The organism is Clostridium sp. CM039, assembly GCF_055081075.1.
Genome location: NZ_CM143649.1, coordinates 2,957,501 through 3,072,843, shown reverse-complemented (window position 1 = coordinate 3,072,843; position 115,343 = coordinate 2,957,501). Strand labels below are relative to the sequence as shown.

111 protein-coding genes and 8 tRNA genes (2 of these 119 running past the window's edge) are annotated in these 115,343 nt (G+C 31.6%); 33 read left to right on the top strand and 86 right to left on the bottom strand.

Going from position 1 to position 115,343, the window contains the following annotated elements; translation table 11 throughout:
• The 8 genes from ACWJJ2_RS14285 to ACWJJ2_RS14250 all read right to left on the bottom strand — a co-directional run.
• Window positions 1–31, bottom strand: the 5' portion of a protein-coding gene (locus ACWJJ2_RS14285; RefSeq protein WP_462953418.1) for an ABC transporter permease subunit. It extends 767 nt beyond the left edge of the window; 31 of the gene's 798 nt are visible here — the first part of the coding sequence; it begins with the start codon at window positions 29–31; the stop codon falls past the left edge of the window.
• Window positions 32–36: 5 nt separating this feature from the next.
• Complete coding sequence (locus ACWJJ2_RS14280; protein ID WP_216302107.1) at window positions 37–921, bottom strand: ABC transporter ATP-binding protein; 885 nt, start codon at window positions 919–921, stop codon at window positions 37–39.
• A gap of 41 nt (window positions 922–962) precedes the next feature.
• Window positions 963–1,577, bottom strand: a complete 615-nt coding sequence (locus ACWJJ2_RS14275; RefSeq protein ID WP_220286240.1) for a TetR/AcrR family transcriptional regulator — start codon at window positions 1,575–1,577, stop codon at window positions 963–965.
• A gap of 248 nt (window positions 1,578–1,825) precedes the next feature.
• On the bottom strand, window positions 1,826–2,323 hold the full coding sequence (locus tag ACWJJ2_RS14270) for an SEC-C metal-binding domain-containing protein (protein ID WP_216302109.1): 498 nt from the start codon (window positions 2,321–2,323) through the stop codon (window positions 1,826–1,828).
• 125 nt (window positions 2,324–2,448) lie between these two features.
• Window positions 2,449–3,012 carry a GerMN domain-containing protein gene (locus ACWJJ2_RS14265; protein ID WP_216302110.1) on the bottom strand — a complete coding sequence of 188 codons (564 nt, stop codon included), beginning with the start codon at window positions 3,010–3,012 and terminating at the stop codon, window positions 2,449–2,451.
• 142 nt (window positions 3,013–3,154) lie between these two features.
• On the bottom strand, window positions 3,155–3,940 hold the full coding sequence (locus ACWJJ2_RS14260) for an MBL fold metallo-hydrolase (RefSeq protein ID WP_216302111.1): 786 nt from the start codon (window positions 3,938–3,940) through the stop codon (window positions 3,155–3,157).
• Between the two features lie 25 nt (window positions 3,941–3,965).
• Window positions 3,966–5,222, bottom strand: a complete 1,257-nt coding sequence (locus tag ACWJJ2_RS14255) for a UDP-N-acetylglucosamine 1-carboxyvinyltransferase (RefSeq protein WP_165411760.1) — start codon at window positions 5,220–5,222, stop codon at window positions 3,966–3,968.
• Between the two features lie 222 nt (window positions 5,223–5,444).
• Window positions 5,445–5,603, bottom strand: coding sequence for a DUF1540 domain-containing protein (locus ACWJJ2_RS14250; RefSeq protein WP_165411761.1), 159 nt, complete (start codon window positions 5,601–5,603; stop codon window positions 5,445–5,447).
• 248 nt (window positions 5,604–5,851) lie between these two features.
• Here ACWJJ2_RS14250 and ACWJJ2_RS14245 point away from each other — a divergent pair, with 248 nt between their 5' ends.
• The 6 genes from ACWJJ2_RS14245 to ACWJJ2_RS14220 all read left to right on the top strand — a co-directional run bounded on the left by ACWJJ2_RS14245 (window position 5,852) and on the right by ACWJJ2_RS14220 (window position 10,237).
• The gene (locus tag ACWJJ2_RS14245) at window positions 5,852–6,400 is read left to right on the top strand and encodes a hypothetical protein (protein ID WP_220286239.1); all 549 of its coding nucleotides are present in this window, start codon (window positions 5,852–5,854) and stop codon (window positions 6,398–6,400) included.
• A 38-nt stretch (window positions 6,401–6,438) separates the two neighbouring features.
• Window positions 6,439–6,987: a 2'-5' RNA ligase family protein gene (locus ACWJJ2_RS14240; RefSeq protein WP_462953417.1), complete on the top strand. Its 549-nt coding sequence runs from the start codon at window positions 6,439–6,441 to the stop codon at window positions 6,985–6,987.
• Window positions 6,988–7,066: 79 nt separating this feature from the next.
• On the top strand, window positions 7,067–7,552 hold the full coding sequence (locus ACWJJ2_RS14235; protein WP_165411764.1) for a dUTP diphosphatase: 486 nt from the start codon (window positions 7,067–7,069) through the stop codon (window positions 7,550–7,552).
• Between the two features lie 143 nt (window positions 7,553–7,695).
• Window positions 7,696–8,088, top strand: coding sequence for a DMT family transporter (locus ACWJJ2_RS14230; RefSeq protein ID WP_462953151.1), 393 nt, complete (start codon window positions 7,696–7,698; stop codon window positions 8,086–8,088).
• A gap of 74 nt (window positions 8,089–8,162) precedes the next feature.
• A complete protein-coding gene (locus ACWJJ2_RS14225) occupies window positions 8,163–9,356 on the top strand; it encodes a S8 family serine peptidase (protein ID WP_462953416.1) in 1,194 nt (397 codons plus the stop codon).
• Window positions 9,357–9,727: 371 nt separating this feature from the next.
• Window positions 9,728–10,237, top strand: coding sequence for a ferritin (locus ACWJJ2_RS14220; RefSeq protein ID WP_165411766.1), 510 nt, complete (start codon window positions 9,728–9,730; stop codon window positions 10,235–10,237).
• Window positions 10,238–10,380: 143 nt separating this feature from the next.
• Here the strand turns inward: ACWJJ2_RS14220 and ACWJJ2_RS14215 are convergent, their stop codons facing one another.
• The 7 genes from ACWJJ2_RS14215 to proC form a co-directional block, all read right to left on the bottom strand.
• Window positions 10,381–11,610, bottom strand: coding sequence for a competence/damage-inducible protein A (locus ACWJJ2_RS14215; RefSeq protein WP_220286238.1), 1,230 nt, complete (start codon window positions 11,608–11,610; stop codon window positions 10,381–10,383).
• Window positions 11,611–11,683: 73 nt separating this feature from the next.
• Window positions 11,684–13,426 carry a MutS-related protein gene (locus tag ACWJJ2_RS14210; protein ID WP_220319888.1) on the bottom strand — a complete coding sequence of 581 codons (1,743 nt, stop codon included), beginning with the start codon at window positions 13,424–13,426 and terminating at the stop codon, window positions 11,684–11,686.
• Window positions 13,427–13,472: 46 nt separating this feature from the next.
• Window positions 13,473–14,420: a phosphoglycerate dehydrogenase gene (locus ACWJJ2_RS14205; RefSeq protein ID WP_220286236.1), complete on the bottom strand. Its 948-nt coding sequence runs from the start codon at window positions 14,418–14,420 to the stop codon at window positions 13,473–13,475.
• Window positions 14,421–14,458: 38 nt separating this feature from the next.
• A complete protein-coding gene (locus ACWJJ2_RS14200) occupies window positions 14,459–17,389 on the bottom strand; it encodes an insulinase family protein (protein ID WP_220286235.1) in 2,931 nt (976 codons plus the stop codon).
• Between the two features lie 397 nt (window positions 17,390–17,786).
• A complete protein-coding gene (locus ACWJJ2_RS14195; RefSeq protein ID WP_462953415.1) occupies window positions 17,787–18,650 on the bottom strand; it encodes a methionyl aminopeptidase in 864 nt (287 codons plus the stop codon).
• Between the two features lie 196 nt (window positions 18,651–18,846).
• Complete coding sequence (locus ACWJJ2_RS14190) at window positions 18,847–19,122, bottom strand: hypothetical protein (protein WP_462953414.1); 276 nt, start codon at window positions 19,120–19,122, stop codon at window positions 18,847–18,849.
• A 277-nt stretch (window positions 19,123–19,399) separates the two neighbouring features.
• Window positions 19,400–20,209, bottom strand: coding sequence for a pyrroline-5-carboxylate reductase (proC, locus tag ACWJJ2_RS14185; protein ID WP_462953413.1), 810 nt, complete (start codon window positions 20,207–20,209; stop codon window positions 19,400–19,402).
• A 154-nt stretch (window positions 20,210–20,363) separates the two neighbouring features.
• Here proC and ACWJJ2_RS14180 point away from each other — a divergent pair, with 154 nt between their 5' ends.
• Window positions 20,364–20,510 carry a small, acid-soluble spore protein, alpha/beta type gene (locus ACWJJ2_RS14180; RefSeq protein WP_165411774.1) on the top strand — a complete coding sequence of 49 codons (147 nt, stop codon included), beginning with the start codon at window positions 20,364–20,366 and terminating at the stop codon, window positions 20,508–20,510.
• A 122-nt stretch (window positions 20,511–20,632) separates the two neighbouring features.
• Here ACWJJ2_RS14180 and ACWJJ2_RS14175 read toward each other — a convergent pair whose 3' ends face one another.
• The 14 genes from ACWJJ2_RS14175 to ACWJJ2_RS14110 all read right to left on the bottom strand — a co-directional run bounded on the left by ACWJJ2_RS14175 (window position 20,633) and on the right by ACWJJ2_RS14110 (window position 33,259).
• The gene (locus ACWJJ2_RS14175) at window positions 20,633–21,514 is read right to left on the bottom strand and encodes a DegV family protein (RefSeq protein WP_216302121.1); all 882 of its coding nucleotides are present in this window, start codon (window positions 21,512–21,514) and stop codon (window positions 20,633–20,635) included.
• A 129-nt stretch (window positions 21,515–21,643) separates the two neighbouring features.
• A complete protein-coding gene (locus ACWJJ2_RS14170; RefSeq protein WP_216302122.1) occupies window positions 21,644–22,594 on the bottom strand; it encodes an acetyl-CoA carboxylase carboxyltransferase subunit alpha in 951 nt (316 codons plus the stop codon).
• A gap of 42 nt (window positions 22,595–22,636) precedes the next feature.
• On the bottom strand, window positions 22,637–23,497 hold the full coding sequence (accD, locus tag ACWJJ2_RS14165) for an acetyl-CoA carboxylase, carboxyltransferase subunit beta (protein WP_165411777.1): 861 nt from the start codon (window positions 23,495–23,497) through the stop codon (window positions 22,637–22,639).
• Between the two features lie 110 nt (window positions 23,498–23,607).
• Window positions 23,608–24,951 (bottom strand): acetyl-CoA carboxylase biotin carboxylase subunit, encoded by a 1,344-nt coding sequence (locus ACWJJ2_RS14160; protein WP_216302123.1) that lies wholly within the window; start codon window positions 24,949–24,951, stop codon window positions 23,608–23,610.
• Window positions 24,952–25,001: 50 nt separating this feature from the next.
• Window positions 25,002–25,448 carry a 3-hydroxyacyl-ACP dehydratase FabZ gene (gene fabZ, locus ACWJJ2_RS14155; RefSeq protein ID WP_165411779.1) on the bottom strand — a complete coding sequence of 149 codons (447 nt, stop codon included), beginning with the start codon at window positions 25,446–25,448 and terminating at the stop codon, window positions 25,002–25,004.
• Between the two features lie 69 nt (window positions 25,449–25,517).
• Window positions 25,518–26,036 carry an acetyl-CoA carboxylase biotin carboxyl carrier protein gene (accB, locus tag ACWJJ2_RS14150; protein ID WP_216302124.1) on the bottom strand — a complete coding sequence of 173 codons (519 nt, stop codon included), beginning with the start codon at window positions 26,034–26,036 and terminating at the stop codon, window positions 25,518–25,520.
• A 2-nt stretch (window positions 26,037–26,038) separates the two neighbouring features.
• Window positions 26,039–27,280, bottom strand: coding sequence for a beta-ketoacyl-ACP synthase II (fabF, locus tag ACWJJ2_RS14145; protein ID WP_462953412.1), 1,242 nt, complete (start codon window positions 27,278–27,280; stop codon window positions 26,039–26,041).
• A gap of 31 nt (window positions 27,281–27,311) precedes the next feature.
• Window positions 27,312–28,052 (bottom strand): 3-oxoacyl-[acyl-carrier-protein] reductase, encoded by a 741-nt coding sequence (gene fabG, locus ACWJJ2_RS14140; protein WP_165411858.1) that lies wholly within the window; start codon window positions 28,050–28,052, stop codon window positions 27,312–27,314.
• Between the two features lie 67 nt (window positions 28,053–28,119).
• Entirely contained in the window at window positions 28,120–29,058 is a 939-nt protein-coding gene (gene fabD / locus ACWJJ2_RS14135) for an ACP S-malonyltransferase (protein WP_216302126.1), read from the bottom strand.
• Between the two features lie 30 nt (window positions 29,059–29,088).
• The gene (fabK, locus tag ACWJJ2_RS14130) at window positions 29,089–30,021 is read right to left on the bottom strand and encodes an enoyl-[acyl-carrier-protein] reductase FabK (protein WP_462953411.1); all 933 of its coding nucleotides are present in this window, start codon (window positions 30,019–30,021) and stop codon (window positions 29,089–29,091) included.
• Window positions 30,022–30,330: 309 nt separating this feature from the next.
• Complete coding sequence (acpP, locus tag ACWJJ2_RS14125; RefSeq protein WP_216302128.1) at window positions 30,331–30,561, bottom strand: acyl carrier protein; 231 nt, start codon at window positions 30,559–30,561, stop codon at window positions 30,331–30,333.
• A gap of 20 nt (window positions 30,562–30,581) precedes the next feature.
• Window positions 30,582–31,565 (bottom strand): beta-ketoacyl-ACP synthase III, encoded by a 984-nt coding sequence (locus tag ACWJJ2_RS14120; RefSeq protein ID WP_216302129.1) that lies wholly within the window; start codon window positions 31,563–31,565, stop codon window positions 30,582–30,584.
• 19 nt (window positions 31,566–31,584) lie between these two features.
• A complete protein-coding gene (locus ACWJJ2_RS14115) occupies window positions 31,585–32,037 on the bottom strand; it encodes a MarR family winged helix-turn-helix transcriptional regulator (protein WP_165411859.1) in 453 nt (150 codons plus the stop codon).
• Window positions 32,038–32,185: 148 nt separating this feature from the next.
• Entirely contained in the window at window positions 32,186–33,259 is a 1,074-nt protein-coding gene (locus ACWJJ2_RS14110; protein ID WP_216302130.1) for an NAD(P)H-dependent flavin oxidoreductase, read from the bottom strand.
• A 255-nt stretch (window positions 33,260–33,514) separates the two neighbouring features.
• Between ACWJJ2_RS14110 and ACWJJ2_RS14105 the strand changes: the two genes are divergently transcribed.
• Together ACWJJ2_RS14105 and ACWJJ2_RS14100 are read left to right on the top strand one after the other, a co-directional pair.
• Complete coding sequence (locus tag ACWJJ2_RS14105) at window positions 33,515–35,101, top strand: ABC transporter ATP-binding protein (RefSeq protein WP_462953410.1); 1,587 nt, start codon at window positions 33,515–33,517, stop codon at window positions 35,099–35,101.
• A gap of 260 nt (window positions 35,102–35,361) precedes the next feature.
• Window positions 35,362–36,009 (top strand): tRNA-uridine aminocarboxypropyltransferase, encoded by a 648-nt coding sequence (locus tag ACWJJ2_RS14100; RefSeq protein ID WP_462953409.1) that lies wholly within the window; start codon window positions 35,362–35,364, stop codon window positions 36,007–36,009.
• A gap of 28 nt (window positions 36,010–36,037) precedes the next feature.
• Here ACWJJ2_RS14100 and ACWJJ2_RS14095 read toward each other — a convergent pair whose 3' ends face one another.
• The 4 genes from ACWJJ2_RS14095 to ACWJJ2_RS14080 all read right to left on the bottom strand — a co-directional run bounded on the left by ACWJJ2_RS14095 (window position 36,038) and on the right by ACWJJ2_RS14080 (window position 40,335).
• Window positions 36,038–36,349, bottom strand: coding sequence for a demethoxyubiquinone hydroxylase family protein (locus ACWJJ2_RS14095; RefSeq protein WP_220286229.1), 312 nt, complete (start codon window positions 36,347–36,349; stop codon window positions 36,038–36,040).
• 407 nt (window positions 36,350–36,756) lie between these two features.
• Window positions 36,757–38,286, bottom strand: coding sequence for a histidine ammonia-lyase (gene hutH / locus ACWJJ2_RS14090; RefSeq protein ID WP_216302134.1), 1,530 nt, complete (start codon window positions 38,284–38,286; stop codon window positions 36,757–36,759).
• A gap of 38 nt (window positions 38,287–38,324) precedes the next feature.
• Entirely contained in the window at window positions 38,325–39,632 is a 1,308-nt protein-coding gene (locus tag ACWJJ2_RS14085) for a Na+/H+ antiporter family protein (protein WP_220286227.1), read from the bottom strand.
• Window positions 39,633–40,101: 469 nt separating this feature from the next.
• Window positions 40,102–40,335 (bottom strand): hypothetical protein, encoded by a 234-nt coding sequence (locus ACWJJ2_RS14080; RefSeq protein ID WP_253198109.1) that lies wholly within the window; start codon window positions 40,333–40,335, stop codon window positions 40,102–40,104.
• Window positions 40,336–40,648: 313 nt separating this feature from the next.
• Between ACWJJ2_RS14080 and ACWJJ2_RS14075 the strand changes: the two genes are divergently transcribed.
• The 8 genes from ACWJJ2_RS14075 to ACWJJ2_RS14040 all read left to right on the top strand — a co-directional run bounded on the left by ACWJJ2_RS14075 (window position 40,649) and on the right by ACWJJ2_RS14040 (window position 52,350).
• Window positions 40,649–43,717: a tetratricopeptide repeat protein gene (locus ACWJJ2_RS14075; protein ID WP_462953408.1), complete on the top strand. Its 3,069-nt coding sequence runs from the start codon at window positions 40,649–40,651 to the stop codon at window positions 43,715–43,717.
• 57 nt (window positions 43,718–43,774) lie between these two features.
• A complete protein-coding gene (locus tag ACWJJ2_RS14070) occupies window positions 43,775–45,802 on the top strand; it encodes a urocanate hydratase (protein WP_462953407.1) in 2,028 nt (675 codons plus the stop codon).
• A gap of 21 nt (window positions 45,803–45,823) precedes the next feature.
• On the top strand, window positions 45,824–47,077 hold the full coding sequence (gene hutI / locus ACWJJ2_RS14065; protein ID WP_216302138.1) for an imidazolonepropionase: 1,254 nt from the start codon (window positions 45,824–45,826) through the stop codon (window positions 47,075–47,077).
• Between the two features lie 30 nt (window positions 47,078–47,107).
• A complete protein-coding gene (gene ftcD, locus ACWJJ2_RS14060) occupies window positions 47,108–48,004 on the top strand; it encodes a glutamate formimidoyltransferase (RefSeq protein WP_216302139.1) in 897 nt (298 codons plus the stop codon).
• Between the two features lie 68 nt (window positions 48,005–48,072).
• Complete coding sequence (locus ACWJJ2_RS14055) at window positions 48,073–49,752, top strand: formate--tetrahydrofolate ligase (protein WP_216302140.1); 1,680 nt, start codon at window positions 48,073–48,075, stop codon at window positions 49,750–49,752.
• Between the two features lie 48 nt (window positions 49,753–49,800).
• Window positions 49,801–50,421: a cyclodeaminase/cyclohydrolase family protein gene (locus ACWJJ2_RS14050; protein ID WP_462953406.1), complete on the top strand. Its 621-nt coding sequence runs from the start codon at window positions 49,801–49,803 to the stop codon at window positions 50,419–50,421.
• 169 nt (window positions 50,422–50,590) lie between these two features.
• Window positions 50,591–51,604, top strand: coding sequence for a formimidoylglutamase (gene hutG, locus ACWJJ2_RS14045; RefSeq protein ID WP_216302141.1), 1,014 nt, complete (start codon window positions 50,591–50,593; stop codon window positions 51,602–51,604).
• A gap of 158 nt (window positions 51,605–51,762) precedes the next feature.
• A complete protein-coding gene (locus ACWJJ2_RS14040; RefSeq protein ID WP_268064044.1) occupies window positions 51,763–52,350 on the top strand; it encodes an ECF transporter S component in 588 nt (195 codons plus the stop codon).
• A gap of 103 nt (window positions 52,351–52,453) precedes the next feature.
• On the opposite strand, the gene ACWJJ2_RS14035 is transcribed toward ACWJJ2_RS14040, so the two are convergent.
• Together ACWJJ2_RS14035 and ACWJJ2_RS14030 are read right to left on the bottom strand one after the other, a co-directional pair.
• Entirely contained in the window at window positions 52,454–55,168 is a 2,715-nt protein-coding gene (locus ACWJJ2_RS14035) for a YhgE/Pip domain-containing protein (protein ID WP_216302142.1), read from the bottom strand.
• A 229-nt stretch (window positions 55,169–55,397) separates the two neighbouring features.
• The gene (locus ACWJJ2_RS14030; protein ID WP_462953405.1) at window positions 55,398–55,961 is read right to left on the bottom strand and encodes a TetR/AcrR family transcriptional regulator; all 564 of its coding nucleotides are present in this window, start codon (window positions 55,959–55,961) and stop codon (window positions 55,398–55,400) included.
• Between the two features lie 511 nt (window positions 55,962–56,472).
• Between ACWJJ2_RS14030 and ACWJJ2_RS14025 the strand changes: the two genes are divergently transcribed.
• Window positions 56,473–57,117 carry an undecaprenyl diphosphate synthase family protein gene (locus ACWJJ2_RS14025; RefSeq protein ID WP_216302144.1) on the top strand — a complete coding sequence of 215 codons (645 nt, stop codon included), beginning with the start codon at window positions 56,473–56,475 and terminating at the stop codon, window positions 57,115–57,117.
• Between the two features lie 192 nt (window positions 57,118–57,309).
• Here ACWJJ2_RS14025 and ACWJJ2_RS14020 read toward each other — a convergent pair whose 3' ends face one another.
• From ACWJJ2_RS14020 to ACWJJ2_RS14000, 5 genes are all read right to left on the bottom strand, one after another.
• The gene (locus tag ACWJJ2_RS14020; protein ID WP_216302145.1) at window positions 57,310–57,519 is read right to left on the bottom strand and encodes a hypothetical protein; all 210 of its coding nucleotides are present in this window, start codon (window positions 57,517–57,519) and stop codon (window positions 57,310–57,312) included.
• Window positions 57,520–57,691: 172 nt separating this feature from the next.
• A complete protein-coding gene (locus ACWJJ2_RS14015) occupies window positions 57,692–58,369 on the bottom strand; it encodes a nitrite/sulfite reductase domain-containing protein (RefSeq protein ID WP_220286221.1) in 678 nt (225 codons plus the stop codon).
• A 61-nt stretch (window positions 58,370–58,430) separates the two neighbouring features.
• Window positions 58,431–59,093 carry a hypothetical protein gene (locus ACWJJ2_RS14010; protein ID WP_216302147.1) on the bottom strand — a complete coding sequence of 221 codons (663 nt, stop codon included), beginning with the start codon at window positions 59,091–59,093 and terminating at the stop codon, window positions 58,431–58,433.
• A 281-nt stretch (window positions 59,094–59,374) separates the two neighbouring features.
• A complete protein-coding gene (locus tag ACWJJ2_RS14005) occupies window positions 59,375–59,500 on the bottom strand; it encodes a hypothetical protein (RefSeq protein WP_258280600.1) in 126 nt (41 codons plus the stop codon).
• A 61-nt stretch (window positions 59,501–59,561) separates the two neighbouring features.
• Window positions 59,562–60,761 (bottom strand): M23 family metallopeptidase, encoded by a 1,200-nt coding sequence (locus ACWJJ2_RS14000; protein ID WP_216302148.1) that lies wholly within the window; start codon window positions 60,759–60,761, stop codon window positions 59,562–59,564.
• A gap of 211 nt (window positions 60,762–60,972) precedes the next feature.
• Here ACWJJ2_RS14000 and ACWJJ2_RS13995 point away from each other — a divergent pair, with 211 nt between their 5' ends.
• On the top strand, window positions 60,973–61,959 hold the full coding sequence (locus tag ACWJJ2_RS13995; protein WP_216302149.1) for a DnaD domain protein: 987 nt from the start codon (window positions 60,973–60,975) through the stop codon (window positions 61,957–61,959).
• Window positions 61,952–62,932, top strand: coding sequence for an ATP-binding protein (locus tag ACWJJ2_RS13990; RefSeq protein WP_216302150.1), 981 nt, complete (start codon window positions 61,952–61,954; stop codon window positions 62,930–62,932). The genes ACWJJ2_RS13995 and ACWJJ2_RS13990 overlap by 8 nt, the downstream gene beginning before the upstream one ends.
• Before the next feature lie 169 nt (window positions 62,933–63,101).
• Here the strand turns inward: ACWJJ2_RS13990 and ACWJJ2_RS13985 are convergent, their stop codons facing one another.
• The 13 genes from ACWJJ2_RS13985 to ACWJJ2_RS13925 form a co-directional block, all read right to left on the bottom strand.
• Window positions 63,102–64,433: an amidohydrolase gene (locus tag ACWJJ2_RS13985; RefSeq protein ID WP_216302151.1), complete on the bottom strand. Its 1,332-nt coding sequence runs from the start codon at window positions 64,431–64,433 to the stop codon at window positions 63,102–63,104.
• A gap of 26 nt (window positions 64,434–64,459) precedes the next feature.
• Window positions 64,460–66,238: an adenine deaminase C-terminal domain-containing protein gene (locus ACWJJ2_RS13980; RefSeq protein WP_216302152.1), complete on the bottom strand. Its 1,779-nt coding sequence runs from the start codon at window positions 66,236–66,238 to the stop codon at window positions 64,460–64,462.
• 131 nt (window positions 66,239–66,369) lie between these two features.
• Entirely contained in the window at window positions 66,370–67,422 is a 1,053-nt protein-coding gene (locus tag ACWJJ2_RS13975) for an ABC transporter substrate-binding protein (protein WP_216302153.1), read from the bottom strand.
• Between the two features lie 45 nt (window positions 67,423–67,467).
• Window positions 67,468–68,502 (bottom strand): ABC transporter ATP-binding protein, encoded by a 1,035-nt coding sequence (locus tag ACWJJ2_RS13970; RefSeq protein ID WP_216302154.1) that lies wholly within the window; start codon window positions 68,500–68,502, stop codon window positions 67,468–67,470.
• Between the two features lie 55 nt (window positions 68,503–68,557).
• A complete protein-coding gene (locus ACWJJ2_RS13965) occupies window positions 68,558–69,343 on the bottom strand; it encodes an ABC transporter permease (RefSeq protein ID WP_165411814.1) in 786 nt (261 codons plus the stop codon).
• A gap of 1 nt (window position 69,344) precedes the next feature.
• Window positions 69,345–70,172 (bottom strand): ABC transporter permease, encoded by an 828-nt coding sequence (locus tag ACWJJ2_RS13960; protein WP_216302155.1) that lies wholly within the window; start codon window positions 70,170–70,172, stop codon window positions 69,345–69,347.
• A gap of 299 nt (window positions 70,173–70,471) precedes the next feature.
• Window positions 70,472–70,546, bottom strand: a tRNA-Thr gene (locus tag ACWJJ2_RS13955).
• Between the two features lie 5 nt (window positions 70,547–70,551).
• Window positions 70,552–70,628, bottom strand: a tRNA-Asp gene (locus ACWJJ2_RS13950).
• Between the two features lie 5 nt (window positions 70,629–70,633).
• Window positions 70,634–70,709, bottom strand: a tRNA-Val gene (locus tag ACWJJ2_RS13945).
• 13 nt (window positions 70,710–70,722) lie between these two features.
• Window positions 70,723–70,797 (bottom strand) — tRNA-Glu (locus tag ACWJJ2_RS13940).
• A gap of 85 nt (window positions 70,798–70,882) precedes the next feature.
• A tRNA-Asp gene (locus ACWJJ2_RS13935) sits at window positions 70,883–70,959 on the bottom strand.
• 5 nt (window positions 70,960–70,964) lie between these two features.
• A tRNA-Val gene (locus ACWJJ2_RS13930) sits at window positions 70,965–71,040 on the bottom strand.
• 11 nt (window positions 71,041–71,051) lie between these two features.
• A tRNA-Glu gene (locus ACWJJ2_RS13925) sits at window positions 71,052–71,126 on the bottom strand.
• A 338-nt stretch (window positions 71,127–71,464) separates the two neighbouring features.
• Between ACWJJ2_RS13925 and ACWJJ2_RS13920 the strand changes: the two genes are divergently transcribed.
• A complete protein-coding gene (locus tag ACWJJ2_RS13920; RefSeq protein ID WP_216302156.1) occupies window positions 71,465–72,694 on the top strand; it encodes a BaiN/RdsA family NAD(P)/FAD-dependent oxidoreductase in 1,230 nt (409 codons plus the stop codon).
• Window positions 72,695–72,984: 290 nt separating this feature from the next.
• Here ACWJJ2_RS13920 and ACWJJ2_RS13915 read toward each other — a convergent pair whose 3' ends face one another.
• A complete protein-coding gene (locus tag ACWJJ2_RS13915; RefSeq protein WP_253198110.1) occupies window positions 72,985–73,734 on the bottom strand; it encodes an acyl-[acyl-carrier-protein] thioesterase in 750 nt (249 codons plus the stop codon).
• A 282-nt stretch (window positions 73,735–74,016) separates the two neighbouring features.
• Here ACWJJ2_RS13915 and ACWJJ2_RS13910 point away from each other — a divergent pair, with 282 nt between their 5' ends.
• Complete coding sequence (locus tag ACWJJ2_RS13910; RefSeq protein ID WP_165411817.1) at window positions 74,017–74,610, top strand: ECF transporter S component; 594 nt, start codon at window positions 74,017–74,019, stop codon at window positions 74,608–74,610.
• A 49-nt stretch (window positions 74,611–74,659) separates the two neighbouring features.
• Here the strand turns inward: ACWJJ2_RS13910 and ACWJJ2_RS13905 are convergent, their stop codons facing one another.
• From ACWJJ2_RS13905 to ACWJJ2_RS13885, 5 genes are all read right to left on the bottom strand, one after another.
• Window positions 74,660–74,845, bottom strand: a complete 186-nt coding sequence (locus ACWJJ2_RS13905; RefSeq protein ID WP_216302157.1) for a DUF1858 domain-containing protein — start codon at window positions 74,843–74,845, stop codon at window positions 74,660–74,662.
• A gap of 203 nt (window positions 74,846–75,048) precedes the next feature.
• Window positions 75,049–76,335, bottom strand: coding sequence for an adenylosuccinate synthase (locus ACWJJ2_RS13900; RefSeq protein ID WP_216302158.1), 1,287 nt, complete (start codon window positions 76,333–76,335; stop codon window positions 75,049–75,051).
• A 139-nt stretch (window positions 76,336–76,474) separates the two neighbouring features.
• Window positions 76,475–77,887: an NAD(P)/FAD-dependent oxidoreductase gene (locus ACWJJ2_RS13895; RefSeq protein WP_216302159.1), complete on the bottom strand. Its 1,413-nt coding sequence runs from the start codon at window positions 77,885–77,887 to the stop codon at window positions 76,475–76,477.
• A 220-nt stretch (window positions 77,888–78,107) separates the two neighbouring features.
• Window positions 78,108–79,070 carry a 3'-5' exoribonuclease YhaM family protein gene (locus ACWJJ2_RS13890; RefSeq protein ID WP_216302160.1) on the bottom strand — a complete coding sequence of 321 codons (963 nt, stop codon included), beginning with the start codon at window positions 79,068–79,070 and terminating at the stop codon, window positions 78,108–78,110.
• A gap of 279 nt (window positions 79,071–79,349) precedes the next feature.
• On the bottom strand, window positions 79,350–80,528 hold the full coding sequence (locus tag ACWJJ2_RS13885; RefSeq protein ID WP_216302161.1) for a C40 family peptidase: 1,179 nt from the start codon (window positions 80,526–80,528) through the stop codon (window positions 79,350–79,352).
• 510 nt (window positions 80,529–81,038) lie between these two features.
• On the opposite strand from ACWJJ2_RS13885, the gene ACWJJ2_RS13880 reads away from it, so the two are divergent.
• A complete protein-coding gene (locus tag ACWJJ2_RS13880) occupies window positions 81,039–81,197 on the top strand; it encodes a CopG family transcriptional regulator (protein ID WP_165411823.1) in 159 nt (52 codons plus the stop codon).
• 595 nt (window positions 81,198–81,792) lie between these two features.
• On the opposite strand, the gene ACWJJ2_RS13875 is transcribed toward ACWJJ2_RS13880, so the two are convergent.
• The 15 genes from ACWJJ2_RS13875 to ACWJJ2_RS13805 all read right to left on the bottom strand — a co-directional run bounded on the left by ACWJJ2_RS13875 (window position 81,793) and on the right by ACWJJ2_RS13805 (window position 93,243).
• Window positions 81,793–81,868 (bottom strand) — tRNA-Thr (locus ACWJJ2_RS13875).
• Window positions 81,869–81,887: 19 nt separating this feature from the next.
• A complete protein-coding gene (locus tag ACWJJ2_RS13870) occupies window positions 81,888–82,214 on the bottom strand; it encodes a TM2 domain-containing protein (RefSeq protein WP_216302162.1) in 327 nt (108 codons plus the stop codon).
• A gap of 144 nt (window positions 82,215–82,358) precedes the next feature.
• A complete protein-coding gene (locus tag ACWJJ2_RS13865) occupies window positions 82,359–82,736 on the bottom strand; it encodes a hypothetical protein (protein WP_216302163.1) in 378 nt (125 codons plus the stop codon).
• Window positions 82,737–82,738: 2 nt separating this feature from the next.
• Window positions 82,739–83,794, bottom strand: a complete 1,056-nt coding sequence (locus tag ACWJJ2_RS13860; RefSeq protein WP_216302164.1) for a ParM/StbA family protein — start codon at window positions 83,792–83,794, stop codon at window positions 82,739–82,741.
• Between the two features lie 345 nt (window positions 83,795–84,139).
• On the bottom strand, window positions 84,140–85,471 hold the full coding sequence (locus ACWJJ2_RS13855) for a replicative DNA helicase (protein ID WP_216302165.1): 1,332 nt from the start codon (window positions 85,469–85,471) through the stop codon (window positions 84,140–84,142).
• Between the two features lie 91 nt (window positions 85,472–85,562).
• Window positions 85,563–87,467, bottom strand: a complete 1,905-nt coding sequence (lonC, locus tag ACWJJ2_RS13850; RefSeq protein ID WP_216302166.1) for a Lon family ATP-dependent protease — start codon at window positions 87,465–87,467, stop codon at window positions 85,563–85,565.
• Between the two features lie 70 nt (window positions 87,468–87,537).
• Window positions 87,538–87,981 (bottom strand): 50S ribosomal protein L9, encoded by a 444-nt coding sequence (gene rplI / locus ACWJJ2_RS13845; RefSeq protein ID WP_216302167.1) that lies wholly within the window; start codon window positions 87,979–87,981, stop codon window positions 87,538–87,540.
• A complete protein-coding gene (locus ACWJJ2_RS13840) occupies window positions 87,981–89,972 on the bottom strand; it encodes a DHH family phosphoesterase (protein WP_216302168.1) in 1,992 nt (663 codons plus the stop codon). The genes rplI and ACWJJ2_RS13840 overlap by 1 nt, the downstream gene beginning before the upstream one ends.
• Window positions 89,973–89,985: 13 nt before the next feature.
• A complete protein-coding gene (locus tag ACWJJ2_RS13835) occupies window positions 89,986–90,993 on the bottom strand; it encodes a DUF2232 domain-containing protein (protein ID WP_216302169.1) in 1,008 nt (335 codons plus the stop codon).
• Between the two features lie 15 nt (window positions 90,994–91,008).
• The gene (locus tag ACWJJ2_RS13830; RefSeq protein ID WP_216302170.1) at window positions 91,009–91,323 is read right to left on the bottom strand and encodes a MazG-like family protein; all 315 of its coding nucleotides are present in this window, start codon (window positions 91,321–91,323) and stop codon (window positions 91,009–91,011) included.
• A 278-nt stretch (window positions 91,324–91,601) separates the two neighbouring features.
• Window positions 91,602–91,865 (bottom strand): 30S ribosomal protein S18, encoded by a 264-nt coding sequence (gene rpsR / locus ACWJJ2_RS13825; protein ID WP_165411833.1) that lies wholly within the window; start codon window positions 91,863–91,865, stop codon window positions 91,602–91,604.
• A 25-nt stretch (window positions 91,866–91,890) separates the two neighbouring features.
• The gene (locus ACWJJ2_RS13820; protein ID WP_165411834.1) at window positions 91,891–92,331 is read right to left on the bottom strand and encodes a single-stranded DNA-binding protein; all 441 of its coding nucleotides are present in this window, start codon (window positions 92,329–92,331) and stop codon (window positions 91,891–91,893) included.
• An 11-nt stretch (window positions 92,332–92,342) separates the two neighbouring features.
• Window positions 92,343–92,630: a 30S ribosomal protein S6 gene (gene rpsF, locus ACWJJ2_RS13815; protein ID WP_165411835.1), complete on the bottom strand. Its 288-nt coding sequence runs from the start codon at window positions 92,628–92,630 to the stop codon at window positions 92,343–92,345.
• A gap of 96 nt (window positions 92,631–92,726) precedes the next feature.
• Entirely contained in the window at window positions 92,727–92,963 is a 237-nt protein-coding gene (locus tag ACWJJ2_RS13810; RefSeq protein WP_216302171.1) for a DUF951 domain-containing protein, read from the bottom strand.
• A 28-nt stretch (window positions 92,964–92,991) separates the two neighbouring features.
• Window positions 92,992–93,243: a DUF3343 domain-containing protein gene (locus ACWJJ2_RS13805; RefSeq protein WP_216302172.1), complete on the bottom strand. Its 252-nt coding sequence runs from the start codon at window positions 93,241–93,243 to the stop codon at window positions 92,992–92,994.
• Window positions 93,244–93,570: 327 nt separating this feature from the next.
• Between ACWJJ2_RS13805 and ACWJJ2_RS13800 the strand changes: the two genes are divergently transcribed.
• From ACWJJ2_RS13800 to yyaC, 3 genes are read left to right on the top strand one after another with little or no spacing between them, the layout of a single operon-like run.
• Complete coding sequence (locus ACWJJ2_RS13800; protein ID WP_220286215.1) at window positions 93,571–94,725, top strand: aminotransferase class V-fold PLP-dependent enzyme; 1,155 nt, start codon at window positions 93,571–93,573, stop codon at window positions 94,723–94,725.
• A 10-nt stretch (window positions 94,726–94,735) separates the two neighbouring features.
• Complete coding sequence (ytvI, locus tag ACWJJ2_RS13795) at window positions 94,736–95,788, top strand: sporulation integral membrane protein YtvI (RefSeq protein WP_216302174.1); 1,053 nt, start codon at window positions 94,736–94,738, stop codon at window positions 95,786–95,788.
• A gap of 47 nt (window positions 95,789–95,835) precedes the next feature.
• A complete protein-coding gene (gene yyaC, locus ACWJJ2_RS13790; RefSeq protein ID WP_216302175.1) occupies window positions 95,836–96,438 on the top strand; it encodes a spore protease YyaC in 603 nt (200 codons plus the stop codon).
• 196 nt (window positions 96,439–96,634) lie between these two features.
• Here yyaC and ACWJJ2_RS13785 read toward each other — a convergent pair whose 3' ends face one another.
• From ACWJJ2_RS13785 to rpmH, 12 genes are all read right to left on the bottom strand, one after another.
• Window positions 96,635–97,138 (bottom strand): DUF4446 family protein, encoded by a 504-nt coding sequence (locus ACWJJ2_RS13785; RefSeq protein WP_216302176.1) that lies wholly within the window; start codon window positions 97,136–97,138, stop codon window positions 96,635–96,637.
• 38 nt (window positions 97,139–97,176) lie between these two features.
• Window positions 97,177–98,025, bottom strand: coding sequence for a ParB/RepB/Spo0J family partition protein (locus ACWJJ2_RS13780; protein WP_216302177.1), 849 nt, complete (start codon window positions 98,023–98,025; stop codon window positions 97,177–97,179).
• Between the two features lie 3 nt (window positions 98,026–98,028).
• Window positions 98,029–98,799 carry a ParA family protein gene (locus ACWJJ2_RS13775; RefSeq protein ID WP_216302178.1) on the bottom strand — a complete coding sequence of 257 codons (771 nt, stop codon included), beginning with the start codon at window positions 98,797–98,799 and terminating at the stop codon, window positions 98,029–98,031.
• A 250-nt stretch (window positions 98,800–99,049) separates the two neighbouring features.
• Window positions 99,050–99,829: a nucleoid occlusion protein gene (noc, locus tag ACWJJ2_RS13770; protein ID WP_220286214.1), complete on the bottom strand. Its 780-nt coding sequence runs from the start codon at window positions 99,827–99,829 to the stop codon at window positions 99,050–99,052.
• A gap of 303 nt (window positions 99,830–100,132) precedes the next feature.
• A complete protein-coding gene (gene rsmG / locus ACWJJ2_RS13765) occupies window positions 100,133–100,852 on the bottom strand; it encodes a 16S rRNA (guanine(527)-N(7))-methyltransferase RsmG (RefSeq protein WP_165411844.1) in 720 nt (239 codons plus the stop codon).
• A gap of 19 nt (window positions 100,853–100,871) precedes the next feature.
• A complete protein-coding gene (mnmG, locus tag ACWJJ2_RS13760) occupies window positions 100,872–102,761 on the bottom strand; it encodes a tRNA uridine-5-carboxymethylaminomethyl(34) synthesis enzyme MnmG (protein ID WP_462953404.1) in 1,890 nt (629 codons plus the stop codon).
• A gap of 8 nt (window positions 102,762–102,769) precedes the next feature.
• A complete protein-coding gene (gene mnmE / locus ACWJJ2_RS13755) occupies window positions 102,770–104,146 on the bottom strand; it encodes a tRNA uridine-5-carboxymethylaminomethyl(34) synthesis GTPase MnmE (RefSeq protein ID WP_220286212.1) in 1,377 nt (458 codons plus the stop codon).
• Window positions 104,147–104,212: 66 nt separating this feature from the next.
• Window positions 104,213–104,839, bottom strand: coding sequence for an RNA-binding cell elongation regulator Jag/EloR (gene jag / locus ACWJJ2_RS13750; RefSeq protein WP_165411847.1), 627 nt, complete (start codon window positions 104,837–104,839; stop codon window positions 104,213–104,215).
• A gap of 141 nt (window positions 104,840–104,980) precedes the next feature.
• The gene (yidC, locus tag ACWJJ2_RS13745; protein ID WP_216302183.1) at window positions 104,981–105,643 is read right to left on the bottom strand and encodes a membrane protein insertase YidC; all 663 of its coding nucleotides are present in this window, start codon (window positions 105,641–105,643) and stop codon (window positions 104,981–104,983) included.
• A 20-nt stretch (window positions 105,644–105,663) separates the two neighbouring features.
• Window positions 105,664–105,873 (bottom strand): membrane protein insertion efficiency factor YidD, encoded by a 210-nt coding sequence (gene yidD / locus ACWJJ2_RS13740; protein WP_216302184.1) that lies wholly within the window; start codon window positions 105,871–105,873, stop codon window positions 105,664–105,666.
• Window positions 105,845–106,210: a ribonuclease P protein component gene (rnpA, locus tag ACWJJ2_RS13735; RefSeq protein WP_165411863.1), complete on the bottom strand. Its 366-nt coding sequence runs from the start codon at window positions 106,208–106,210 to the stop codon at window positions 105,845–105,847. Before rnpA ends, yidD begins: the two co-directional genes overlap by 29 nt.
• A 58-nt stretch (window positions 106,211–106,268) precedes the next feature.
• Entirely contained in the window at window positions 106,269–106,403 is a 135-nt protein-coding gene (gene rpmH / locus ACWJJ2_RS13730; protein WP_165411850.1) for a 50S ribosomal protein L34, read from the bottom strand.
• Window positions 106,404–106,953: 550 nt separating this feature from the next.
• Here rpmH and dnaA point away from each other — a divergent pair.
• The 7 genes from dnaA to gyrA all read left to right on the top strand — a co-directional run.
• Window positions 106,954–108,306: a chromosomal replication initiator protein DnaA gene (dnaA, locus tag ACWJJ2_RS13725; protein ID WP_165411851.1), complete on the top strand. Its 1,353-nt coding sequence runs from the start codon at window positions 106,954–106,956 to the stop codon at window positions 108,304–108,306.
• 271 nt (window positions 108,307–108,577) lie between these two features.
• Window positions 108,578–109,684 carry a DNA polymerase III subunit beta gene (gene dnaN, locus ACWJJ2_RS13720; protein ID WP_216302185.1) on the top strand — a complete coding sequence of 369 codons (1,107 nt, stop codon included), beginning with the start codon at window positions 108,578–108,580 and terminating at the stop codon, window positions 109,682–109,684.
• Between the two features lie 44 nt (window positions 109,685–109,728).
• On the top strand, window positions 109,729–109,935 hold the full coding sequence (gene yaaA / locus ACWJJ2_RS13715) for a S4 domain-containing protein YaaA (protein WP_165411853.1): 207 nt from the start codon (window positions 109,729–109,731) through the stop codon (window positions 109,933–109,935).
• Window positions 109,936–110,076: 141 nt separating this feature from the next.
• Complete coding sequence (recF, locus tag ACWJJ2_RS13710) at window positions 110,077–111,168, top strand: DNA replication/repair protein RecF (RefSeq protein WP_216302186.1); 1,092 nt, start codon at window positions 110,077–110,079, stop codon at window positions 111,166–111,168.
• Window positions 111,169–111,208: 40 nt separating this feature from the next.
• On the top strand, window positions 111,209–111,472 hold the full coding sequence (gene remB / locus ACWJJ2_RS13705) for an extracellular matrix regulator RemB (RefSeq protein ID WP_165411855.1): 264 nt from the start codon (window positions 111,209–111,211) through the stop codon (window positions 111,470–111,472).
• Between the two features lie 20 nt (window positions 111,473–111,492).
• The gene (gene gyrB / locus ACWJJ2_RS13700) at window positions 111,493–113,397 is read left to right on the top strand and encodes a DNA topoisomerase (ATP-hydrolyzing) subunit B (protein WP_216302188.1); all 1,905 of its coding nucleotides are present in this window, start codon (window positions 111,493–111,495) and stop codon (window positions 113,395–113,397) included.
• 137 nt (window positions 113,398–113,534) lie between these two features.
• A protein-coding gene (gene gyrA, locus ACWJJ2_RS13695; protein WP_304518724.1) for a DNA gyrase subunit A crosses the window boundary here: on the top strand, window positions 113,535–115,343 show its 5' portion. Its footprint extends 762 nt past the window's final position; only the first 1,809 of its 2,571 coding nucleotides appear in the window; the start codon lies at window positions 113,535–113,537; the stop codon falls past the right edge of the window.

The window sequence follows — 115,343 nt, the reverse complement described above, 5'->3', positions numbered from 1 at the left end:
AAGTCTTTAATTCATGAAGAAACATATTCATAGCTTTTAGTCCTCCTTTTCATAGTAATGCATAAAGATCTCTTCGAGGTCTGGCTCTTCAATCCAAAGATTACTTATTTCTATTTCCGAAATCTTTTTCATAATAAAATTAATATTACCACTAAACAAAAAGCTTACTACATTATCCTTTATATCTAAATTGGCGACTCCACTGATTTTAAAATAATTATCATCTATTTTTGATTTTACCTCAATTTTAATTTTTTTATGGTTACTTTCTTGTAATGTACTAATCTTATCAACCTTTATTATTTTCCCCTCTTTAATAATTGCAACACGATTGCATAGCCTCTGGACCTCACTTAAAATATGAGAAGAAAGTAAAATTGTTGCACCTTTTTTGTTCTCCTCCTCAAGAAGCTCAAAGAATTTTTGTTGCATAAGCGGGTCAAGTCCACTAGTGGGCTCATCAAGTATAATAAGTTTAGGTGAGTGTAGCAGGCCTTGAACAATACCCACTTTCTTTTTATTCCCAAAAGATAAATCATCAATTTTCTTATTGAGGTCAAGATCCATTATCTCAGCTAGTTCTGTAATTCTTTTGCTACAATCTTTCTTGTAAAAACTAGCAGAATACTTTAGTAAATCAATAACTTTCATATTATCATAATAAAAAATTTCTGACGGTAAATATCCTATTTCCTTCCTTATCTCAGGACCAAATTCTATACAGTCTTTACCGAAAATTGTAGCACTACCACTAGTAGGATAAATCAGAGATAATAACGTTCTTATCGTTGTTGATTTACCTGCACCGTTAGGTCCAATAAAACCAAAGATTTCTCCTTGTTCAACATTAAAACTTACATTTGTAATACCTCTTGCTTTACCATAACTTTTAGTCAAATTTTTGATTTCAATAGCATTCATTAATAATCCCCCCTGTAATCTTGATACAATTATATTGTTTATTATAGATATTCCTCCTTGTATACTGCATTTTTATAAAAATCATAAATATCAAGTGCCTGTTCATACATTTCGCTCATACTTGAATGATTTTTAACACCTTCGTTCCAGATTCCTTCTGAACACCATCCAATCATTTTATTTAGCTTTTCAATATCCGTGCCATCTTTGAACTTATTTAAATCGATTTTTTCAAACATTTGCTTATACATTTTTTCTTCGATTTTATCATTGATTTCTTTCATTGAGTCAGCAATCTCTGGCATTTTTTCGCAACTCGCTTTAATCACAAATTTATACATATAAGGATATTTTTCTAAAAGAACCATTGTAAAATTCAGACTTTGCGTAAGCATTTTAAAATAATCTTTCTCATCAAAATTAAACTTTTCGTACACTTTTTTCTCATAATTCTTCATAGCATATTCATATAAAAAAATAAATAATGACTTTTTGTTCTTAAAATATTGAAATAATGAACCTTTGGAAATTTTAGCCTCCGCTGCAATATCGTCTGTTGATGCATGTTTATAGTCCTTTATAGAAAATATATTCGTCCCTGCATTAATAATTCTATTTTGTTTTTCTTCATCCAATTTATAAAAGATCTGATACATAAAAAACTCCTTTCTGATTAGTATAGTCATAATATTACCCCGATGACTGAAAAAAACAACCCCCACAGGAAAGATATTGTTATTTTACCAACAATATCTTCGTTAATTAATATATTTATCCTTTTATTAGAATAGCATCTAATTGATTAAATTATAAAAAAATGCAAAAAAAATAAATAAAACTTACCACAAAAGTGCAAAGTTTTATTTACTACAATTCATATATTGTTTTACATAATTATACTATATTATTTCCCACAGCATTTTTTGTATTTTTTCCCACTTCCGCAGGGGCAAGTGTCATTTCTTCCGATTTTGTCGTTATTGACCACCATTTTGGAATCTCTATAAGCTATTTGAATTTCTCTTCTTTTTTCTTTTGAAAAAATCCCTTCCCATTGTGGAAGTTCATATAAATAATCTGCTTTTGCGTCTAGCATATTGAAATAAAGTTTTTCAAAATCTATTTTGAAATCTACTTTTGTATCACTTTCAGTTTCTTCTAGTTTTATAGGGTCTAAAAGACTATCGTTTATCCCATCAGCAAATCCCATGAAATATATGTTAGATACATCAAAGTATTTTGCAAGCTCGTCCATTGTACCCTTAACTTCATCTTTATGGTTTGATAATAATTTTGTATAGACACGTTTTTCTATTTCCCCATAATCATGCCAAAATGCAGGTTCTCCTTTACGTTTAACATAATCAACCACCATATCTGTCCACTCTTTATATAAACTCATTCTCTATTCTCCTCCGAATCATACTATATTTTGTTATATTACATTATTTTAATAAATATTTCGCTAGCATTCAACATAAAATTGTTAAATCGAATATACTTTCAGAATTTCTTACAACTAACCTATTATTTTTTAATTGGAATTAGGTCCTCTTTACTAAAAGGCTTTGATATATCAAAATTTCCACCTATAGTATCAATATTCCTATTTTCCACTGTTATCTTTACTTTCTTTACAGATGACAATTGAGTTAATGACGCCGATATCCCTTTTAGACAGCTTTTTTCTTTTGTTTCTGTCATATCTATTTTAGCTTCTTTACTTAAATTAACATAAGCAATATTATCTTTAATAGAAAAACTTAATATCCTAGTCTCTTTAGGAAGTATTGGTTTTAGCTCACTTTTTACAGTAGGCCCTTTTACAAGTTCTTGCATAATAGTTTCCCCGATAAGTTCTTCTTTATTAATAAGTCTCTCATCTTTAACTACTCCTACATCAGAACCCTCTTTAGTGCCATCAAAATAAACACCCAATTGGATAAATCCATCTTTTTCTAGGGGCAGGTTTAGATTTTGAAGCTTTTCTTTATTTGTGACACTTTTCTCATCTTTTTTTTCGCACCCATAAAATGACATTGTTGAGCCAACTAGCAATGAACATAATAATATTTTGATTGCTTTTTTCATATTTGACCTCCCTTTAATAATCCACTAAAGTGGCCTAATTAACGACTTCAAAAGGAGATTTATGGCACTCACTAAAGTTTATATTCGTTATATTATGTAACACCTGCTTATAGACGTAAGTGACTTTCCTTCTGAAATGTTGTTAAAAGTTGATTACATCACTTGGCATATCTCTTCTAGCTAAATTCAAAGAAATATCCCTACCTATTTCAATATGATTTTCTTTGAGTATATTGACCACTGTTTGATAGGCTAAATCAGGATAATTATTAGTTTTACTCAAATGTCCCAAAAAAATATGTTTTTGCTTATCATTCATTATTTCTACTATAGCTTTCCCACATGCATCATTGGATAGATGTCCCATATTACTTAATATTCTTCTTTTCAACGGATACGGATATGGACCAAATTTCACCATTTCCACATCATGATTACTCTCGAGTAGAATTACATCTGCATCTTTTATCATATTCTTTACTTCATCAGAGAAATATCCTAAATCTGTAGCTATGCATGCCTTCTTATTACCACTATATAAAGCATATCCTATAGGCGCTGCCGCATCATGTGATATATTATAATTTATTATATGCATGTCTTTTATATCCACAGAATTATTATTGATGATTTTTATATTATTTTCTTTTATCTTACCTATCTTGATTTTCATAGCTTCCCAAGTATTCTCATTGGCATATATCGGTATATTATATCTTCTAGAAATAATTCCTGCACCCTTTATGTGGTCAGAATGTTCATGAGTAATAAAAATGCCATCAATATCATTAGGATCTTGATTTATTTCTTTAAGTGCGCTTTCAATGCTTTTACCTGGCATACCAGCGTCAACTAAAATTTTTGTATTTTCTGACGCTACAAATATGCTATTTCCGCTACTTCCACTATATAATGGACAGAATATCATAATTGTCTCCTTTAATTTCAAATTGTTACATAGTAACTCTTTTTATATCCGCCCCTATGCTTCTAAATTTTTCTTCAATATTTGGATATCCTCTATCAATATGCTCTATGCCTAAAATTTCTGTAGTACCTTCTGCTATAAGCCCCGCTATAACCAAAGCTGCTCCCGCTCTTAAATCTGATGCAATAACTACTTTCCCTATAAGTTTATCTACGCCATCTACCGTAGCGACACTTCCTTCAACCTTTATATTAGCGCCCATTTTTTTAAGCTCGTCCACATGCTTAAATCTAGCTTCCCAAATGCTTTCATTTATTATGCTTCTACCCTCTGAAACAGATAACAATGTGTTCATTGGTTGTTGGACATCCGTTGGAAATCCAGGATAAGGCAAAGTCTTAATATTTACAGCCTTGAGTCTTCCTTCAGATTTAACAGTAACACTATCTCCACCTTCATGTACATCTGCTCCCATTTCCATAAGCTTTGCTGAAATTGATTCAAGATGTTTTGGAATAACATTATTTATAGTTACTTCCCCACCACAAGCAGCAGCCGCTATCATAAAAGTACCTGCCTCAATTTGATCTGGAATTACACTATAGTTGCATCCTGTTAATTCTTTTACACCTATAATTCTTATAACATCCGTACCTGCCCCTTTAATATTAGCTCCCATAGAGTTTAAAAAGTTAGCTACGTCAACAACATGTGGTTCTTTTGCAGAATTTTCTAAAATAGTTGTACCTTCTGCAAGCGTTGAAGCGGCCATTACATTTATTGTTGCACCTACACTAACAACATCAAAATAAATACTAGTTCCAATTAGTTTATCTGCCTGAATGTTTACAGCACCATTCTCAATAACTACTGTTGCTCCAAGTGCTTCAAACCCTTTTATATGTTGATCTATAGGTCTTACACCTATAGGGCACCCCCCCGGAAGCTCTACCCTAGCCTTTTTAAACCTAGCTAAAAGCGCACCAATCAAATAATAGGAAGCTCTCATTCTTCTTACATCTTCTGTGTTAGCATCAATGCTAGTTATATTTGTACTATCTATAGAAACTGAATTTTTTTCTCTTTTAATTTCACAGCCTAAATTTTCCAATATTCTTTCTATACAATTTACATCTTCTATATTAGGAATATTTTCAATGATACATTTACCCTTACTTGCTATTATAGCTACTGGTAAAATTGCTACTGCTGCATTTTTTGCACCACTTATTTCTACCTGACCAAAAATACGTCGGCCTCCGTTAATTACCAATTTATCCATATTTGTATCATCCTCACTATGCATTATATATTAATTACTTTCATTTTTATACATACAATTGAATTATACCATAATAACATTATATTTTAACATTTTTTTTAAATGTTAGACGATATTATTTTATTAAACACAGAATTTCTTACAATATTTATACTTTGCAAAAAAAATAACGTAAAAAATCACCCGTGCTTCCACGAGTGATCTTTACATTGTTTAACTTTATTATATTGTTTTAAAACTTCCGCAGTCTGTACATTCTGGTGTTTTAGCAACACTTTCATGTTTTACAACTTCAATTTTGTTTAAAGTGCAGTAATTATCATCTTTACAATGGTATTCACATTCATTTACGGTACAACCTATACTGTCATTATGTTTCATAAGAAAAGCACCTCCCTTTATTAATTATAAAACTATTGTTAGCATAATCAAAAATAATTATGCTAACAATACAAAAATATTTGAATTATAACATCTTCATTTTTTCCCCTTAATAAGTTACAAACAAATCTTCATACATAAATTTACACAGGAAATACAAAACCTAAAAATTATGTTATAATACACTTATAATTTACTCAAAATAATGTTAACCAACATTGGTTATTAATTTTGCTTGGAGGAAACATATGAAATATTTTTTAGTTGCGTTATTTGATGATTTATCTAATTCTACAGTTCAAAATATTCAAAGAAATATCTGTAGAAAATATAAACTATATAAGAGTTCTCCTAATCTTTTTATACCTATAGTTTCAATAATTAATCCTGATTTAGAAAAATTAGATGTTGTTGTTTCTAAAATTCTATCTCCTTATAAAAAATTTAAAGTGGGCATAAATAATAGTATTAGTTTAAACGAAAATTTAAGTCAAGTTAATCTTGATGTTGAAGATAAAGGATATATTTCTCGATTAGCAAGAAATATTACAGACACTTTAGATTTACATAGTTTTAACGTTAAAAGTGATGATTATAATATTGATTTAAATATTCTATTAGCTAATGCCAATCACATCATTAAAAAGTCATATAACGGAAGTACACTTTCTATTAATGACGCTTTAGATAAGGATGATTTCTTGCAGTTTGTAAAGGTTTCTAAACTTGAATTGTGGAAACAGGTTAGTACTAAAAAGGAAATGCTAGTTAAAAGTTATGAGCTAAGGGAATACTAAAAACATAAAGTTATATTTTAGGTTTGAGGGGGATGACAATGATTTACTACTTGGTTGGCTTATTTGATAAAGTTTCTTATAAATATATAGAATCTATGCAAAAGGCAATCTGTGAAAAGTATAACCTATACAAGTCTGATGCTAATTTACCTATGCTTCATGTAACTCTAGAAATAATAACTAATCCCAATCTTTACGATTTGGATACTACTTTAAAAAACATTCTTAAGAATTATACTAAATTTGAAGTTGAATTGAATGGTGTGATATGTTTTGACCCTCCCTATAAGTCTGTAAATTTAAATATTGGTAATGAAGGCACTATATATCAATTATCTAAAGATATAAATTCAATTTTAAATTTACATGGCTTTAAGGTTAGAGATGATATTGAAACTTGGAATTTGCATATCTCACTAGCTAACACAACTTTTGCTGATAGAGAATGGTCTAATAGTGAATATTTAGCAGCTTGTGCTTCAGCCAAGGATGAAAATTTCTCAAGAACTATCACAGTGGATACTGTCGAACTTTGGAAACCTATAAATAACAATGATGAAATGGTGACTAAGAAATATATTCTATAAAATATATCATTCGATTTTCTTGCACCTTAATATCGATTAAAATGAATATACATAATTCAGTAAAAAGGCGGTTTCAAATATGAATTTACAAAAATTATTCCAGATGCAAAATACTTTAGACCATAGAATTCAAGTGCAACATAACCTTGAAGGAGTACCCTTATTACAAAAAAAAATACTTTCCCTTCAAGTGGAACTAGGCGAACTCGCGAATGAAACTCGTTGTTTTAAATTTTGGAGTACAAAGAAACCTTCAAGTAACGATGTAATTCTTGAAGAATATGTTGATTGTATACACTTTATTTTAAGCCTCGGAATAGAAAAAAACTTTCAAGATATTACTTTGAATACTAAATGTATTACCTCTGAATTATCTCAGCAGTTTTTAACTGTGTATACAAATATTTCAGATTTTATAATTTGTTCTTCTCTTGATAACTATTTAAATATTTTTCAAAACTTTTTGAGTTTAGGTCAAAATCTAGGATTTTCAGAAGAAGATATTGAAAATGCATATTTCTATAAAAATAAAATTAATCATGAAAGACAGGATAATGGATACTAATTCATATTCAAATATAGTGGAAACCTTTCTTCTGAAAGGTTTTCACTATATTTTTTTAATATTATAACACATTCTGGGTAAACTACCCTAGAGGAGTGTGATTGTAATTGGGATTAATATTTTCTATAGTCGCAGGCATCTGTATGAGTCTTCAAGGTGTTTTTAATACAAGGGTAAGTGAAAAAATTGGACTTTGGGAAACTAACGCATTTGTTCAAGGAACTGGATTCATCGTGACCTTAATAATACTCCTTATAGTTGGCAATGGTAATATCAAAGCTATAAAAGAAGTAAATAAATTATATTTACTAGGAGGATTCTTAGGGGCTATAATTATATTTTCTGTTATGCAGGGAATATCAATAATGGGACCGACCTGCTCCATTGCAATTATATTAGTTGCTCAACTACTAGCCGCCGGTGTAATTGATAGATTTGGAATGTTCGGAGCTCAGCAAATTAAATTTGCTTTATCTAAGTTTATAGGTATTGGCATAATGATTGTAGGTATAATAATTTTTAAATGGAAATTTTAATAATCTTTTTTATTAACATTTTTAAAAAATTTGCATATACTATAATAATGTAACAATACATTTAGGAGGCATACATGTTTTCCTTCAAAAATAAGTTAGATCCCAACTTAAGGTGTGCTTTACTTAGTAGCCTATATGAAAACTATAGGGTAATAATACATTGCAAATCCCTTGAGACTAAAACCGTTAATAAAATTAAATCTTTAAAATGTGATATTCTCCGCCATATCCCCTCAATAAATTGTATTTGTGCTATTTTAACTTCCAGTGCTATATACAGATTACTAGAATATCCCCAAGTAACTTATATAACTTTTGATTCTTATGCACATTTATGTGGTAATAGTATACTCGCGTCTAATGGCGTATCCTTTCAAAATGACTATAGCCTTACTGGAAAGGGCATTGGCGTTGGAATAATTGATAGCGGTGTGTATCCCCATCCTGACTTATTAAATCCTTGTAATAAAATCAGAAAGTTTGTAGACGTTGTTAATAATTTAAACTATCCTTATGATGATAATGGTCACGGCACCTTTATGAGCGGATTAATTTGTGGTAGTGGTTATGGATCTAAGGGTATGTATAAAGGTGTCGCCAAAAATAGCCATATATACATGATTAAAGCCTTTAATAAACTAGGAAAGGGTTTTGTATCTGATATTTTGTTTTCATTAGAAACCCTATTGAGCGAAGATAATGACTTTAACCTTAAAATCATTTGCCTTCCTTTTGAAACTTTTGAAACTAATGAATTTGTCCTTTCTTTATTCTCAAAGCTTTTCGACCTTGCAATCTCAAAGGGCATAGTAGTAATCGTTCCTAGTGGTAGCAATAAAAATGTTAAAAGTTCTGTGCGGGGCATAGCTACTCTTAAAAATTGTATAACGGTAGGTGGGTATGATAGCATAGGAAGCCCAAAAATATATGAATATTCTTCCTGTGGTCCTTTCCAAAAGCTTGATAAGCCAAATTTGATAGCTGCCTGTGTTAATATTTGCTCTTTGATTTCTGATGCACAATTTATCTCTGAAAAAAATGGTGTGAAGCTTTATCCTACTCGCATCACTAATCTGTATACGACCTACACTGGAACTTCATGCTCTGCGGCTTTTATAAGTGGATTATGTGCACTGCTGTATGAGAACAATATAAATTTATGTTATAAGGATACATTGGCTTTATTAAAGACATCTTCAAGCCTAATAAATTCCCCAAAATATATGCAAGGTTCTGGAATTGTAAACTTAGAAAAATTATTACCTTAAAACATCACCTGCGGAGCTGAAACATTAACGACTTCAGAAGGAGATTTATACTCCCACTGAAGTTTTCTATTTGTTAGGGTATGTAACTCCCGCTTATAAAAGTGGGAGATCTTCCTTCTGAAATGTTTAATGTAATTATATTTTAAAGCCTAATTCCTAATATATATGGCATGTTAGCACAATAACTATGCATCGCTATATAATTATTGTTTAATAAAAACACATTTGGTGTATAATATAGATATTGTTTAATATTTATAATTAAGTAAAAACAATTATCAACGTCAAACAATAATATTATACTATTGTAAATTTACATTTCCAAGGTCATAATCATTGTTTTAGACCAGAGGAATATGAGGAGGATTATTATGATAAGCGAAAGATTGTTCAATGAACTAAATAAGCAAATGAACTTTGAATTTTATTCTGCACACCTTTATTTAGCTATGTCAGCTTATTGCGCAGCAGAAGATTTTGATGGTTTTTCTAATTTCTTTAAAGTACAAGCTGAAGAAGAAAAATTCCATGCTATGAAATTTTATAATTATATAAATGAAATGAACGGACGCTTAACTTTAGAAGGAATGAGTGAACCTCAAAATGATTATGAAACACTTCTTGATGTTTTTAACATAGCATATGCTCATGAAAAAGTTGTAACTAGTAATATTTATAATCTTACTGACATTGCTACTGAAGAAAAAGAACATGCTACTATAAGCTTACTTAAGTGGTTTATTGATGAGCAAGTTGAGGAAGAATCTAATTTTAATGGCCTTATAAAAAGGCTTGCGAGAATCAACGCTGATCCTACAAGTATTTATATGCTGGATAACGAACTCGCAACTAGGGTTTTTGTACCACCTGTTACTAAATAAAATAGATAAATTCATAAAAGTAACATATATGTTTTAAATAGATTTTTAAAGGCACATATCAATATTGATATGCGCCTTTATTAGTTCCATTATACAATACTATAAATTTTTTTATTTAATGACTTTTTATAAGTGCAAGTTAACTACAATAGCTCTCTCCTAACTAAATCAAGTAACTCCATAGTTGCACTCTCACGTATTTTCTGCCTGTTACCAGATAATTTAAGCATCTTAGTTTTAACTTCACCATTAATATATAACCCAACATATACAAGTCCCACTGGTTTTTCTGCACTTCCACCATCTGGGCCCGCAATTCCCGTAGTTGAAAGGCCAATACTAGTGCCTGCAGTTTTTGCTATACCTTGCGCCATTTCTGCTGCTACTTCACTACTTACTGCACCATACTTATCTAATGTTTCTCTCGCAACTCCTAATCTATTAATTTTAGCCTCATTGCTATATGTAATTGCCCCCTCTATAAACGCAGAAGATATCCCTGGGTAATTTATAAGCTTTGCAGCTACCATTCCTCCTGTGCAAGATTCTGCTGTGGATATAGTTAACTTCTTATTTATAAGCATTTCTCCAAGTACATTTTCTAAGGTTGTATTCCCTTCGCCATAAATGTTATTTCCTAGTCTTCTACGTATTTCATCTTCCATAGGCGCAATCAGTCTTGTGCCTTCTTCCTGTGTATTAGCCTTCGCTGTAATTCTAAATGTCATTTCCCCTGCTTTAGCATAAGGTGCCACAGTTGGATTAGTTTGATTATTCAATATATCTTCTATCATTTCTTCCGCACTGCTCTCTCCCACTCCAATAACTCTGAGCACCTTTGAAACTAATACACCTTGGGCAAACTTTTTAAGATAAGGAATAACAGCCTCCTCAAACATAGGTTTCATTTCCCAAGGTGGACCAGGTAAAAGCGCAATTATCTTTCCATTTTTTTCTATTATACATCCTGGCGCTGTGCCATTATTATTAGGAATCACTACCGCATCTACTGGAAAATACGCTTGTTTCTTATTGCTTTTCGTCATTGGTCTGTTCATATCTTTAAAATAATCCTCAATAATTTTTAAAGAAGCTTCATGAACAACGCTACGCTTGCCAAAATATTCAAAAGCTACTTCCTTGGTTAAATCATCCTTTGTAGGTCCAAGTCCCCCACTAGTTATAACTAAATCAGCTCTACTAAATGCTAATCTATATGATTCTAAAAGTCTTTCTGGATTATCTCCAACTACGCACTGATGATAAACTGATATACCTAAATCTGCAAGTCTCTTAGCAATATATTGTGCATTTGTATTAACAATATCGCCGAGTAATATTTCCGTACCTACTGATAATATTTCTGCTTTCATAATAACTTCCTCCCTTAGATGCCACTTACGTAGCAAGTGGTATTTACATATTTACATTAAAGAGTAATTTCGCTTAAATTTTACTCTTTATAATTCTTTCATTGGTTCTATGAATAATTTCTTCTGGATATCCCATAAATTCAAGTACTTTTATTGCATTTCTGGTAGAAGATACCCCTTTTCTTATTTTATAATCAAACTCTAATCCATGCTCCCCTACACTCTCAGTAAAATAATAGCATTCATATAAGTCTCCTACCATTTTAGTTATTTCAAGATCATGTGTAGCTACTGCAACCAAAGAATTGTGAATAGACAAATAAGCTAAAATTTCAGCAGAAGCATTAACCCTCTCAATAGGGTTAGTTCCCCTAAAAATTTCATCAATAAGACATAGGTTTGTTACTTCCTCATTGCAAACATTAATTATTCTAAATATTGCCTCTGCCTCACTTAAATAATAACTTTTCCCACCAGTTATATTATCACTTACAGTCATCGAAGATACTATATTGAAATATCCACCTTCATAGCTTGTAGCAAGGCAGGTAAAAATAGTTTGTGCAAATAGTGCATTTAAGCCCACAGCCCTTAAAAAAGTAGATTTACCTGACATGTTTGAACCCGTTATAATAACACCCTTTTCTATAGTTAAAGAATTACCTACAGCAGCTTCTATTAATGGATGTTTTATATTCTCACCTTTTATCTCTTTAAGTCCTTTTGTTAATTTAGGCTCCGTATATTCTAAAAGCCCATCCCTATAGGACGCTACAGATATTAATGCATCAATTTCTCCTAAAATTAAATAAATTTCTCTTATTTCTCCAATATGTGCTTTAACCTCATCTATTATTCTATAAAAGCCTCTAGCTTCTTTTAAAAAAAACATATTAAAGTATTCAAAAATAACATCTGCACCTTCTATTCTTCCTATTCCAATGGAGGTAGCTTTTTTCATTATCACCTTGCAACCCTTTGCTTTTTCTTTAAGCTTTAAGGTATATTCCTTTATCTCTTCATCCTCTACTCTTCCCATAACTTCAGCTAACGTAATTATCTTTCCTAAATATCCCATAGCTTCAATTTCTGCCCCAACCTGTTTTTTAATCTTAACATTAATAAACCCATTAGCTAAAAACATTATAAATAAAAAATAAAAGGCTTTAGATATTCCAATAAAAGCTATTGAAACTAAAGAACCATAAGCTAGTAATGTTAAAAGATATAGCAATGGCTTCATTGAAGTTTTATATAAGATCTCATTCCATAAAAACGATGTTACAGTATTATTACGCTGTCTTCCCAGCTTTAATAAACTAACTTGTATTTTTTCTCTTGTTTCCTTATTTTTTTGAAAAAAACTAATAGTCTTATTTCTATTAATTAGTTTTTCTTCTTTTAAAATTGGATTTCTTAAAATATGGTATAAGTACTGTTCCCCTGGAGATGACAATGTTCTGTCTACCTTTTCAAAAACCTGGTTCATATTTAAATCTAAGTAAGTTTGATCATCAACATATATTTCCTGCGGGTTTTTATACTTTAATACATCAAATAATAATTTAATATCTTCAAATTTCCTCTCTCGCTTATTTTCCACACCATAGTTTTCTCTAACCTGTTTTAATTTCTTATAAAATATTGCTTTGCTTCTTGCTACTAGACCTAGCATCACTAAAACTAAAGAGATAATAATTCCCCACAAATATATCTCTTTTGCATTTTTCCCTAAAATAATTGTTATGTAAGTTATGATTGCAGCCATAACCATGCTTGTTATAAATAAGTTGCTAAATTTTTTATCCTTGTCCACTTACCTTATCCCCCTTAAAAATCACTAACTCCTTTTTATAAATAATCTAATACCCTCTTTTTAAATCTACTACATTTACTAGTTCTTCCCCTTGTACATATTTTTTCATATTCTTATATATAAGGTTAAATCTTCGCTGGTTTCTCATCTCTGAAATCCAGGAATTATGAGAAGTTAATATAACATTATTTAGATTCCATAATGGATTATCCACTTTTAAAGGTTCTTCTTCATATACGTCTATTGCGGCTCCTGCTAGTTTACCATTTTTCAAATTTTTAATTAAAGAAGCTTCATCCACAATACTCCCTCTAGCTACATTTATGAAAAAAACTCCATTTTTCATTGCAATAAATCTATCTTCATTAATTAAATGATGGGTAGCTTTGGTATATGGCACTGTACACACAATCACATCACATAACTTAATCATTTGGTCTAATTCACTCATAGCATAGCATGTATTAAAATATTCAACATCTCTACCATCTGTATTTACACCTATTAAGTTTACGCCGAACCCTTGAAGTCGTTTAGCTGCCTCCGCAGCTATTGTGCCTGTCCCTATAAATCCTATAGTTTTACCATATATCTCCCGAATACTTGTATCCGTTTTCCATTTTTTATTAGCTTGATTTTCATATAGCCCCTTACTATTCTTAAAGAGCTCTAGAATTTTTAATACAATCCATTCCCCCATTGGTATACTATAGCCACCTTTATTATTCGTAATTATAATAGAAGTGTTTTTAACATACTCTGTTGGCAATTGGTCAATACCTATGCTAGATAATTGAATCCATTTTAGCTTTTTCATTTTCTCTATGGCGAGTGTTTTAAATGGATCATAACAAATTAAAACCTCTATGTCCTCAAGCTTTTCACTATAAATTAAATCTTGCTCTTTAGCTACCTTTATATCATACCCAAAATCTTCTATACCTTTCATTTTTTCTTCGCCATAATTATATGTAAAGAGTGCTTTAATAGCCATGCAAATCCTCCTTCGAAAAAAAGGTGCCATAAGGCACCTTATTTAAATACATTTACCAAATTAGTAAATATTTCTTTATTATCTTTAAGTTTAGTTTCATTTCCCAGTACACAAAAGTAGTTTTCCTTTATAACATCATTTAATAGTGCTTTAAAAGACTTAATGTCCGCAGGATTTGTACTTAATACTTCTTCTCTCTCCTTTTGTCTTTGCTCCTCAGTAATACCTCTTATATAATATGCTGTCGCCCGCTCACCTTTCATAGAAGGTGTTAATGGTGAGTCAAGCTCACTGATTGTTCCAATAATGTATTTTGTCATTTCTCTTTCTGAGGCTTCAAAGCTTCCTATATAATCGCATATTCCATCGTAAGCTTTTAAAGTCTCTTGGACATTAGGATCACGATAAGATACAAAGACTATATTCCCACTTCTAGCTATATTTGCAAAACCACCATAGGCGCCACCTTGCACACGCACTCTATTCCATAGGTAATCGAGACTTGCTATAGTTTTAAGTACTAGCATTTTACCTGAATATGAATATCCCTTCTTAATGAAGTTATATCCTTTAGCTACATACTGAACATCTGATGAGGTTAATAATCCTTCATTATTTTTATTTAGATCAAAATTATACAATGCATCTGGCAATTTTTCTTCTCCTAAGACGCTTATAATCTTAGGTAGCTCTGTAGTAAATGCAGTATATATGTCTTCTTCTCCTGTAACACTTATTATAAGATTATTTTTGTTAAATATAAGCTTTGATACCTTGTTTAAGTTTTCAATGATCTCTTCTGCTTTGTTATCAAAATCTCTTTCAATCTCATCAATAAATTTATAAAAAGCTATTCCTGTAGTTTTTTCTATATAAGCTGAAGCTGGCGAGAAGTAAGATGTAAGTCTTCCAGCTGATACCATATGTCCTCTATCAAGAATCTTCATTTCATGCCTTGATTTTAATTGTTGAATTAGCTCCTTCAAACGTTTCTTTTCATCAAATTTAGTATTGCTAATTATATCTGCCATAATATCAAATAATTTAGGAAGCTTTTCAGTTAAAGCTTTAGTCTTTACTACTAACTTGGGGCTATATTTTTCAAAATTTCCACTTTCGCCAAATACCTCTGTGGTAAAATGAATTCCGCCTGTATGAATATTAACCTCATTAGATAAATCAGAATAACTAGTATTCTGCGTACTTACCCTTCCTAAAATAGTTGATAATAATGTTACATAAGGTAGTAACTTTATATCTACTTTTTTAGAATCAAATAATACATTTATATAGGCAATTTTATTAGTGAATATATTATGAGATAATACTTTTACTCCTTGCTCATCCTTTTCCTTTAAAGGTAAATGTTCTACTTGTTTCTCAATATCCGTTAGTTCAAGTAAAGGAATAGTTTCTAGCACTTCCACAGCATCTGGCGTCATTTGTCTTTCTTTAAGAGCTTTCCCCTGCTTAACTATTTCCTCTATTTGTTTTTCTGAAAGACTTTCCTTATACTTAGCTAGTTTTTCTTCTACTGCCTTGGACTTTTGTTCTGCTAGGCCCTTTTTACCATTCAATATAACCATAGAACTATGGGTATTATTTATTAGGTACTTTTCTATAAGTTTTTCAAAATAATTAGTAGTTAATGCAGCTTTTATTTTGATCAAATAACTTTCATACTCTAAATGCATAGTTGGATCTTTATCATAAAGCCAGCTGTCCATACTAGTTATATAGTAATATAATCCCTTTGGAAAACCACCTAAGTCAGCTTCCCTTAATTTAAATTCAGTACTATTTATACAAGCTTCTATTAATTTTTTATCTATTCCTTCTTTAACTAAATCCTTTAAAGTTGTAAATACAACTTCCTTAAATCTTTCTTTTTCACTTTCATTAGAGTTTTTTACTACTATACTAAACACCGGTTGTAATATGCTATTATCAAAACCTCCAAATACATCTTTACCTATCTCGGCGTCTATAAGTGCTTTCTTCAAAGGTGCTGCAGCGCTTTCTAGTAATAAATACTCTAAAATTTCAAAGGCTAAATGCATTTCTGGATGGCTAATATTATCACCTGATACAAAGTTCATACTTAAGAATGTTTTGCCATTCTCATCGTCATCACATGAAATAGGATAATCCATCTTAACTTCTTCCATTTTGCTAAATGGTTTCTGTAAGCTAATAGATGACTCTACTGTAATTTTATCAAAATTATTTAAATACTCTTCACTAATAAATTGTAACTGTTTATCAATATCTCCATCTCCATATAGGAATATATAACTATTTGATGGATGATAATATTTTTTATGAAACTCTATGAATTCTTTCTGCGATAATTCTGGTATACATTCTGGATCTCCACCAGATTCTACGCCATATGATGTGTCCGGAAATAAGGACTCTTGAACCTTGCGCATGAGGCACCCTTCTGGAGATGAAAATGCACCTTTCATTTCATTATAAACTACACCTTTATAAGTTAGTTTATCTTCCTTGTTTTCTAATTCATAATGCCAGCCCTCTTGCATTAATATTTCAGGTTGTGAGTATATATTCGGATAGAAAACTGCATCTAAATACACATCCATAAGATTAAAAAAATCTTTATCATTTTTACTAGCTAGAGGATATATCGTTTTGTCAGAAAAAGTCATAGCATTTAAAAATGTATTTAAAGATCCCTTTATTAATTCAACAAAAGGCTCCTTTGTTGGAAATTTTCTAGAGCCACAAAGCACTGAATGTTCCAGTATATGTGGAAGCCCATTACTACTTTTCGGTGGTGTTCTAAATCCTATAGAAAACACCTTGTTATCATCATCATTTTCTAAATGCAACAGTCTAGCCCCACTTTTAATGTGTTCAAACAACCTTGTAACAGAATTTAGCTCTCCTATATTTTTCTCTTCAATTAACTTAAATCCGTGATATATACCGCCAATCGTAAACTTCATTTCTGTCCTCCTCGTACTTTTTTTAAAAGTTTAAATACTTATTAAGTGTTTCATATCCTAAAACCTTGCCCCATGTAAATTACACCTGTCAATATCAATATTTACCTATTATATTCATTATACAACATTTTATTCCGCGCTACCATCAACATAAATTATAGATTTATCTTTCCTCATTTTTATTTTGTCTATACTACACCTAAACAACAAAATCATATAATGCTATTTTATCTTCCCTTTCTCCATTTATGTTCATAAGCTTAATTAATCCTATTTATAAAATTTAACGACATTTACAATACCATTGGTACATAAATAAAAATAGAATAGTGACTTATAAAACATTATATATAAAAATACCTCCATTTCTGGGGGTATTTTTACATATAATGTAGTCTTATGTTAGTATCTCATATCCTGTTTTAGTAACAAGTATTGTATGTTCCCACTGAGATGACAATGAACCATCTACTGTAACCGCTGTCCAATCATCTTCAAGTACATCTGTTTCAGGACTACCGATATTAATCATAGGCTCAATAGTAAAAATCATATTAGGTAGTAATATTGACCCCTCTCCTTTTTTGCCTATATGAGGTACAAATGGTTCTTCATGAAACTCCAATCCAACGCCATGACCACCATAATCGTATACTACTGAATATCCAAAACCTTCTGCATGCTCTTGAATAGCACACCCTATATCTCCAAGGGTATTGAAGGGTTTTACCTGCTCTATACCCCTTTCTAAACACTCTTTCGATACACGCACCAAATCTAACGCTTCCTTAGACATTTCTCCAATTGTATACATTCTACTAGCATCACCATAATATCCATCTAATATGCAAGACACATCTACATTAATTATATCACCATCTTTTAGAACTGTATCATCGGGTATACCATGACATATTACATCATTTATAGATGTACATACACTCTTAGGAAAGTCCCCATAGCCGAGTGGTGCTGGATATGCATTATGCTGCACAGTATATTCATGTACCCAAGTATTAATTTCATTTGTGGTTACTCCAACTTTTATTCTCTCCCCAACAATATCGAGTATATCATGAGTTAACTTGCAACTTTTCCTTATACCCTCTATTTGTTCCTCTGTTTTCATTATATCTCTAGGTATTTTATAACCTACTTTTTCCTCTATATTCCCTATAAATATATCCTGATCCATGTGACATTTTTTATATTTCTTACCACTGCCACACCAACAAATATCATTTCGCGATAGTTTATTCATTATATTTCCTCCCAATTGAAATTATTCAAACCGTCAATTACAACCACAGTTTAGTTGTAAGTATATTCTATATTGATGATTTCATCTTTAATTATAGTTCATAATCCCAAGTATTCAACCGTTTCGCAAAAACTTTTTGTGATTGTGTCAATGTATTCATTGAAAATTCAAAATACATAGTGCTATTAATGCGCATTTATGTTAACCCTATTTCAGATGTTGATAGTTTAAAATACTCATATTTATTAACTCCTGCTTTGGCCACTAGATTATTATTAGCTATTTCTGAAGCTTCTTCTATATTTTTGGCCTTAAACATTATAGTTCCACCATTTCTATTATACCTTCCTCCACAAATTAAATACTTAGAAGAATGATTATCCTTATTTATATTAGTAGTATAAGATATTGCTAAACTGTCATTACCCTCTTGCGAATAATTAATCTTAACCAATAAACCCTTTGTTTCCATTTGCTTTCCCTCCAGTTAAATCATCTCCTGCCGAGCTGAAATGTCGTTAAATTATCTGCTATAGTGGTGCTTTAGGGATGCAAATTGCTCAAACCCTTAATAAATGTATATGTTTTTCATGTAGTTTTATTACAAATATTTTCAGGGGTAATTCTTTGTTGCACAATAAAAAAGGTACAGGATTAGAGCATATTTTATACCCTAATCCTGTACCTAGTCACCAAACAGTTTCATTCTATTGAGATTCATATGTAACTGCCTCTATTTTTTGAAAATCTTATTTTTCACCCATTTTAATTGCCTTTTCTGTACAACTCTCCATAGCTGAAATTACTGTTCCTCTAAAATTATTCTTTTCTAAGGTGTATACGGCCGCTATAGTAGTTCCACCTGGTGAGCATACATCGTCTTTAAGTTTTCCTGGGTGTTCTCCTGTTTCAAGTACCATTTTAGCTGCCCCTAGCACTGCTTGCGCTGCCATTTTATAAGCCTTTTCTCTTGGCATTCCTTGAAGCACCGCCCCATCACCTAAAGCTTCAATAAACATATAAACATAAGCAGGAGATGAGCCACTTACCGCCGGAACTACATCAATAAGCTTTTCCTCTAATATCTCTATCTTACCAAAACTTTCAAAAATATTTACTACGTCTTGCAATTCTTCTTTAGTTATATTTTTATTAGCACAAAGTGCACTCATACCCGCGCCAACAAACGCTGGAGTATTTGGCATAGTTCTTATAACCTTTGCAGCGCCTCCGAGTGCATTGCTCATATATTCTAAAGTTACCCCTGCAGCTATAGTTACTATAACTACCGTCGTCTTTAAATATGGTTTTATTTCATCGATAACCTCAGAGTATTTATAGGGTTTTACAGCTAAAATTAATATATCAGAAAATTCAGCAACTTCCTTGTTGTCATTAGTTACTAGAATATTATATTGTTCTTTTACCTTATTTAAACTCTTATCTGATGGATTACTTGCTATTACTTGTTGGCTAGAAACTAAATTTGATTTTACTATTCCACTTATCATAGCCTTTGCCATATTACCACAGCCTATAAATCCTATCTTTTTATTCATATAATTATTTCCTCCTATATAATTTTTTTAATAATACTAATTATATCACATACATTTCATGAACTTGGTTATACTAATATTGAAATATTTATTATAAAGGAGCAAATCAATTAATAGTTATTTGTGCTCTAAGTAATATAAGGAGGATCTTGCAATGTCACATAAAAACAACAAAAATAGTAAAGATAATAAAAAGGCTAATCCAAAAACGAAAAAAGAATTAGATAAAATGAGAATGGAAACTGCCAACGAAATAGGTGTTTCTAAAGAATCTAAGAAATTAGGAAATGAAACAGAATAGATCTTCTCTATATTAGTAAAAGAAAGATATCTTCCCCTGTCTTTCTTTTACTTCATAAAATAATTTTTAATTTATGATATTGTATAAATTGCAATTCCATTTATCATAATACGCCTTAACCATTATCTTTCATCACCCATAAAATATAATCCTAATATTTCTGGTCCTGTATGGGACCCTATTGCCGTACCCACATAATTTAAAATAACATCTTTAACATTTCCATTTTCTCTAACTAAAGCCTCTAAAGCTAATGCATCTTCAATACAATCTCCATGACTTATAGCAATAACTTGCTCTTTATTTGGGTCTGTTCTTTCCTTGAATTTTTCAACTAAGGTGTTTATTGCCTTTTTTCTACCTCTACACTTAGAAAAAGGAGTAAGTCTTCCTTCATTATCCACAAACAAAACTGGTTTTATATTTAACAAGGTGCCAACAGCTGCAGCGGAACTTGAAATTCGTCCACCTCTTTTTAAATGGTTTAAATCATTAACTGTAAACCAATGGTTAATCTTAAGTTTATTTTCCTCAAGCCAGGTAACTATCTCTCCTTTTGAATTTCCTTTCTTTAACATTTCATAAGCATAATGCACTAACAGCCCTTGTCCAAGGCTTGCGCATTTACTATCAACTATACTTATATCCGCCTCAGGGAACTCTTCAAGTATAGCCTCTATTGCTATATTTGCACTGTTTATAGTTCCTGTTAATGCAGAAGACAAAGCAATATATATTATAGATTTTTCTTCCTTCACATACTTTCTAAAAACCTCTACATATCTTTGGCTATTTATTTGTGATGTAGTAGGCATCTCTCCCTGCCTTAAAGCATCATAAAAGTCCTTACGAATAATATTTTTCCCAAAATCATCCTCTATTGCTTGACCTTTAAAATTACATATTATTCCTATCGGTACTATGTTTTCTTGTTTAATATAATCTAAAGATAGATCGCATCCTGAATCTATCACTAAAATCGTCCCACTGTGTGTTCTACTCATAACTTAATTCCCCTTTGCCATTATCTTAAATATTATTCTCACCTTCTATTATGTATGATTTATATAAACACTTCAATACAAAAAAAAAGAAAAGTATATATACTTTTCTTAACATCACTAAAATGAAAATTATTCCACTACCTTACCAATCTTTCTAAATTTATAATATCTCTTAGTAAGTAAAGATTCTATAGGTTCCCGCATTAATCTAACAATTGACTCTTCTAAATTACGTTTAATACTTGCCGCCATCTCATCTAAATTAGTGTGCGCCCCACCTAAAGGCTCTTTTATGATTCTATCTATTATTCCAAAATCAATTAAATCCTGAGCTGTTATTTTCATTGCAGTAGCCGCTTCTTTAGCAAGACTTGCATCTTTATATAATATGCTAGCAAAACCTTCTGGTGACAAAATAGAATAAATTGCATGTTCTAGCATCCAAACCTCATCTGCTACCGCCATAGCTAAAGCTCCACCACTTCCGCCTTCTCCTATAACTATTGAAATTACTGGTGTTTTTAATGTTGCCATTTCCATAAGATTTCTAGCAATTGCCTCACCTTGACCTCTTTCTTCTGCACCTAGTCCACAATATGCTCCCGGAGTATCTACAAGACAAATAATAGGCCTTTTAAATTTTTCTGCCTGTTTCATAAGTCTTAAAACTTTTCTATACCCCTCTGGATTTGGCATACCAAAGTTTCTCTTTATGTTTTCCTTGGTGTTATTTCCCTTTTGCTGGGCTATAACAGTTATAGGAATACCATTAAACTCTGCTATTCCACCTACAATAGCAGAATCATCTCCATAATACCTATCACCATGTAGCTCCATAAAGGAATCAAAAATCAGATTTATATAATCAAGAGCAGTAGGACGTTCCACAAGCCTCGCAATACTTACTTTATCCCAGGCAGTTAAGTTTTTATAGGCTTCCTTTTTCATATTGTAGAGCTTAATTTCCATCTGTCTTATTTCTTTTTCTAAATCCATATTTTGATCTATTGCTAAATTCTTTAGTTCATCTATTTTACTTTTAAGTTCATACATGTGCTTTTCAAAAGGTAAAGTTACCATAAAATTCCACTCCCTACCGTTACTTTTGTCTTTCTCTTAATGCTATGAATGAATTTTCAATATTTGCGTTAAAGTATCCTTCATAGCTTTTCTATCCACTACTTTATCTATAAAACCCTTTTGGAGCAGAAATTCAGCCCTTTGAAAACCATCAGGTAATTGTTGCTTTAATGTTTGTTCAATAACTCTTTTACCTGCAAACCCTATTAATGCATTAGGTTCAGAGATTATTATATCTCCCAGCATAGCAAAACTTGCTGTAACTCCACCTGTAGTTGGGTCTGTAAGAACAGTTATATAAAGACAACCTTTTTCATTATGCCTTGCAATAGCAGCACTAGTTTTGGCCATTTGCATTAGCGAAAATATGCCTTCCTGCATCCTAGCTCCCCCTGAGGCAGTAAATATAATAATTGGTTTTTTAGCTTCTGTTGCTCTTTCAATGACCCTTGTAATTTTCTCTCCGACAACGCAGCCCATGCTTCCCATCATAAAATTGCTATCCATTACTGCAATTAACGTATCCTGTCCATTTATCTTTCCTTCTCCAGTTATTACAGCTTCTTTTAATAAGGTTTTATCATGCAAACTTTGGAGTTTATCTTTATATCCCTCAAAATCTATAGGGTCATCTGAGATCATATCTTTATCGTATTCTATAAAAGTCCCTTCATCTATAGTATAATTTATTCTTTCTCTAGACCCAATTCTGAAATGGGTTCTACAATTATCACATGTCATTATGCTACTCTCTAAATCCTTATTATAAAGGATTTTGCCACATGTTTCGCATTTAACCCACATTCCTGTAGGGATATTAGGTTTTTTCTCACCATATTCATCTTCTAAACTTTTAACCTCAATATATTTACTTTTTTTAAATATACGTTTAAACTCAAACATATAGCTACCCCTTTCTAAAAACATACCTACACTATAATTTATATCATACCAAATAGATACCACTCTCATAGTATAAAACTTTTATGCAATAAATTCCAGTATGTGTTTAGCTACTTGTTAAATTCTTTACTAATAAAACTAGTATCAAATTTTCCTTTTATAAAATTACTATTATTTATTATTTTAAATTGAAAATCTATATTAGTATCCACACCCTCTATTATAAACTCCCCTAATACTCTTCTCATTTTACGTATTGCTTCATCTCTATCTTTTCCGTGGACAATGAGTTTTCCTATCATGGAGTCATATGTGGGTGGAATCTTGTATCCTTGATATGCCGCACTATCAATCCTTACTCCATATCCTCCTGGAATATGTAGTGATTTTATAACGCCAGGACAAGGCATAAAATTTTTAGAAGGATTTTCTGCATTTATTCTACATTCAATAGCATGGCCCTCAATTTTTATATCCTCCTGTTTATAAGGAAGTATTTGGCCTGCAGCAATTCTTATCTGCGCTTTAACTAAATCTACTCTAGTGATCATTTCTGTTATTGGATGCTCTACCTGTATACGTGTATTCATCTCCATAAAGTAATATTTTTCATGTTTATCTAATAAAAACTCTATAGTTCCAGCATTTTTATAATTAATAGACTTAGCCGCTTTAACTGCAACCTCACCCATCTGTTTTCTAAGTTCTCCTGTCATTCGGACTCCTGGTGCCTCTTCTATTACCTTCTGATTACGCCTTTGAATAGAACAGTCTCTCTCGCCAAGATGAACAACATTTCCATGCTCATCTGCAAGTATTTGAAACTCTATATGTCTTGGCTCTTCTATGAATTTTTCCATATACATTGTATCGTCACCGAAAGCAGTTTTCGCCTCAGCTTTTGCAGTGTTGTACGCAGGTATAAGATCTTCTATTTTACTAACGACTCTAATTCCTCGTCCCCCGCCTCCTGCTGAGGCCTTTATCATTACAGGATATCCTATTTTTTCAGCTTCCGTTAAAGCATCTGCTTCAGAGTCAATCGCTCCGCCCGAACCAGGGACTACTGGTATCCCAGCATTTATCATAATTTCTCTTGCCTTTAATTTATTTCCCATATTATCAATATTTTGTGAATTTGGGCCTATATATTTTATATTACACTCCTCACACATCTGTGCAAACTTACTATTTTCTGATAAGAACCCATACCCCGGATGAATTGCCTCTGCGCCCGTAAGCACCGTGGCGCTCAAAATATTTTGCATATTTAAATAACTATCCTTAGATTTACTAGGTCCAATACATACAGCCTCATCTGCCATTTGAGTATGAAGAGCATCTTTATCTACCTCAGAATATACTGCAACAGTTTGAATACCCATTTCATTACACGCCCTGATTATTCTTACCGCAATCTCGCCTCTATTTGCAATCAATATCTTCTTAAACATATTATTACCTTCCCCACACTAAAAATTATTAACAAAAGAGTTTTTAATGTTTATTTCCCTACCGCAAATGTAATTTCAGCTTGTGCCACTTTAACTCCATTTACTGTAGCTATGCCTAGACCTATCCCAACAGGTCCCTTCATTTTGATTATTTCTACCTCTAGCTTTAACACATCTCCCGGAACAACTTTCTTTCTAAATTTAGCTTTATTAATACCACCAAAGTAAGCTATTTTACCTTTATAGCTCTCCATACTTAAAAGTGCCACTGCCCCAACCTGCGCTAAAGCCTCAATAATTATTACTCCCGGAAGTATAGGTTCTTCTGGAAAATGCCCCTGAAAGAAATACTCATTCATAGTAACATTCTTATACCCAACAGCTCTTTTGCCTGGTTCTAGTTCCTCTACTTTATCCACAAATAAAAATGGATATCTATGAGGAATAATTTCTTGTATTTGTTTTATATCTAAAGTAGTACCTTTTATATCTTCCATATTAATGATTCCACCTTTCATGCAATTACACCAGTCACCATATGACAGTTTTAAGCTGTCTTTTCGCCACTAGTTTTCAATTATTTTGAACAATGGCTGTCCGTACTCTACCATATCTTCATTTGAAACCAATACTTCTACAACTTCTCCATCTACTTCGCTTTCAATTTCATTCATAAGCTTCATAGCTTCTAAAATACAAAGTGTGTCTCCAACTTTGACCTTAGTCCCAACCTTTACAAAATTCTTTGATTCAGCACTTGGAGAAGAATACATAGTTCCAACAATAGGTGATTTAACTACAAATAGGTTTTCCTTGGGTATTGCCTTTTCTGCATTTTCTGTAGTTATAGCTATATCCTTTTCTAGTTTTTCTAAATACACTTCTTTAGAAGCTACATCTTCCCTAGTAAGGATTTCCTTAGCAACTCGCTCTAAAGGTGCAGCATTTAAAGGTGTTTTTTCTATTACCACCTGTTGTTCTTTTTTCTCCATCATTATTCTGATACCTTCTGTCTCAATTTCAAAAGAAGTAAGAATCGATTCACTAACGGTTTTTATTAACTCTTGAATATTTTTATAATCCATAATTATCTACCGTCCCATTTTTTTAATATAATAGTAGCATTATGACCACCAAAGCCTAATGAATTTGACAATGCATATTTAAGTTGCTGTTTTCTTCCTACGTTTGGAACGTAATCTAAATCACAATCTTCATCTGGCACTTTATATCCTATAGTCGCTGGCACAAAACCTTCTTCTAATGCTTTTGCACATACTATAGCTTCTATAGCCCCTGATGCTCCTAAGAGATGACCTGTCATGGACTTTGTTGAACTTACAGGTATTTTAGATGCATATTCCCCAAAAGCAGATTTTATAGCTATAGTTTCAAACTTATCATTATATGGAGTACTTGTTCCATGTGCATTAATGTAAGATATTTCTTCTGCCTTAACATCTGCGTCTTTAAGCGCTATCATCATTGATCTTGCTGCTCCTTCTCCATCTGGAGATGGTGAAGTTATATGGTAGGCATCACAAGTTGATCCATAACCCTTAACCTCTGAATATATTTTTGCATTTCTTTTTTCTGCATGCTCTAAAGATTCAAGTATAACTATACCTGCACCATCGCCCATAATAAAACCATCCCTCTCTTTATCAAAAGGAATCGATGCTCTTAAAGGATCTTCACTTTTGCTTAAAGCTGTTAGTTGTGCAAACCCTGCTAAAGCTAGCGGGCTTATTGAAGCCTCTGCACCTCCAGCTATTATTATGTCCGCTCTTCCATCTTGAATCATGTGAAAAGCATCTCCTATTGCATTAGTTCCTGTAGCACAAGCCGTAACAACGCTCGAGCACATACCTTTAGCACCATATTTTATTGCAATATTCCCGGCCGCCATATTACCTATTATCATAGGTATTAAGTAAGGGGTAATTCTGCTTGCTCCCTTTTCCATAAGCTTTGCATGCTCGTTCTCAATAGTACCAATTCCGCCTATTCCTGAACCAACTATTACTGCTAATCTTTCACTATCTATAGTTTTTAAATCTAATCCTGAAATTTTAATTGCTTCATCTGCTGCAACCATTGCATACTGACAATATTTATCCATTTTTCTAGCTTCTCTTTTGTCGAGTGCAACCGTTACGTCAAAATCCTTAACCTCTGCAGCAAGCTTACATTTAAATTTAGAAATATCGAAAGCCTTAATTACATCTATGCCACAAGTACCTTTTTTTATATTATCCCAAAAACTATTTACATCATTTCCTATAGGAGTAACTGCTCCCATGCCTGTTATAACAACTCTATTTTTCATAAAGTAAACCCTCCTTTAATCATCAACTAAGTTACATTACCATTCCACCATCTACATTTATAACTTGACCTGTTATGTATGAAGCTTCCTCTGAGGCTAGAAATGCTACTACATTTGCCACATCTTCTGGCGTTCCAAGTCTCCTTAGCGGAATAGTGCTCATTATAGTATCCTTTACCTTCTCGGTCAAACCACGTGTCATATCTGTTTGAACATATCCTGGGGCTACTGCATTACAAGTAACTCCGCGGCCCCCAAATTCTCTAGCCACAGCCTTAGTCATACCTATTATACCTGCCTTTGCGGAGGAATAATTCACTTGGCCTGCATTTCCTGTAAGCCCAGACACTGAAGATATATTTATTACTCTTCCACTTCTCTGTTTAAGCATTATGGCTGATACATGTTTTGTGCAATTAAAAGCACCCTTCAGGTTAATATCTATAACACTGTCAAAATCAGCTTCCTTCATTCTCATTAAAAGACCATCTTTTGTTATGCCAGCATTATTAACTAGAATATCTAAGCTTCCGAACTCTTCAACACTTTTTTTCATCATATTTTCCACATCACTATAACTGCTAATATCACATTGAATTGCTAACACCTTAACTCCTAAATCTTCTATTTCTTTAACTACTTCGCGCACTGCGTCTTCACTATTTCTATAGTTAACAACTACATTTGCTCCAAGCTTTGCTAGCTTTACGGCTATTGCTCTTCCAATACCCCGACTAGCTCCTGTAACTACTGCTGTTTTCCCTTTTAACATAAATTCATGCTCCTTTACATCTTTCATAGGATTCCACTTTTTAATCAATTCTATTGTTTAAGCAATTCTATCGCTTACTTAAAGATGCAACAGCTTTGTCCAAAGATGCCATATCTTCTACATTAACTACTGTAAGTTTTCTATCTATTTTCTTGATAAATCCACACAGGACCTTACCTGGACCTATTTCTACGAAAGTATCGACACCGTCTTTTATCATATTTCTTATAATTGTTTCCCATAAAACGGAACTCATAACTTGAAGTTTTAAATTACCTTTAATATCATCCTTGCCTTTTACATAATCACCATTTACATTTGTCATTACTGGAATAGTAATGTCTTTAAGGTTTATATTTTCAAGTTCAATTTCTAACTTCTCCGCTGCTGGTTTTAACATAGAAGTATGAAATGGTGCGCTTACAGGTAAATTAATAGCCCGTTTTGCGCCTTTTTTCACAGCTCTTTCGCAGGCAAGTTCTACCGCCGCTATTTCCCCGGCAATTACTATTTGTCCTGGGCAGTTTAAATTAGCGATTTCTACTATCCCAGAGGTTCTAGCCTCACTACAAGCTTCTTCAACTAAGTTAACTGCAAGGCCTAAAATAGCTGCCATAGTTCCTATCCCTACAGGCACTGCTTCCTGCATAAATCGTCCACGCTTTTTAACAATCTTTACCGCATCTTTGAAATCCATAGCTCCACTACAAACCAGTGCTGAGTACTCTCCAAGACTAAGTCCTGCAGTTACATCACATTTTATGCCATGTTCTTTTAATGCCATAAGGGCTGCTATACTAGTAGTTAAAATAGCTGGTTGAGTATTCTCTGTGATATCTAGCTCATCTTCTGTGCCCTCAAAACAAAGTTTGCTTAGCTCAAATTTAAGCTCCTTATCTGCTATATTAAATATATTTTTGCAAACCTCTATATTTTCAAATAATTCCTTACCCATACCAATATATTGGGCTCCCTGTCCAGGAAAAATAAAAGCAATTTTACTCATATTTCCCTCCTTAAATAATAATATTCTTTTTTATCTAAATTTTATAATACCTTCTTCTGCCTCTGCAAACATTTCTTCTATAATTTCTCTGCAGCTTTGTTCTTTCTTTACAAGACCTGCGATTTGACCTGCCACAACAGATCCCATCTCAATATCGCCTTCTTTTACTGCCCTTTGTAGACATCCTCGTCCGAGGGCCTCTAGCTCCTCTACTGGAACATTTTCCTTTTCAAGCTTTTGAAATTGTCTTGATAACCTATTTTTTAAAGCCCTAACAGGGTGCCCTGTAGGTCTTCCTGTAACTACAGAGTCTATATCCTTTGCAGCCAATACCTTCTTTTTGTACTTTTCATGTATTGTGCATTCATCCGCCACTAAAAATCTTGTTCCTACTTGAACTCCCTGGGCTCCAAGCATAAATGCTGCCGCAATACCACGCCCATCACCTACACCCCCTGCTGCAATCACCGGAATACTAACTCCATCGACAACTTGTGGAACCAGAGCCATAGTTGTAAGTTCACCGATATGTCCTCCAGATTCACAACCCTCTGCGATAACTGCATCTGCGCCTGCCCTCTCCATGCGTTTAGCCAGTGCCACTGATGGTACCACTGGTATCACCTTAATTCCATGTGACTTCCAAAGTTCCATATACTTACCTGGATTGCCTGCACCCGTAGTAACAACTTTAATACCTTCTTCACATACAAGCTGTGCAATTTCTTCTGCATTATCACTTAAAAGCATTATATTAACGCCAAATGGTTTATCTGTTAACTTCTTTGCTTTTCTAATTTCATTTCTTATATAATCAACTGGTGCATTAGCCGCTGCTATAATACCTAAGCCCCCTGCATTAGATACTGCAGATGCTAAGCTACTGTCTGCAACCCAAGCCATACCACCTTGTATTATCGGATATTTCACACCTAAATCTTCAAAAAATACGGAATTAAACATTTTATCCCTCCTTTGTTCCTTAAAAGTATATAGTTAAATCATCTCCCGCGGAGTTGCAATATAACAACCCAAGAAGGAGATTTATACTCCCACTGAAGTTTCTTCTTCGTTATAGTATGGAACTCCCACTTATAAAAGTGGGAGATTTCCCTTTTGAAATGCCGTTAAAGTCAGATAATTATAGAAAAAAAGCATATATTACGTGGACTACATTTCATGTAATATATACTCTTTTATCATACTGAAATAAACTAAATTTTAATATGATTAGTATCTCAGTTCTCTAATCACCTAACCCATTAATTCCAATTATTTTAACTTTTCTTCTATATAGTTAACAATTCCCTTTACATCTTTAATGTTTTCTATATCTTCATTCGGTATTTCAATTTCAAAGGCCTCTTCGAGTGACATTACAATTTCAAATATTTCAAGAGAATCTATTCCTAAATCATCTGTGAAATTCGCCTCCATTTTAACCTCTGCTTCGTCTATCCCTAATTGTTCAACTATTACATTTTTAACTTTTTCAAATACCATTACTAATTCCTCCTAATATTTTATTTATTGATTGTCCATTCTATTAATGAAGCTCCGTAGGTTAATCCACCGCCAAAGCCTACAAGTATAATCTTATCTCCAGCTTTTAATAAATTCTTCTTATTCATCTCATCTATTGCTATAGCTATGCTTGCCGCTGAAGTGTTCCCATAACGATCTAAGTTCACAAAGAATTTATCTTTATCAGCCTTCAATTTTCTAACTACAAAATCTATTATTCTGTAGTTTGCTTGATGGCAAACTACATATTTAACATCCTCTAAGGTATAATTATTTTGATTTAAGATTTCGTTTATACTGCTTGCAATAGTTTTTACTGCAAATTTAAAAATCTCTTTGCCATCCATACTTATTTTCGCATTAAAATTTTCATTTCCTTCTATAAAAGTGTTTTTTACATCTACAGTAGGACAAGTTAAAACTCCACCTTTTTCACCCTCTGAAGCTGAATTTATAGAAATAATTCCTTTTTTACTGCCTGCCTCAAGAACTGCTGCTCCTGCTCCATCACCAAAGAGTATACAAGTTTTTCTATCTGTCCAATCAACAATCTTTGATAGAACCTCTGCACCTATTATTAAGGCTCGTTTACGCTCTCCTGTTTTAAGAAATTGCATTGCTATATCAAGGGCAAATATAAACCCCGTACATGCTGCTGATATGTCAAAGGCCATAGCATTAACTGCTCCAATATTCCCTTGAACTATGCATGCAGTGGCCGGTACAAATTGATCAGGCGATGTACTTGCAAGAATTATCAAATCTATATCTTCCGCTTTAACTTGTGCATCCTTTAATGCCTCAAAGGCTGCTTTTGTTGCTAAGTCTGAAGTGTTTTCACCTTGTGATATATGTCTCTCTTTGATACCCGTCATAGAAACTATCCATTCATCAGAAGTGTCTACAATCTCTGCCAATTGATGATTAGTCATTATGTTTAGAGGAGCATAACTTCCTGTACCAATTATTTGTACTTCATTCATTCCTTAATCGATCCTTTCATTAACTTTCTAATCTATATTTTTTTTTGAAGAAATCATTTAATTTTTCTAGAGATTTTATTAGTACATCTTCTTCTTCTGCATTTAGACCATCTATAGTTGCGTGCACCATATCAGAATGAAATTTTTCATGTATTCTATAGGCGAGTTTCCCTTTTCTAGTAAGCGCAATCATTACTGATCTTCTATCTTCTTCTCCTCTTTTCCTATTTACATATCCTTTTTTAAGAAGCTTATCGATAGCCGTTGTAAGCGTACCTACAGTAATTTTAATATCTTGAGCTGCTTCTGACATAGTTCTGTACTCATACATCCCTATTGCATCAATAGTATGTATTTCCGTTATAGATAGGTCTTTAAGTATACCCTCTTTAAGTGCCCTCTGTTCTATCTGTAATATATCGTTAAAGGTCTCTACTAAAAGTTCATTTATAACACCAACAGATTTGCTCATATTTATCACCATTTCCCATACTTTGATTTTCATGTACTTTACTTTTCATATACTTTGACAATCAAAGTATATCGATGTAATGATTATTTGTCAATATACTTACCATAAATATGCAAATTTTCTTTTTTAATTTATATTTGTAATAAAATTAAAAATCGTGTTCTGCCTCTACTACTAGTTCACTCATAAGTTCTTTAACCGATATAATTTTATCTACTTTGTAAGCATTACTTCCAACGAAAATAAGTCCCTTATCTAAATTACCTTTTACTGATTGTATTAACGCTTCCGTAATACAATAAGGAGTTTTTTGAGGATTACAGTCCTTTATGCATAAATAACATTTATCCACTTTGCAACCACTTTCCTGAGTGAGCTTCATAAACTTATTGTTAATAGCCCTCCCTGGCATACCTACAGGACTTTTTACTATCTTTATATCTTCTTCTTTTAAATTAACATAAGCCATTTTAAAAGCTAAACTAGCATCACACTCCTGCGTAGCCACAAATCTAGTAGCCATTTGTACCCCTGCTGCTCCAAGTTTCATGATTTCTGCAATGTCTGCGCCAGTATAAATTCCACCAGCAGCTACTACAGGAATTTTTTTATTATACTTTTCTTCAAAAGGCTTGATTGCCTCAATAACTTCTTTAACTATATCCTTTAAGTCTTGGGTTTTCTTTTCTAGTAATGATTCCATAGAGAAACCAAGATGTCCACCAGCTTCAGAACCTTCAACAATAATTAAATCTGCAGCACAATTGTTTTTTTTATCCCACATTTTTGATATAACTGTAGCTGCCTTTGCTGATGATACTATTGGTGCAAGCTTTGTATTAAACCCCTTAGCCATTTTAGGCAAATTAAGTGCAAGTCCTGCACCAGATATTATTAAATCTATTCCTTCTTCTAAAGCAGTTGCTGTAAGTTCTTCATAATTATTCATAGCTACCATAATATTTATCCCAATAATACCCTTAGGACTTAATTCTCTAGCTCTTCTGATTTCACTTCTTAATGCTCTTATGTTTGCTTCCTTTGCATTGGTTCCAAAGTCTTTTTCATTATATCCAATTTGAGCAGTAGATATTATCCCAATCCCGCCTTCATTTGCAACCGCTGATGCTAGACTCGAAAGAGACACTCCCACTCCCATACCGCCTTGAATTATAGGAATACCTGCTATTAATTCTCCAATTTTTAAAGGAGGTAACTTCATAATTATCCGCTCCCTTTACTTTGATTTTGAATTAGTTTGATAGTCAAAGTATATATATCTTTATATTCTATGTCAAGACAAAAGTATCTTATAACTTTTTTGAGTATTTTTTTGATAATACCGTTTTACATTACATACTTCTTAGTATTTACTATGTTTTGAAAATTATTTATTAATTTAATATTTTAATTGCCTTTAGCATATATTGTATTATAATGAATTAGCACTATCCGTCATTATTATGGGGGGGGAAATATGAAAAAGTTTATTAGGCAAAATAAAAAAATAGTGGTAATTGCAAGTATTTTGAATATATTGTCATCGTTGTTATTGGTATTAACAGCGTTAATGTTAGCAAATCTCTTGAATGTTATTATTGCAGGTGATGTACATGCCTTAATAAAACAAAGTATTTTTATGATTTTGATGTGGACTATATCTATCATTATGGATTATGAAAGTAAAATAAATACATCAAAAGCCGTTGCAAAAATGAATTTCACTTTAAGATATCAAATTACAGATAAATTAACACAAATGGACTATGAGCAATTTTATAAAAACGAGACCGGAAGCTATGTTTCTTGGTTAACTAACGATGTAACTCAGATTGAAAGTACAACATTCAACCAATTTTTCGTATTAATTTCACAATTATCTATGATTATATTTTCATTATGTGGATTAGTATATATTCACTTGTGGGTCGCAATGCTTGCAATTGTTTTATGTGTTTTAATGATAATTCCCCCAAAGCTTATGAACAAAACTGTTGAAAAAGATTCAAAAGCTATGTCTGATCAACAAGAAGAATTTGTAAAAGTTACAAAGGAAACTATGATGGGACATGAGGTATTATATAGTTATAATTTATTGTCACGATTCAAATCCAGTATTTTAGAAAATTCTAAGATTTTAGAATTAATGAAGTATACATTTAAGAAGACACAGATAGTAGTTAACACCTTAATTAGTTTATCAAATATAATTTCTCAAATTGCAATGACTTTTATTACTGGATATTTGTCAATTAAGGGATTAACATCTGTAGGTTCAATTTTACCAGCTGCAAATTTAGCTGGTTCATTTTTCGGTTCATTTGCTACTTTATTAAATTGTGTTACAACAATAAGGTCTTCTAAACCTGTTTTGCAGAAATTTGATACCGATTCTAATCAATTTACAACTTTAGAAATGTGCCCACCTTTTTCTAGCTCCATCGAACTTAAAAATGTAAGTTTCGGTTATAAAAATGAAGATGTTTTTAAAAATCTTTCACTTATCTTTGAAAACGGAAAAAAATATGCAATCATTGGGAAAAGCGGAAGTGGTAAAACCACATTGATTAAATTGATTTTAGGTCATTTAAATAATTATGAAGGAAACATATATATTGATAATGTTGATATAAAACAATATAGTCAAGAAAGTATTAGGGATAATTTTGCATATATTAGTCAAAATGTATATATATTTAGTGGGACTATAAAAGATAATATAACATTGTGCGAAAACTTTACTGAAGAGGAATTAGATAATTCATTAAAAGAAAGCTGTCTAAGTGATTTTGTTTTATCTTTAGATCAAAATTTAAATACTTTTTTAGGCGAAGAAGGGAATAACATTTCAGGTGGCCAAAAACAACGCCTTTCTATAGCCAGAGCTTTGATCCGTCATAAACCAATCATCATTATTGATGAAGGAACTTCAGCATTAGATAAAAAAAATGCATTTGAAGTCGAGTCAATGTTATTAAAAAATCCTAATTTCACTATTATTCTCATCACACATCGTTTAAGCGAGGAATTGATAGATAATTTCGACAAAATAATTGAGTTATAATCACTTAAAAGATTAAACCGGCATTAGAGAGGGTATAGCCGACATACGTACAAAGACCGTCCACATGGTGGAATGAATATCCATTATGTGGCTTTTTAAGCGTTATACTTTATTAGATCATGAATTTAAGTGCTGTTATGCTCCCTATTATCCACTGGTAGTTGAATAGATTTTTAGGGTTAGCCACGTTGATAATAGTATTTTATGGTAGTATAATGAACTAAATATAAATGAAATATTAAAAGGATTTAGGAGGCATTATGAATTGGATTTATAAAGTAAAACAAATAACAAGTCTATATGATAGTTGTAATACATGTGGGTTACCAATTATAAATTGCCTTTGTGATAAAGCACCTAAAATAAAAACTAATGCAAATATTTGGATTCTATCTACAGAAAAAGAATTTTACAGACCCTCTAATACTGCAAGAATATTAAAGATAGTTAATCCACATTCAACAGAAATTTTTCTTTGGGAAAGAACGAAGATACCTGAAAAATTAGTAGCAAATATAAATAATGAAATATATGAGCCATTCTTACTTTTCCCTATAGAAAATTGTGAGGCTGCGCTCCGAAAAGTTGAATATAAAAGGACTGGTAAAATCCCTGTATTTATTATCATAGACGGTACATGGAAGGAAGCACGAAAAATAGTTAGGAGAAGTGCCTATCTAGAGAAACTTCCAATTATTTCATTGAATCCAAGTTTTAAGTCTAAATATGATTTAAGACGAGGTGCGGTCGATGGTAATTTATGCACAATAGAAGCCGCGATCGAAGTATTAAAACTAAATAGAGAGATCGAAAGTGCACAAGTAGTAAATACATTTTACACTCTATTTTTAAAAAGCTATAAGGCAGGCTCAAGTGGACATGAACTTTCACCTTCTAATAAAAATTGAAAATGCCACCCAAAAGGCGGCAAAAATTCTACATCGGTTGCTGGAAATTTTGAGACTGCTGATCTTTAATTTTCTGTTTACCATCCTCCATAAATTGAGAATCCTTTGGTGATAACATATACAAAACCTCTTGAAGCTCCCCAACGTGCCTTCTTTCTTCATCTGAAATGTGATTTAAAACCTTTTTAACTATTTCATGAGATGTTGACATTGCATGAGCTTCATAAGCTATGATAGCCTCAAGTTCACCAGCAATGTCCACACGAATTGCTTGCGCCAGCTCTTCATTTGACATTTGTCTTGGTACATTTGCAACGAATGGATTTCCTAATAACGCCATAGTTTCTTCCTCCCTTTCAATCTTAAATTTATTTTTAGCATCATACTGAATTATTATTCATTTATAAATGCTACTTCTGAAGTCTTCTCTTTGTTATAGTGTATACCCCCCTCTTATAGAATAGAGAACCTTTCCCTCTGAAATGTCGTTAAAACGAAAAGGTGTGTTATCATAGTTTAAAACTTTTCTATGCTGCAACATGTATACCTATCTATAAATATATATATATATATAACTACAAATGTATGTAATCTTTTCTGCTGAATTTATGAGCAGACCTTTAGCAAAATATTACACCAAATAAAACCTCATACGGATTATATATATTAAAAAATAAAAAGAGAGGGTGAAACAAAATAGAAATTAATTTCTATTTTGTTTCACCCCCTTTTCTAATCCAGGTTATATTAATATTCTATTTCAACTACTTTTTCTACTGCTGCTAATAACTTTCCGCTCTTAACGAGTTCAGTAACTTTATCTAGATCTTTATACATAACTATATCATATTCAATAAAGTCTACAGATTTTCTAACTAAATCGTAAGCTTCTTGAGTTGCCATGCCAAGTTTGAATCCAGATTCTTTTCTGAAATCTATAGCTTGACATGCAGCTAATATTTCTGTTGAAACTACTCTAGATGCATTATCAACTATATCCCTAGCTTTTCTTGCTGCTATTGTTCCCATACTAACTAAGTCTTCTTGATTAGCTGAAGAAGGTATTGAGTCTACTGATGCAGGATGAGCTAATATTTTATTCTCAGATACTAAGGCTGCTGCTGCATATTGTGTAATCATAAATCCTGAGTTTAATCCACCATGTTTAGCTAAGAACGCTGGTAAATCGTTTAATTGAGGGTTGATCAATCTTTCTAATCTTCGCTCAGATACACTAGCAATTTCAGCTGATCCAATTCCTAAGAAGTCAAAGCTTAATGCCATAGGTTCTCCGTGGAAATTACCTCCTGAAATTACGTCTCCCTCTTCAGTTACTATAGGGTTATCTGTTACTGAATTTATTTCTCTTTCAACTTGAGCTTTTACATAGTTTATAGCGTCTTTACTTGCACCATGAATTTGAGGCACACATCTTAATGAATAAGCATCTTGTACTCTTACTTCACCTTGTCTTGTTACATAAGTACTACCTTCAACTAGTTTTAATATGTTTCTGGCTGTTGCTAATTGTCCTGGCTGTGGTCTTAGCACATGAATTCTTGGATCAAAAGCATCTGTAATTCCTCTTAAAGCCTCCATTGTCAAAGCTGCTGCTATATCACTAGTTTTTAATAACTTTATAGCATCATAAGTAGCTAACGCTCCTGTTGCAGTTAAAACTTGCGTACCATTTATAAGCGCTAAACCTTCTTTAGCATCAAGTTCTATTATAGGAATTCCTGCTTTTTCCATAGCAACTTTACCTGGTAATATTTCACCTTTATACTCTGCTTCACCTTCACCAATCATAGGTAAAACCATATGTGCAAGTGGAGCTAAATCTCCTGACGCTCCTAAAGATCCTTTTTCAGGAATTGTTGGGTAAACACCTTTATTAATCATTTCAATTAATGTTTGCAAAGTTCCAGGTCTTATACCTGAAAATCCTTTTGATAGTGCATTAGCTCTTAAAAGCATTATTGCTCGTACGACATCAGTTGGAAATTTAGGACCATATCCACAAGCATGTGAGCAAATTAAGTTTCTTTGAAGTGTTTTGCAATCTTCTTTAGAAATACTAACATTACAAAATTCACCAAACCCTGTAGTTACACCATAAACAGCTCTTTCATTTTCAACTATATCATCAATTATTGCTCTTGATTTTATAACTCTTTCTATAGCACTCTCTTTTATAGAAACCCTGCAACCATCTCTAGCTATAGATACCATTTCCTCTAAAGTTAAATCATTTCCTGTCAAAAGTATTTCTTTCATTTTTATTCCTCCTAAAATTTATTAGTAATTTATTTAGACTAGAATATCATAGATCCTATAATACCAAATATCATAAGTGGTATAGTATAATGTAAGAATGTCGGTACACATGTATCCCAAATATGGTCATGTTGACCATCTACACTAAGTCCTGATGTTGGTCCAAGTGTACTATCTGATGCTGGTGAACCTGCATCTCCAAGCGCTGATGCAACACCTATTAGAAGTATAGTAGCTAGTGGAGAATATCCAAGTTTCATTGCAAGTGGGCAGTAAATTGCAGCCACTATAGGAATAGTACCAAATGAACTCCCTATACCCATCGTTACTAATAAACCGACAAGTAACATTAAAACTGCACCTGCCAGTTTACTTCCATTAACCATTCCTGCAAGAGATGTAACTAAAGCTTCCACTGCTCCAGTTTTCCTTAAAACATCCCCATAACCTGATGCAACGAGCATTATAAATGCTATTAACCCCATTATTTTAATTCCACCATCAAGTAATCCATTAACATCCTCAAACTTAACTGCTCCTGAAACAAATATTATAATTAATGCTCCCAACGCTCCAAGAGGAAGCGATCCTGTAAGAACTTGAATTACAAATGCAGACACAGCTCCAATTAGAACACGCCAATGTTTTGAATTCATTTTAAGGTCTCCATCTTTAATTTCATCCAGCCCTTCTATTTGAATATCCTTGTATTCTCTTGGCTTTCTATAAGTATAAAATACAGCTATAAGAAGACCTATAACCATTCCAATCCCTGGAAGCCATAGCACTTTAGCTACATCAGCTGTCATAACAGGTATACCATTTTTAGTCATTTCAGAACTTATAATCCCATGAAATATTAGACCAAATCCTACTGGTAAAACAATATACGGAGCCTTTAATCCAAATGTAAGAGCACAAGCTACTGCTCTCCTGTCTATTTTAAGTTTATTCATTAATAAAAGTAGCGGTGGTATTAATATTGGAATATATGCTATATGAACTGGTATAAGATTTTGAGAAAAACAACCTAAAAAGGCTAATAACATTATAAATACATATTTCTTTTGTCCAACGATTTTAGATATTTTCTTAGCCAAAATCCCTGCTAGTCCAGTTTTATTTACTGCAACTGCTAATGCGCCAAGTAATATATAGCTTAATGCAGTTTCAGCATTTCCTCCCATTCCTCTAATGAGTGTCCTCATAGTATCTCCCAAAGACATACCAGAAACTAAGCCTGCTGTCATGGCTGCAATTAATATAGACAGTAGCACATTAAGTTTAAAAAGACATAAAATTATCATTACAATAACTGATACAACAACTGGATTAAATAATAACATATATTCCCTCCTCGTGGCTAATTGTTATAGATAAACTTCACCTTCATCAACAATTTTCACCTTACCTTTTAAGTAAAATAACTACGCTTCTCTCTTGTTTTTGAGTTAATTCTCCCGCTAAAGTGGATGCGCCTGAAACACACCTTCTTTCCCAAAATAAACTATCTATTCCCTTTACTGCCTACTATTAAATGAATTATTCCTGGAAACTCTACCATTGCACTTGTAAACGATTCCATTGTGATTAACATAAAAATCTTTAGTCTCTTTAACCAAAGGCATAACAATTTTAGATTTATATTCGTTGCTATTTTTTAAATGCTCTACCTCACAATTTATTACTCCGTTAAATCCTGATACTTCTAAAGAACAATAAGTTTTTCATTTTCCTTTTTCACACAAGGATACTCCTTGTCCACCAAAACTGCCACTAACGACTTTGTCGCATTTCCACAAAACTCGCCTCCCATCATCTGAAGCCTAGGACAGTACTACCTTTTCCTTCTTCTGTACAAGGTTTTTCTATGAATTCAACCTGTTCAGCATGGGGGCTTCCATACTCCATAATTTTATTAGCAACATTGATATGAAATTGTCTCGATGCAGACTCTAAAATAAAAACGGTCATATTTTCTACTGGATTTACTTTAATGAAATGTAACTTTATTGTTATAACTTCCTTTTTGTTTTTATTATAAATCAATTTTAACATCCAAACGTCAAATAAGTGTCTATTATGAATTATCAATTAAATTTGATAAAAATTTTAAGTATATACTGCACATTATTAGTTCACTGTTTTTTTACCATAAAAATACATTTTCCCCCTTGTCATAGTACTATTTTGCCTTTTTACACTTGCATTTATATTACATTTTACTATTTACGTCTATATTACATCTATTAATCCAGAATTTCCACATAAAAAGTTCAGCTATAATCTTATTTTGGCATTTTATTTATATTGTAGTATAATTTACATAAGAAATTTTATGGCATTATACGGGAGTGATTCGATGGATTATATATATTGTAAAATGTTTGGTAATTTTTGCGTAACTGTCAATGAAAAAGAAATATTCTTACCATTCAGTAAAGCTCAAGGCCTATTTTGTTATTTACTACTAAATAAACAAGATAACAGAGAACATCTCTCAGAACTTTTTTGGGCTAACCAAGAAGAAGGCAATGCTAAAAAGAATCTAAGAAATGCTATCTATAAAATAAATAAATGCTCTAATGTTCCGGTATTGGTATCCCCTCAAAAATCAATAATTATGCTCAATCCAGATATAAAAATAGACGTAGATATATATACTTTTATGAGTGATGAAAGTGAAATAGATGTCTTTAAAGGAGAATTTCTACAAGGATTTTGCCCTAAAAATGCAGAAAATTTTGAAATTTGGCTATTAGAAATGCGTGAAAGTTTTGAATGTATGTATATTGATAAATTGAATAAAAAAATAGAAAAGGAATTACAAAATAATAATTATGATATTGTTGAAAAATATTCAAAGCTATTGATAAAAATAGATGAATTCAATGAAAATGCTTATATATATCTACTGGAAAGTTACAAAAATCAAGGTAAATATAACCAAGCAATTGAAACATATAATGATGTTAAGAAATTATTTAAAGATGAATTATCCATTTCTCTTAATGATAAAATATTAAATGTAGTTAATGAAGTAATAGATATTATGAATACAGTTAAAAGCAGTAAAAACGCTGATGATTTTTTCTATGGAAGATATAATGAATTGAGGATATTACAAAACAATTACAATAACTTCATGAAAAACGAATCTTCGAAATCCGTATTTTTGGTTGGCGAAGCTGGTATAGGAAAAACAAGATTGAAAGATAAATTTCTAGAAGTAGTAGATGAGGATACAACTTATATTTTAGAAACTTATTGTTTTCAATTTGAAAAGGATTGTATTTTAAAACCATGGACCATAATATTATCCAAGCTCTCCGAAATTATGAAAAATAAAAATATAAAAATCCCAACTTTATGGGAAGATATTTTAGAAAATTGTTTTTCTGAGATTGATGAATTAGATAATAAAGAACGAAGCCTTAAGGTTATAGAGAGTAACTATACATTAAAATATGAAGTCATTGGGAATGTAATTACTAATATACTTACTAAAATAGCATACGAAAAGAAAATAATGCTTATTTTTGAAGATATACAGTGGATTGATTATGGTAGTTTAACCTTTTTAAGCAGTATAATTTTACATGGTCATGCTAACATTTTGTGTTTCATGACATATAGAAATGAATACAACATCGAAATAGATAAATTCTTAGCTTCAGCAAATAAACACAATAAGATTTTAAGGATGGATTTATTAAGATTTAATAATGATGAAGTCGAAAATTTCATTAAAATTGGTCTTCCAAAAAATCATTTCAATAAAGATATAGTAAATAAAATATACAACGAAACTGAAGGAAATGCATTTTTTTTAACAGAATATATTAATACTATAAAATCTAATAGTAGTATAAATATTATGTCTTCTAAAATGCAAGATGTAATGAAAAGCAGGCTTTTAGATATTTCTGAAGGGTGCAAAAACATTTTAAGAATTTCATCTTTATTTTTTGATGAAATACCTTTGTATATTTTACATGAACTTACAAGAGAAGATGAACTTAAGATAATTGACTCAATAGAAGAACTTCAAAATAAATTTATATTAAAAGAAACAAATAACAATAATATAATAAGCTTTATGTTTACTCATCAAAAGTTAAGAGAATTTATTTACATCAATCAATCCTTGGCAAGAAGAAGAATTCTTCATAATAATATAGGCTACATTATTGAAAAGGGTTTAACAAATAATAGAAGTGATATAACCATTTACAATAAACTTGTTTATCATTTTTCAAACGCAAATAATAATTTAGCAACATTAAAGTATAGTATAAAAAGTTTAAACGTATATTTAAATTTTAGTCATGAACTTTATCCAGTACTATATTATAAGGATGTTAATTTTTATAACAATCTATATTTTAGTAACAATAAAACCATTAAAAGCATAAAGAAGATAGAAATTCTACTATTAAAAATAAAAAATGACTGTAGAAACTCTAAAGAAGTTTTAAGATTAGAGATCGAATTTTTACATATTAAAGGAAGATATCTTATAAGAGAAGGAAGCTATGAAAAAGGCGTTGAATTCATAAATGAAATGATAGAAAAAGCTAATGAGATTGAAGATTCAGATTACTCTATAGAAGGGTACAAGCAGATGATATATTATTGTATACAAACTAATAATATTGATGATATGATAAAATATGTAAACATCGGTTTAGATAAAGCAGCAGATTGTAATTATCATATGGAAATAGGCGTATTTCTACGATTTAAAGCCTTATATAAAAAAATGCAGGGAAAATACAGTGAAGCAGAAAGACTCTTTAATGAATCTATAAATATCTTTAATGTAACTAAAAGTGTAGCTGATAAATACGCCTTGAGTATAGCGGCCGCTTATAACTATATAGGCGATATAAGAAGACAAAGCATGAAATTTCAAGAAGCTTTAGACTTTTTTAATAGAGCAATAAAAATATGCGAAGAAAAAAATGTATTCCCCAGTCTTTCTATTTTCAACATAAATGCGGGTGAAACATGTTTCAATATGGGATCATATCCTGAGGCAAAAAAATATTTCGAAAGGGCCATGGATATCTATAAACAATTCGATTTAATGTGGGAAAAGTCTATTGTAGAAGCCTTTATGTCAAGAATACTAATTAGTGAAGGAAATTATGAAAGTGCCTTAAAATATTTAAAAAATTCAGATGTGCATTCAAGGTTGCTAAAAAACCCTCATGAAATTGGAATTGTATATATGGTAAAAGCTCAAATTAAAAGTGAAATGAAAAATAATGAAAAGTTAAATAAAATTTTTAATATGTACTTAAATGAAAATTTACAATTCTATTGTGGAAATAGTATTAATTTTTTAACTACCTCAAAGGATAATTATGAAATAGATTTGCTAAATACCTTAATAAAGGAAAATAGTTATGAGTGCCCCAAAAAATAGACATTTTAATGACGACATAGTATTAGAATGTGATTATAAAGAGGGGAGTGATCAGTAATGATTAATAATATTGATATAAAAAATGCAATGACAGTTTCTTTAGATGATTGTTTACCTACTATGCCTGAATTTATTGAGGGAATAAGGAGAGCTCCAGATAGAGGCTTCCACCTTTCAAAATCACAGACAGAAATATCACTTAAAAACGCACTTCGTTACATTCCAGAAAAGTATCATGAGGAGCTTATCCCAGAATTTATGGAGGAGCTTACTACAAGAGGCAGAATATATGGATACAGGTTTCGTCCCGAAGGCAGAATATATGGAAAATCAATAGATGAATATAAAGGAAACTGTATTGAAGGTAAAGCTTTTCAGCTTATGATTGATAATAATCTTGATTCTGAAGTGGCTTTATATCCTTATGAGCTTGTTACTTACGGTGAAACAGGAAGTGTATGTCCAAATTGGATGCAATATAGACTTATAAAGAAATATCTAGAAATAATGACTCAAGATCAAACATTGGTTTTAGAATCAGGACACCCTCTTGGGCTTTTCAAATCAAAACCCGATTCACCAAGAGTAATAATTACAAATGCACTAATGATAGGCATGTTCGATAATCAAAAAGATTGGGAAATAGCAGAGGAAATGGGTGTTGCAAACTATGGACAGATGACTGCCGGAGGATGGATGTATATAGGACCTCAGGGCATAGTTCACGGTACTTACAATACTTTATTAAATGCAGGTAGAATGAAGCTTGGAATCCCAAATGATGGTGATTTAAGAGGACATATATTTGTAACATCAGGTTTGGGCGGTATGAGCGGTGCTCAGCCAAAGGCAATCGAAATCGCAAATAGTGTAGGCATCGTAGCTGAGGTTGATGAATCAAGAATTAGTACAAGACTTGAGCAAGGGTGGGTTATGAAGCAATCATCAGATCTTGATGAGGTATTCAAAATTGCTGACGAATACTTGGAAAAGAAAGAGCCAATGTCAATTGCATATCACGGAAATATAGTTGATTTGCTTGAGTATGCAGTAAAAAACAACAAAAAAATTGATTTATTATCTGACCAAACATCTTGCCATGCGGCATACGAAGGTGGATATTGCCCTAAGGGAGTAACTTTTGAGGAAAGAACAAGTCTTCTTGCAAAAGACAGAACTAATTTTTGCCAATTGGTTGACAAAAGTTTAAAACGTCATTTTGAACTTATAAAAATATTAGTTGAAAGAGGGACATACTTCTTTGATTATGGCAATTCATTTATGAAAGCAATTTATGATGCCGGTGTTAAGGAAATATCTAAAAATGGAATAGACGAAAAAGATGGCTTTATATTTCCATCTTACGTAGAAGATATAATGGGACCACAGCTATTTGACTATGGATATGGACCATTCAGATGGGTATGTTTAAGTGGAAAGAATGAAGATTTAATAAAAACAGATCATGCTGCAATGGGATGCATAGACCCAAATAGAAGATACCAGGATAGAGATAACTATAACTGGATAAGGGATGCAGAAAAAAACAATCTTGTTGTTGGTACAAAAGCAAGAATACTTTATCAGGATGCTACAGGAAGAATAAACATAGCTCTTAAGTTCAATGAAATGGTAAGAAATGGAGAGATAGGACCTGTTATGATGGGTAGAGATCATCATGATGTAAGTGGTACTGATTCACCATTTAGAGAAACTTCCAACATAAAAGATGGAAGTAATGTTATGGCAGATATGGCTGTACAGTGCTATGCCGGGAATGCAGCAAGAGGTATGAGTCTTGTAGCGCTTCATAACGGTGGCGGTGTAGGAATCGGGAAATCAATAAATGGAGGATTCGGTCTTGTACTTGATGGAAGTTATAGAGTAGACGAGATAATCAAATCCGCTCTTTCATGGGATGTTATGAATGGAGTTGCAAGACGTTCATGGGCAAGAAATGAACATTCTATAGAAACAGTCATAGAATTTAACAATACACATAAAGGTACAGACCATGTTACTATTCCTTATTTAACAAACGAAAAACTTGTAAGGGATACTGTTAGCAAGTATTTTGATAAATAATATATTTAAGGGGATGTATTTATGAAAAAAGGAAATTTGCTTATAAAAAACTCCTCGGAACTTGTTACCTGCAGTGGTAGCAATGCAAAATACGGTGAGGAAATGAAAAACATTCATATCATAAAAAATGGAGCCGTTGTCATTGAAGATGGCATAATTAAAGCTGTTAATACTACAGAAGAAATATTGAAAATTTACAATGAAGCAGATTATGAAGTTATAGACGCATCTAATAAATGCGTCCTTCCAGGATTTGTAGACTCTCACACTCATTTTGTATTTGGTGGCTACAGGGCAGATGAATTTGCTTGGAGACTCCGCGGAGACAGCTATATGGATATAATGGAGAGAGGCGGCGGAATACAAAATACAGTAAACGCAACAAGGAATGCTTCAGATGAAGAACTTTATAATATTGGATTTGAAAGGCTTAATGAGATGCTTAAACTTGGAGTAACAACTGTAGAAGGTAAAAGCGGTTATGGCCTTGATTTTGATACAGAAATAAAGCAACTTAGTGTTATGAAGAAACTTAATGAAGATCATGCTATGGACCTCGCAATTACCTTTTTAGGTGCACATTCTGTTCCACCCGAATACAAAGGTAAAAATGATGAATATATTGACTTCATTATAGATAAAGTTCTCCCTGTGGTTAAATCAGAGAATCTTGCAGAGTTTTGCGATGTTTTTTGCGAAGACAAAGTTTTTTCTGTAGATGAATCACGAAAACTTCTTTTGAAAGCAAAGGAAATGGGTTTTAAACTTAAACTTCATGCGGATGAAATAGTAACCCTTGGAGGATCAGAGCTCGCAGCAGAAGTTGGCGCAATATCAGCCGACCATCTATTACATGCTTCAGATGATGGAATAAAAGCCATGGCAGATAAAAAGGTAATTTCTACCCTCCTTCCCTGTACTGCATTTTGCCTAAAAGAACCATATGCAAGGGCAAGGGAAATGATTGATAAGGGCTGCGCTGTAGCACTGGCATCGGATTTTAATCCAGGAAGCTGCTTTACATATTCAATACCTCTGGTATTCGCAGTGGCAGCTATATATATGAATATGAGTACGGAAGAAGCTATAACAGCGCTTACAATAAATGGTGCTGCTGCTGTCGGTAGAGCAGATTCCATTGGAAGTATCGACCCTGGTAAAAAAGGTGATATTGTTATTTTGAAATATCCTTCTTATAATTTTATACCATATCATACGGGTATAAACATTGTAGAAAAAGTAATTAAAGCTGGGAATGTAGTTGTTAATATATAATTAATCTTAAATAGTAAAGGAGAGAATATTATGTTAAAATTAGTAGAATGCGTTCCAAATTTTAGTGAAGGCAGAAACAAACAAATAATTGAAAGCATAGTTGACGAGATAAGAAATACAGAAAACGTAAAATTACTTGACTATTCTTCCGATAAAGACCATAACAGGACAGTTGTTACATTTGTTGCTTCACCTGAAGATGCTAAAAAAGCAGCTTTTAAGCTAATTAAAAGAGCATCAGAGCTTATAGATATGAGGACTCAAGAAGGTGCTCATCCAAGAATGGGAGCTACAGATGTGGTTCCATTTATTCCAATTCAGGATATTACTACAGAAGAATGTGTTGAAATGGCTAAAGAACTTGGCAAGAAAGTTGGAGAAGAATTAAATATTCCTGTTTATCTTTATGAAGACGCAGCTACTTGTGAAGCACGAAGAAATCTTGCTAAAATTAGAAAAGGTCAGTACGAGGGATTCTTTGAAAAAATAAAACTTCCAGAATGGAAACCTGATTTTGGTCCATGTGAAATGAATGAAAAAAGTGGCTGTATAGTTATAGGTGCCAGATTTCCACTTGTAGCATACAATGTAAACTTAGGCACAGACAATATGGAAATAGCAACTGCTATTGCTAAAAAAGTAAGATTTATAGGTGGAGGGCTTAGATTTGTAAAGGCTATGGGCGTTAAACTTTGTGAGAGAAACATAGTTCAGATTTCTATGAATCTTGTAAATTATGAAAAAACCGCCGTATACAGAGCCCACGAAATGGTTAAAATGGAAGCTTTACGATATGGAGTACCCGTTGTTGGCAGTGAAGTTATTGGATTGGTTCCTTTGAAAGCATTAATAGACTGTGCTGAATATTATCTTCAAATAGAAAACTTTGATATAAGTCAAATACTTGAAAAGAAACTTTCAGAATAAAAACTTAAAAAGCTTTCAGGGTAAGGAACCAAGAAAATATAATTAATTATGATGAGGAGTCGAATTATATGAGTATTGTTCCGAGTGATATTGAAATAGCTCAAAAGGCTAAAATGCTACCCATTGCAAACATTGCTGAAAATTTAGGAATTGAAGATGATGAATTAGAAGTTTATGGTAAATACAAGGCAAAAGTTTCTTTAAGTATTTTTGATAGATTAAAGGATAAAAAGGATGGAAAGCTAATCCTTGTAACAGCAATTACTCCAACTCCTGCAGGTGAAGGAAAATCAACTACTGCTATTGGTCTTGGAGATGCCTTGAATAGAATAGGTAAGAAGACATGTATAGCATTAAGAGAGCCCTCTTTAGGACCCGTATTTGGTATGAAGGGAGGAGCAGCCGGCGGCGGATATGCCCAAGTAGTTCCTATGGAAGATATTAACCTTCACTTTACAGGAGACATGCATGCTATAACTGCATCAAATAATTTACTTACTGCAGCAATTGATAACCATGTTCATCAAGGGAATAGCCTTAAGATAGATATTAGGCAGATTGTATTTAAAAGAGTTATGGATATGAATGACAGATCTCTTAGAAATATAGTTGTTGGTCTCGGTGGAAAGGTGTGTGGTTTCCCACGAGAAGATGGTTTCATGATTACCGTCGCATCAGAGGTTATGGCTATTCTTTGTCTTTCTAAAGATTTAATGGATCTTAAAGAGAGGCTCGGTAAAATAATAGTAGCTTATAACATGGATGGTAATCCAGTAACTGCAAAAGATCTTAAAATTAATGGAGCGATGACCCTTTTGATGAAGGATGCTATAAAGCCGAATATAGTTCAGACATTAGAAAATTCGCCAGCAATAATTCATGGCGGACCATTTGCTAATATAGCTCATGGTTGCAATAGCCTCATAGCTACAAAGCTTGGTCTTAAACTTTGTGATTACTTAGTAACTGAAGCAGGTTTCGGTGCTGACCTTGGTGGAGAGAAGTTCTTTGATATAAAATGTAGATATGGAGAATTGAAACCATCCGCTACAGTTATAGTTGCTACTATAAGGGCACTGAAAATGCATGGTGGAGTATCTAAATCAGATTTAGGCATAGAAAATCTTGAAGCCCTTGGTAGTGGGTTTGAGAACTTAAAAAAACAAGTTGAAAATATAAGAAAATTTAATGTACCTGTAATGGTTGCTGTAAATAGATTCAGTAACGATACAGAAAAAGAAATAGAACTTCTTATATCAAAATGTAAAGAGTTCGGAGTTGACATAGCCCTTAATGAAGTATGGTCTAAAGGCTCCGAAGGCGGAGTTGATATGGCCCGAAAGCTTATAAAACTTGTTGAAACAGAGGAGTCAAACTTTAAACCTATTTATGATGTAAGTAGTTCTATAAACGAAAAAATCAACACAATTGTTAGGGAAATATACGGTGGAGATACAGTAGTGTTTGAAGCAGCTGCTAAAAATCAGATGAAAAAACTTGAAGAATTAGGCCTTGATAAGATGCCCCTATGCATTGCTAAAACTCAATACTCCCTATCTGATGACAATAAACTTCTTGGAGCTCCAAAAGGTTTTAAAATTACAATAAAAACTGTAAGAGTCTCTGCAGGTGCAGGATTTATTGTATGCGAAGCTGGCACTATAATGACCATGCCAGGACTTCCTAAGGTTAGCGCCGCAGAAAAGATGGATATAGATGGAAGCGGAGTTATAACAGGATTATTTTAGACATATGCTCATATTATGTTGAAAAGATAGAGAAAGGAGTACATTATTATGTTATTAGTTGATAAAAGCGTTAGAGAATTCATTGACCAAACCTCCCAAAATTGCCCCGTACCAGGAGGGGGAAGCATTGCCGCACTATCAGCTGCATCTGCTGCAGCACTTGTTTCAATGGTTGCAAGTTTGACTATTGGTAAAAAAGGTTATGAAGATAGTGAAGTCATGATGAAAGAAGTTTATGAACAAGCCAACAAATATAAAGAAAGATTTATAGAGTATATAGATGCAGACTCTGAATCTTTTCATGGAGTAATGGCTGCCTTCAAATTGCCAAAAAACAGTGATGAAGAGAAATCTGCAAGAAAAGAAACTATTCAAAATGCATTAAAGCATGCATCAGAGACTCCATATAAGATAGCAGAAGATGCGTATGCACTTATGGATTACTCAGAAAAAGCAATAAAACACGGAAATAAAAATGCAGTAACTGATGGTGCTGTATCAGCTATGATGGCAAGAAGTGCAGTTCTATCAGCTCTTTACAATGTAAAAATAAATCTATCCTCAATCAATGATAGTGAGTTCGTAGCTCGATTTGAAAAAAAAGTATCTACTCTTGAAAAAAATGTAGTTGAAAGAGAAAAACAACTACTAAGCAAAGTAGTTTTATAATAGGGATAGATCCCCATAGCCATCAACCTAAGGTAAATCATAATTTGCCTTAGGTTGTTTTTTAATATGTTTAAACATACTTAATATGCTTATCATACTGAAAACTATATTTAAAATAATGATAGTGATGTAATTATAAATACATAAATAATTTGGGAGGCTAAATACAATGTTTGATAAAAATTATAAAATAACGGATAAAACAGTTTGGCAGGGACGCACTGATAGTGAAACCAACTATGATGCTTTTAGATGGCATCAATGTGTAAAGATAATAGATTTAAAAAGAGATGATTTAATTTCCTACACCGGTAAACTGGGATTTGCTTTTATTGGTTTTTGTTGTGATGAAGGTGTAAGGCTTAATAGTGGCAGAGTAGGGGCATCAAAGGGTCCTAAAAGTATAAGAAAAGAATTATCTAACCTTCCATGCAATTTTTCACAAGAAGTTAAACTTTTTGATGTAGGAGATATATTATGTGAAAACTGTACCCTTGATGAAAGCCAAGCTCTTCTATCAAAAGCAATCGAAAAGATTTTAAATTTAAATCTTTTTCCTATTATTTTGGGCGGTGGTCACGAAGTTGCTTTTGGAAGTTATATGGGTACATTAAATTACTTATCACAAAAAAGCCAAGAACCTAATATCGGGATAATAAATTTTGATGCTCATTTTGATTTAAGACCTTATACAAAAGTGACCAGTTCCGGAACAATGTTTAGACAAATAGCAGATATTTGTAGTGATAGGGATCTTCAATATTCTTATTTGTGCATCGGAGTTCAAAAGCACAGTAACACCATAGATCTTTTTAAAACAGCTGATAGACTTGGAGTTAAATACATGCTTGCGAAAGATATAATAGATAGTGACAGTTGGCCGCTTATGGAGGAAATAGATAATTTCATAAAATTTAAAGATTATCTATATGTAACTATATGCTCCGATGTATTTTCTACAGCTTTTGCACCAGGAGTAAGTTCGTCACAACCACTTGGTCTCGATCCTGAACGTGTATTAAAGTTTCTTAAATACATTTTAAGGTCAAATAAAGTAGTAAGTTTTGATATAGCTGAGGTTTCGCCAAGATTTGACCAAGACGACGTTACAGCAAACTTAGCAGCTGTATTGATTTTTTCTGTTATCAATACACTTTGTGAAACAAATAGTTTGTCTATCTAAAACTTGTTACATATTAATAATAAATTTGAGTTTACCAAGTCCGTGAATCAGTTTTTTATTGGTGGTGCAGGAGCTATGAGAATTAGCATTGATGTATTTTCTATATTCTTCCTGAAATTATTTTCGGACCAATTTATGGGGCACTTGCTGGTGGTCTTGTGGATATTCTTGCATATATTATAAGACCTCTGGGACCTTATATTCCACTATTTACTTTAACAACAACGCTTGCAGGCTTTATTCCAGGACTAATATGGAAACACACAAAATTTACTAAAGTTGCAAAACAAGTTAAATACTATATTACTTGTTTTGCAACTTTAGGATTAATAGGAATTGTTAATACTATTGTAATATTGCTATTTCCAAAATCAAATTTAGGCAAACTTATATTTTCGCTTGGAAAGAAAACTCAATTTATTGGTATTGGACTCGAGATTATAGCACTGCTTGGTTTTGTAATTTTGGTTATTAATAATGTGATTAAAAGAAACAATAGTGAAAATAAACTATATGATAATTATATTAAAATGATTTTAGCAATAGGATTGCCTGCAATTGTAATTTCATCTATTAACACTTATTTTCTAATATTATTTATACCAGGGCTTTCTAGTGTAGGTTTTATGGTTTTATGGCTTCCTAGAATTGCAGAAACATGTCTAATGATAATAATTCAGTCGTATATAATATCTATCCTTTTAAATGTTTATGAATTGGTCTTTAGAATAGATCTTAAATGTTAATTTAGTAATAATCATTGATGATTATATTAAAAAACCACACTCCTAATAATATAGGAATGTGGTTTACAAATATCTAAATTTTTTAATACGTTGTTACTTTATACTATGCAGTTATATTTGTTGCTTCATCTCTTTTATCTTGTATCAATTTTTGCACTTTATCTGCATGCCCCTTCATTGATATAGATATGAATAAGAATACAACTAACATTGCCGCAAGGACTATTACATCTTTTGTAAATACGCCATAATCAATACCTGATACTACTTCTCTTAACCCAGATACTGCATAAGTAAATGGCATAAATGGATTTAAAACCTTAAACAAATTAGGTACAACTTCTATTGGGAATGTACCTGCACAAGAAGTAAGTTGAAGAATTAATAATACAATTGATATTAATCTTCCTGCTTGCCCAAGTAAGAATACCATGCATTGAATAATCGCTATAAACACATTTGATAAGAAAATATTAAACAAGAAATACAGTAGTATATTACTTGGTCTAAGACCTAATAACATTACAGCTCCACTTGCAAGTACCGCTTGCATAGCTCCTATAGCTCCATATGATAAGAACTTACCTGCTACTACAGAAGCTGGGCTTGCTGCAATATCTGCATCTACCTTATCTGTAATTACAAAGAACATCATTAAAGCTCCTACCCATAATGATAGTGGAATGAAATATGGAGTAAATCCTTCACCATAAGTTTTAACAGGATTTATTGGCTTTTGATCCATAACTACTGGCTGCGAGAATGTCTCTCCCATAGTTTTACTATCATTTTTCAAGCTACTACTAAGGTCCTTATGACCATCTGCAAGCTTTTTGTTAAGTTCTTTAGAACCATCTGCTAACTCTGTCATGCCACCATCTAATTTATTAGTACCATCATCTAACTTGCTTACCCCATCTTTTAGCTCAGGTAATTTACCATTTAAAGTACTAATTCCTTTTGTAAGCTCTGCTGAACCTGCATTTAGTTTCGACGTTCCATCTGCTAAAGCTGGCATCTTTTGACTAAATTGTGCTAGCCCTCCTGATAAAGCTCCTGAGCCTCCCGATAAAGCTCCTGAACCTACCGCTAACTTCTGCACGCCTCCAGTTAAAGCTGGGATTTTATCATTAAGCGCTGAAATTCCTCCTGATAAAGCTCCTGAACCTGCAACTAACTTCTGCACGCCTCCAGTTAAAGCTGGCATTTTACCATTAAGCTCTGAAAGTCCATTACCGAATTTACCATTCATACCATCATATAGCCGATTTAGACCTCCACTAATTTTAGCTGCACCGCCCGCTGCTTCACCTGTTTTTTCTGCAAACATTCCAGCCCCTTTTGAAAACTCTTCTGCACCTTGTGCAAAGTCATGCGAACCCTTTACAAAATCTGAAGATTTCTCTTGTAATAGCTTAGATCCTTCTGCTACTCCATGAGCACCCTTTTGAAGTCCATTCATCATCGCTACGTTGTTTTCATCTGTAGCATTTTTATTTAATGCAGTTAATGTAGCTGAAACGACTTGCATATTTGCATTATCCATTGCGTCTGGATTAGCTTGTAAAAATGCTTCCAGTTTCTCATTTGCTTGTTGCAATGCCATTTGTGATTTTTTACTATTATCTAATAAAACATCTACTCCGCCAGCAACTTTTGCACTGCCCACGCTAAGATCACTCATGCTATCTTTCATTTTATCATATCCACCACTAAGCTCTTTTGATCCACCATTTAACCTAGTTGATACATAATTTAACTTAGTTGATCCATCTTTAGTTCCTGCAAGCCCTGAAGCAAGATTTGCTGCTCCTTCTTTAAGTTCTTTAGTTGGAGGTACCATTTCAGTCGTATATTTATCATTAAGCTGTTGTACCCCCGTTACCATAGTTGATACTTGCTTATCAAGCTCCAATAAGCCATTATTGAGCTTATCTGCACCACCATGAAGTTTTTGTACTCCTGTTCCCATAGATGGTACTTGGTTGTTAAGCTCCGATAATCCATTATTAAGCTGCGATAATCCATTATTTAGCTTATCTGCACCACCATGAAGCTGATTTACCCCACTTACCATTGTAGGCACTTGAGCTTTAAGCTCCCCTAGCTTGCTAGTTAATGTATTAGAACCCACTAGTAATTTCCCTACTCCATCCATCATTTCTGGAACATTACTTTTAAGTTTCCCAGTTCCATCTTTTAACTGATGCGTACCATCTTTTGCTGTAACTACACCGTCAGCGAGTTTTTTGCTTCCATCAGAAGCTTTTTTCATACCATCTTTAAGTTCAAATAAACTATCAAACACTGCTGTTGCGTATTCTTTTGACATACTTTTGGTTAGTTCTGATTTAAGCTGATCTAAAACTTTACCATTGATTTGTGCTGCTAAAAAATTCCTCTTTTCATTTGCACTATATAATATAGTAGCTTGTTCTGGTTTACCTTTAGTCGAACTTAAAGCATTTTGCGAAAAATCTTCAGGGATTACGAACATGGCATAATAATTCTTTCCCTTGACTCCATCTTCAGCTTGCTCTTTTGTAACAAACCTCCAGCCTACTGCTTCCTTATCTTTAAGATTATTTACTAAATCTTGACCGTAGTTAACTTTTTTTCCGTCCTTTAAGCTTCCTCTATCTTGGTTTACCACAGCCACTGGCATATCCTTAATTCTAGCATATGGATCCCAAAAAGCATCAAGATAAAGTAAACTATACAAAAGTGGAACTATAATAATTGCTACTACCGATACTCGTATGAATCTATTTTTAAATATACTTGAGATATCTCTCCAAGCTACTTTTAAAAAGTTCATGTTATCACCTCATCCTTTATATATATAATTATTTTCTACAACAGTTTTAACAACATTAATTTATGAACTGACTAGTCAGTCATATATGTATATTTTACATTTTTTTTTCATAAAGTCAATGTATTTTTTGTTAACAAAAGAAGTAAACGTGCTCATTAATTTTATAATTTCATTTGAAATAAAAAACAGTAAGATATCCTATTATCTAGAATTATCTTACTGTGTATTTTTACTTTATTCCATTTAGTAGGTGCTCCATAAAATTATCTGTAATTTCATCTAATTTCATACTATCATTTTTAATAACATTATAAACGGCTACTGATACTAAGTTTCCAAAATACATATATGTTAAAAAAGAGGATTCACATTTTTTTATAGATCCCTCAGCCATAGCACTTGCTAAGAATTTTTCAATATCTTCCATATACGCCTTTAGCATTCCTCTAAGCTCAGAATGTCTTATTTTCCCGCCCCATGCTTGACTCATTATAACCTTAAATAAATCCCTATTTTCATATGCCAATTTTAACTGATCCTTGGTTAGTTCTCTTAATTTACAGGTATAGTCTCCCTTCCCTGTAGTAATTTTTTCTATTTGTTGCCTAAGTAAGCTTACTCCCTCTATAATTATGTATTTAAAAACCTCATCCTTACTTTTAAAATAATAGTATACCGTACCTTTAGCTACTCCAGCGTTTGCTGAAATCTCATCCATAGTGGCTCCGTCATATCCATTAGTAGAAAAAGTTTTAATTGCAGACTGAAATATAGCTCTTTTTGTTTTATTCATTAACTCACCTCAACTTATCAATAAATTTATCTTATATAGTTATTTTAGTATTAAGGAACATTAAATCTTATTTCAAATATCTTAATCGATATTTCAATAATACTATACTATATCCCTATAAATTGAAAGTATTTTTATACATTATCTAAAATTAACTTTTCAACTTTTAGTTTTCCTAAAGTATTAAAATATACAGTATGTCATTAAATCATCTTCTGCAAAGCTGCAATTTCAACGACTTCAGAAGGAGATTTACAATTTCGCTGAAGCTTTTTTTACTGTACTAACTACCCACACTTATAGAAGTTGGGGGACTTTCCTTCTGAAATTTCGTTAACCATTCATTTCTATTTTTACCATTTATGTAATATATATTTCTGTTAAAATCAAATATTAATTTAAAAATTCAATAAATTAGATTATTTAATTGTAAATATAATGGATTAATATATTAATAATGGATATACTATGATTTATAAGTTATAAAAATTCATAATTAAAGGGTGATAATATGAGAATACCAAACCACATAGGAGTAATTCCCGATGGAAATAGAAGATGGTCGGTAGATAATGGTTTATCAAAAGACAAAGGGTATTCCTTTGGACTAGATCCTGGTCTGTCTTTGTATAAACTTTGCAAAGCTGTGGGCGTAAAAGAAATAACTTATTATGGGTTTACTACTGATAATACAAAAAGACCACCCTTGCAGAGAGAAGCTTTTGCTAAAGCTTGTGTAGATGCAGTAAAACTTTTAAGTACACAGGATGCTGATTTATTAGTAGTAGGAAATAGTGCCTCACCTATGTTTCCTAAAGAACTACTTCCTTTCACCTCACGTAGAACCTTTGGTAAAGGTGGTATGAAGCTAAACTTTCTCGTAAACTATGGCTGGGAATGGGATCTAAGTAACCTAGATCAAAACAAAAGTAGCAAGAGAAGTAATATATTTAATTGCATAAAAACTAATGATATCTCTAGAGTAGATTTAATTATTCGTTGGGGTGGAAGAAGGCGTCTTAGTGGATTTTTGCCTTTACAATCCATATATTCTGACTTTTACGTTATAGATGACTTTTGGCCTGACTTTAAACCGGAGCATTTATCAAATGCTTTACATTGGTATGATGATCAAGATGTAACACTTGGTGGTTGATATATATAAAAAAATAACTAAGTCACCTATTTTGAAATAGATATAAGTTTTTAATAGACTATATCTATTTTTTTATATGCTAAAAATGATTATTAGATTAAATCACCGATATATTTATTATCTAAAATAAAGCATACAACTAAACATTATAAGTGGCAGCTCTAGTTATATGCTCTGTGAGTCCCTGAAATACTAATCTGTAAATCTTTTATTTTGCTCAACTACCTCATATGCGTAGGCTTCATTTTTTTCTTGTCTTATGCTTCCATTATTATTAATTCCTGTAACTATTGTAGGTATGTTTACTAACTTAATGTCTGTGCCTTCAATCTCAACATACCTTTCTAATCCATCTTTAGATGATTTTTTATTACTTAGTTCTCTTGACTTCATACTCCCCACATTTCATCTCTCCTTTCAAATATTATGCTATCCATTAACAAATGCTTATATACTTAATAATTTCTAAAATATTTTATTTGCTATGCGATATTTTAATAAAAAGAGATGCTATTATTTTTGACAAAAATAAAAACGCTTATTATGCGTTTTTATTCAATGGACTTATTAATCATCACCTGCTGTGCTGCAATAACGACTTTAGAAGGATATCCGCTTTAAATTTTTCTAGTCCTATTCGTTGAATGAAATCTCCTAGTTTCTCTCCCATATTTCCATTAACCTTGTAATATTCCATTAAAATATCAACCACAATCAATACCTTTTCTTCTGTTAATTTATCTGCAATAATATCAGCTACCCTAGGGTTAAATCCACCACTACCACCTGCGACTATCATGTATCCTTCCTTGTCACCTATTATGCCTAAATCCCTAGCGTACACACTAGTGCAAGCATTCCTACAACCAGCTACTCCAATCTTTGTTCTACAAGGCATCTCCATTCCATGGTAACGCTTATCTAAAAGCATTCCAATTTTCAAGGAATTTTGTTTCGCTCTTTTGCAAAATGCTGCAGGGCACATATGAACATTTTTTACAGAGTTTAGGGATTTAACTCCTGGCTGCATACCTAATTCTTCCCACACTTTTGCAACATCTTCAGATTCTAGTCCTAATATTGCAATTCTCTGCCCTGAGGTCATTTTTAAGATTCCTTTATATTTTTCAGCTACTTCAGCTATTTTTGATAGCTGTTTTGAGGTTATAAATCCCCCCGGGATATGAGGCGTTACACCATAAGTTCTTTTTCCATCTCTTACTTTTTGAAGTACAGCATATTTAGGTTCCATTTAATTTCCTCCTATTCCATGGGGATCGTAACAACCATTAATTATTATATTGCTCTTTATGTTACTTTCTTGTGATTTGATTTGTTCCTATTATACCATTATATTCTAAACCTTTAATGAAATTATAAGTATATTCCTCATTAGAATTTTCAATAAACGCTTTAATCCATACATGTCTAAGCATGTAAAATATATTTACATCTCCATTTACCATTTCCCAATAATTTTTATGAATACAGCTTGTAGTTTCCCATTCAAATATGTCATTTTCAGATTTTATAACCCTCATTACTCTATCACAAGGCATACCTTCTAACAAATTATTATTGAGGGCGTTAAATACTTCTTCTGGCCTTCCTTGCATTTCTTTTACTTTTAAAGTTTCTCCAACAGTTTTACCTTGCTTTGCAAAACATGCTTTAGCGATAACTTCTGCTTCTTCTCCATAATTTTTAATCATTTCTGTTATTATAAATGCTGTTCTAGTTTCCACTTTTCCGATTTTATCCTGTAACCAGCCATGAATATTAGATACATCAATTATATCTTCTATATTTTTCGTGGTATCTATTGGACTTCCGTAAGCCGCTGATTTTTGGGCAACATCTTTTGCATTGTCACCGTATTCATCTATATAAACTTTTCTTAAATTTGTCTCTAAATCCTCTGCCAATAAAATTTTACTAAATAACCATGTGTGAATAGGTGCTAAAAAAGCGCTCATTATTATTCCTCCAATATCTATTTATTCTTTTATATCATCTCCTGCGGAGCTGCATTAACGACTTCAGAAGTAGATTTATACTCCCCCTTATAGCATTGGGAGACTTTCCTTGTGAAATGTCGTTAACTTATAGTCTAATAATACTATATTCAGCCAATACTTACGGTAACTTATGTTACCATAAACATATCCCTATAAATTAATTACTATTTCAGAAATGGTTAATTATATTTTAAAAAAATAAAAAGAGCATTAAAGCTCTCTTTACTAAATTAGTTTTATTATTCTTCAGCTCTTATTGCTGATTTGCGTTTTGCCTTCTTCATATCAGATGCTTCTATAGTCTGTGGTTTTTTAGGCTTATTATCTTTTTCTTTTGCTGGTGTCTTCATTTCTTTATATGGCATAAAATCACTCCTTCATAAAGTATTTTTTACTTTTAGTACAATTTTATTCATATATTTATTTTTATTTAATGTATTTTTGAGGATTTTTAGGCTCACCGTTCTCTCTTACCTCAAAATGCAGATGAGGTCCTGTGCTATTCCCGGTACTTCCTACTTCTCCTATTTTCATACCACCCTTAACTACTTCACCTTTTTTTACAGTAATGACACTACAATGTGCATATGTAGTTTCTATTCCTCCGCCATGGTTGATTTTTATCACATTACCATACCCATCCTGCCAAGCTGCATAAGTGACACTACCATCTAATGCCGCACTTATTGTTGCACCAAAACTCGCTGCTATATCAACTCCTTTATGCATTTTTCCCCAGCGCGCACCAAATCTTGAACTTATACTACCTCTTGATGGACTATTTATAGCTTCCAATCGAGGTGTTATTGGGTTATTAGTTCCTACCAATATTTCTTTGCTTTGCGCTGGCGTTATAGTATCTTCTTTTAAGACCTTTTCAGATATGATATTATTGTTAATGGCTATTACTTCGGTAGTAACCTTTTTCATTCCATCACTACCTTCACGACCTACCTTTTTAACACCATTCATTAGTTTACTTGAAGATTTTATAATTGTAGTAGGGTATATCGCTTGTTCTTTAATTATATTTCCTACTATCTTTACTGTAATTAATGGAACTTGTGCTTTATTGTTATATTTAATTAATTCCTTAATAATTTCATTATTTTCATATAAGTTTCCTGTTTTAACCTTAACCGGTTCATAACTAATTTTATTCTCTATATCTGTTTTTATTATGCTATTTAGCTTCGAACCCTCAGAATAATAATCTTTTACAGAGTTCAAAATTTCTTTCCCTTGATTTTCATTTGTTACATATGCCATTTTTCTATTATCTGATTTCATTAAAAATACGTCCACTACTACATTGGATTTTTTTAACATTACTTTTTTAAGGCTATCTCCACTTATAAACATAGCATCATCATTTACCTTTACTTTACCTAAAGTTAAACCTTTTATTGTAATTACATTCCCATATTTGGATTTAATTTCGGATTGCAATTCCTTATATGTTTTATTAAATTCATTCTTATTTTTTACAAATGTTATGGTACTGCTCCCTATACAAACTTTATAACCATAAAACCTATATACATTTAAATACACCATAGTAGCGGTAATCATAAGTGTTATAATTACCACACCTATATTCATTTTATTTCGTTTTAGAGCATTCAATATTCTACCTCCCGTAATACTTACTTAATATTACCTTTTATTACAAATAATATACATTCTTGAAACATCTTTTTTATTTGTATCTTTCACTGTATGGTATACTATATGTTGAATAATAAAATCCCTATAGATTAATACATTATATAAATAACCAGCAATTTTGTATTTTAAAATTATATTTCTATAATTTTAAAAGAAAGGTAGTGACTTTATGAGTACTTTCATGTTTAAGAATGAAAACTATAAATATACTCCTGTGAGTAATATCTTTATAGATAAGTTTATGCCTAGAGCTAGAGGAGAATTTGTTAAAGTTTATCTTCTTGGGCTAAAATATTGTACAACTGGAGAAATAGGTGCTACCTCTTCAGTTATAGCAAATACGCTTGGACTTCTAGAAACAGATGTTGTAAATGCTTGGAACTATTGGAATGATGAGAACCTAATTAAAATGACCCCCATTGATAATATGGGTAACTTTAATGTTGAATTCTTGGATTTATTAGATGTTCCAAGTGACAATATCCAAAACATAAATTTGCTTGAGGAATTAACCAATTCTTCAATAAAAGGTATGCTCCAAGATATTGAAAAACTATTAGCCAAACCTCTTTCACCGAAAGAAATGACCATGTACCTAAGTTGGCAAAAAGATTATAATTTCCCCCCAGAACTAATCCTTTTATTAATTCAATATTGTGTATCAAAAGGTAAAGTTGACTATAGATACATTGAAACCATTGCAATTGCATGGCATGATGCTAATATTCAAAATATTGAAGGTGCTCAATCCTATATAAAAAAACATGAGGATAAATGGATAAACATCAGAAAAATCTTAAATTACCTAGGAATAAAAGCTCCAGAAATAATGAAACCTCAAGAACAAATATTAGATAAATGGATAAATGTTTATAAATTTTCTCTAGAAATTATATATAAAGCTTGCGATATTTGTTTTGATAGGCTTAGCCGCGCTGATTTTAAATATATCGATGGGATTCTAAATAGTTGGTTTAAAGACGGCATAAACTCTTTAGAGGATATAGAGAAAAAAGATAAAAAACGTTTAGTTACTAATAAAAAAACTACTGCCGGTGGAAAGCCTGCTAAGGGAAGTTTCAATGATTATGAACAAAGAGCTTATAACTTTGATGAACTAGAAAAAAAATTACTAGGATGGGATAATAATGATTAAAGGATATCAAACCAAAATATTAGCTATATATGATCGAATAAGGCAAGAAGAAGAGGCTGACTTTAGAAAAAGAAAAGTTCACATAGAAAAGACTCACCCTGAGATTATTGAACTAGATCACAAAATAGGTAAGCTATGTATAGAATTATCCATTAGTGCTTTGAAAAGTATCAACAATAGAGATGAATATTTACATTCTTTGAAAGAAAAAATAATAGATCTAAGAATGAAAAAATCTGAGCTATTAGTCTCTAATGGTTTTGATATGGAATACTTGAATTTGCATTATAGATGCACAAAATGTCGCGATACAGGTTTTATTGGAAATACTAAATGCCCTTGCTTTAAGCAAAAGGTTATAGATGTTTATTATACTAGTTCTGAACTTCAAGGTATGTTAAATACCAATAACTTTGATAATTTTAAATTAGACTACTATCCTTCTAGAAAAAGTGAACTTGAATCAGAATCTCCTAAAAAGAACATTGAAAAGATTTTATCTAGGTCTATGAGCTTTTTAAAGAATTTCAATACCACTGATGAAAATTTATTATTCTATGGAAGTTCTGGTACAGGAAAAACCTTTCTGTCTCATTGCATTACAAAGGAATTACTCGACAAAGGTTCTTTTGTAGTATATAGAACAGCCGAACAATTGATAAAGGCTTTAAAAGAAATTCGATTTAATGGCGACACCTCTTTAGAGGAACTACTAATAAATTGTGATTTACTTATTATAGACGATTTGGGCACTGAGCAAATTTCAGATTTTACTAAAACAGAAATGTTCAATCTACTTAATACCAAATTATTAAAACAAAAAAAAATGCTAGTATCTACTAATTTAACTCTTGAAAATTTATTAAATACCTATACTGAGAGAATAACCTCTAGATTAATTGGAAATTTTACACTTTGCAAATTCTTTGGAGACGACATAAGAATTAAGAAAAATTTGAGTAAATCAAAATAATATAAAAATATGCACATTAATAAAAAGCACATATTACTATAAATGCGTTTGTCCTCATGAATTACTTCTAAGACCCTCAAATGCATTTTAAGTACTATGTGCTTTTGCTATCATATTTCTTTATCTTCTATTTTGATATATAAATGAATCATATAAGAATATTATTCATTTATAATTTTCCAGCTACCTTCTCAATCTTGTCCTTCAATTTTAAAAGCTCCCTTCTTATCTCCTTAAAGTTCCCAGAAACCAATTCCTTATTTCTAACTACAATCTTCCCATTAACTATTACCGTATCCACATTCCCTGCATTAGCTGAATATACCACCGCTGAATAGTAATCATATATTGGTTGCATATTTACTGATTTAGTTTCTATTAATGTTATATCAGCTTTTTTACCGACTTCAATGGATCCCACTTTATTTTCTAAACCTAATACCTTTGATCCTCCCATTGTTGCCATTTCTACTAATTCCACTGCGGGGAATAAGCTTCTATCGTTATTATATAATTTTTGTATTTTTCCAACTAGACTCATTTGGGTGATTATGTCCATGGTGTTTCCGCTCATTGGACCATCACTTCCTAGTCCTACATCTATACCTTTTTCTCTCATTTTTAATATGGGAGCCACTCCCTTTGCTCCTTTAGCATTTGCCCCTATATTATGACTTACCTTAACATTATGCTTTTTAAGTATATCTATGTCTTGTTCCTCTAAAGTTACAGCATGTGCTGCTATAAAGTTAGAATCCAGTATTCCTAAGCTTTCTACATACTCCACTGGGGTTAGCCCTAATTCTTCCTTATATTTTTCAAATTCGAAGTCCATTTCTGCTAAATGCATAGTAAAAGGCACCTCATATTTTTTAGATATTTCATAGGCCATTTTTAAACTTTCATCACTATTGGTATAGGGTGCATGGGGTGCTATTCCTGGTGTTATTAATTCATGCCCCTTCCATTTTTCAATAAATTCTATAGAGTAATCTAATCCACCAAAGGGTTCCTCAGTATCTGGTGCTTGGAAATTTATAATACTATTACATAGTATTCCCCTCATATTTAACTCTGATGTTGCCTTTGCCACTTCATCTTCAAAGTAATACATATCACAATAGGTAGTTACTCCACCAAGCAACATTTCCGCCACTGCATATTTCGCTCCAATATAAACCAATTCCTTATTCACCAACATATTCTCTAATGGGAATAAATATCTTTTTAATCTATCCTTGCAGTCATCCGCTAAGCTTCTAAACGGAACCATAGAACCGTGGCAATGACAATTAATCATTCCTGGCATTAATATTCCATCTTCACCATCTATTATGTTATATCCTTGAAACTTATTTTCTAAATCAGCTCCACCAACTGCCTTTATTTCATCTCCCTCTATTACGAGCGTACCATTTTCTATAACTTCTTTATCCTTATTCATAGTAATTATGTTTACATTCTTTATTAAAATTCTATTATCTTCTATTCCTTTTTTCATATGCTAATACCGCCAATTTTTTTATTTTATCTTTCACTACTTTCTTTAAACAATGAAACAATCTCCTGTTTTTTAACATCTATTAATCCTTTATCAGTTATCTTTAAAGCTGGACTAACTGGTAGTGATAATGTACTAAATGACATTATTTCATTCTTATGGTCATATCCCAATTCCTTCATAGCGTTTCTTATTTCTTTTAACTGCGATGCTAAAACCTCTATAGGAACATCACTTACTATTCCACCAATTGGTAATGGTGCTGAACCTAGAATGTGACCTTTATTTGCCACCGCATATCCACCTTTGCAGTTTATAACTTCATTAGCTGCCGCTATCATATCCTTAACATTTCTTCCCATTACCATAAGATTATGGTGGTCATGGGCCCAAGTAGTAGCCACAGCTCCTTCTTTTATTATATTACCATCTACTATACCAAATGCTTTACCCTTAGTTTTTCCGTATCTTTCAAAGACTACTATCAATGCACAACCCTTTATTTCCCATTGAAGTTCCCCATTTAATGATTTAATTATAACTTCTCCCTCTTCAGTGAATGTTGTATCTTGCTCCACCTTCATTGTTCTACAAATAAGCTCTCCATTTAATATAGGAGTTTCCACCTTAAAATCTTCTTCGTTTAAAGAATTTAACTTTATGCTATTATAAAATTTCCTAGGAAATCCTTCTTTTTTATTTTCTTTCACCTTTACAGTTTCTTTTATGTTTATACCTTCTTTTGAATTTATTTGCGAATAACTATTCCCTTCACACTCTTCCTTATTATATATCACTTTTCCATTTTTATATACCGAGTGTATCTTAAACTCTTTAACATCTTCTAATAATATAAAGTCTGCCATCTTTCCTGGGGCAATAACTCCTCTATCTAAAAGTCCCATTCTTCTAGCAGGAGTATATGTAGATACATATATAGCGTTTTCTTCACTAAATCCCATATCCATAGCTTTCTTCACTAATTTATTTAAATGTCCACTTGTTAGCTCGTCAGCCATTACATCATCTGTAACCAAACAAAAGTGCTCATATAAATTATTATCCCTTAAATAATTCATATTTTCTTGACTCATAGATTTCTCTTGTATTTCTAAAAACATTCCACCACTTATTTTTTCTTCTATAGATTTTAAACTCTGCTGAGTATGATCCCCATCCACCCCCCTATATATGTACATAGCTAAATCTAACCCTCCAATCTTAGGACAATGACCTTCTATTGGAAAATTATTCTTTTCTCTCTTGATTAGATTTATAATCCTATTTATATTAGAATCATCCTCTTCTATTAAATCCTTAAAATTCATTACCTCTCCTAAACAAATAACCTTCGGGTATGCTAAAAGCTCACCAACTTCTTTATCACTTATAAATCCCCCTGTGGTTTCAAACTCCTTTGATGTTGATGGTACTGAGCTTGGTATTCCATAAAATATATCTATTTTTTCCTCTTTACTTATAAAAGCTATTATCCCCTCCACACCAAAAACATTAGCAATCTCATGTGGATCAGCCACCACCGTAGTTACTCCATGTGGTATAACAGCCTTAGAAAACTCACTGGGAATAGTCATCGAACTCTCTATATGCATATGAATGTCAATAAGGCCAGGGATCATATAATTCCCATGTCCATCTACAACTTCTTTACCACTTAATTTACCTTCATATTCTTTGCCTATATATATAAATTTTTCATCCATTATTGCTACATCTGCATTAATGAATTTCTTAAAATAACTATTATACACTCTGATATTTTTAACTATTAATTCAACTTCCATAATACACCTCTTTAATATATATTTATCTATTCAAATTATGCAGGCTTATTTTTTACTTTTATACCTGAATTTAAAAAATAACTAGTCTCAATCATAAAGATTTTGACTAGTTATTTATTTAATCTATATAATTAGTTCATAATTCTATTCCAAGTATCTATCCATTCACTCATTAATGGATTAACCACTTTATAATCTATAGTTTTAGCATTTTTCACTGTTGGTCCATAGGTTAAATTTTTACTTTCCTCTTCAGTCAAAGAAACCTTTTTATTTACTGGTGATTCACTTAAATTCTTAGCACCTTTATATTGAATCTCTTCACTTAAAACATAATTTATAAACTCATAAGCTAAATCTTTATTATCTGAATTCTTATTTATGTTTATTGAATTAAGGTTTAAATATCTTCCTGACTCTGGAGTTATAAGCTTTATTTCTGGTGATGCATTAGTAATCATTTCATAAGCAAAGTCAGCTGTTACCGCTACTGTTATTTCTCCACTAGCAAACATATTAGATAGGTCTGAAGATTTACTATAAGTTTTAACTACATTAGGCTTTAATCTTTGTAATTCTTTAAATGCAGCTACACCCTTGTCTTTAGATACATCTACTCCTGCTTTTTCTGCTGCTATATAAAGCATAGCTGGACCAAAGGTTGTTGTTATATCTGGTATAGCTATTTTACCCTTTAGTTCAGGCTTCCATAAATCTTCCCAAGAAGTTATTTCAAACTCTACTTCCTTTGGATTAACAGCTATTCCTATGCTGTTTAATGCATATGCTGGTCCAAATCCATCTTTTATTGTTCCTTTGCCCTTATCTACTACATTTTCACTATTAGGAATTTTACTGTAGTCAAGCTTTTCAAATACCCCTGCCTTTATTCCTTGCTCAGCATAGCTCTCAGCTAAGTATATTAAGTCTACTGTTGACTTTGGGTTGTTTTTAAGTTTTGTTAATCTATCAGAGTTATTACCTGTTTCTAATACTATTTTAACTCCATGCTTTTCTTCGAAAGGTTTAAGTACATTTTCTGTTAGCTTGTCTTCATTTAACCCAAAAGTTGAAATTACAAGTTTCTTTTTTTTACCCGAGGCTGAAGATCCACCACTACATCCAACAAATACAGTTGCTAGCAATCCTAACGCTACCGTTACTACCAAATATTTTTTTAACATATCCATTCCTCCTAATTTGCTCAAATTAATAATATCCATTTCAGCTTATACTAATACTATTTTATTTTCAGGTAAGTAAAGATTTATTTTATCTCCTTGAGAATAAACTACATCATTTTGGCTATTTACAACTAAATTTCCCACAGTGGTATTTACATTATACTGATATGATTTCCCTAAGAATGTTCTTATTTCTACAGTTCCCTCTATAGTATTTGACGCTTCTATTGATGCTATAACTATATCATCTGGTCTTATTGTACCTTTAACTTCTGCCTTGTCTATTTTAGGATTTTCCACACTAAACTTTAATCCTTTATTACTTTCATATAATCCATCTTCTACCTTTGTTAAATCTATAAAGTTTTCAAATCCGACAAATCTAGCAACAAACTCTGTGGAAGGATTTGAGTAAATATTTTCTGGAGTATCAAATTGCTCTATTACACCTTTGTTCATTACCGCCACTTTATCTGATATAGAGAAACACTCCTCTTGGTCATGGGTAACAAATAAAGTAGTAATGCCTAAGCTTTGTTGAAGCTTTCTTATTTCAACTCTCATCTTCAATCTAAGCTTCGCATCTAAGTTGCTTAAAGGTTCATCTAAAAGTAATAGACTTGGCTCTATTACTAACGCTCTAGCTGTTGCAACTCTCTGTCTTTGTCCTCCCGAAAGCTCCTTTGGATATCTTTTAGCATATTGATTCATATCTACTACTTCTAATATATCTTTTACCTTTTTCTTTATTTCATCCCTTGATATCTTCTTCATTTTTAAACCAAATGCTACATTTTCTTCTACTGTTAAGTGCGGAAATAATGCGTAGCTTTGAAATACTAATCCGAAATTTCTATTATGAACAGGTATTTTTGTATAATCCTTGCCTCCTAGCATAAACGTTCCATTGTTTGGCTCTATAAATCCAGCAATTACTCTTAATGTTGTAGTTTTACCACATCCACTAGGTCCTAAAAGAGATACAAGCTCCCCTTTTTTAATGCTTAAATTAAAATTTTGTAATATATTGTCTTTCCCATCATATGATACTGCTATATTTTTCAAGTTTATTAAATTCATGTGTTACCCCCACGTTTATTAGCATTATTTAAGGCCTATTACGAACATATTTCGCCTAAGAAAGACTATCTAATCCTAAAGTTTTTTCTACTATAAACATTATTCCAATTGTTATTAACATTAATATAACTGATAATGCTGATACGGTTGGATCATAGTTATACTCTACATAACTCATCATACTAATTGGCAAAGTACTTACTCCTGGCCCTGTTAAAAATATTGATACAGGCACATTGTTAAAGGAGTTTATAAATGCTAACATAACCGCTGCTATAATTCCTGAAGTTATATTTGGCATAACTACCTTAAAAAAAGTATTTATTTTTGTATAGCCAAGACTCATTGCAGCCTCTTCTATTGAATAATCAAATACCTCTAAACTTGAACCAACAACTCTAATTATGTAAGGTACTATTACCAATGTATGACCTATAAATAAACTCATGTATACTGAAAATTCTAATTTTATTACTAAAAACTGAAATAATGCAAAACCAACAACCACTCCTGGTATTATTAATGGTGAAAAGAAAAAACTCTTTAAAACACCCTTTCCTTTGAAATCAAATCTGCTTAATCCGTAAGCTGCCGGTATTCCAATTAACAGTGCTAATACTGTAGACCCACAGGATACTAAAAAACTTACAAACATTGTATTCATAAACATATCTGATTGAAATACATTTGCATACCACTTAATGCTAAACCCCTTTGGTGGGAATGCAATATAACTTTCTGTTCCTATACTTGTTAACGCTATAATTACTAATGGTGCTAGTAAAAATATATATACTAATGCTACGAATATAGTAAGTAATTTGCTTTTTTTGCCTTTCATGTTATAATCCCCTCTTATCTAATCTAGACGCTAATAAGTTTATTCCTTTTATAACCAATAATGTTGTAACTATCATTATTGTTGCAACAACAGACGCCGCTTGCCAGTCACTTAAGGTCATCGCTTCTTGATAAATTAATGTGGCTAACACTGTATTTTTATTACCACCTAATAACTGTGGTGTAGTATAAGCAGTAAGTGCTCCTGTAAATACAAGGACTGTTCCAACTATTAATCCCGGTAAACTCAGTGGGAATATAACCTTAAAGAAGGCCTTCACTTTATTAGCTCCTAAACTTTCCGCTGCTTCTAATAAGTCATTATCTATATTTTCTAAAACTCCTACTAAAGAAATAATCATTAGCGGTGAAAATAAATAAACTGTACCAACTATGATTGCGCCTTCAGTATACATCATAGTTAAAGATTCATTAATAACGCCTAAGCTAAGTAACACTTTATTTATAACTCCATTTTTACCTAAAATACTCATCCAAGCAAAAGAACGAACAATTGAATTTGTAAGAATAGGGAATATGGTTAATGCCATGAATAACCCTCTAATCTTCTTTGAGGTTCTAGACACAAAATATGCTGTTGGAACTCCAATAACCACGCATATTGCAGATGATATTAAAGCAATTCTTAATGTTCTATAAAATATCTGCAGCGTATACTTATCTCCAAAGAAATTTAAATAATGATCTAAACTAAAGCTTCCATTAATACTAAAAGTAGGAATTATAGTACTAACTAAAGGTACTATAAGAAAATAAGCTAGTAATATTAAACACGGTACAAATAATACGTAAGTCCATTTTTTCTTCATAGGTTTAACTCTCCTAAAATTTTATCTTAATGATATTTTTGTTCGGTATATATAATTTATATTTATTTCACAAAACCAATAATGTGGCAAAATATTGATATTCGTCCAAAAAATACGAACATTAATTTATTTTAATTGCTTATTATATGTGTTTATGCTACTATAACGATCGAATGTTGTCAATATTTTTATTTTTTCAAGACAAAAAATCAAATCACTCTAAATACATTTTGAATCTTAATTTTCCATCAAATATGCCGGACGTAAAAAAAGTCCTAAACAAATGTTTAGGACTTTTTTGGAGCTGGCAATAGGAATTGAACCTACAACCTGCTGATTACAAGTCAGCTGCTCTACCGTTGAGCCATGCCAGCAAAAATGGCGACTCAAAAGGGATTCGAACCCTCGACCTCCGCCGTGACAGGGCGGCACTCTAACCAACTGAGCTATTGAGCCATATATGGTGGGAACAACAGGGTTCGAACCTGTGACCCTCTGCTTGTAAGGCAGATGCTCTCCCAGCTGAGCTATGCTCCCATATATGTTTTAATGGTGACTCCTAGGGGAATTGAACCCCTGTTACCACCGTGAAAGGGTGGTGTCTTAACCGCTTGACCAAGGAGCCTTATTATTTTTCAATGATTCTTTTGATAAGAATCAAACTTATAAATTAGATGTTCTTTTATTAAACTATAACAGTTTAGTAAAAATGGCGACTCAAAAGGGACTCGGACCCTCGACCTCCGCCGTGACAGGGCGGCACTCTAACCAACTGAGCTATTGAGCCATATATGGTGGGAACAACAGGGTTCGAACCTGTGACCCTCTGCTTGTAAGGCAGATGCTCTCCCAGCTGAGCTATGCTCCCATGTATGTTTATGGTGACTCCTAGGGGAATTGAACCCCTGTTACCACCGTGAAAGGGTGGTGTCTTAACCGCTTGACCAAGGAGCCATACTAATTTGTCACTTTATTTATTATGGGCTTACGTCTTGCAACCCGACATAAACTATAATACCTAATTTTTCTTAAAGTGTCAACATATTTTCTTATTTTTTTTATTATTTTTTTTCTCAAAACACTCAAATCCAGTTAAATCAACGGTTCCCCTTATAGAATTTTTTTTATGTTTTTTTGAAAATAACTGACTTTTACTAAACAATCACAAACAAATTCTATGGTTATTTATAAAACAAAATAAAAATTCATTTTCATCCTACTGATTTTAGGGTAAGATTATATGTAACCACTTTATAATCTAAAAATATTTTTTCTCGAAAGGAGAGATTTTCTTGAAACATTCTCTTATAATAATTGGCGGAGGTGCCTCTGGTTTAACCTCTGCTTTAATAGCAAAAGATTTTGGTATAGATGTAGCAATAATTGAAGGAACCGACAGAGTAGGTAAAAAAATACTAACTACCGGTAACGGTAGGTGTAATATCAGTAATGTACATATAAATAATGATAGATATCACAGTGAAAATCCAAATTTCGCAGGTTATACGCTAGATTCTTTTACCATAAAGGATACTATAAATTTTTTCGAGTGTTTAGGAATACCTTTAGTTACAAAAGATGGCGGTAAAATGTTTCCTATGTCATTGCAAGCCTCATCAGTACTTGATATACTACGCTTTGCTATAGACGAAAAAAAAATTCCACTATATACAAATACCAAAGCTAAGGAGATTATTAAAACAAATAAGGGTTTTAAAGTTTATAGCACAGATAATTCTACATATGAATGTGAAAGGTTGATTATTGCGACCGGTGGTAAATCAGCTCCTAAAACGGGTTCTGACGGTTCCGGCTATTCATTGGCTAGGCAATTAGGTCATAGTATAATCTCTCCTGTACCAGCCCTTGTACAGCTTAAATTAAACTATAATAAACTAAAGGCTCTATCTGGAGTAAAGTTTGATGGCTTTGCGGAAATATTTATAAACGATAAATATGTTCAAAAGGAATTCGGAGAAATACTTTTCACAGATTACGGCATTTCTGGTCCTCCTATTCTTCAGCTTAGTAGAACTGCATCTTATGGTTTATCTAAAAATAGCAAGGTTTCTTTAAGTATTGATATGCTACCAAATATTAGCTACGAAGATCTAAAAGCATTTTTAAATAATCATTGGTCAGTATTCCCAAGTCGCTGCGTTCATGATTCATTCATCGGAATAATTAACAAGAAGATCATTCCAATAATTTTAAAAGAAGCAAATATAGATGACATTCATAAGCCTTGTTGCGATTTGGCCTCAAATGAAAAAAATGCTCTATATACTTTGCTAAAGCGATATCAATTTGATGTTTCAGGTACTAATTCTTTTGCAAATGCTCAGATAACTGCAGGAGGCATTAATACAAAAGAAATTAATCCCGAAACCCTAGAATCTAATATTACTAAGAATTTATTCTTTGCGGGAGAAATATTAGATGTAGATGGCGATTGCGGTGGTTTTAACCTTCAATGGGCATGGAGTTCTGGTGCTATTGCCGGCATCAACGCCTCCAAATAAAAAATAAGAGTTTGAAACGTGAAAGTTGATTAAGAAATTCTAATATTTTGTAAATGTAAAATGCTCTAATGCTTACATTCGGCATACTGCCGGTTTGCTGGCCTTCCTTCCAGGAAGTCTCACGAGAATTTTATATTTACAAAACAAGAATTTCTAAATCAACTTTCACTGTTTCTGCACTTCTTATTTCAATTCACTTCCAGAGAGATTTCATACTATATCGTACATACTAAGATGTATCTAAGAGGTATGTCGAATAATACAAAAACTACTTGTGATTAACGATTTTCTTATATCCAAGTACTTTCTAAGAGAGTCAGCTCAGTTCCCTCTTCATTTATAATTTTATGTCTACATATTATCTTATCTTCTTCTCTTATAACCTGCGTGCTTACCTTTATGGTCTCTCCGTATGTTGTTTCCTTGATGTAAGTTACCTTAATATTCCTTAGTTCGTAGTTCAATACTATATCCTTAGGAACTGTTTCTAAAGCCCAAGCAACATATTTAACATTATTTACGTGCATATTCGTGTCAATATCACTATACCTAACTTGAAAGTTTTTCTCGCTATGCACTGTAGTTATTGGTACTATATCCTCAATGTCTATGGGTGTATTATTGCTATCATCTATACCATAAGCCTCATACATATCTTTCGTAATCCTTATTGGTCTTCTTCTGTCTGTATTTATTAAAATCCACACAGAACTCGCATGTCCTATTTTATTCCCTTTCATATCAATAATTTCATATTTCCTGTATGCATAAAATTTATTGAAAGAATGTGCAAAAGTTCTAATCTTTATAGTTTCATTTAATAAAGGATATGACTCCATTGTTATGTCCCATTTATATAACACCCAAGCTGATTTATTCTCTTTAAGATGTTCTATTCCAACTCCAAGCACTTCACTTTGATACATTGCCATATCACCAAGATAATCTATAATGCTTGTCATCAAAGCTCTTTTATGAATATCTACTTCATAATAATGAATATTATAATCTCTATCTGTAACCTCTGGCATTTTGCCCATAATACCCCTCCTATATTTCTCATGAGTACATAATATAATAACTATTAATTTCTACGCTTCTTAGTTTTCTTCATACTTAAAATAATACCAAACTAAACCAACACAGTAAACATTAACTGTATAGTATTAACATAAAGTTTGTTAAATTTTTATTTAGCTATGTAATTATTATCAAAATAGTGTTAAAATATTGTTGTCAGTATTCATTATGAAACTGAACTATAAATAAGGATTATGAATAGGACGACTTATATCCTTATGGAATAAGAGCGGGGGGAACACATGATTAATAATAATTCTATTAAACTTAGAAGAATAAAAACAAGTGAACTTACAACTATTGGTATGCTATCAGCTATTTGCATCGTACTTGGTTTAACTGGATATGGCTTTATTCCACTTCCTGGTGCCAAAGCTACTATCATGCACATTCCCGTTATTATAGGATCAATAATAGGTGGCCCTATGGTAGGAATGACTATTGGTTTAATATTTGGGATGTTTAGTATTATGCAAAACATAACAACTCCCAATTTACTCTCTTTTGCTTTTATAAATCCTTTAGTATCTGTATTACCAAGGGTTCTTATTGGTCTTACTTCTTACTATGTTTATAAACTAATCCACGTTAAAAATGATAGCCTAAGGATTGGACTCGCGACCGTTGTTGGTTCGCTAACTAACACTTTTGGGGTTCTTACTATGATATATGTTTTTTATGCGGCTAAATTCGCTGCTTCTAAGGGCATAGATCCATCTATTGCTGCAAAGACTATTTATGGTATAGGTATAATAAATGGTGTTCCAGAGGCCATCATAGCTACTGTAATTACAATACCTGTTATCCTCGCCATTAAGAAAATAAAGAAAAGATAAAAAAATAAAAAAACAAGACACTTAGCAAATGCTAAGTGTCTTAATTTTTTTATGCATTTAATGCAGTCATTAATTCTTCCAAATTAAGACCATGAACCATTGCTGCTTCTTCTAATGTTTCAGCTTGCGCTGAAGGACATCCTACACAACCCATTCCAAAGCTCATTAATACTTCAACTGATTCTGGATTTTGTCTTACAACTTCACCTATTGTCATATCTTTAGTAATTTTCATATTATATACCTCACTTTATGTTAATTTAACCCTAATTCTCATTATATTTTATATGCTTAAATTTTACTAGTACGCACTTTTTTAATCTATAGTATGCACTTGTATACCTTAATATATATTTCCTACAATAATTATAATTCCCTATAATATAAAAACCATACATATTAAAAAAATATCTTTTGTATAATATGCATGTCTATATGCTATATTTCAGTTAACACCATTGTTTGATCTCTTTTCGGTCCTACTGAAACTATGGAAACTTTAACTCCTGTAAATTCTTCAATTTTCTTTAAGTATATTTTTGCATTTTCAGGAAGTTCTTCATAGCTTCTTGCATCAGCTATCTTTTCATCCCAACCATCAAACTCTTCATATACTGGCACGCATTTAGCTAAATCCTCTAAACTTGCTGGGAAATAATCTATAACACTACCTTCAAATTTATATCCTACACAAATTTTAATTTTTTCAAGTCCTGCTAAGGTATCTATTTTAGTTACAGCAAAGCTAGTAAGTCCCGAAACTCTTGCTGCAGTTTTTAATATAACAAGGTCAAGCCATCCACATCTTCTTGCTCTACCTGTTGTTACTCCAAATTCAAAACCTTTTTCGCGAATCCAGTCTCCTACTTCATCATCAAGCTCTGTTGGGAATGGTCCTTTTCCTACTCTTGTAGTATAAGCTTTCGCTACTCCTACAGCATTTGTTATCATAGTAGGTCCTATTCCTGCCCCAACACAAACTCCACCTGCAATAGTGTTTGATGAGGTTACAAAAGGATATGAACCATAATCTATATCAAGCAACGTTCCTTGTGCTCCTTCAAATAAAACATTTTTTCCAGACTTTATTGAATCGTAAACTTTAACTGATATATCTTTTACAAAAGGTCTCATTCTTTCTGCATACTCTAGGTACTCCGTATATATTTTATCAAAATCTAAAGCTTTTCCACCCAAAACTTTTGTTATTATATCATTTTTCATTGATAAACTAATTTTAAGCTTCTCTTTAAAAACATCTTTTTTCATTAAGTCACAAACTCTGATTCCACTTCTTTCAAACTTGTCAGTGTAACAAGGTCCTATACCTTTTTTTGTAGTTCCGATGTCATTTTTACCTCTAGCTATTTCATATAAATTATCTAACTCTTTATGATATGGCATTATAACCTGTGATCTATCACTAATTATTAATCTTTCTGGAGTTATTTTTTCGCCTAGTGCTTCTAAGTAGTCAATTTCTGTAAATAACGCTTCTGGGTCTACAACCACGCCATTACCTATTACATTCAATTTATCTTTATATAATATTCCTGATGGTATTAAGTGAAGTTTATATTCCTTTTCTCCTACAACTACTGTATGACCTGCATTGTTTCCACCTTGGAACCTGACTACTACGTTAGCTCCCTCAGCAAGATAATCTGTCATCTTACCTTTACCTTCATCTCCCCATTGGGCTCCTAAAACTATAAATGCTGACATATAAATTCCTCGCTTTCTTTCAGTTCACAATAAAATTTCTTAACTACTACCGTTAAGAACTTTTATTGTCTTCTATGTTTACTTCATGTTGAATTATACACTTTTAATATTCATATAACCAATTATTTAGATTAAATTCTTAGTCTTCTTTCTGAGCTATGTCTCTTGCTACTACAACTCCTGTTGTAGATGCTTGCATTAGACCTCTAGTTATTCCCGCTCCATCCCCTATTGTATATAAATTTCTAACAGATGTTTCAAACTTATCATCTGTACTAATCTTACTAGAATAAAACTTCACCTCAACTCCATATAGCAATGTGTTTTTGCTATATAAACCTGGTGCTATCTTGTCAAAAGCCTTTAACGCTTCCACAATAGACGTTAAGTGCCTTTGTGGTAATACAAAGCTTAAGTCACCTGGTACTGCTGATTTTAAAGTAGGCGTCGTAGTTGATTTACCTAATCTGTCATAATCTGTTCTTCTTCCTTTTAGTAAATCCCCGAGTCTTTGAACCATTATCCCTCCACCAGTTAACATATTACCTAGCTGAGCTATATATTTTCCATAACCTATAGGTTGATTAAATGGCTCAGTGAAAGTAGTAGATACAAGCATCGCAAAATTTGTATTAGTTGTTCTAAGCTTTTGGTCGGAGTAACTATGACCATTTACAACTGCAATCGTGTTGCCATCATAATATTCCGCTGACACTACTCCCCCCGGGTTCATGCAAAAGGTCCTAACCTTGTTATCAAATGTATCAGAATAATATACTAATTTTGCTTCATATAAGTCCTTTGTTAGATGATCCATAACAGAATTAGGTACCTCAACTCTTACTCCAATATCTACTGCATTATTAGTAACCTTAATATTATGTTTTTTAGCTTCATTTGAAGCCCATTCCGCTCCACCTCTACCCGGCGCCGCTACAACATACTTTGCATTAACCTTAAACACACCATCTTTATTCTTTAATAATACTCCAGTAGCCTTATTATCTTCTATTAATATTTCTTCCACTTCACTAAGTTCTATAAATTCTGTATTTGTATTATCAACTAAATGATGGTACATAGATTTTAAAACTTCATAGGCAAGTTCTGTTCCTAAATGCCTTACTGGACATTCAACAAGACGAATATTGTGCTTACTTGCTTCATATTTAACTTCGTCAACTTTGTCACTATTAATCCCATATACCTTCTCATTTGCTCCAAATTTTATATATATATCATCGCAATACTTTATTAATTTTTTTGAATCGTCTTCAGAAAAATATTCAAGAAGTCTTCCCCCCACCTCAGGGCTTAGAGAAAGCTTACCATCTGAAAAAGCTCCAGCACCTGCCCAACCAAACGTTATCCCACAAGGATTACATTTAACACACTTTCCTGTGTCTCTAGCTGGACATTTTCTTTTTTCTATATTTCTTCCCTTATCAACTATAAGTACACTAAGTTCGGGTTTTTTATTAGAAATTTCTAGTGCCGTAAATATGCCCGCTGGTCCAGCTCCTACAATAACTACATCATAAAAATTTTTCATTTCATATTCCTCCTTGTATTACTCTGTAGGAAATAAAAACTATTAATGGTTACCATACTACTTAATGATATCAGAGCAGTATAAACCAGTCAATATAAAGTGCGAATATTAATAAATTATTTTAAGTAATAGTTCGTATATACATTGTTTATCTAAAATAAAAAATACACTTACCCATATTGAATAACTGTATTTTTCTGTTAAATAATTTTCCTTAAGACTATTTATTAACAAAACTTTTATAAACATTTATATTATCTAGAGACCTTATTCTTTCTGAAAATTTGCCTTCCTTTGTATCCCCTAAAGCCTTATTCATATCATACATTCTTGCATCCATTATATCTAAATGATGTAGCATTTCCGCTTCTGGTATCATAGGTTTTTTAGGGCTCCCATATTCTGCTTCATAATGATGAGCTAGCACCATATGCTGTAACAACATAGATACTTCAGTATCTGCTTTAACCTCAAGACTCGCCGTTTCTATCATTTTAATTCCTTGAACTATATGACCTAAAAGTTGACCCTCTACTGAATACTCGCTTACAATTCCAAGTTCACTAGCATTCATTTCATATATTTTGCCAATATCATGAAGTATTATACCTGCATATAGCAAATCCGTATTTAGAAAGGTGTAAATTTCGCTTAATTTTTCTCCTGCCTTAAGCATGGTGGTTGTGTGATATAACAGACCTGATCTTATAGAGTGATGGTTAGACTTAGCAGCTGGATAATGCATTAGCTTTTCCTCATTATGCCCTAAAATATTGGTAACTATATTTTGAATATCTATATTTTTGATTTTAGATAAATAATTTAAAATATCATCATACATTTTTTCTGGTGAATACGGTGCCACTGCAACATAATCACAAATGCTTACTCCATCTTTTTCCTCAGTTAGTCTTATCGCTTCAACTTTTAATTGAAGCTTTCCTCTCCACTCATTTACCGTGCCCTTAATTTTCACTAAGATGCTTTGTTTAAATGTATTTTCTAATTTTTCATTCCATTCCCAAAGTTTTGCATTTATATCACCGGTGGCATCCCCTAAATTAAAATCCAAATATTTATTTGTGTTACTGTTGTTGGAAACCTTGCTATCTACAGATTTTATAACATAAAAACCTTCAATCCTATCACCTTTCTTCATTCCACTTATCTTCTTCATTTCCATATTTATCTCCTTATATTGTAATAAACTTATTATATCTAATACATTATGCCGATACAAGTGCTTAATATCTCTATGTCAATCAATTAAATTACATAACTTTAATATACCTTTTAATTATACATCAATATTGTTTGTAAAATTTAGAAATCCTTAAGTTAAGAAATATTTTTAATTCTTTTTTAATTATTATAAATTGGATATAAAAAATGAATGTATGATTTAATAAAAATCATACATTCATTTTTTATATTAATTATTCCTGGTTTATATTAAATATACTTATTTTACTACTCTTTTTCCTATTATAAAATTACTTTTATAATATCCAGTTAATTCAGATATTTTTACAACATCACCAGTTTTGGGAGATTGTATAAATTTATTATTACCAATATATATTCCCCCGTGAGATGCTTGGGAAGGCGATGCTGGATTTGTCCTAAAGAATACTAAATCACCTTTTTGGAGACTATTTATATTAACTGAGGTACCTATATTTATTTGGTCCATAGTCGTTCTAGGTAAATTTATACCTATGTTTTTATAAGCATATTGTATAAGACCTGAACAATCAAAACCCCCACTTACATATTTGCCATTAGAATTAAACTTCGCTGGTGTTGTACCACCCCATAAGTATGGCATTCCTAAAAACGTGTTTAACTGCGAGATTAAACTCTCTATGTTTTTTGTTGCAGTACCTTGTTGTCCATTTGAGTCATTTTCTATGACATCACCTCTACTTGGAGTGTCATTACCTAGGCTTACGTATGTTTTAGCTATATATCCCCATTGTCCATTATACTTGATTTTATAAAAATCATTTTGTGTTCCATACAAATCCACTTTTGCATTTATTTTTATTGTGCCCATGATATTATTACCCATAGACGCCGTTTTTCTTACATTTAAACTTGATGCTGTAATATTACCAATTCCAGTAATCACACTGCTTGTACTATCTGTGTTTGAATCCTGTGCTGTTGTAGCTTTCACATATTGCTCACTTACATAACCTGTTTTGCCACCATAATTTATCTTACAAAAACCATTTGATTTTTCATACATTGTCACTTTAGTTCCGCGTGTAATAACATTAGCAACAGAATAATTTATCCCGAATCCTGTTCTTACATTTAAATAATCTGTTGTTACTGTTCCTGACGTCCCCGCTCCATTTGTTGTACTCGTAGAACCAGACGTATTTGCCGATATTTTTATATATGAGCTATGTACATATCCAGTTTGTCCTTTATAATTTATTTTATAGAATTCCCCTTCTTTACCAAGTGTCTCTACCTTCGCATTTCTCGCAAGAGAAGATATAATTGATGATGAAATTGATGATTTTTGCCTGACATATAATGAACTTGCAGTCACCGTTCCATTATCAGCGAACACAACATGTGAACCCGCCATAGTTAATAACATTGCTATAAAAGCTACTCTTTTTTTCATATGCTTACCTCCTATATTTTAAATGAATATGAATTATCGAAATATGTAAATTATTTCTAATGTAAATGTTTTATTTTTTTCTCCTAGAGTTTTACTTGCATTTTTAGTCTCTGCAATATTTTCCAGGAAATATTTTGAGAATTTAGCTTGTCTACTTATTATAACTAGTACTATTCATATTTTTACATCAATCTTCCCCTTTAATTTAAGACTAATACCAATGTCACAAATTTTTCCTTTTTTTTGTACAATACCATTGTAACAGAAAGTAATAATTTTTTATATACATATAATTTATAAAAAACCACTGATTTTCATGACTTTTACCTGTATTCCACTTATTAAATCAAATAAAACGAGGATATAATTATACAAATAATCTTTATATTTCTCAATTCAATTACGTGGTAATATTTGTTAAAATGTATTATAATTATTATTGTGTTACAACATTCTATTTAGCATCTATGAGCTTATTTTATGTAACACGAATCTTGCGAGGTGATAATTATGCCCAGAGGAAGAAAGAAAATTGAAAATTCTAAAAGTGAATTGATTCATGTGAGAATAAGTGAAGAACTATCAAATGCCCTAAAAAGTTTTTGCAAGGCAAGTAATATAAATAAAAGTGAAGGAATAAGACTCCTCCTTGAAAGTATTCTGAAATAAATGCTACACTAAAAAAGTAGTTAAGATATAACTCTCAACTACTTTTTTACTATCCTTTTAAATTATAATCCTCGGTGCTTCAACAGCTCCGAAGGAGCTGCATTAACGACTTCAGAAGTAAATTTATACTCCCGCTGAAGTTTTCTCTTTGTCATGGTAATCAACTCCCATTTATGGGAATATGAGAATTTTCTTCTGAAATATCGTTAAAAGTTCTTGCCACAAGCAACAATTCGTTTGTTACCTTTTATTAATTTACTTTTATCTACTCCAACTTTCACTTTTATCTTTTTCATTTATATTCAACCTCACCTTATATATAATTACACTTCTAGTGCTAATAAAACACGATTGTTTCCTCTTATTTGTTCTGTCTATCAGTATTATTACCCAATATATGTAATATTAATCAATCCGTTAAATATAAAAGCCTGGAGATAGATTTCTCTACCCCCAAGCTACGTTTTACTATATTTCTATTCATACTATGCCACTTTATAACTCACCGTCTGTCTACTTTTGCTCTGCTGAACGTACAAAAAAGCACCAGCAGTTATGCCAGTGCTAAAAAATATTTGTTTCCATATTACAAACTTGGAGCTGAAAAAGGGGATCGAACCCTCGACCTACGCGTTACGAGTGCGTTACTCTACCAACTGAGCTATTTCAGCATATACAAAACAATTTAAACTAATACCTATACATGTTTTTATTTAGTTGCAACCCATTTATATCTTTAAATGAATTAGTAGCAATCAAAATAATATCAACTAACACCCATATTCCAAAACCACCAAAGGTTAAAATCATTAAAATTCCCGTACCTATTTTACCTACATAAAATCTATGAATACCAAATGCCCCAACAAAAATACACAGCAATAAAGCAACTAACCAGTTTTTTTCACTAATAATCCGTTCACCAGTCGTATTAGGTTGAATTAATAAATTAATCCCACATATTTTACAAAAATTAGAGCTATCTTCGTTTTGAGATCCACAACTAGGACAGAACATTAGATCACCCTTTTTAGCTTATTTTGAATGCCTTTCTTACATTTTATCATATATGGTATCATTTTACTATATGTATGGGCTAAGTGTTTTTAAAATAATTATGATTCTTAAAGTAAAAAGGAGTGACGAAAACGCCACTCCAAGCTATAACGACATATCTTTCACACAATTAAGTTTTTTCATATACTCACTTTCAACAGAATCTATATCCCTCTCATTTGATTTTTTGACAATAACTTCATCGTTAATTTGTGGAATTGAATTTGGCATAGCACCTTTAAAAAGCTCTCCAACTATATTACCTATATAATTTTTAACTTCAGGGTTATCTAAAATATTTGCAATATCTACTGTATCTAGCTTCTTAACTTTGTTGCCGTAGTCCCTGTAAAATCTCAGAGCCTGCTTTATAAGTTTAGAATTATTAATACCTTTCTTCTCCATATTGCTCACATAATTAATTAAGTCTTTATCTGTTTCCTCTCCTAGATTTGATGATACAGTTTTACGGAGTGCTCCCATAATTATTGACCTGCTACTGTAGTTGCAGCAACTTCTTTATTTCCATCTAAGTATTCAAGTACTAGCAATTCTTTATATCTTTCAGCGAACAGTATAGAATTTGCACATTGAGGGTTTTTATTATCTATGAGCTTTGGCTCAGTTTTTATGAACTCTGTTTGTAAATATTCTAGTAGTAACTTTGCAGGTCCACCTATTATTCTTATATCTTTACAAGTATTTGGTTTAAAAGAGCTATTAATTGAACTTATTGCTTTCTCCACATATGGTTTTAATACTAAATCTTTAATGTCTTTTAATACATTTGCTTCCCCAAAAGGTAGTTCGTCATCTTCTAAATATTCGATAGCATCTGATATATCATAATTACCATCAGATCCGTCAGCAGAGTTGAACTTAGTGAGTAATGCTTCTATTGTTGGCTCAAACCCATGTTGTGCAAAACTACTAGCCTTAGTCATCCCAAGCACCTTGTTACCAAATTCATCTTTCTCATATTTCCAATGAGATACATCTAAAGTACCACCACCAAAGTCAAGTAATAACATTGGATAAGTAAATGTTTCCATGGTTTCAGCACTTAATGTACCTCCTTGTTTAAATACTTGTACATCTATTATTTCTATATCATATGTTATATTATTTATTGTTATAGATTGTTTTTCCATCTTCTTTATTTCATTTTTAAGTGGAATACTATGGTCTATATAATATTCTGCGGGAAGTCCCACAGCGAGTCTTACCTTTATTTTAGTTTCCCCCTTAAAACTTAGTGCAATAGCGTTAAGCAGGTTTAACTTATAATGATCGGACATGTATTTGTTAGATTCCATGTTAAGCTTGCCTTCTTTATTACCTACGGTGTATAACTTTCCATTCCAAGTGATGTTACTTATTCCAGTAGCCCTAGAACCATGCTTGCTTACGGCAGACACCCTACTAGCAAAAGTTACATTGGTACTTGTTTTTGTAAATGTATTTCCTATGTCAACAGTTAGTACAGATTCTAACGCTTTCTTTAATATAGGATATTTTTTTGATATCTCTGTTAAGTTCATTTATTTTCCCTCCTAAATTTTTCTAATTGTTCCTTATCGGTATATATTCTATATTATGTATTAATATCCTTCTTTTGTAATGAAATATTTATAAATATATTTATTAACCTATTTATAGATGTTTATCTACATACTTGTAAATATATAGATATATATATTTATATATCTACAAATGTAAACATATATATATCTACATTAAAGAAATGTCCTTAATAGCTCACTATTCATATCAACGTCTCCCACACTATATATACATAAATAAAAATAGGATAACAAAATTTTATAAATTTTGTTATCCTATCATAATTTATCTAGATTAATAGATAAATCTACTTTAGTGTATTCTTACTCTCTATGAATTACATCAAGTCTTGCAAATTTACTGAATTGGCCTATCCATGCAAGTTTTACTGTGCCTATAGGACCATTTCTTTGTTTTGCTATTATAAGCTCTGCTACATTTTTATCTTCCGTTTCCTCATTATAATACTCATCTCTGTATAAGAACATAACAAGGTCAGCATCCTGCTCAATAGACCCTGACTCTCTAAGATCAGATAACATAGGCCTATGGTCAGTTCTTTGCTCTGGAGCACGTGATAGCTGTGATAATGCTATAACAGGGCACTGCATCTCCTTTGCAAGAGCTTTAATAGATCTTGATATTTCTGATACTTCTTGCTGTCTGCTTTCTGTATTGCTACCAGTCATAAGTTGAAGATAATCTATAACTATCAGATCTATGCCATGCTCCATTTTTAATTTTCTACATTTTGAACGCATATCCATAACAGAAGTTCCTGCTGTATCATCAATGAATATTTTAGCAGCAGCAAGCGGTCCGGATGCTTTCGCTATGTTTTCCCAGTCCCTATCTTCCAAATCACCATGTCTGAGCTTTGACATGTCAACATTTGCTTCTGAACAAAGCAGTTTATAAGAAAGTTGTTCCTTAGACATTTCCAGGGAGAATACAGCTACACTTTTCCCTTGCCTAAGAGCTGCATACTCTGCTAAATTTAGTGCAAAGGTAGTTTTGCCCATAGACGGCCTTGCAGCGATAAGAATCATATCACCCTTTTGAAATCCAGCGGTTTTATCATCAAGTTCTGGGAACCCACTAGATATTCCTGTTGTTTCCCCTTTATTATTAAATATTCTTTCTATTTCTAAGAACCCTCGCTCTAGAACCGTGTTCATTGGTTCAAAGTCACCCGCATTTTTTTTCTGTGATATGTTAAATACTTTTTGCTCTGCAAGATCCATTACAGCTTCTACATCATCTTGCTTATTATAACAATTTTCCATAATCTCAGTAGAAGCTCTAATAAGTTTTCTTAAAGTAGATTTATCTTCTACAATCTTTATGTACGAACTTAAATTAGCTGTGGAGGGTATTGAGTTACTTATCTCTGAAATATAAGTAATTCCCCCTGATGCTTCTAACTTTTCAGAAGAACGTAAATGCTCGAGTAAAGTAATCATGTCAATAGGCGTGTCTTTTTGATATAAATCAAAAATAGCGCTAAATATACCTTTATGGGAATCTCTGTAAAAATCATCACTTTTTAAAACTTCTACTACTCGTGATATCGCGGTTTTATCTATAAGCATTGATCCAATAACTGATTGTTCTGCTTCTAAATTATAGGGTAAACTTCTAAGAGGTGTATCCATTTTTTTATCTCCCCTAAAGTAATGTTTTATGCCCTGCTAAAAATACATCACCGCAGGTGATGATTTAACAGGGCCATTAATTATAGTTAATTTATTTTATTTCAAACACTAATTTCATTAGCTCTTCAATGTTTGATGATGTTTTTATTTCAATATCTTTAAGGTCAATAGGAACTTCCTTTTCATTATCACTCGGAACTATAACTAGCTTAATTCCCTTTCTTCTTGCCCCGTAAATTTTTTCAAATATGCCACCTACTGGTTTTATGATACCCCGAAGGGATATCTCTCCAGTTACTGCAACATCCTGTCTTACAGGTTTGTCTAAAAGAGAACTGATTATACATACAGTTATAGCGGCTCCAGCCGATGGTCCATCAATTTTACCTCCACCTACTATATTTACATGTATGTCATAATCCTTAATATCTTTATTTGTTGTTTTTCTTATTACGGATGCAGCATTAAACACTGAGTCCTTAGCCATGCTTCCAGCAGTATCATTAAATCTTACTTGACCTTTACCTTTTTCCTTGGCTTCAAATACTGATGTTTCTATTTCTATAGTTGATCCTATATATCCTGATACCCCAAGTCCATATATGTGGCCAACTTCAGATTTAACTTCTTTATCTAATTCCTCATAGGGAGATAGTCTACTTATAGATATAATATCTAACAAGTCCTTAACCTCAATTTCAACTTGAGACGCATCCACTGATTTTCTATTATGCAGTACAAATCCATAAGCATCTGCTAAAATGTTTATAGCTTTTCTTCCTTCAATAGTATATCTACCAATAGTTTTCGCAACGCCATCTCCTATTTTAACTCCTAATTTATTCGCAGCATTTACCACTATATTTTCTATATCCATAGCAGTTAATGGTTCAAAATAAACTTCAGTACATCTTGATCTTAATGCCGGATTTATTTCTGATGGTTCCTTGGTAGTAGCTCCTATTAAAACAAAATCTGCTGGAGCACCTTTATCAAATAAATATTTTATATATTTAGGTGTGTTTTCGTCTTCAGGATCATAATAAGATGATGAAAACTCAACTCTTTTATCCTCTAACACTTTAAGTAATTTATTTTGAAGTATACTATCGAGTTCACCTATTTCATCAATAAATAGTACTCCGCCATGAGCCTCTGTTACAAGACCTGTTTTTGGCTCTGGAATCCCACCCTCAGCTAGATCTCTTTTACTTCCCTGATATATCGGGTCATGTACAGATCCTAAAAGTGGATTTGTTATTTCTCTTGGATCCCACCGTAGTGTTGTACCATCCACTTCTACAAATTTAGCATCTTTATGGTAAATTGTATAACTTAGCTTTTTAGCTTCCTCAAGAGCAAGCCTCGCCGCAGTAGTCTTTCCAACTCCTGGTGGCCCATAAAGAATAATGTGTTGAGGATATGGCGATGCCATTTTAGATAACAGAGATTTTATAGCTCTTTCCTGACCAACTATTTCACTAAAACTCTCTGGCCTTAACATAGCTTGTATATTTTTAGTAAGTTTTCTACTATCAAGTTCTTCTAAATCCGCATATTTTTTAAGTGTTTTAGCATTTTCAGGCCCTTTTTGTTTCTTAATTATTCCAAGTCTTACTTCATCAATATACTTATCTTGCTTTTCCATTAGATTTTTTTCTACTTCAGCTTCAATCTTATTTTGCACATATCTTTTAGCTATTTCATCAGTCAACCATTCATTAGTATCATCTAGTGCTTCTTGTATATTTTTTTCATTAGGCACTATCTCTATACCCTTACCATTGCTGATAATTTTATTTAAAGCGAATAACCTTCTATAGATACTTTCACTTTTAATGTGCTTCTGAAGTTTAAATTTTATAGTTTTAGACTTTATAGTGCCTTCATCTAGTACATTCCTCATTATTTCATATAAAACGTCTATTTGTGTGTCCAGAGGTAATGCATCTCTTTCAACCTGTTCTCCAATTTGATTAACTAATAATGTCTTCAAACGTAATCCGCTTTAATAAATATGATTATCATTTATTTACTAAAGCGTTTCCTCCCTTCGGTTTATATAATTATTCCTCACAAACAAGAACTTTTATCTTAGTAGATATTTCTGGATATATTTTAATTTCTACTTCATAAGTTCCTAATAATTTTATTGTATCTGTTACTATTTTCTTTTTATCAATATCTAAATTGCATTGTTTATTTAACGCTATTGCTATATCTTTAGTTGTAATCGCACCAAAAAGTTTTCCATTCTCTCCAGCTTTACCAATTATTTTTATAACTTTATCTTTAAGTTCATTAGCTGATTTCTGTGCATCCTCAATTTCAGATGTTTTCTTTTTTCTTTCAATATCATTTTTTTTATTTAATATGTGCATATTTGAGTCTGTAGCCTCTTTAGCTAATTGCCTAGGAAATAAAAAATTCCTCGCATATCCATCTGCAGCGTTTATCACGTCGCCCTTTTTACCTGTGCCTTTAATATCCTTTAATAATATAACCTTCATTATTTTTCGCCCTCCTTTAAATATTCATCTATAGCTTCATTTAATTTCACCACTACTTCTTCAAGTTTCAGTGAAGTAAATTTCGTACCAGCCATAGTCATATGTCCGCCTCCCCCTAATGTCTCGAGTATTAACTGTACATTTATTTTCCCAAGAGACCTTCCACTAATAAATACTTCATCTCCTGTCTTTACAATAACAAACGACGCTTCGATACCAGTAATATTTAGAAGTTCATCCGCAACTTGGGCAGCTAATACAGTATCCTCTATTAGTTCTGGACAAACGGCTACAGCAATTTCATTTTTAACTTTCGCTGATCTTATAATATCAGCTCTTTTCAAATAAATACTCAAATCATCAGAAAACATTTTTTTAACATCCATAGTATCTGCACCATGACGCCTTAAAAAAGCTGCTGCTTCAAATGTCCTAACTCCCGTTTTAAAAGAGAAATTTTTTGTATCCACACATATTCCTGCCAAAAGACTTACCGCTTCTATATGTTTAAGTTTAGGCTTGTCAACCATATATTGAATCATCTCAGTAACTAATTCAGCAGTAGATGATGCGTAAGTTTCCATATAACTCAGGACTGCCCCTTGTATAAAATCTTGTGACTTTCTATGATGGTCAATTATAACTACTTTTTCTACCTCTTTAACTATTTCTAAATTTTGAACATGACTTTCATTGTGCACATCCACTAATATGATTAGGCTATTTGAATTTTTAACACTTTTAAATTTTTCACTTGTTATAAAAGTATTTTTGTATTCTTCATCTGCAAGTATTATATCCATCATGCTTTTTATACCGCTATTTATTCCTTCGAGAATAATATAGCATTCTTTGTTTGATTTTTTAATAATACTATATAGACCTATAGCCGAGCCTAGACAATCAGGATCAGCATTTTTGTGTCCCATAAGGAAAATTGTGTTACTCTCATTTACTAAATCCATTAATGCATGAGCTATAACTCTTGCGCGAACCTTAGTCCTTTTCTCAACTTCCTTTGTTTTCCCCCCAAAGAAAGATAATTTTTCACCTTTTTTCACAACTGCTTGATCACCACCCCTGCCTAAGGCAAGTTCCTTAGCTGATGTAGCAAATTCATAGTTTTTAAGTGGTGTGTCTTCTCCCCTACCAACGCCCACACTTAAAGTAACTGCGAGTTTATTACCATTACTTATTTCGCGAACACTATCTAGTATATCAAATTTCTTTTCTATTTCTTTTTCAATATACTTGTCTTGGACTATAATAACATATTTATTCGATGTATACTTTTTTACCACCGCATTTACACTCTGTCCATAGCTGTTTATTGTTCTCTCAATCTCTGCTACAAGTAAAGGCGCCTTATCTTCTTCTGTAGTTTTAACAACATCATCAAGGTTATCAACTTCCACTAGCATAACGCTTTCCCTATTACCGTTAATGCCTTTTATTACACTGGTTTTTTCCGTTATATCATAAAAATATAAAAGCATAATCTTATCTTTAACATTTTTATTCTCGTTTGTATCAACAATATTTGTGTAGATTTCATACCATTTATCTTTTATTTTAATATTTGGAAATATATTCTTTTTACCCTCTAAAACTTGCTTTAGATTTAGTTCCTTAATTATATCTCTAATATTTTTGTTTAAAAGATCTTCCCCTTCAAGCATTGTAGTTACACTTTGATTATACCATAATATATTTCCCATATACCCTATTATTATTAGTGGAAAAGGAAGTTTTACTAAGGTGCTTGTGGTTGCTATATCCAGTTTAGATGAAAAATTTTCAATGAATTTTTTCCACTCATTTTTTTTAACCTTAGAGTTGTAGATATTATACACTACTAGTATCGCGTATAGTCCCAGTGTTAAAATTCCCACTTCAAGGTGTCCGTAATAAAATATTATACATATGAGTAGGGCCATGGTCACCATATATATTTTATTATTAACACTAAAATAATTGTATTTATTCTCCATAATCAGCCCCCAATTATTTTCTTTTAATTCTATATGGATCGAGCTTTCTAAAATCAAAAGCCATCTCCATGAGTCCTATTGAAAAGTAAATACTACCTAGACGCGAAAATGATGTTAACACTAAAATTAGTGCTACTACTGGTTTAGATAATTTTTTTTTAACTCTTAGAAAATATGTAGCTGCCGCAAGTCCATTTATCATAAATACAATTTGCACAAGTAATTGGGAGGAATTTAGTATAAAATCCCCACCTGCTATTTTTTTTGATGAAAGTATTATGCCTATACATACTATACCTATTAATACAGCTCCTAGTATGTTAGTAACGTAAACTTTGCTGAAAGGTAATACTTTATCCATTTTGTAGTTTAGCTTCTCTAATATGGATCTAGACACTATGTAATTCAAATAAGCTGATATAAATGAAGTTATTAAAATAATTGCAGGTATTACTACCAAAACTATCGTAACATCCATTTTGTTTATCATTTCAAAGTTTTCATTTAAAAGTTTCAACTGCTTTGGAGTTATTCCTTGTTGTAAATAAACCATTTTTAATTGATCCAAGGATACCTTCATATTTTGCTTAAAAAATTCTAAGTTTTTGGAAATAAAATTCATAAAACTTACTTTTTCTATAAATGCCATAGAAAAAGCTATGGTTAGTATATTAGATATTACAGAACTAATACCTAAAAATAATAACGTTATAGATGACTTTTTATTTTTCTTAACACAATAACCAAGCGCAATTCCAACAATGCTATAAGTTATAGCTGAATATATCGCCATTATTGGATTATACACTAAGGATGTTAGAATTATACTCAAAAATATAGCAGTGATTGTTATTTTTCTATTATGCCTTATATAGAGTATTGCAACCGGAATTGGCAATATTAAAGCACCTATAAATGACATAATTGGCAAATATCCTGTTATAATCATTGTTACTGAAATTATAACAGCTATAAGTGAAGCCTCTACAATTGCCTTTGTACTATAATTTTTATTCTCCATTTTTTCCTCCATTACTTATCTTTCCTTTATATGCGAATATAGTTTACTTAGATCTTTTCCATCTTTTTCTATATTATCTCCTTCAACTATTCCCACCTTTAGTTTCTTTTTCATACTCTCATCCACGGCTACATTTGAATATCCTAGCCTTTCGCCTAATATATATAAAAGTATTATTGCCCCCGAAATGCAATCTAGTATGGCGTCTTGAGCAACATTGCTTCCTTTACTTAGCAACTTGAAGAAATCACCTATTATACATAATAGCTCAGCCTTCAAACTTTCAACTATCTTAACATTAGACATTATATTAAAATCTTGTTTCTTCATAGTATATCATCTCCCCTTGTAGGCTTATGCTTATAACTCCATTTTAGTTAGTTTTCTAAATTTATGCAACTAAAGTTTATTTCTATATAGACAATTTGCAGTTTAATATCTAATATTTTCTATGTTTACATTTTATGGGTTACAACTACAAGTATACTACAAATCGTACTGCATAATATATACTTTTATATTTATATTTTGATTATTGAGTATAATATTTATTTTTATTTGTAAAAAAATAAAAGCAGCTACCTTAAGGCGCTGCTTTCAGTCATTTACTATTCAGTAGTAAATGGTAATAATGCTATGTTTCTTGCTCTTTTTATAGATACAGTAAGCATCCTTTGATGTTTTGCACAGTTTCCAGAAATTCTTCTTGGAAGAATCTTTCCTCTTTCTGTAACATATTTTCTCAATTTATTTATATCTTTATAGTCGATTGCAGTTGCTTTATCCATACAGAAAGCACAAACTTTTCTTTTCATTCTCTTTCTGTTTCCGCCAGCACCGCCGCCGCTTCTTTTATGTTCGTTCATAGCCATTGTTGTTTTTCCTCCTTACCTAATATTAGAATGGAATATCTCCATCATCAATTGGTGTTATATCACTATCACTGCTAAAACCATGAGATCCAGCATTTGATTCGCTATTATTTCCACCTTGATTAGTATTCGTACCTGATGTTTTATTTCCTCCCCATTCAAGGAAGTCAACTTCATCAGCAATTACTTCAGTAACATATCTCCTAGTACCATCTTTAGCCTCATAATTTCTAGTTTGAATGTTTCCAGATACGCTTAAAAGCTTGCCTTTACTCATGTAATTAGCAGTAGCTTCCGCTTGCTTTCCAAATACCACTACTGGTATAAAGTCTGCTTCTGGTTGACCTTCTCTTTTAAATCTTCTATTGACGGCTACAGTGAAAGTGGCTACAGCTGTTCCTGTCCCTTGAGCAAACTTTAACTCAGGGTCTTTTGTTAATCTACCAACTAAAACAACTTTATTCATAAATGCACCACCTATTTTTCTGGATTTATTATGATATGTCTTATAACACTGTCAGTAATTCTGAATACTCTATCTAATTCTTTCGGTAATTCAGGTTTTGCATTGAAATTGATTAATGTATAGTGACCTTCACCAACTTTTTGTATTTCATAAGCTAGTTTTCTTTTGCCCCACGCATCAACATTTTCAATTTCTCCACCATTATTTTCTATTACACCTTTAAATTTTTCAACGTTAGCTTTAACAGCTTCTTCGTCTAATGAAGGATGTAATATGAATATAGTTTCATATTTTCTCATTAATTTCACCTCCTCCCCTCGGACTAACGGCCATGCATTGCACGGCAGGGATTACAATAATAGATTATATCATTTAATTATGCATTAATCAAGTAATTATTTTTTTATAGGTGCTTTTTCTTTAGTAATCCCTTTTTCTTTATTTAGTACATTTTCTTTTATAATTTTCTTTACACCCAAATCAAATTTTATTCTTGGAAGCATTACTATCCGAGCGCAACCTAAACATTTTATTTTTATATCCGCACCTAACCTAATGATTTCCCAATTCTTGCTGCCACAAGGGTGAGTTTTTTTCATTTCAACAATATCTCCTAAATTGAACACCTTCATTAAACATCCCACCTTTAATTTATTTTTACTATATTGTCATAACTTTTACACTTTCCTTATCTCGTACAAAAATTTCTTTTACCTTTATCTTTTCTAACTTAATTAGCTCAATTATACTTCGAATATTCTCATCCTCTATTTTTAAACTAATCCCACAACTTTTAGTTATATATGTAGGCGTAGGAACAACTACTACCTTAACCTGTTGTCGCAGTGCTTCTCTTTCCGCTTTCATGGCTTCATGTGTATTTTGAAATGTTACTATATAATATTTATTCAATGTTTTTCACCCTACTTCCATGCCATAATATTAATCACTTCATATACATTTACATAACTTTAGATTATAATATTGTATAATATATTAATTTAAAATTTTGTATTTATAATGCAACATTGTATATTATTTCATAATGAGAACTTAAAATTCTAATTCCTAAAATATTCTTATAAAAAGTGTATTTTATTATTTATCTAATTTTATTATAAACTATTTATAGTCTTAATTGTATGAAAACAAAATTTAACTTGTTATACATAATATTAATAGCCTCTATATTTTTTATAGAATATACTAATAAATCATTGTGTAATATTGGAGGAAATCATGAAAATATATTTAGATAATGCAGCCACTACCTTTCCTAAACCACCCGCAGTGTATAATTCAATGATGAATTATATGATGAATATAGGTTCAAACCCGGGAAGGGGTGTATCTACAACTTCACTTGCCGGAAATAGAGTTATTTTAAATTGTAGGTATGCTTTAATGGATTTTTTTCACTTTGATAAAGTTGAGAATGTGATTTTTACATCAAATATTACCACTTCTTTAAATATACTTATAAAATCTACATGCCAAAAAGGCTGGCATGTAATAACTTCTTCAATGGATCATAACGCTACTTTAAGACCATTAAACTCCCTTTGCGAAAAAGGCGTTATAGAATTAGGCATTGTCCCTTGCTCAAAAGAAGGCTTAATTAATGTAGACGATTTTGTAAATACACTTAAACCTAATACAAAATTGGTGGTTCTCTCACATGCTTCTAACATTATTGGAAGTATTCAGCCTTTAGAATCTATTGGTAGAATATGTAAAGAAAAGGGCATTTATTTTGTTATAGATACTGCGCCAACTGCAGGAATATTACCAATAGATTTCTATAAATTAAATTGTAATGCCCTAGCTTTTACAGGTCATAAAAGTTTACTAGGACCTCAAGGTACCGGTGGATTTTTAATTGATGATAATTTAAATGAAAGATGCTCTGCATTTATAGAGGGTGGGACTGGTAGTCTTTCATCTAGTATTGTTCAACCAGATTTTTTGCCTGATAAATTTGAAAGCGGGACCCTAAATGCTCCAGGTATAGCTGGCCTTTTAGAAGGTATTAATTTTATTAATGACCAGGGTTTAGACTCTATTCGCGAACGCGAAGAATATTTGTGCAAAAATTTTATAGAGGGGCTTCTAAATATATCCTCTGTTAATGTCTATGGTCTCACCGATAGTTCTAAAAGAACCGCTACTATCTCTGTTAATTCAACAAAAATTGACAATTCCGAGTTAGGGTTTATTCTAGATAGTGAATATGGAATTACAACAAGAACTGGACTTCACTGTGCGCCACTAGCTCATAAAAACATTGGAACATATCCATCTGGTACTTTAAGATTTGGCATTGGCCCTTTTAATGATATTAAAGACATCGATTATACCCTTAACGCCCTCAATACTATTATTAGAAAGGTGTGATTTTATTTACATGGAAAATATTCTAAAAAAAATTGATAAACTAGCTATATTTTTTGTTTTGTATACCTTTGTTTTTGTAATCTTTTTTGGAACTATTGGGTTCACCCTTCCCTTTGTATTTGCTTTTATTTTAGCTTCACTACTTAAGATACCAACAAAATTTTTGATGAAAAAATTCAAACTTCAAAACACTATAGCTTCATTATTTACTACCACCATATTTTTCACTGTGATTGTTGTATTATTATCTTTAATCATCACTACTTTAACTTCAGAATCGATACTACTCGGAAAAAACATCCAATCATATATAACTTTAAACAAAGACATTGTAATTAATATTTTTAGTAACTTACAAAATTATTATAAAACTTTAGATCCAAACGTGGTTAGTAATATTGAGTCAAATATTACTAATTATATAAGCAAGACTATAAATATTAGCATGAATGCATCCACAAAAATTTTTTCTCAAACTCTAGATTTTGTATCTACTATACCTTATATTTTAATGGTTTTATTATTTACTTTACTTACTACTTATTTCTTCACAAAAGATTTGTCATCTTCAAGCAAAAAAAAGTTTGATTTAATTCCCCGCAAAAATGAAGATAGATTACATTCCATATTTGATGAATCAAAAAAGATGCTTAAGAATTATTTACTTTCTTACTTACTGATAATCACTATAACATTTTTAGAAACATTAATTGTTTTTATAGTTTTCAAAGTTAAGTATGCTGTAACTCTGAGTGTATTATGTGGATTATTTGATTTACTCCCTATTTTCGGTATAGGAGCTATATACCTTCCCGTAATAATAATATTTTTTATATCTAATAATTATGTAGCTGCTTTAGGCCTCTTGATATCTTATATAATTATCACTATAGTAAGACAAATTATAGAACCCAAGATTGTGTCTTCATCACTAGGCATTCACCCCGTAGCAGTTCTCGCTTCTATATTTATAGGATTAAGAGCAAATGGTATTGTTGGGATGCTATTCTGTATGTTTTTTTTAGTTTTTTATAATATATTGAAAAAAGTTGAAGTTTTATAGAATAGAAAACCTCCTAAATGGCTAATATCCCAATAGGAGGTTTTTTTATGGTAGATAAAGTTATTTTAGATTCTATGTCCAGAGATTGCACTTTTAAATTAAGAGATATTATAAGTCAATATATTTTTCCCATAGCAAAATGCTCACGCCCTATTGTTATTTTATGTATTGGCACCGACAGATCTACTGGTGATAGCTTAGGACCCCTGGTTGGAAACAAGCTTAAATTTTTAGTTAGAAATAGACTTCATGTTTACGGTAGTCTTGAATGTCCAGTCCATGCAAAAAATTTATGTGAAACAATTGATGAAATTAACTATTCCTATACTAATCCTTACATTATTGCAATAGATGCTTGCCTCGGAAGTTTGCAAAATGTAGGAAAAATCATTATTGAGGAAAAACCATTAAGTCCTGGTGCTGCTATGAATAAAGATTTACCTAAGGTGGGTGATTTAAGCATAACGGGCATTGTAAATATATCTGGAGCCTTTGAATTTATGGTTCTTCAAAATACAAGATTATATACAGTAATGATGCTTGCCGATACTATATCCACTGGTTTATACCATTCAATACTCAAAATCGCAGGCGAAAAAAAATTAAATTCCATTTATGATGATTTCAACATTAAAGACGTTGAAGGTTGATTTTTATGCAAAAAAAGTATATATTGCGCATAATACATTGAAGCGAGCTTTAGAACTTCTTAGTTATTTTTAATTAAGATGGGTTAGGAAAAACATACGTTTGAGCTACAGCGAGTTTATGATTTTCACCAGATTAATGAAAAATAAAATTAGTAGTTCTTAACGAAGTAAATGCATAATCGCAATATATACTTTTTTATTTTTTTAAATTTATAGCTTGCTCTAAAACTTTACTTTCTTCCTGAGATAGCTCATACCTAGATATTCCTTTATCTATTGGTTTAGCATAAGTAGTACTCTCATTTCTACCATAGATACTTGTTAATATAGCACCATTACCATTCCCATCAATCAATGTTATAGAGAAACTTAAATCACTTCCCATATCATCAAATGCTTTATATCTTATCATTGAAGTTTTTTGCACACAAGTTTTCAGTTCCCCATTTATCTGTTCATACCTTTGTTTTATAACTTCATTTTCATCTTTAACTTCGTCGATTTTGTCTAAATAAGATATAACCACTTCTTCTAAATTTTTATTATTTACACCTCTCATTAATTTTCTGTATCTTCTCTCTAGTTTATTTAAAAATGCATAGGTTATTATAATTATTACTATTAGCATAAATACAATAATCATAAGAGCTATTATTATATAAATCTGTTCATTCTTTATAAAATTAATGATACTTTTCATTCTGAATTACATCCTCTCTATTAGTTTCACGTGAAACATTATATATTAAAAACCTCTAAAATTCTTTCAAAATCTTCTTCTGAATAATACTCAATTTCTATTTTACCCTTGTTCTTATTCTTAGAATTTATAAGAACTTTAGTACCAAAACGATTTTCTAATCTATTCATTATATCTTTATAATATATATCATTTTCATTTTTTACTACTTTTTGTGGCTTTTCATTTCCAAAGTTTTTTACTAATCTTTCTGTTTCTCTCACGTTGAGATTATCATCTATAACCATTTGAGCAATTTGATACTGAAGCTGTCTATCACTTATACCGAGTATTGCCCTTCCATGTCCCTCGGAAATTACTCCATCTATTATGTAATCTTGAACTCTTTCATCTAAGTTTAATAATCTCATGCAATTTGTTATAGCTGTTCTTGATTTCGAAACCTTTTTACTTATTTCTTCCTGCGTAAGATTAAACTCCGTTAATAGTTTTTTGTAAGCTATAGCTTCCTCAATTGGGTTTAAATCTTCTCTTTGAATGTTTTCTATTAATGATATTTCTAGTACTTCTTTGTTGTTTATATTCATAATGATTGCAGGTATTTCTGCGAGGCCAATACTTTTCGCTGCTCTGAATCTTCTTTCACCTGCTACTACTATATATACATCATCTTCTTTATTCAAAATAATAGGTTGAATAACTCCATGTTCTTTTATTGATTGTGCTAATTCAGATATTTTTTCAGGATCAAAGTTTTTCCTTGGCTGATCTTTATTAGCTTTAATCAAATTCATAGATATTTTAAAAACATTGGAACTATCTTCTGTACTTTCTTCTTCAGGTATTAAAGCTCCTAACCCTTTACCTAATCCAAATTTTTTATTCAATATTTAACATCCCCTTTGTCTATTTAAAAATTCATTTGCTAATTTTTCGTACGCTTCTGCTCCCTTGCACTTATCATCATACAACATAATTGGTAATCCAAAACTTGGAGATTCAGCCAGACGGACATTTCTAGGTATTGTTGTTTTATACACTTTATCATTGAAATATTTTTTCACTTCTGATACAACCTCATTACAAAGTTTTGTTCTATTATCATACATACTAAGAATTATACCCTCAATTTCTAATTCTTTATTTAAAGATTTTTTAACTAATTGGATTGTATTTACTAATTGCCCCACACCCTCTAAAGCATAAAATTCACATTGAATAGGTGTAAGCACGCTACTTGCGGCTGTAAGCGCATTTATGGTTAAAATACCCAAAGAAGGTGGACAATCTATAAAAACATAGTCAAATTCACCCTCAATTTCTTTAAGCTTTTCTTTTAGCTTATTTTCACGATTATCTATACTAATCAATTCTACTTCTGCCCCTGCAAGTTCCATTGTAGAAGGTACTAAATACAAATTATTAACTAACTCGCATTCTTTTATAGTATCCCTAATTGAAATATCCGATGTTAATAAATCATATATTGATAAATTTATTTGCTTTTTATCAAATCCTAATCCACTTGTAGTGTTTCCTTGAGGATCAATATCTATTGTTAATATTTTTTTCCCTTGCATAGCTAAATAAGAACATAGGTTTATATTTGTAGTAGTTTTGCCTACTCCTCCCTTTTGATTAAAGATACATATGGTTTTCATGGCTACACTTACCCTTCATAATATTATTTGTGTTTCTATAGTTTATAAATTGTATAAACCCCAATAACTTACAATTTATATAGGTTACAGGTAATATAAACTATACTTTATAATTCATAACTTATACTTTAATTTTTCTATATAGTTCATTATATATTTATGTTAAATATTTTAATAGTACTTTTTTGAATTTTCCAAAAAAACATTAAAAAAACAGAATGTTTCACGTGAAACATTCTGTTTTTAATGTCTATTTTTTAGGTATTCTTATTGTCACTTCTATACTATCTTCTAATTCTTTAGACTTGTATTCTGCATTTATTCCATACTTATCAAAAACTTGTTTTATAGTATTTATATATACTCTAGGCGCGAAAATTCCTTTGATTCTTTTCTTACCACTAACAATCACTCCATCTCTGCATAACTTCAATAGTTCTTTTTCAATAAGTTCTTCTGTATTTTTAACATTAAGCGATTTATCAACAATTATTTTAAGTACTTTCTTTTGAATATTTATATCAGTTAATCTTAACAAAGCTCTAGCATGTCTTTCAGTAAGCTTATTTTCTACTAAGATACTTGTTATTTGATTATCCAATTTTAGTAATCTTAATTTGTTTGCAATAGTTGATTGTTTTTTCCCTATCATTTGTGCTAACTGTTCTTGTGTGTAAGAATGATCTTGAATAAGATTATGATAAGCTATAGCTTCTTCTAAAAAATTTAGATCTTCTCTTTGCAAATTTTCTAATAACGCAATTGCTGCGGAATCTTTATCTGTAATATCTATAATAATTACTGGGACTTGTTCAAGCCCTATTTTTTTTGCTGCTCTTAGTCTTCTTTCTCCCGCTACTAGTTCATATCCGTTTTCCCCAATTTTTCTAACTGTTAGCGGTTGGATTATTCCATAAGCCTTTATTGACTGTGATAGTTCTTCAATAGTTTCTTCATTAAAATGCTTTCTAGGCTGATAAACATTTGGAGAAATTAATTCTATAGATACGTGATTTACATTATTTTTCATAATATACCATCCCTCAATTTTTCCTTTTTTTTACCTTTTATTAACAATTCTCCATTTTTATCTTATTTCCTTCTTCTTTTTTATTCTTTCGTACGACAAATTATAACATTACTTATCCCCTGTTTGGTGCAATCATCACTTGTGGTGCTGTCGTTAAATCATCTCCTGCGGAGCTGCATATTAACGACTTCAGAAGTAGATTTATACTCCCACTGAAGTTTTCTATTTGTTAGGGCAAGTAACTCCTACTTATAGTAGGTACTCCCACTTATAGAAATAGGAGACCTTCCTTCTGAAATGTCGTTAAAATAAAGGCTCTTTAGTAACCATCCCTGCTTTTCTAGGATATTTCCTATGTGTTTGCGATATTTTACTTATTATTACCAGGTTATGATTTAAATCACTATCTTCAATTTGTACCTTTTCTATATGTTCGATTCGTCCACCCAGCATCCTAATTGCATTTTTAGATTGCTTAATTTCCTCTTCAACTGCAGGCCCCTTCATTGCAACAAAATATCCTCCAACCTTTACATAAGGTATACAATATTCACTCAAGACTGTTAAATTAGCAACTGCCCTTGATACTGCAACATCAAACTTTTCTCTATATTGTATTTCTTGTGCAAAATCTTCTGCTCTACCGTGAATAGCTTTAATATTTTCTAGTTGAAGAGAATTAATTACTTCATTTAAAAATTTAACTCTCTTATTCAGTGAATCTAATAAAACTATATTTACTTCAGGCTTTATTATTTTCATAGGAATACCTGGAAACCCTCCTCCAGTACCTATATCTATAACATTCTTTGCATTCTTTAACTGATCAAACTTAAAAACCTTCATAGAATCAATAAAGTGCTTCTTTACTATTTCTTCATCTTCTTTTATAGCAGTCAAATTTACTTTTTCATTCCATTCCTTTATAAGGTCTTTATATTTCATAAATTGCTCGTATTTTTTTTCGCTAAATTCAAGTCCTTCGTTACTGCTAGCCTTATTTAATATATCAAAGTATTTCATATTTCAACTCCATGTTTTTTTATTGTTGGTTAATGTTAAGTCTTTTCTGTCGCTCAAGATATATCATTAGAACAGACATATCCGCAGGCGAGACACCTGATATTCTAGAAGCTTGACCTATACTTTCTGGTTTTATTTTACCTAGTTTTTGCATAGCTTCTATCCTTAGTCCCTTTATATTGTCATACTTTATATCTTTTGATATGATTTTGTTTTCAAACTTTTTAAATTGCTTAATTTGATCTAATTGTTTCTGGATATACCCTTCATATTTTGAAACAATATTAACTTGCTGCTGTATATATTTATTTAATTTAGGTCTATCTGCATCCAGTCTTTCAACTATATAGTAATCAAGTTCAGGTCTTTTTATAAGTTCGTATAAACTAATAGGCTTTTTCAGTGGAGTAGAATTACAAGAAATTAAAAATTCCTCAATTTCTTTTTTATTTGTGATCTGCAAATGTTTTATTCTCTCAATTTCCTCTTCAATTTGCATCTTCTTTTTCTTAAATATTTCATATCTATCTTCTTTAACAAGGCCTACTCCATACCCTATTTCAGTTAACCTTAAATCAGCGTTGTCTTGCCTTAGCAACAATCTATACTCTGCTCTTGAGGTCATCATCCTATATGGTTCATTAGTGCCTTTAGTAACTAAATCGTCAATTAAAACCCCTATATATCCATCAGATCTTTTTAATATTAATGGATCCTTATTTTGAATAGTAAGTGCAGCATTAATCCCTGCAATAATCCCCTGCGAAGCAGCTTCTTCATATCCTGAGCTACCATTTATTTGACCCGCTGAGAATAAACCTTGAATATTTTTAAATTCTAGTGAAAGTTTTAACTCGGTTGAATCTATACAGTCATATTCTATGGCATAAGCCGTTCTCATAATTTCTACATTTTCAAGTCCAGGTACTGTTTTTAGCATTTCCACCTGAATTTCCTCAGGAAGTGAGCTAGACATACCTTGAACATACATTTCCTGCGTATTCTCACCTTCAGGTTCTATGAATATTTGGTGCCTTTCTTTATCTGTAAATCTCATTACTTTATCTTCGATAGACGGACAATATCTAGGCCCAGTACTCTTAATTGATCCATTATATAGCGGTGATCTATGAATGTTTTTTCTAATTACATTATGAGTATTTTCATTTGTATAAGTTAAATAGCAACATAGCTGATTTCTACTAATATCTTCGCTAATAAATGAAAATGGAACTACCTCTTCATCCCCAACTTGCTCATCCATTTTAGAAAAGTCTACTGACCGTTTGTTTATTCTAGCTGGAGTTCCTGTTTTAAATCTTCTTAAAGTTATACACATATCATCTAAAGATTTAGAAAGTTCATTAGCTGGAAGTAATCCACTAGGTCCTTCATTATAAGAACAATCTCCGATAATAACCTTTGATTTTAAATAAGTTCCAGAAGCTATAATAACAGCCTTAGTAGTAAAATATGCGCCATTTTTCGTGCATACACCCTTTATTTTCCCTTTTGGTGCATCTATAGATACTACTTCTAATTGTTTTAATTGCAAATTTTCTTGATTTTCTATTACATGTTTCATCCTTTGTCCATATGCTTTTTTATCCGCTTGAGCTCTTAACGAGAATACAGCTGGTCCTTTTGATTTGTTTAGCATTCTTGATTGTATATATGTATTATCAATATTTATTCCCATTTCACCACCAAGAGCATCTATTTCCCTTACTAAATGCCCTTTAGCCGTTCCACCGATATTGGGGTTACATGGCATCAAAGCCACACTATCTAAATTTATAGCACAAATTAAAGTCTTGCACCCTATTCTTGCAGCTGCAAGTGCTGCTTCGCAACCTGCATGACCAGCTCCAATAACTATAACATCATAATTTCCTGCATCATATTTCATATTTATCCCTACTTTCCTAAACAAAATTCTGAGAATATCTTATGTATAATATCTTCTTCTAAAATCTCTCCTGTAATCTCACCTAAACTTATCCATGCATTTCGTATATCAATTGATGCTAAATCTATAGCTAATGTATATTCTAGTGCATTTAATGAAGATTCTAAGTTTTCCTTTGCTCTTATTAAAGATTCCTTATGTCTATTATTTGTAACAAATATTCCTTCAGTTTTAATCTCACCCTTAAAGAATAAATCTTTTATATATTCTTTAACATGATTTAATCCTTCACCTGTTTTTACTGAAACATTAGTTATGTACTTTGATTTTAGACTTTGTAATTCTTCTATCTCTATTTTACCACCTAAATCGCTTTTGTTTAATAGTACAATGTATTTTTTGTTTTTAATATATTTAATAATTTCTCTATCTTCATGACTTAATTTCTTACTTGAATCTAATATTAAGATAACTAAATCCGCCTCATCAATTTTTTCCTTTGATTTTTCTACTCCAATTTTCTCAACTATATCTTCAGTTTCGCGAATTCCTGCAGTATCTACTATTTTAACTGGTATACCTTCAATGTTTATATACTCTTCTATTGCATCCCTTGTAGTACCGGGTACATCTGTAACAATAGCTCTTTTTTCTTTAACAAGGGCATTAAGAAGTGATGATTTCCCTACATTTGGCTTCCCAACTATAACAGTGCTTAGGCCTTCTCTTAGAATTTTCCCTTCATCAGCCGTACTTAAAAGTGTATCTATCTCACTAATTATATCAATAACATCTTCATTAACTTTTTCTGCAGTTACTTCTTCAATATCCTCTTCAGGGTAATCAACTGTAACCTCTATACTTGCAATTACACTAAGTAATTTATTTCTTATATTTTTTATTTCCCTGGAAATTGAACCTTCTGATTGCATAAGAGCTGACTTCATACTTAGATCTGTCTTTGCTCTTATTATATCTATAACTGCCTCTGCCTGGCTTAAGTCAATTCTACCATTCAGAAATGCTCTTTTAGTAAATTCACCAGGTTCTGCCATTCTTGCTCCAGCAAGAATAACCTCTTGTAAAATTCTATTAGTTCCAACTACTCCACCATGACAATTTATCTCAATAGTGTCTTCTGCAGTAAAGCTTTTAGGGCCTTTCATATAGGAAATAATAACTTCATCAAGTCTACTACCATTTTTATCAATAATATGTCCATATCTCATAGTATAAGATTTTAAATCATGAAGTTTTCTATTATTTTTGCCTATAAATATACTATTGACTATATCTATCGACATATCACCAGATACTCTAATTATAGATATACCACCTTCTCCTATACTAGTTGCTATTGCAGCTATAGTATCAAATTCTTTCATTAAATATGACCTCCTAATTTTATAATTAATATTAAACTTAGTTTCATAAATTTAAAAAAAAAGCCCTTAGGCTTTCTTCAAATCAACTACAACTCTTCTATAGGGCTCTTCACCTTCACTATAAGTATAAATATATGAATCATTTTGAAGTGTAGAGTGTATTATTCTTCTCTCATAAGGATTCATAGGCTCAAGTTTTAATATTCTACCACTAATCCTTACCTTATAGGCAATTTTTGATGCAAGTCTTTTTAAAGTTTCTTCTCTTTTTGCTCTATAATTTTCAGTATCTAATGTTACTCTTTTATACTCTTCATCATGATTTTTGTTTACAACTAAACTTATAAGATATTGAAGTGAATCTAAAGTCTCGCCTCTATATCCTATTAATAGTCCCATATTAGGTCCGATTAATTCAATCTTTATTTCATTGTTTTCATATTTAAGGTTTACTTCAGCTTTCATACTCATAGACTGCAATACTTCCATTAAAAAAGTTTTAGCTTCATTTAAACTATCTCTTTTAACTGTAACTCTTATTTTAGCAGGTTTTACCCCTATGATATTTAAAAACCCTTTGCTACCTTCATCAAGTGTTTCCACTTTTACTTTATCTCTTGTAACTTTTAACTGCATCAATGCATTATTAATTGCATCTTCTACATTTTTACCCATAATTTCTATATTATTCATACCACACTTCACCCGCCTTTCTAAATATCAAAATTAGGCACTTGTGTTAAATCATCATCTTCGATGCTGTAACATTAACGACTTCAGAAGGAAATTTAGACTCCCACCTATAAAATTGGGAGGCTATCATTTTAAAAGTCGTTAACTTTCTTTTTTTGGAAGTTCCATTTTATTTATAACTAAAGTTTGAACAACTTGTAATAAGTTATTTATTACCCAATATAATACTAATGCACCTTTAAATTTAAGACTCATAAATCCCATAAAAATAGCCATTGCTGTATTCATTGTTGAAGTCTGTTTAGATTTAGCAGCGTCTCCTGGTGGTTGCATAAGTTTTGATGAAAAGTATGTTGTAACGGTAGACAATATTGGTAATATATATAGAGGGTCAGGTTTTGTTAAATCATTCATCCATAAGAACCCAGCACCCTGCATATCTAAGTTGTTAAACACATAAAACAAAGCAAATAAAATAGGCATTTGAACAAGCATTGGTAAACATCCACCCATTGGATTTACTCCATTTTCTTTATATAGCTTCATTACTTCTTGCTGAGATTTTTGTGGATCTTTTTTATATTTTTCTTGAACTTTCTTCATTTCTGGCTGAATTGCACCCATTTTAGCAGTTGATTTAGTTTGTTTAATACTTAATGGCAATAATATTACTCTTATTATAACTGTAAATATAATTATTGTTAATCCAAATGATATATCATTATTTGGTATAAGCGTATTCACTCCATTATGTATCAAGAAAAAGAACTTTGAAAGTGGATCACTTAAAAACTGTAATTTCAAATACAAAACCTCCCAAGTGGTTATTTAACTGGATCAAAGCCGCCCTTATTATAAGGATGACATCTAAGTATTCTCTTTATTCCCATAATAGATCCTTTTATTGCTCCGTGTTTTTCAATAGCTTCTAAAGTATACTGAGAACATGTAGGGTAAAATATACAACAAGGCCTCTTAAACGGTGATATATATTTTCTATAACATTTAATTCCCAGTATAAGTATTTTTTTCATTATTAATTAAACCAGCTTTCTTAAGTAGTTTAGTCAAAGCACTCTCTATTTCTTTATAATTTTTAGAGTTAGAAGGGTTCCTTGCAATAAACACTAAATCATATCCTGTTTTTAATCCTACATTATTAAGCCTATAGTTTTCGCTTATTAATCTTTTAACTCTACCGCGAATTACACTGTTTCCTACCTTTTTACTAACGGATATTCCACATCTATTAATATCTTTACCATTTCTATAAATATATAATACTAATAATTGGTTAGAAAAAGATTTTCCTCTTCTATATACTGTTCTAAATTCAGTATTCTTTCTAATTCTATATTTCTTAACATTAATATTAATATTAGCCGCCCTCTTTTCCGCAAATTGCAGAAAAAGGCCACATTAGCGGCCTTTATGCTGTCAATTTTTTTCTACCTTTTTGTCTTCTTTTTTGAAGAATGTTTCTGCCAGAAGCGGTTTTCATTCTCTTTCTAAATCCGTGTTCTTTTTTTCTTTGTCTTTTCTTAGGTTGGTAAGTCATGAACATATCTACTACACCTCCTTCTTTAAACCATACATTATAGCAATCATCTTACAATCGCATTTTTACAGTTTTACTATTAGATTATATAGTCACATCATCTTAATGTCAAGATAAGCATTTTTATTACTATTGTTAATATTTTTTATATTTATATGTTTTTTTGTGGATAACTTCTTGAACACCTTGTTATTTTTTGATATTATATAAGAAAGAACTGTGAATAACCTGTTTATTGATAAAGTTATTCACAACTTGTGGACAAAACTGTTAATAACTACTACAATATTGTATTAAACTTCTTTTGCTTATCTATTTTTAGCTATATAAGCAGATTTATTTCTTAATTTAATATGTTAATAGTTTTTTTTTGTATTGTTAACAATTTAAGTCCTGTTAAAAATATAAGCATAGTTATTAACATGTGTATATTTTTAATGCTATTTATCAACAACCTACAATGTATTAATTTATTGCTTATAACTTTGTTTATAATGTTGTTTATATATTGTTTGTTTTTACATAAAATTTTTTTATTTGAACTGGAGGGTAGGAAATGAGCACCCAAATTAAAGATATCTGGGAAAAAACTTTAAGTATAATAAAAGGTGAACTTACAGAGGTGAGTTTTAATACTTGGATTAAAAGTATAGAACCTATGGCCTTAGATAATAATACTTTTAAATTAGGTGTTCCTAATAATTTTACCAAAGACATTCTTGAAAATAGATATAAGGATTTAATAATGAATGCTGTTAAATTGATTACTTCTAAAACATATAAAATAGAATTCTTTATATTATCTGAGGACGTAGCCGAAATTGAAACACCTAAAGCGAAACGAGAAGCTAATAGGAATAATATAATATTTAATGATGAAATGTCTGCAACACTAAACCCAAAATATACCTTTGATTCTTATGTAATTGGCAATAGTAATCGATTTGCTCACGCTGCATCACTTGCTGTAGCTGAATCCCCTGCGAAAGCTTATAATCCACTATTTATTTATGGAGGGGTTGGTCTTGGAAAAACGCATTTAATGCATGCTATTGGTCATTATATATTAGCAAACAACCCAAAGTCTAAGGTTGTTTACGTTTCTTCTGAAAAGTTTACAAACGAACTTATCAATTCTATTAAAGACGACAAAAACGTAGAATTTAGAAACAAGTACAGAAATGTGGACGTACTTCTAATTGATGATATTCAATTTATTGCAGGTAAAGAACGTACGCAAGAAGAGTTCTTCCATACATTTAATGATCTTCATGAAGCAAATAAGCAAATTATTTTATCTAGTGATAGACCACCTAAAGAAATACCTACTCTAGAGGATAGATTGAGGTCTAGATTTGAATGGGGTCTTATAGCTGATATACAACCACCGGATTTTGAAACTAGAATAGCTATTTTGAAGAAAAAAGCAGATATAGAGAATTTAAATATTCCAAACGAAGTATTGGTGTATATTGCTACTAAAATAAAATCTAACATAAGAGAGCTAGAAGGCGCTCTTATTCGAATTGTAGCTTTTTCTTCACTAACTAATAAAGAAATTGGTATAGATTTGGCATCAGAAGCACTTAAAGATATTATTTCTAGTAGAAATTCAAAACAAGTAACTATTGAGCTAATACAAGATATAGTTTCTAGCTATTTCAATTTAAAAATTGAGGATTTTAAATCTTCGAGGCGAACTAGGAACATAACATTTCCTAGACAAATCGCAATGTATTTGTGCAGAAAGCTTACTGATATGTCTCTCCCTAAAATAGGTGAAGAATTTGGAGGTAGGGATCATACAACTGTAATCCACGCATGTGAGAAAATATCTAATGGTCTTAAAGAAGATGAAAATTTACAAGATAACATAGCAGAACTAACTAAAAAAATAAGTCAAAAATAGTATAATCCCGATATTAACAGGTGTTGATACTATATATATATAATCCTGTGTATAAAATAATACATAAAACGTAGCTGTTGATATTGTGGATAACTGTGATTTTTTTTTGCATACTTATCCACAATCATTTCTACCTAGCATTGTTGCAGCTTATAGTCTAAGATAGGTTCTTAACATATCAACAGCCCCTACTACTATTACTACTAATAATTTATTATTATCTTACCTATCTTTAATAAATTTCCCATGTGGATAAGGAGGTCTTTATTATATGAAATTTATATGTGAAAAAAGTATATTACAAGAAGCAATTTCAAACGTTCAAAAAGCTATTACAGGAAAATCAACTTTACCCGTATTACAAGGTATATTAATAACTGCTAAGAACGGAGAAGTAACTCTTATAGGATCTGATGTTGATTTAAGCATTGAGGCCAAAATTAATGCAGAGGTTATGGAAGATGGAAGTGTAGTTTTAGATTCTAAGCTTTTTGGTGAAATCATAAGAAAATTACCCAATAGTGCAATAGAGATAGCAACAGATGAAAATAACTCTATTAAAATCGTTTGCCAAAAATCATATGCAACTATAATACATATGAATAGTGATGATTATCCCAATTTACCAAATATAATAGAGAACATGATCTTTTCAATTTCTCAGAAAGTATTAAAAAACATGATGAAAGGTACTATTTTTGCAGTTGCGCAAGATGAGACTAGACCAATTCTTACAGGAGTCTTATTTGAAATAAAAGATAAAAACCTTAATCTTGTAGCTTTAGATGGTTATAGGGTTGCATTTAGAAGTGAACCAGTAGATAACGATTTTAATATAAATGCTGTAATTCCAGGTAAGACATTAAGTGAAGTATCAAAAATACTAGAAGAAACAGATGAGAACGTTAATATAACATTCACACCAAATCATATTTTATTTAATATTGGAAAAACGAAGGTTATATCAAGGTTACTCGAAGGTGAATTCATAAAATATAGCTCAATAATACCTGAGGAATATAATCTAAAAATTACAGCTAAAAGACATGAATTATTAAGCTGTATAGAACGGGCTTCTCTTATGGCAAAAGAGGGAAATACCAATTTAGTTAAATTCAACATAGAAGAAGATAACATGATAATCACTTCTAATTCTCAATTGGGAAAGGCCAGAGAAGAAATAAATATAATTTTGCAAGGTGAGTCTCTTCAAATTGCATTTAACTCAAAATACCTAATAGAACTTCTAAAAATAATGGAAGAAGAAGAGATAATTATGGAGTTTTCTAGTGGAGTTAATCCTTGTGTTGTAAAAAACAAAGAAAAAAATAATTGTACGTATATGGTATTGCCGGTAAGAATAAGAGCTAATAATTAATTTAAAATATATTTTTAATAATATTTGGAAAAGAAGGTTTTGAAATGAATGAAATAAAAATAGAAACAGATATAATAAAATTAGATTCTTTTCTAAAATGGGCTGGGATAGCTTGTTTAGGTTCAGAAGCAAAATTTTATATCAAAAATGAGGATATTAAAGTCAATGGAGAAATAGAAACTCAAAGAGGTAAGAAATTATCTAAAGGCGATATAATTGAGTTTAACAGCGAAACTTATAAAATAATTTAAATTATATGAATGCACCGGAAAATTTTAAAATAATCTCCGGTGCACAATTTATGTCTATAATAATAAAATTTATAAGAAGTTATTTATATATATAAAATAATAAACTTATATATATATGTTATAATCATAATAGGTGATTGTATGCATATAAAATATTTACAACTTGAAAATTTCAGGAATTATAATAAATTATTTATAGAATTAAATAAAGGTACTAACGTATTTGTAGGGGATAATGCACAAGGAAAAACAAATATTTTGGAAGCTATTTATTATTGTAGTTTAGCTAAGTCTCACAGAACCAATAGGGATAAGGAATTGATAAATTGGAACGGCACAGAAGCATATATAAAGCTTTATGTGTGTAAAACTAGATTAGATAAAAAAATAGAAATAAAGATTTTTAAAGAAGGTAGAAAAGGAGTTAATATAAATTCTATAAAAGTTCAAAAACTCTCCGAGTTAGTAGGAAGTTTCAATGTGATTATGTTTTCACCCGAAGATTTAAATATTGTTAAAGAATCTGCATCATACAGGAGAAAATTCTTAGATATAGAGCTTTGTAAGTTAAGCCGTCGTTACTACTATAGTTTATCGCAATATAAAAAAGTTTTGAATGAGAGAAACTTGACTATAAAAAAATGGAATACAAATAGTGATATTATAGATGTATATGATAAGCAACTTAGTGAATTCGGTGCAATTATAATAAAAGATAGAATAACTTATATAGAGAAATTAAACAAAATATCAAAAACAATACATAGCAATATAACATCCAAAAGTGAAGTAATAGATATTAAATATCTAACGCCTATTAAGGAGTTAGATAATATACGAGAAAATTTTTACTTGCTTTTATGTAAAAATAGGAAAAGAGATATAGAAACTAAAACTACATCAATAGGCCCACATAGGGATGATTTTTCCATAGACCTTAATGGTATCAATGCTAGAATATTTGGATCCCAAGGTCAACAGAGAACTTCAGTTTTAACAATTAAGTTTGGAGCTCTAGCGATAATAAAAGAACTAACTGGAGAATACCCAGTATTATTACTTGATGATGTTTTGTCTGAATTAGATACAAAAAGGCAAGAATATATATTAAAATCTATAAAAGAAGTTCAAACATTAATTACATGCAACGGAATTAATGATATAAGAAAATATTTAAACTCAGGAAGTAAGATATTTGAAGTTATGTCAGGCGAAGTAAAAGTAATGACATAGATTCAAATAAAGTAGAATGTATTATCAAGGAGGATATTATATGTTTTTACATTTAGGGGAAAATGTAGTAGTGCCTATAAAAGACATTATAGGTATATTTGACATGGAAACTACTATGTATAGCTCGGACACTATCCAATTTTTAAGAATGGCCGAAGAAGATGGTTTTGTAGAGCGGATAACAAAAAATATTGCTAAATCTTTTGTAATTGCAGAGGTAGATAAAAAAAGTAAAATATATATATCACCAATATCATCTTCAACTTTATGCAAAAGAACAGAAACTGTATATTATGCGCTTTAGAGTAAGTTAGGAGGATATACATGGAAAATAATAATATTTATGACGAAAGTCAAATACAAGTACTTGAAGGATTAGAAGCAGTAAGAAAAAGACCTGGTATGTATATAGGTAGCACTAGCATTAGGGGTCTTCATCACTTAGTTTATGAAATTGTAGATAATAGTATTGACGAGGCCTTAGCAGGCTTTTGTAAGAATATTAATGTAATTATACACAAAGACAACTCTATAACTGTTATAGATGACGGTCGTGGTATGCCCGTAGGAATGCATCATAAAATGAAAATACCTACTGTAGAAGTTATAATGACTGTACTACATGCAGGTGGTAAATTTGGTGGTGGAGCATATAAAGTATCCGGTGGTCTTCATGGTGTTGGTTCATCTGTAGTTAATGCATTGTCTGTGATTTGTGAAGTAGAGGTTAAAGTTGATGGTGATATATGGAAACAAACTTTTTCAAAGGGTAAAACTACTAGTACACTTGTAAATATAGGAACAACGCAGGAACATGGAACAAAAGTGTTCTTTACCCCTGATCCAGAAATTTTTGAAGAAATTGATTTTGATTTTGAAACTTTGTCTCAAAGACTTAGAGAGTTGGCCTTTTTAAATAAAGGTTTAAGAATAACCCTTGAAGATGAACGAGAAGAGAAAAAGCAAGATTTCTTGTATGAGGGAGGAATAAAATCTTTTGTAGATTATTTGAATAGAAATAAAGGAACAATTCATGAAACCATATACATGGAAGGAAATAAGGATGATTATGTTGTTGAAATAGCATTACAATACAACGATACATATACAGAAAATATATTTTCATTTGCTAACAATATAGATACTGTGGAAGGTGGAACACACCTAGTTGGTTTTAAGTCGGCATTAACAAGAGTAGTAAATGATTATGCTAAAAAATTTGGGTTTTTAAAGGAAAATGATAAAAACCTATCAGGTGAAGATGTAAGGGAAGGTCTTACAGCAGTAATATCTATAAAGCTTACTGATCCTCAATTTGAAGGGCAAACAAAAACTAAACTTGGTAATAGTGAAGTAAGGGGCATAGTTGATAGTATAGTTGGTGAGTCTATCAGTAATGTTCTAGAGGAAGATCCACAACTAGGTAAAAACATAATTGATAAAGCATTAAATGCAGCAAGAGCTCGCGAAGCAGCAAAAAAAGCAAGAGAATTTACAAGACGAAAGTCTGTACTAGAAAGTACTACACTTCCAGGTAAATTATCAGATTGTGCTTCAAAAGATCCTATGGAATGTGAGATATATCTGGTGGAGGGTGATTCAGCGGGTGGTTCAGCAAAACAGGGTAGAGACAGAAGATTCCAAGCTATACTTCCTCTTAAAGGAAAAATAATGAATGTTGAAAAGCAAAGAATTGATAAAATGCTCGCATCTCTAGAGATTAGGGCTATGATAACCGCTTTTGGTGCTGGTATAGGAAAGGATTTTGATGTAAAAAAAATAAGGTACGATCGTATTATTATTATGACAGATGCGGACGTAGATGGAGCACATATTAGAACTTTATTACTAACATTTTTCTATAGATACATGAAAGAATTAGTAGAGCAAGGACACGTATATGTAGCTCAACCTCCACTATATAAAGTTTCTAAAGCCAAAAAAGAGCATTATGTATATACTGACAAGGAATTAAAAGCTTTGCTTTTAGAAATAGGCGGAAAAGATAATAACACCGATATACAAAGATACAAAGGTCTTGGGGAAATGGATGCACACCAACTTTGGGATACGACAATGAACCCTGAAGAGCGTATACTCCTTCAGGTACAGGTTGAGGATGCAATGGCAGCGGATGAAATATTCACTATTCTTATGGGCGATAAAGTAGAACCTCGTAGAGAGTTTATACAAGAAAATGCTAAAGGTGTGCTTAACTTAGATATATAGCTTGATAATGCATTCAAGCAGATCAATCTACTACTACGAAGGTTAATCCATTAAGGTAATTACCGTCACCCATGGAGTATGATGAAATTGCTTTCTAGAGTGGCATTAAAATATTTTGTTTAAAGAGGTGTAACATGATTAATAATCAGGGAAAAATTTTACCTATTGATATAAGACGTGAAATGAAAAAATCTTATATAGATTACGCTATGAGTGTTATTGTAAGCCGTGCGCTTCCAGATGTACGAGATGGGCTTAAACCTGTCCATAGAAGAATATTATTCTCTATGCATGAATTAGGATTAACACCAGAGAAAGGATACAGAAAATGTGCCAGAATTGTAGGGGATGTTTTAGGTAAATATCACCCACATGGGGATACTGCAGTGTATGGTGCATTAGTTAGAATGGCTCAAGATTTTTCACAAAGATGTACGTTGGTAGATGGGCATGGAAATTTTGGGTCTGTAGACGGTGATTCAGCGGCGGCAATGAGATATACAGAAGCTAAAATGAGCAAAATTACAACGCAAATGCTTAGAGATATTAATAAAGAGACAGTAGATTTCATTCCTAATTTTGATGGAGAAGAAAAGGAACCATCAGTGCTACCATCAAGATTTCCTAATCTTTTAGTTAATGGATCAACAGGAATTGCTGTAGGGATGGCAACCAATATACCTCCACATAACCTAATAGAAGTTATAGACGGAGTACTTATGGTTATTGATGAACCAGAAGTTGCTATAAGTGAATTAATGACAAAAATAAAAGGTCCAGATTTTCCTACGGGAGGAATTATCCTAGGAAGAGCAGGAATAAAAAGTGCCTATGAAACAGGAAGAGGAAGAATCCTCGTAAGGGCTAAAACTGATATTGAAGAGAACAAAGGCAGAAATACGATAATAGTAACAGAATTACCTTATCAAGTTAATAAAGCAAAACTTATAGAAGGTATTGCAGATTTAGTAAAAGATAAGAAGATAGATGGAATATCAGATTTAAGAGATGAATCAGATAGAGAAGGTATGAGAATTGTTATAGAACTAAAAAGAGATGCAAACCCTAATATAGTATTAAATAGGCTATTTAAACATACGAGGATGCAAGATACTTTTGGGGTTATAATGATAGCACTTGTAAATGGTGAGCCTCAAACTTTAAATTTAAAACAAGTTTTAGTTCATTATTTAGACCATCAAAAAGATGTAATAAGAAGAAGGACTCAATTTGATCTTGATAAAGCATTAGCTAGAGCTCATATTTTAGAAGGTATGAAAATTGCGCTAGACCATATTGATGAAGTAATTCGTTTAATAAGATCATCTAAAAATATTAGTGAAGCTAAAGAAAGTTTAATTAATGCTTTTGATTTATCAGAAAAACAAGCAACTGCTATTGTTGAAATGAGACTTGGGAGACTTACAGGTCTTGAAAGAGATAAAATAGAAGCTGAGTATAACGAAATAATGAAGACAGTTAATTATTTAAAAGGAATCTTAGCAGATGAGATAGTATTATTGAACATAATTAAAGACGAACTTATAGAAGTTAGAAATAAATATGGTGATACTAGAAGATCGTCAATAGAAAAAAACCCATACAGTATAGATGAGGAAGATTTAATTCAAGAGCAAGATATTGTAATAACGCTAACTCATGCAGGGTATATAAAGAGGCTTCCAGCTGATACTTATAGTGCTCAAAAAAGAGGGGGTAGGGGGATACAAGGTGTTACTACAAAAGAAGATGATTTTGTGGAACATATTTTTACAACTACCACTCATAATAATATTTTATTCTTCACAAACAAAGGAAAATCATTTAAATTAAAAGCATATGAGATTCCAGAAGGTGGAAGAACAGCTAAGGGAACAAACTTGATAAATATTATACCTTTAGATAGCGATGAAAAGATTCAAGCAGTTATATGTCTTAAGGAATTC

Excerpts from the sequence above, each read along its gene's own strand:
- proC (WP_462953413.1), bottom strand. The coding sequence starts at position 20,209 with ATGAATAAAAAGATAGGATTTATAGGCTGTGGTAATATGGCAAAGGCT.
- ACWJJ2_RS13900 (WP_216302158.1), bottom strand. The coding sequence starts at position 76,335 with ATGTCAGCATTTATAGTTTTAGGAGCCCAATGGGGAGATGAAGGTAAA.
- ACWJJ2_RS13975 (WP_216302153.1), bottom strand. The coding sequence starts at position 67,422 with ATGTTAAAAAAATATTTGGTAGTAACGGTAGCGTTAGGATTGCTAGCA.
- ACWJJ2_RS14205 (WP_220286236.1), bottom strand. The coding sequence starts at position 14,420 with ATGGCTATTAAAGCACTCTTTACATATAATTATGGCGAAGAAAAAATG.
- ACWJJ2_RS13985 (WP_216302151.1), bottom strand. The coding sequence starts at position 64,433 with ATGAAAAAAGGAATAGAAGATAATAGAATTTTAATAAAGAATGTAAAC.
- ACWJJ2_RS14055 (WP_216302140.1), top strand. The coding sequence starts at position 48,073 with ATGAGTATTGTTCCGAGTGATATTGAAATAGCTCAAAAGGCTAAAATG.
- ACWJJ2_RS13980 (WP_216302152.1), bottom strand. The coding sequence starts at position 66,238 with ATGGAAGTTGAATTAATAGTTAAAAATATCAGAGTGTATAATAGTTAT.
- fabD (WP_216302126.1), bottom strand. The coding sequence starts at position 29,058 with ATGAGTAAAATTGCTTTTATTTTTCCTGGACAGGGAGCCCAATATATT.
- ACWJJ2_RS14015 (WP_220286221.1), bottom strand. The coding sequence starts at position 58,369 with ATGGAACCTAAATATGCTGTACTTCAAAAAGTAAGAGATGGAAAAAGA.
- ACWJJ2_RS14075 (WP_462953408.1), top strand. The coding sequence starts at position 40,649 with ATGGATTATATATATTGTAAAATGTTTGGTAATTTTTGCGTAACTGTC.
- ACWJJ2_RS14120 (WP_216302129.1), bottom strand. The coding sequence starts at position 31,565 with ATGAATGAAGTACAAATAATTGGTACAGGAAGTTATGCTCCTCTAAAC.
- ACWJJ2_RS14195 (WP_462953415.1), bottom strand. The coding sequence starts at position 18,650 with ATGAATAAACTATCGCGAAATGATATTTGTTGGTGTGGCAGTGGTAAG.
- ACWJJ2_RS14160 (WP_216302123.1), bottom strand. The coding sequence starts at position 24,951 with ATGTTTAAGAAGATATTGATTGCAAATAGAGGCGAGATTGCGGTAAGA.
- ACWJJ2_RS14265 (WP_216302110.1), bottom strand. The coding sequence starts at position 3,012 with ATGAAAAAAGCAATCAAAATATTATTATGTTCATTGCTAGTTGGCTCA.
- ACWJJ2_RS13910 (WP_165411817.1), top strand. The coding sequence starts at position 74,017 with ATGATTAATAATAATTCTATTAAACTTAGAAGAATAAAAACAAGTGAA.
- ACWJJ2_RS13865 (WP_216302163.1), bottom strand. The coding sequence starts at position 82,736 with ATGGGAGCACTCCGTAAAACTGTATCATCAAATCTAGGAGAGGAAACA.
- ACWJJ2_RS14095 (WP_220286229.1), bottom strand. The coding sequence starts at position 36,349 with ATGGCGTTATTAGGAAATCCATTCGTTGCAAATGTACCAAGACAAATG.
- ACWJJ2_RS14220 (WP_165411766.1), top strand. The coding sequence starts at position 9,728 with ATGATAAGCGAAAGATTGTTCAATGAACTAAATAAGCAAATGAACTTT.
- ACWJJ2_RS14200 (WP_220286235.1), bottom strand. The coding sequence starts at position 17,389 with ATGAAGTTTACGATTGGCGGTATATATCACGGATTTAAGTTAATTGAA.
- ACWJJ2_RS13855 (WP_216302165.1), bottom strand. The coding sequence starts at position 85,471 with ATGGATACACCTCTTAGAAGTTTACCCTATAATTTAGAAGCAGAACAA.
- ACWJJ2_RS13800 (WP_220286215.1), top strand. The coding sequence starts at position 93,571 with ATGAAAATATATTTAGATAATGCAGCCACTACCTTTCCTAAACCACCC.
- ACWJJ2_RS14255 (WP_165411760.1), bottom strand. The coding sequence starts at position 5,222 with ATGGATAAATTGGTAATTAACGGAGGCCGACGTATTTTTGGTCAGGTA.
- dnaN (WP_216302185.1), top strand. The coding sequence starts at position 108,578 with ATGAAATTTATATGTGAAAAAAGTATATTACAAGAAGCAATTTCAAAC.
- fabF (WP_462953412.1), bottom strand. The coding sequence starts at position 27,280 with ATGAAAAATAGAGTTGTTATAACAGGCATGGGAGCAGTTACTCCTATA.
- rplI (WP_216302167.1), bottom strand. The coding sequence starts at position 87,981 with ATGAAGGTTATATTATTAAAGGATATTAAAGGCACAGGTAAAAAGGGC.
- ACWJJ2_RS14260 (WP_216302111.1), bottom strand. The coding sequence starts at position 3,940 with ATGATATTCTGTCCATTATATAGTGGAAGTAGCGGAAATAGCATATTT.
- ACWJJ2_RS14105 (WP_462953410.1), top strand. The coding sequence starts at position 33,515 with ATGAAAAAGTTTATTAGGCAAAATAAAAAAATAGTGGTAATTGCAAGT.
- ACWJJ2_RS14070 (WP_462953407.1), top strand. The coding sequence starts at position 43,775 with ATGATTAATAATATTGATATAAAAAATGCAATGACAGTTTCTTTAGAT.
- ACWJJ2_RS14270 (WP_216302109.1), bottom strand. The coding sequence starts at position 2,323 with ATGAGTTTATATAAAGAGTGGACAGATATGGTGGTTGATTATGTTAAA.
- ACWJJ2_RS14225 (WP_462953416.1), top strand. The coding sequence starts at position 8,163 with ATGTTTTCCTTCAAAAATAAGTTAGATCCCAACTTAAGGTGTGCTTTA.
- ACWJJ2_RS14100 (WP_462953409.1), top strand. The coding sequence starts at position 35,362 with ATGAATTGGATTTATAAAGTAAAACAAATAACAAGTCTATATGATAGT.
- gyrB (WP_216302188.1), top strand. The coding sequence starts at position 111,493 with ATGGAAAATAATAATATTTATGACGAAAGTCAAATACAAGTACTTGAA.
- ACWJJ2_RS14250 (WP_165411761.1), bottom strand. The coding sequence starts at position 5,603 with ATGAAACATAATGACAGTATAGGTTGTACCGTAAATGAATGTGAATAC.
- ACWJJ2_RS14035 (WP_216302142.1), bottom strand. The coding sequence starts at position 55,168 with ATGAACTTTTTAAAAGTAGCTTGGAGAGATATCTCAAGTATATTTAAA.
- ACWJJ2_RS13820 (WP_165411834.1), bottom strand. The coding sequence starts at position 92,331 with ATGAATAAAGTTGTTTTAGTTGGTAGATTAACAAAAGACCCTGAGTTA.
- mnmE (WP_220286212.1), bottom strand. The coding sequence starts at position 104,146 with ATGAAAGAATTTGATACTATAGCTGCAATAGCAACTAGTATAGGAGAA.
- ACWJJ2_RS14170 (WP_216302122.1), bottom strand. The coding sequence starts at position 22,594 with ATGGTAACTTTACCTTTTGAAAAGCACATGTATGAACTTAAAAGTAAA.
- fabK (WP_462953411.1), bottom strand. The coding sequence starts at position 30,021 with ATGTTTAATTCCGTATTTTTTGAAGATTTAGGTGTGAAATATCCGATA.
- ACWJJ2_RS14025 (WP_216302144.1), top strand. The coding sequence starts at position 56,473 with ATGAGAATACCAAACCACATAGGAGTAATTCCCGATGGAAATAGAAGA.
- ACWJJ2_RS13860 (WP_216302164.1), bottom strand. The coding sequence starts at position 83,794 with ATGAACTTAACAGAGATATCAAAAAAATATCCTATATTAAAGAAAGCG.
- rpsF (WP_165411835.1), bottom strand. The coding sequence starts at position 92,630 with ATGAGAAAATATGAAACTATATTCATATTACATCCTTCATTAGACGAA.
- ACWJJ2_RS13810 (WP_216302171.1), bottom strand. The coding sequence starts at position 92,963 with ATGAAGGTGTTCAATTTAGGAGATATTGTTGAAATGAAAAAAACTCAC.
- ACWJJ2_RS14030 (WP_462953405.1), bottom strand. The coding sequence starts at position 55,961 with ATGAATAAAACAAAAAGAGCTATATTTCAGTCTGCAATTAAAACTTTT.
- ytvI (WP_216302174.1), top strand. The coding sequence starts at position 94,736 with ATGGAAAATATTCTAAAAAAAATTGATAAACTAGCTATATTTTTTGTT.
- ACWJJ2_RS14245 (WP_220286239.1), top strand. The coding sequence starts at position 5,852 with ATGAAATATTTTTTAGTTGCGTTATTTGATGATTTATCTAATTCTACA.
- jag (WP_165411847.1), bottom strand. The coding sequence starts at position 104,839 with ATGAATAATATAGAAATTATGGGTAAAAATGTAGAAGATGCAATTAAT.
- ACWJJ2_RS14240 (WP_462953417.1), top strand. The coding sequence starts at position 6,439 with ATGATTTACTACTTGGTTGGCTTATTTGATAAAGTTTCTTATAAATAT.
- noc (WP_220286214.1), bottom strand. The coding sequence starts at position 99,829 with ATGAAAAATAATGTAAATCACGTATCTATAGAATTAATTTCTCCAAAT.
- ACWJJ2_RS14050 (WP_462953406.1), top strand. The coding sequence starts at position 49,801 with ATGTTATTAGTTGATAAAAGCGTTAGAGAATTCATTGACCAAACCTCC.
- rsmG (WP_165411844.1), bottom strand. The coding sequence starts at position 100,852 with ATGAAATACTTTGATATATTAAATAAGGCTAGCAGTAACGAAGGACTT.
- ACWJJ2_RS13785 (WP_216302176.1), bottom strand. The coding sequence starts at position 97,138 with ATGAAAAGTATCATTAATTTTATAAAGAATGAACAGATTTATATAATA.
- ACWJJ2_RS14235 (WP_165411764.1), top strand. The coding sequence starts at position 7,067 with ATGAATTTACAAAAATTATTCCAGATGCAAAATACTTTAGACCATAGA.
- ACWJJ2_RS13835 (WP_216302169.1), bottom strand. The coding sequence starts at position 90,993 with ATGGAGAATAAAAATTATAGTACAAAGGCAATTGTAGAGGCTTCACTT.
- hutG (WP_216302141.1), top strand. The coding sequence starts at position 50,591 with ATGTTTGATAAAAATTATAAAATAACGGATAAAACAGTTTGGCAGGGA.
- acpP (WP_216302128.1), bottom strand. The coding sequence starts at position 30,561 with ATGGTATTTGAAAAAGTTAAAAATGTAATAGTTGAACAATTAGGGATA.
- ACWJJ2_RS13870 (WP_216302162.1), bottom strand. The coding sequence starts at position 82,214 with ATGTTCTGTCCTAGTTGTGGATCTCAAAACGAAGATAGCTCTAATTTT.
- ACWJJ2_RS14215 (WP_220286238.1), bottom strand. The coding sequence starts at position 11,610 with ATGAAAGCAGAAATATTATCAGTAGGTACGGAAATATTACTCGGCGAT.
- ACWJJ2_RS13905 (WP_216302157.1), bottom strand. The coding sequence starts at position 74,845 with ATGAAAATTACTAAAGATATGACAATAGGTGAAGTTGTAAGACAAAAT.
- rpsR (WP_165411833.1), bottom strand. The coding sequence starts at position 91,865 with ATGGCTATGAACGAACATAAAAGAAGCGGCGGCGGTGCTGGCGGAAAC.
- ACWJJ2_RS14110 (WP_216302130.1), bottom strand. The coding sequence starts at position 33,259 with ATGAAGTTACCTCCTTTAAAAATTGGAGAATTAATAGCAGGTATTCCT.
- ACWJJ2_RS14180 (WP_165411774.1), top strand. The coding sequence starts at position 20,364 with ATGTCACATAAAAACAACAAAAATAGTAAAGATAATAAAAAGGCTAAT.
- ACWJJ2_RS14010 (WP_216302147.1), bottom strand. The coding sequence starts at position 59,093 with ATGAGCGCTTTTTTAGCACCTATTCACACATGGTTATTTAGTAAAATT.
- fabG (WP_165411858.1), bottom strand. The coding sequence starts at position 28,052 with ATGTTAAAAGGGAAAACAGCAGTAGTTACAGGAGCTAGTCGGGGTATT.
- accD (WP_165411777.1), bottom strand. The coding sequence starts at position 23,497 with ATGTTTGAGTTTAAACGTATATTTAAAAAAAGTAAATATATTGAGGTT.
- ACWJJ2_RS14190 (WP_462953414.1), bottom strand. The coding sequence starts at position 19,122 with ATGGAAACAAAGGGTTTATTGGTTAAGATTAATTATTCGCAAGAGGGT.
- ACWJJ2_RS13960 (WP_216302155.1), bottom strand. The coding sequence starts at position 70,172 with ATGAAGAAAAAATGGACTTACGTATTATTTGTACCGTGTTTAATATTA.
- yaaA (WP_165411853.1), top strand. The coding sequence starts at position 109,729 with ATGAATGAAATAAAAATAGAAACAGATATAATAAAATTAGATTCTTTT.
- recF (WP_216302186.1), top strand. The coding sequence starts at position 110,077 with ATGCATATAAAATATTTACAACTTGAAAATTTCAGGAATTATAATAAA.
- ACWJJ2_RS13880 (WP_165411823.1), top strand. The coding sequence starts at position 81,039 with ATGCCCAGAGGAAGAAAGAAAATTGAAAATTCTAAAAGTGAATTGATT.
- ACWJJ2_RS13970 (WP_216302154.1), bottom strand. The coding sequence starts at position 68,502 with ATGAATTTAATAAACTTGAAAAATATAGCAGTATCATATGATGGGAAA.
- yyaC (WP_216302175.1), top strand. The coding sequence starts at position 95,836 with ATGGTAGATAAAGTTATTTTAGATTCTATGTCCAGAGATTGCACTTTT.
- ACWJJ2_RS13775 (WP_216302178.1), bottom strand. The coding sequence starts at position 98,799 with ATGAAAACCATATGTATCTTTAATCAAAAGGGAGGAGTAGGCAAAACT.
- rpmH (WP_165411850.1), bottom strand. The coding sequence starts at position 106,403 with ATGTTCATGACTTACCAACCTAAGAAAAGACAAAGAAAAAAAGAACAC.
- ACWJJ2_RS14275 (WP_220286240.1), bottom strand. The coding sequence starts at position 1,577 with ATGTATCAGATCTTTTATAAATTGGATGAAGAAAAACAAAATAGAATT.
- ACWJJ2_RS14085 (WP_220286227.1), bottom strand. The coding sequence starts at position 39,632 with ATGTTATTATTTAATCCAGTTGTTGTATCAGTTATTGTAATGATAATT.
- ACWJJ2_RS13995 (WP_216302149.1), top strand. The coding sequence starts at position 60,973 with ATGAGTACTTTCATGTTTAAGAATGAAAACTATAAATATACTCCTGTG.
- fabZ (WP_165411779.1), bottom strand. The coding sequence starts at position 25,448 with ATGGAAGATATAAAAGGTACTACTTTAGATATAAAACAAATACAAGAA.
- ACWJJ2_RS13990 (WP_216302150.1), top strand. The coding sequence starts at position 61,952 with ATGATTAAAGGATATCAAACCAAAATATTAGCTATATATGATCGAATA.
- hutH (WP_216302134.1), bottom strand. The coding sequence starts at position 38,286 with ATGAAAGAAATACTTTTGACAGGAAATGATTTAACTTTAGAGGAAATG.
- remB (WP_165411855.1), top strand. The coding sequence starts at position 111,209 with ATGTTTTTACATTTAGGGGAAAATGTAGTAGTGCCTATAAAAGACATT.
- ACWJJ2_RS13895 (WP_216302159.1), bottom strand. The coding sequence starts at position 77,887 with ATGAAAAATTTTTATGATGTAGTTATTGTAGGAGCTGGACCAGCGGGC.
- ACWJJ2_RS14280 (WP_216302107.1), bottom strand. The coding sequence starts at position 921 with ATGAATGCTATTGAAATCAAAAATTTGACTAAAAGTTATGGTAAAGCA.
- ACWJJ2_RS13915 (WP_253198110.1), bottom strand. The coding sequence starts at position 73,734 with ATGGGCAAAATGCCAGAGGTTACAGATAGAGATTATAATATTCATTAT.
- mnmG (WP_462953404.1), bottom strand. The coding sequence starts at position 102,761 with ATGAAATATGATGCAGGAAATTATGATGTTATAGTTATTGGAGCTGGT.
- ACWJJ2_RS13965 (WP_165411814.1), bottom strand. The coding sequence starts at position 69,343 with ATGAAAGGCAAAAAAAGCAAATTACTTACTATATTCGTAGCATTAGTA.
- hutI (WP_216302138.1), top strand. The coding sequence starts at position 45,824 with ATGAAAAAAGGAAATTTGCTTATAAAAAACTCCTCGGAACTTGTTACC.
- accB (WP_216302124.1), bottom strand. The coding sequence starts at position 26,036 with ATGGATTATAAAAATATTCAAGAGTTAATAAAAACCGTTAGTGAATCG.
- ACWJJ2_RS13890 (WP_216302160.1), bottom strand. The coding sequence starts at position 79,070 with ATGGAAATGAAGAAGATAAGTGGAATGAAGAAAGGTGATAGGATTGAA.
- ACWJJ2_RS13840 (WP_216302168.1), bottom strand. The coding sequence starts at position 89,972 with ATGGAGAATAAATACAATTATTTTAGTGTTAATAATAAAATATATATG.
- ACWJJ2_RS14175 (WP_216302121.1), bottom strand. The coding sequence starts at position 21,514 with ATGAGTAGAACACACAGTGGGACGATTTTAGTGATAGATTCAGGATGC.
- ACWJJ2_RS14230 (WP_462953151.1), top strand. The coding sequence starts at position 7,696 with ATGAGTCTTCAAGGTGTTTTTAATACAAGGGTAAGTGAAAAAATTGGA.
- ACWJJ2_RS13885 (WP_216302161.1), bottom strand. The coding sequence starts at position 80,528 with ATGAAAAAAAGAGTAGCTTTTATAGCAATGTTATTAACTATGGCGGGT.
- dnaA (WP_165411851.1), top strand. The coding sequence starts at position 106,954 with ATGAGCACCCAAATTAAAGATATCTGGGAAAAAACTTTAAGTATAATA.
- ACWJJ2_RS14115 (WP_165411859.1), bottom strand. The coding sequence starts at position 32,037 with ATGAGCAAATCTGTTGGTGTTATAAATGAACTTTTAGTAGAGACCTTT.
- ACWJJ2_RS14005 (WP_258280600.1), bottom strand. The coding sequence starts at position 59,500 with ATGCCATATAAAGAAATGAAGACACCAGCAAAAGAAAAAGATAATAAG.
- yidD (WP_216302184.1), bottom strand. The coding sequence starts at position 105,873 with ATGAAAAAAATACTTATACTGGGAATTAAATGTTATAGAAAATATATA.
- ACWJJ2_RS13830 (WP_216302170.1), bottom strand. The coding sequence starts at position 91,323 with ATGAAGAAACAAGATTTTAATATAATGTCTAATGTTAAGATAGTTGAA.
- ftcD (WP_216302139.1), top strand. The coding sequence starts at position 47,108 with ATGTTAAAATTAGTAGAATGCGTTCCAAATTTTAGTGAAGGCAGAAAC.